A 115,343-nucleotide genomic window follows, 5' to 3' on the forward strand; every position below is an offset into this window, starting at 1 on the left:
CACCGGACTACGAGCCGCGGATGATCGCGATCGGCACCAACACCGATCCCTATCAGCCGATCGAGCGCGAGCGGAAGATCATGCGCGGCATTCTCGAAGTGCTCGAGCGCGCAGGCCACCCGGTCGGCATCGTGACCAAATCGGCGCTGGTGACCCGCGACATCGACATTTTGGCGCGGATGGCGAAGCGCAATCTGGTCAAGGTCGCGCTCTCGGTGACGACGCTGGATCCGAAGCTCGCGCGTACAATGGAGCCGCGCGCGTCGACGCCGCCGAAGCGGCTGGAGGCGATCAAGCGGCTCGCGGAGGCCGGCATCCCTGCTACGGTCATGGTCGCTCCCGTGATCCCGGCGCTGAACGATTCCGAGATCGAACGGATCCTCGATGCCGCGGCCCATGCCGGCGCCAAGGAGGCGAGCTACGTGCTGCTGCGCCTGCCGCTGGAGGTCCGCGACCTGTTCCGCGAATGGCTGATGGCGAACTATCCCGACCGCTACCGTCACGTCTTCACGCTGATCCGCGACATGCGTGGCGGCCGCGACTACGACTCGCAATGGGGTTCGCGGATGAAGGGCACCGGTCCGATGGCCTGGATGATCGGCCGCCGCTTCGAGATCGCCTGCGAGAAGCTCGGGCTGAACAAGCGCCGCACCAAGCTGACGACGGACCATTTCGCGAAGCCGAAACGCAACGGGCAGCAGCTGAGCTTGTTCTAGGGAGGGTTCCGTAGCCCGGATGCAGCGCGGCGAAATCCGGGACTGCTCCCCCGCGGAACGACGTTCCCGGATTTCGCTTCGCTCCATCCAGGCTACGAACAATGCAAATAGAGAGTGCCAGCATGAGTACCATCCCAGCCCCGCGCTTCACCGTCCTGACCCTCGGCGTCACCGACATGCGCGCCAGCATCGCGTTCTATGAGGCGCTCGGCTTCACCAGGAAGATGCGCGCGACCGGCGAGGAGGTCGCCTTCTTCGAAACCGGCGCCACCGTGCTCGGGCTGTTTCCGTGGCATCTGCTTGCCGCGGATGCCGCCATGCCCGATCAGCCGCGGCCGACGACGTTTCACGGCGTCTCGATCGCCTGGAACTGCCGCGACGATGCCGAGGTCGATACCGTGATGGCGTTCGCACTCTCGAAAGGCGCAAGACTGCTGAACCCTGCACAGCCGACCAGCTATGGCGGCTATTGCGGATATTTCGCCGATCCCGACGGCCACGCCTGGGAAGTGGTGCGTGCGCCGGGCTTTACCGTCGGCGACGACGGGCGGGTGTCGCTGCCCGACTAACCGGCCGACCGCGACGTTCCCGCGCTCCCTCGCCCCGTTCTTACGTGGAGAGGTGAGGCCGAGCGATCGGCAGTTTGAATTGCGGGGACGGACGGCAGGTTCCCGGTTGCGCGGCGGGCCGGGCTTGATCACGATCCCCGCATGATTCGGGACAAGTCCGCCAAGAAAACGTTAGCGAAAACGTTAGCGAAAAAGCCGGCCGAGCCCGCCAAGGCGGAGAAGCGCGTGATCGTGCGGCCGAGCTTTCGGCGCGAGCGCGCGCTGATCAAGCGCGGCGTCTGGCCGATCGCCGGCTGCGACGAGGCCGGGCGCGGCCCGCTCGCCGGGCCCGTGGTCGCTGCTGCCGTGGTGCTCGACCCGAACCGTATTCCAAAGGGCATCGACGATTCCAAGCGGCTGACCGCGGAACGCCGCGAGGAACTGTTCGAGGAGATCTGCGCCACTGCCGCCTTCTCGGTCGCCGTGGCGTCGCGTGCGCGCATAGACCGCGACAATATCCTCCGCGCCTCGCTGTGGGCGCTGGCGCGCGCCGTGCACGCGCTGCCGGAGATGCCGAAGCACGTCTTCGTCGACGGCCGTGACAGGCTCGCCACGCCCTGCGACTGCGAGGCCGTGATCGGTGGCGACGGGCTCGTGTTATCGATCGCGGCGGCCTCGATCATCGCGAAAGTGACGCGCGACCGGCTGATGAGCGCGCTGGCGCTCGATTGCCCCGGCTACGGCTTCGAGCAGCACAAGGGCTACGCGGTTCCCGAGCATCTCGAGGCGCTCGACCGCCTCGGCCCCAGCGCCCATCACCGCAGCTTCTTCGCCCCCGTCGTCGCGGCGCGGCTGAAACATTTCCCGGTCCCGGCCGAACCCGACCTGTTCACAGTGGATGCGGAAAGCGAAGCCGCCGCATCCGAAGCGGCATAGGCCAGGCGCTGGCTTGCGCCCGTTCTCCACCGTGATCGCCCGGCTTGGCCAGGCGACCCAGTAGTCCAGCGATGGTTGTGCGGCAGCCGCGAGGCCGCGGCGTGCTGGATGCCCCGCACGCGCGGGGGCATGACGCGGAGATTGGGGCGGCGGTCCGCTTCAACCATTGAACACATCCGCCGCCGTTGCCACCGTCGCCGTCGCCCGGTATCAAATCCCCCGGATCGGATTGCGCCGCTGACGCGGGTGGCTGGGCATTTCAGGCGTTTCATGCGGTTTACCTCCCTGGTTGTCGAACTGATCCGGGCCCGGCCACGGCTGGTGGTCTGGATCGTGGTGCTGGCGCAGGCCGCGATCTGGCTGCTCGTTCCCCTGATCCTCTACGGCAGCCCGCCCGGCGATCTCGCCACCGTGCTGGCGTTCGGCCGCGAATATCAGGTCGGCACCGACATGGGGCCGCCGCTGTCGTTCTGGCTGGCCGATATCGCCTTCCGCGCCGTCGGCGATCACATGTTCGGCGTCTATCTGCTGGCGCAGGTCTGCGCGGTCGCGACCTTCATCGTCTTCTATCACCTGGCGCGTGCCATCGTCGGCGGGCCGCAGGCGGTGCTCGCGGTGCTGTTATCGATGACGGTGGTGGTGTTTTCCTCGCCGAGCGTCGAGTTCGGCCCGCTGATCCTGGCACGGCCGCTTTGGGCGCTGCTGCTGCTGCACTCCTGGCAACTGATCGGGCAGAACCGGCGCAGCGCCTGGTTCGCCTGGTCGATCGATTGCGGCTTGCTCTTGCTGACGACGCCGGCGGCAATCGGCATGATCCTTCTCGTCGCAGGCTTTGCACTCGCGACCGCGCGCGGGCGGCGCACCCTGATGTCGGTCGATCCGCTGTATGCGCTGCTCGTCATCGTCGTGCTGGCGTTGCCCTATCTGATCTGGCTGATCCGCGCCGATGTAATGGCGCTGCCGCCGCTGCCCGCGATCGCCGGTCTCGGCGCCCGCGCCACGCGCTGGGGCGTCGTGCTCGGCGGGTTGATCGTCGCGATGGTCGCCGTCGTGCTGCTCGCGATCCTCAATTCCGGCTGGTTCGCCCGCGGGCCGGAGGATGCGCCGATCATCTATCGCCCGCCGGTCGGGCCGCTGGCGCAACAATTCGTCTATTTCTTCGCCTTCGCGCCGGCGATCATCGGCAGCTTCGTTGCGGGCCTGTTCAATTTCGACCGCGTGTTCGGTGGCGCCGGCGTCGTGCTGCTGATGTCGGGACTGGCGGTGGTGGTCGCGACCGGCGACCTGGTTCATCTGCGGCGGCAGCGGTTATTGCGCACGGTCTGGGCGCTCGCCGTGGCGGGGCCCGGCCTCGCCGCGATCGCCGCGGCGCTGTTCCTGCCCTGGACCAGCACGACGGAGGCGCCGACCTCGCTGCCGGCGGTCGCGATGGGACGCTTCTTCGACGACAGCTATGAACGCCGCACCAACCAGCGCCTGCGCGCGGTTGCCGGAGATCCGCAACTGGCGAGCCTCATCGCGCTGGATGGGCGCCGGCCGCATCTGTTGCTCGACGCCAGCCCGCAGCGGACGCCCTGGCTGTCGATCGCGAAATTCAACCAGACCGGCGGCGTCGTGGTGTGGCGGGCACAGGACACCGCCGGCACCCCGCCGCCAGAGATCGCGCAGCGCTTTCCCGGCATTGTGCCGGAAGTTCCGCGCGCCTTCGACCGGCTGGTCAACGGACGGCTGCCCGTGCTGCGGATCGGCTGGGCCATCGTGCGGCCGAAGGGGTAGTCATCGTTGCCGTAGCCCGGATGGAGCGCAGCGTAATCCGGGAAAGGTCTCCGCGGATAATCTGCCCCGGATTGCGCTGCGCTTCATCCGGGCTACGAATAACTGAAGCCCTTACGCATTCGCTCCTTGCAACGCCTTCGCGATCGCGCGCAGATCGAGCCACGTCATCTTCTTGTAGGACGGCGAGCGCAGCAGATAGGCCGGGTGGAACGTGGCGATGGCGCGGATCGAACGCGTGCCGGTGTCGTAGTCGAACCATTTGCCGCGCGTGCGCATGATGCCCTCGCGCGTCGACAGCAGCGCCTGGGTCGAGGGATTGCCGAGCGTCACCAGCACGTCGGGATCGACCAGCTCGATCTGGCGCTGGATGAACGGCAGGCAGATTTGCGTTTCCTGCGGTGTCGGTGTGCGGTTGCCGGGCGGCCGCCACGGGATCACGTTGGCGATGTAGGCTTTGCTGCGGTCGAGCCCGATCGCTGCGATCATGCGATCGAGCAGTTTTCCCGAACGGCCGACGAAGGGCAGGCCCTCGATGTCCTCGTCGCGGCCCGGCGCCTCGCCGACGAACATCACGCGCGCCGCCGGATTGCCGTCGGCGAACACCAGCTTCGTCGCGGTCTGCTTCAGTGCGCAGCCGTCGAAATTCTCCAGCAGCGCGCGCAAGGCTTCGAGCGTCGGCGCGGTGCGCGCCGCCTCGCGCGCGGTAGCGATAGCCGCATCCGGCGAGACGCTGATTTCGCTACGCGGAACGGACGGCGTCGGCGCAGGCGGGGGGCGCAGCGGACCGGGCGTTGCGGACGGCTGCGCGGCCGCGGGCGCCGGAGCACGATCCGGCTCCTCCAGCCGGTTGATCGGCTCGTCGACAAGCGCGCAATCGACCCCGGCCTCGAGGTAAAAGGCCAGCAATTGCTTCAATGTAGGCGCGGGTTCTGGCGTCGGGGGCATGATATCGGCAGTTTAGGGCCGATTGCGTCGACGCGAAACCGCGAGATGCGCAATTCCATGGTTGTCCTTGCGTCAAAAATCGGAAACAACGACCTTGAAAAGCTTAGAAGCGTTCTCAACGGGCTGAGATCAGATCATGAGTGCTGAAGAACTTCCCCCTCGCGAGTCCATGGAATTCGACGTCGTCATCGTCGGCGCCGGCCCGTCGGGCCTGTCGGCCGCGATCCGGCTCAAGCAGGTCAATCCCGAATTGTCTGTCGTCGTGGTGGAGAAGGGGTCCGAGGTCGGCGCGCACATTCTCTCGGGCGCGGTGATCGATCCGATCTCGCTCGACAGACTGATCCCGGATTGGCGCGAGGACCCTGACTGTCCGTTGAAGACGCAGGTCAAGGAAGACCGGTTCTACTGGATGTTCGGCGACAATCACATCCGGCTGCCGAATTTCGCGATGCCGCCGTTGATGGACAATCATCACTGCTACATCGGCTCGCTCGGCAATGTCTGCCGCTGGCTGGCGCCGAAGGCGGAGGCGCTCGGCGTCGAGATCTATCCGGGCTTTGCCGCCGCCGAGGTGCTGTACGACGACAAGGGCGCGGTTCGGGGTATCGCGACCGGCGACATGGGCATTGCCAGGGACGGCACGCACAAGGACTCATACACCCGCGGAATGGAGCTGCTCGGCAAATACACGCTGTTCGCGGAGGGCGCGCGCGGCTCGCTGTCCAAGCAGCTGATCGCGAAATACCGGCTCGACGCCAAGAGCGAGCCGCCGAAATTCGGCATCGGGTTGAAGGAAGTCTGGCAGATCGATCCGGCGAAGCACCAGAAGGGCCTGATCCAGCACTCGTTCGGTTGGCCCTTGAACAATTCGACCGGTGGCGGCTCGTTCCTCTATCACTACGACGACAACCGTGTCGCGGTCGGCTTTGTCGTGCATCTGAATTACGACGACCCGTATCTGTCGCCGTTCGATGAATTCCAGCGCTTCAAGACGCATCCGTCGATCCGCGATGTGTTCGAGGGCGGCAAGCGGCTCGCCTATGGCGCGCGCGCCATCACCGAGGGCGGCTACCAGTCGGTGCCGCGGCTGACCTTCCCGGGCGGCGCGCTGGTCGGCTGCGCCGCGGGCTTCGTCAACGTGCCGCGCATCAAGGGCGTGCACAATGCGATGGGCACCGGCATGCTCGCCGCCGAGCACGTCGCTGCGGCACTCGCTGCCGGCCGCGCCAATGACGAGGTCGTCGACTACGAGAATTCCTGGCGCGACTCTGCTGTGGGCAAGGACCTGTTCAGGATCCGCAACGTCAAGCCGCTGTGGTCGAAGTTCGGCACCTTGCTCGGCGTTCCGCTCGGCGCACTGGACATGTGGACCAATCAGCTGTTCGGCTTCTCGCTGTTCGGCACGCTGTCGCACGCCAAGCCCGATCGCAAGACGCTCGACCCGTCGAAGCAGCATCAGCCGATCGTCTATCCGAAGCCGGACGGCAAGATCTCGTTCGACAAGCTGTCGTCGGTGTTCCTGTCCAACACCAACCATGAGGAAGACCAGCCGGTCCACCTCAAGGTCGCCGACATGAACCTGCAGAAGACCTCGGAGCACGACGTGTTCGCCGGCCCATCCAACCGCTATTGCCCGGCCGGCGTCTATGAATGGGTCGAGGAGGCCTCCGGGCCGCGCTACCAGATCAACGCCCAGAACTGCGTCCACTGCAAAACCTGCGACGTGAAGGACCCCAACGGCAATATCACATGGGTTCCCCCGGAGGGCGGCGGCGGCCCGAACTACGAGGCGATGTAATCGGAGCGGCCACTTTGGAAACATCGGGAACAGGTCCCGTTCCGACATTTGATCGGAACGGACGTTTCCGTGCCTGCTCCGGTCACGATACCGCCACAGTACCAGCGTTTTGCGATGGGGCTGGCTGGATCGGCGGGCCTAAAGGCTTAATCTGCCAATCGATTCGTCACGCCTATCCTTGCGGTTGAACGCCAAAAGCGGCATTGTCGCTGGCCGTGATGCCGCCGCTTGGGTTCGCATTCGAGACTGACCGCAGGCAAGATCTGGTCAGAACGATCTTGGCCGTAATCCCTGGAGCAAGGCGACCGTGATGCTGTCCACCCGTTTCAACCGCCTGACGATTGCCCTCATCGCCGCTGCCGCGCTTGCTGCGCCAGGCCAGCTGTTGGCGCAAACGCCGGAGCATCCCTCCGACAACGCGGCGCAGTTTCCGAGCAAGACCGACCTGAAGTCGCTGACCACCTCCGGCAGCTACCTGGCGGCCCGCCACGCCAGCGTCGAGCGCGACGCGGCCTCGGCTGCTGCGTTCTACCGCTCGGCGCTGCGCACCGACCCGAAGAATTCCGAATTGCTCGATCGCGCCTTCATCTCCTCGCTCGCCGACGGCGACATCGACGAGGCGGTCAAGCTCGCCGAGCGCATCCTGACCCAGGACAAGTCCAACCGCGTCGCCCGCCTCGTGATCGGTGTGCGCGATCTCAAGGCCAGGAAATATTCGGCGGCCGAATCCAACATCAACCAGTCGGTCCGCGGCCCGATCACCGACCTGGTGGCGACGCTGCTGTCGGCCTGGGCGAGCTATGGCGCCGGCGACGTCAAGGGAGCGGTTGCCGGCATCGACAAGCTGACCGGGCCGGAATGGTACCCGATCTTCAAGGACCTGCATGCCGGCATGATCCTCGAGCTCGCCGGCAAGGACAAGGATGCCGGCACCCGGTTCGAGCGCGCCTACAAGCTCGATGATTCGATGCTGCGCACGGTCGACGAATATGCGCGCTGGACCTCGCGCAACAAGGACGCCGCGTCGGCGACCGCGCTGTACGAGGCCTTCGACAAGAAGCTGCCGCGCCATCCCCTGGTGCTCGAGGGCATCAAGGAGACCAAGGCCGGCAAGAAGCTGCCGCCGCTGGTCGAGTCGGCGCAGGCCGGCGCCGCCGAGGCGCTGTACGGCATCGGGGCGACGCTGACGCGGCGCGGCGGTGAGGATCTGGCGCTGGTCTACCTGCAGCTTGCGCTCTATCTGCAGCCCAACCATCCGCTGGCGCTGCTCTCGCTCGCCGATCTCTATGAATCGGTGAAGAAGCCGCAGATGGCGATCAAGGTCTACGAGCGGATGCCGGCGTCCTCGCCGCTGAAGCGCAATTCGCAGATCCAGCTTGCGACCGATCTCGACGCCGCCGACCGCAGCGACGAGGCGATCAAGATTCTGAAGGAAGTCACCGCAGACGCGCCGAAGGACGTCGAGGCGATCATGGCGCTCGGCAATATCGAGCGCGGCCGCAAGAAGTTCGCGGACTGCTCCGGCACCTACACCAAGGCGATCGACGCGCTGCCGCCCGAGGGCGACAAGAACGCCTGGGTCACCTACTACTATCGCGGCATCTGCGAGGAGCGCTCCAAGCAGTGGACCAAGGCCGAGGCCGACATGCGCAAGGCGCTCGAGCTGCAGCCCGAGCAGCCGCATGTGCTGAACTATCTCGGCTATTCCTGGATCGACCAGGGCGTCAATCTCGACGAAGGCATGAAGATGATCAAGCGGGCCGTCGATCAGCGTCCCGACGACGGCTACATCGTGGACTCGCTCGGCTGGGCCTATTTCCGCATCGGCAATTACGATGAGGCGGTGAAGAACCTCGAGCGCGCGATCGACCTCAAGCCCGAGGATCCGACCATCAACGACCATCTCGGCGACGCCTACTGGCGCGTCGGCCGCACGCTGGAGGCCAAGTTCCAATGGGCCCATGCGCGCGACCTCAAGCCCGAGCCGGAAGAGCTGCCGAAGATCGAGGCCAAGATCCAGAACGGCCTGCCCGAGGACAACTCGCCGGCGGCCGCCTCCGCCGACAAGAAGAAGGATGACGACGGCAAGGGCGGCTAGTCGGGAGGGCTGAGGCCTCCATCACCTCTCCCGCTTCGGGTCGAGACGGGCGAAGCTCGCGCTCCGCACGCGAAAGAGGGGGAAGAGCACGGAATTTCTGCTCAAACAAAGAGATAGGATCGTGGTGCGATTTACGCTAATCGCATCACGATCTTTGTTTTTTTAGGGGTTTATCGCCGTGCCGGCGCTAGTTGAAGAAGGGCGTGCCAAGGTCAACCTGACGCTGCGGGTGATCGGGCGGCGCGTCGACGGATTTCACGACCTGGAAAGCGTCGTCGCGTTTGCCGATTGCGCCGATCGGCTCACGCTCGAGCCGGGCTCCGAGCTGGGGCTGACGATGGAAGGGCCGCTGGCCGCTGCCTGTGGCGACACCTCGGACAATCTGGTGCTCAAGGCCGCGCGCCTGCTCGGCGAGCGCGTGGCGGATCTCGAGGTCGGCCACTTCACGCTGGAGAAGGTGCTCCCCGTCGCGGCCGGCATCGGCGGCGGCTCCGCGGATGCCGCGGCCGCGCTGCGATTGCTGGCGCGGCTCAACGAGCTCGCGCTCGACGATGCCAGGATCATGGAGGTCGCGCTGCAGACCGGGGCCGACGTGCCGGTCTGCGTCGCCTCGCGCGCCTGCGACATGGCCGGCGTGGGCGAGACGCTGCTGCCGCTCGATCTGCCGACGATGCCTTGCGTGCTGGTCAATCCGCGCGTGCCGGTCGCGACCAGGGCCGTCTTCAACGCGCTCGGTCTGCGCAATGGCGAGCTCCTGATCGGAGCGACCGACGTGATGATGCAGACGCCGTCCTGGCCGGAAGCCGGTGTGGCGATCGACGACTGGATCGATGCGCTCGCAGGCGGCACCAACGATCTCGAAGCTCCCGCGGCGCGCATCGAGCCTGTGATCAGCGAGGTGCTCGCAGCGCTGCGCGCATCCGCAGGCGTCCGCCTCGCCCGCATGTCGGGCTCCGGTGCCACGTGCTTTGCGATCTTCGCCGATGACGCCGCCGCCGAAGCCGCCGGCGACAGACTGCGCGCCGATCGCCCCGGCTGGTGGGTGCATGCGGGCACGCTGAGCTGAGGATGCGGCGCGGCCGGGTGCGACAAATCAACCCGACGGGCAAAACGGCGCTTCCGTCGTCGGGCAAATCAGATGTTCAATTCCGCGCGTCTCACCCGATTGAGGGGCGCTTCGCGATCGTCACGAGTGTTGTGGTGGGATGCGGTGGACGCCGATGTCGCGATTGACGGTCGTGGCAGATGGCGGACGGCGAAATCGTGCAGGCCTGACGCCCTAGTGGCAGGTGTCTCGTCAGTGAGGGCGATGTCTCTTGCTGATGACGGTGACAAAAGAGCCCAGTCTCGCCGGGGAGAGCACGTATAAGCCGTAAACCATCGCGCAGGGAAAGCCGGGATGTTTCCGGTTACACCTGTGGTCCTACCCCCGAGCTATCTTTGTTGCTCGGGGCCCATGGGTGCGATCGGCACCCGGCTTTCCCTGCGCCCTCTGCTCGCAGAGCGGCGAAAGCGAAGAGCAAAGCTCGGGCAAATATGTCGCGAGACCGCGAAGCTGCGTCCTCATCCAAAGTTGTCATCGCCCGGCTCGATCATCGGTGAGCGTGGCGCGCAGCGGATCCGTCAGCCTAATGCGACCTTGCCAGGCAGAACGCCACCACCTCTTCCAGTGCCGTCTTCATCGGCGAGGGCGGGAACAGCGCGAGCGCGTCGACGGCCATCGCGCCATAGTGCTGGGCGCGGCTGATCGTGTCCTCCAGCGCGCGATGCTTGGTCATCAGCCCGATCGCGTGATCGAGATCGCTGGCGCCGATCTCGCCGCGCTCGAGCGCGCGGACCCAGAACTTGCGCTCGGTGTCGTTGCCGCGACGGAAGGCGAGCACCACCGGCAGCGTGATCTTGCCCTCGCGGAAATCGTCGCCGACATTCTTGCCGAGCTTGGCGGACTTGCCGCCATAGTCGAGCACGTCGTCGACCAGCTGGAAGGCGATGCCGAGATTCATGCCGACCGAGCGGCAGGCGGTCTGCTCGGCCTTGGGGCGGTTGGCGATCACGGGACCGACCTCGCAGGCCGCGGCGAACAGCTCGGCGGTCTTGCCTCTGATGACGGCGAGATATTCGTCCTCGGTGGTCGCGGTGTTCTTGGCGGCGGCGAGCTGCATCACCTCGCCCTCGGCAATGGTGGCGGCGGCTGCAGAGAGAATGTCGAGCGCGCGCAGCGAGCCGACCTCGACCATCATGCGGAAAGCCTGGCCGAGCAGGAAGTCGCCGACGAGGACGCTCGCCTCGTTGCCCCACAGCATCCGCGCCGACAGCTTGCCGCGGCGCAGCTCGCTTTCGTCGACGACGTCGTCATGCAGCAGGGTCGCGGTGTGCATGAATTCGACCGCGGCGGCGAGCTTGACGTGGCCGTCGCCGGAATAGTCAGACAATTGGGCCATCGCCAGGGTGAGCATCGGGCGCAGCCGCTTGCCCCCGGACGAGATCAGGTGGTTGGCGACCTCGGGGATCATGGTGACCTCCGAGCCGGTGCGCGAGATGATGGTCGCGTTGACGCGCTCCATGTCGGCGGCGACAAGTCCCACCAGCCCGTCGATCGAAGCATTGGACGGGCTTTCGAAGGGTACAATAACCGCCACGCTGGTCTCCAATTTTGCCGAATTCGCATTATCCTCAGCTATAACAATAGAAACTGCGCGGTGAAGCGGCAAGGCCACGAAATTGTTGACATGTGGCGCGACGCCCGGACAGCCGGGGGCAGAGGAGAGCTGGATTTGCGGGAATTGGTTCGGACCAACGACATGGTGCTGGTCTCCGCCGTCGGCGCGCTGCTCGACAGCGCCAACATCCACCATCTGGTGCTGGACCAGAACATGAGCATCATCGAGGGCTCGCTCGGCGTGCTGCCGCGCCGGATCCTGGTGCATGAGGATGACAACCGCGAAGCGCGCCAGCTCCTGACCGAGGCCGGCCTCGGCCACGAATTGCGGGCCGATGAATAGGCCGTCTTCCGCCGTCACCGAGGATGGATTCCTCGGCGGGCAATTGACGCTGCGGCAGCCGCGGGCCGGTCATCGCGCCGGCCATGACGCGATCCTTCTGGCCGCGGCCACGCCGGCGCGGCCGGGCGATCGCGTCGTCGATCTCGGCGCCGGCGTCGGCGCGGCCGGGCTGGCGGTGGCGCGGCGCGTGGGCGATGTCGACCTCGCACTGGTCGAGGTCGACGCTGGCCTGGCGGAGCTGGCGCGGAATAACGCCGGCGTCAATGCGATCATGGCCGACGTGATCGTGCTCGACGTCGAGGCCGGCGCGGCAGCGTTCGCGGACGCCGGGCTCGCGCCCGACAGTGCCGATGTCGTGATGATGAACCCGCCCTTCAACGATCCCTCGAGGCACCGCGCCTCGCCGGACAGCGTGCGCCAGCGCGCGCATGTCGCGACTGCAACGACGCTGGAGGGATGGGTCCATGTGGCACGGCGGCTGCTGAAATCGAATGGACGGCTGGTGATGATCTGGCGGGCCGACGGGATCGCCGAGGTGTTGAGGGCACTCGAGCGCGGCTTCGGCAGTGTCGAGATCCTGCCGGTTCACGCCGACGCGGCGGCGTCAGCGATCCGGATCCTGGTGCGGGCCACCAAGGGCGGGCGCGCGCCGACACGGCTGCACGCCGCGCTGCTGCTCAAAGATGAGTCAGGTGTGCCCAACAAATGGGTGCAGGAGATAATGGCTGGAAGGGGAGGATTGCCGCTGGCGCGGCCTTGAGCGGGCAGTTCCACCGCCCGCGTCGTCGTCGGAACCGAGTTAGTGCGGAGCCGTTTCCGACTGCCGGTCCGGCGTCGAGGTGAAACGGACCGCGGTGAGGAGTGTACCGATCAGCAAAATCAGCAGATAGATTTTCATGATGCTCTCCCGCTGCGTCATTGCAGCCCCAACGCAAGAATGCAAAAGGCGTGCCCCGCAATCCAATGACAGTGGCGTGATAAGGAATGGTTAATTCGAGGTAACGGCATGAGTGAACAAATAAGTGATCGCGCGGGACGGCCTGGAATGCTCGATCGCCTGATGAGCCTGCTTCCCGCGCGATTGAGGCGGGGTGTTGCCGTCGTTCCCGTGGTCCGTCTGTCTGGCGTGATCGGCGCGGTGACGCCGCTGCGGCCAGGCATGACGCTGTCAGGCGTCGCCAAGATGCTCGAGCGCGCTTTTGGCACCAGGAACGCCAAGGCGGTGGCGCTGGTGATCAACTCGCCGGGCGGCTCGCCGGTGCAGTCGCGGCAGATCTATCTGCGCATCCGTCAGCTCGCCGCCGAGAAGAAGCTGCCGGTCCTGGTGTTCGTCGAGGACGTCGCGGCGTCCGGCGGCTACATGATCGCCTGCGCGGGCGACGAGATCTATTGCGACCCGTCCTCGATCCTCGGCTCGATCGGCGTCGTCGGTGGCAGCTTCGGCCTCGAAGGGCTGATCAAGAAGATCGGGGTCGAGCGGCGGCTCTACACGGCCGGCAGCCACAAGGCGATGCTCGATCCATTCCTGCCGGAGAATCCCGACGACGTCGCTCGGCTGAAGGCGATCCAGCGCGAGATCCATGCGATCTTCATCGCGCTGGTGAAGCAGAGCCGGGGCGGACGCCTCAGGGGGCCCGACGACGAACTGTTCACCGGCGAATATTGGGCCGGCGAGACCGCTGTTGGACTCGGCCTTGCCGACGCCGTCGGCGATCTCAGGTCGACCCTGCGCGTGCGTTATGGTGAGAAGGTGCTGACGCCGGTGATCGCGCCCGCGAGCGGCATGCTCTCCGGCCTGCTCGGCCGGCGCGCGCCGGGGGCAGGGCAGCTGGCGTTGCTGGACGGGCTGGGCGGACTCCCCGACGATTTGATCTCGGCGCTGGAAACCAGGGCGATCTGGGCCAGATTCGGGTTCTGAACACGTGGATTTGAGCGCGCCATTTAGCCCCAAAAGCGCAATTGCGGCGCAGGCTGTCTTCGGCGAGAATACCTCCCATTGGGGGCCTGACCGACGTGAACGACAAGGATCGACCGATGCCGCCGCTGATCGCATTCGCAGGCGTCCTGGGTGGCCTGGCCGTGGTCCGCTGGGCCTACAGGACCGCCATCCAGATCAACCGGGAACTGGAGGAGGCGCGGCTTGCCCGCGGGGCCGAGGCCGCGCGTTCAAGCGAAATCAAGACCCTGCGCCGCGACCCCGTCACCGGAGCCTACCGCCCGGGCTAGGACTTGAAACCCCCTCGCCCCGCTCTTGCGGGGAGAGGGTTGGGGTGAGGGGCTGTCTCCGCAAGCTCGAAAGACGCCAGTACGCGGAGAATCCCTCTCACCGCAAATCCGCGCGACGCGCGAATTTCAGCCTCTCCCCGCAAGCGGGGCGAGGCAAGAACGAAACACCCCGCATCGCCTTGATTCCATTGGCCGCCGCCGATACGGTCCCGCGCGCTTCAATCCCCCCTCGCGAGACCTGACGTGACGATGGACGCCCTGCCTGATCACATGCGCCCGGAACGGTCGTTCCAGGGTTTCATCCTGGCCCTCCAGCGATTCTGGGCCGAGCAGGGCTGCGTCATCCTGCAGCCTTACGACATGGAAATGGGCGCCGGCACCTTCCATCCCGCCACCACCCTGCGCGCGCTGGGCCCGAAGCCCTGGAACGCGGCCTATGTGCAGCCCTCGCGGCGGCCCAAGGACGGCCGCTACGGCGAAAACCCCAACCGGATGCAGCACTACTATCAGTTCCAGGTCATCATGAAGCCGTCGCCGCCGAACCTTCAGGAGCTGTACCTGAAGTCGCTGGCCGCGATCGGCATCGATTCGGCCGTTCACGACATCCGCTTCGTCGAGGACGACTGGGAGAGCCCCACGCTCGGTGCCTGGGGCCTCGGCTGGGAATGCTGGTGCGACGGCATGGAAGTCTCGCAGTTCACCTACTTCCAGCAGGTCGCCGGTGTCGAATGCGCACCGGTGTCGGGCGAACTCACCTACGGGCTCGAGCGCCTCGCGATGTATGTGCAGGGCGTCGACCGCGTCTATGACCTCAACTTCAACGGACGCGAGGGCGCCGACAAGGTCACCTATGGCGACGTGTTCCTGCAGGCCGAGCAGGAATATTCGCGGCACAATTTCGAATATGCCGACACCGCGATGCTGTTCGAGCAGTTCAGGATGGCCGAGGACGCCTGCAAGAAATATCTCGCTGCCGGCTGGCGCGAGGGTGGCAATGCGAAGGAACATCTGATGGCCTTGCCGGCCTACGACCAGTGCATCAAGGCGAGTCACGTGTTCAACCTGCTCGATGCCCGCGGCGTCATCTCGGTGACCGAGCGGCAGAGCTACATCGCGCGCGTGCGCGATCTGGCGAAGGCCTGCGGCGAGGCGTGGATCCACACCGAAACGGGCAGGACGGTCTGATGCCCGATCTTCTCCTCGAACTGTTCTCCGAAGAAATCCCCGCGCGCATGCAGGGGAAGGCGGCGGACGATCTGCGCCGCATGGTGACCGACAAGCTCGTCGCCGAGGGCCTCGTCTATGAGGGCGCCAAGGCGTTCGCGACGCCGCGGCGCCTCGCGCTGACCGTGCACGGCATCCCCGCGCGCCAGCCCGACCTGAAGACCGAACGTCGCGGCCCGAAGATCGGTGCGCCGGATGCGGCGGTGCAGGGCTTTCTGAAGGCGACCGGTCTCAAATCGCTGGATGAAGCGACGATCCAGAAAGATCCGAAGGGCGATTTCTACATCGCGCTGATCGAAAAGCCCGGCCGTCCTGCGATCGACGTGATCGCCGAGATGCTGCCGGTGATCATCCGCACCTTCCCGTGGCCGAAATCGATGCGCTGGGGCGCGCGTTCGGCCAAATCAGGCTCGCTGTCCTGGGTGCGCCCGCTGCACGCGATCACAGCGACCTTCGGGCTCGAGACCGAGGAGCCCGATGTCGTGAAGTTCTCCATCGACGGCATCGGGGCCGGGCAGACCACTTACGGCCACCGCTTCATGGCACCCGGCGCGATCTCCGTGCGCCGCTTCGAGGATTACGAGGCCAAGCTGAAGGCCGCAAAGGTCATCCTCGATCCGCAGGCGCGCAAGGACATCATCCTCGAGGACGCCAAGGAGCTGGCATTCGCGCAGGGCCTCGAGCTGGTCGAGGATCAGGTGCTGCTCGACGAGGTCTCCGGCCTCGTCGAATGGCCCGTCGTCATGATGGGATCGTTCGAGCAGGAATTCCTGGCGATTCCGGACGAAGTGATCCGCGCCACCATCCGCAACAACCAGAAGTGCTTTGTTGTCAGGGATCCCAAGACCGGGAAATTGACCAACAAGTTCGTGCTGACGGCCAATCTCGAAGCCACCGACGGCGGCAAGACCATCGTTGCCGGCAACGAGCGCGTGATCCGGCCGCGGCTGAGTGATGCGAAGTTCTTCTATGAGACGGACCTGAAGACCAGGCTGGAAGACCGGCTGCCGAAGTTCGAGCAGATCGTGTTCCACGAGAAGCTCGGCACGCAGGCGGAACGGATCAGGCGCATCGAGCGGCTTGCCGCCGAGATCGCGCCACTCGTTGGCGCCGATGTCGAGAAGGCAAAGCGTGCCGCGCATCTCGCGAAGGCCGATTTGCTCACGGAAGTCATCGGTGAATTCCCCGAGCTTCAGGGCCTGATGGGCAAGTACTACGCGCTGGCGCAGGGCGAGGATGCGTCCGTCGCTGCGGCGAGCGAAGAGCACTGGAAGCCGCAGGGGCCAACGGATCGCGTGCCGACCGATCCGGTGAGTGTGGCTGTGGCGCTGGCGGACAAGCTCGACACCTTGGTTGGATTCTGGGCGATCGACGAGAAGCCGACGGGGAGCAAGGACCCCTACGCGCTGAGGCGGGCGGCGCTGGGCGTCATCAGGCTGATCGTCGAGAACACGCTGCGCCTGCCGATTGTGAAGGCCGCCAGGTCCGCACTGGCCGGGCTCTCGGTCAACGCGGACAGTGAGAAGCTGTCAAACGATCTGCTCGCCTTCTTCGCCGACCGCCTGAAGGTCCAGCTCCGCGAACAGGGCGCACGCCACGATCTCGTCGATGCCGTGTTCTCGCTCGGCGGCCAGGACGATCTCCTGCTCGTCGTCCGCCGTGTCGAGGCCCTCGGCAAATTCCTCGATACCGACGACGGCAAGAACCTGCTCGCGGGGACAAAACGCGCCAGCAACATCCTCGCGATCGAGGAGAAGAAGGACAAGCGCACCTTCGACGGCGTGCCCGACGCCGCGCTCTACATGCTCGACGAGGAGAAGGCGCTGGCGAAGGCGATCGACCAGGTGAAGAGCGACGCCTCCGCCGCGGTCGCCAAGGAAGAATTTGCGGCTGCGATGAGCGCGATGGCCAAGCTGCGTCCGGCGGTCGATGCCTTCTTCGACAACGTCAAGGTCAATGACGATGACCCGAAGGTTCGCGAGAACCGCCTGAAGCTGCTCAACGAAATCCGGGCTGCGACGCGCGCGGTCGCGGATTTCTCCAGGATCGAGGGCTGAGCGATGGACCGTGCAACGCTCGCCGCCTACGACATGGAAGCGGCGACGTTTGCGCAGGACTGGCATGACCAGCCGGCCCCGACCGATCTGCACGACATCGTCACGCGTTTCTTCATCAAGGGCGGCTCGACCGTCGATATCGGCTGCGGCAGCGGCCGCGAGGTGGCGTGGCTCGATATCAATGGCTATCCAGCCGAAGGGTTCGATGCCTCCGAGGGCCTGCTCGCCGAGGCTCGTATGCGCTATCCGCAGGCCCGCTTCACCCACGCCGAACTGCCTGAGCTGCGTGGCATTGCATCCGGCAGCTTCGACAATGTGCTCTGCGAGACCGTGATCATGCATCTCGATCACGCGCTGATCGCGCCATCGGTCCGCCGCATGCTCGATATCACGAAGCCCGGCGGCGTCTTCTATCTGAGCTGGCGCGTGACCAAGGGCGCCGACATGCGCGATGCGCACGGCCGGCTTTATGCATCGTTCGATGCGGCCGAGGTGCGTGGGCAATTGGCCAAGGCCGTGCTGCTGCACGACGAGGAGGTCGTCAGCGCGTCCTCCGGCAAGGCCATTCACCGGATCATTGCGCGGAAGGGCGGGTAGGGCATTCGCAGATGCCGGACAGCGCAGGACACGAAAAGCCCCGCCCGGAGGGGAGGCCGGGCGGGGCTTTCATGTCCGGTCGGTCTTCGCGCAAATCCGCTTGCGCGGCGCCCGGACACATCATTCAGGCGATCGCGGGGCTGGCTATTCGACGACCTGAACGATGCGACGCGAGCGCGGCTCGACCAGCACGGTCTCGCCGTTCACGACGGTGTAGCGATAGGGCGTCGCGCCGAACCGTTGCGGGACGTCGTAGTAGGTCACGCCCGCGTCCGGCAATACGGTCCCGACCACGACGCGATCGGGGATGGTGTAATTCGGAACGCGCTCGCGCACGATGTATTCGCGGAATGCCGGACGTTGCTCGACCGTAATCCCTTCGTCACTCTCGACCGCAACCGGGGGACCACCGCGTACGACGCCAACCGTCTGCGCCTGTGCGGCAACAGCCGGTACCGTGATCGTTGCCGCAATCGCTGCAACGGCAAGTATCCTGTTTCGCATGGGCTCGCTCCTCATTTCATGCTGCACGGCGCCGGCCTTCGCCAACGCACACGGCGAGCCAATTCATCCGCAGCGACGATGTTCCGGAAAAACCGACGTCACATACGCGGCAATTTCGGGCAAATTTCGTGGGTGAGGGAACCTGTTGGCGCGTCAGGCGTCTTGATGTCGCAACTTGCTCGGCCGATAGAATGCCGCCCTCGATTCGAACTTCCAAAAAACCGCCGGAGAAATTTCAATGGTCATCACCGCTGCGCATGTGCCTGCCATCGTGGCTCTGATCGCGGGCATCCTGATCCTGGTCATGCCGCGGCTGCTCAACTTCATCGTCGCGATCTACCTGATCTTCATCGGGCTGGTCGGGATGGGCCTCTTGCGGTGGCTGCACATGTAGCGGGAAAGAGGGGTTTCGCGGCTTGCGCGGAACCCCTCAAAATGGTGTAAGGCGCGCATCTTCGACCCCTCTTTACGGATTGTTGTCTGACATGGCCAAAGCCGTCGCGAAGTCCAAGAAAGCTGCCGAGAAAATGGCAGCGAAATCAAAGCCCTCCGCTCCGGCCCGCAAGGCCGCGCCGCAGGCGCGCAAGGCCCTGAAGAGCGCCCCCAAGGCGGCGCCGAAGGCCGCGGCCAAGGCCGCAGCAAAGCCGGCCGCGAAGGCGCCGGTTGCCAAGGGAGTTCCGGCCAAGGCAGCTCCCTCCGCGATCAAGGCCGGCAAGTGGGTCTATACGTTCGGCGACGGCAAGGCCGAGGGACAAGCCACCCTGCGCGACCTGCTCGGCGGAAAGGGCGCCAACCTCGCGGAGATGGCCAATCTCGGGCTGCCGGTGCCTCCCGGCTTCACCATTCCGACCTCCGTCTGCACCTATTTCTACGAGCACGACAAGACCTATCCGAAGGAACTGAAAGCGCAGGTTGAGAAGGCGCTCGATTATGTCGGCAAGCTGACCGGCAAGTCGTTCGGCGATGCCAGGAACCCGCTGCTGGTCTCGGTCCGCTCGGGCGCGCGCGCCTCGATGCCGGGCATGATGGACACCGTGCTCAATCTCGGTCTCAACGACCAGACCGTGGAAGCGCTCGCCGAGCTCTCCGGCGATCGCCGCTTCGCCTATGACAGCTATCGCCGCTTCATCACGATGTATTCGGACGTGGTGCTCGGCTTCGAGCATCATCACTTCGAGGACATCCTCGACACCTTCAAGGACGGCCAGGGCTATTCGCTGGACACCGACCTTACCGGCGATGACTGGGTCGAGCTGGTCGGCAGGTACAAGGAAGCGGTGGCGAAGGAGACCGGCCACGATTTCCCGCAGGACCCGCATGACCAGCTGTGGGGCGCGATCGGCGCGGTGTTTTCATCCTGGATGAATGCGCGCGCGGTGACCTACCGCAAGCTGCACGACATTCCGGAATCCTGGGGCACCGCCGTCAACGTGCAGGCGATGGTGTTCGGCAACATGGGCGAGACGTCGGCGACCGGCGTTGCCTTCACCCGCAATCCGTCGACCGGCGAGAGCAAGCTTTACGGCGAGTTCCTGATCAACGCGCAGGGCGAGGACGTCGTGGCCGGCATCCGCACGCCGCAGGACATCACCGAGGAGGCCCGCAAGGAGAGCGGCTCCGACAAGGCGTCGATGGAAGCTGCGATGCCCGAGGCCTTCAAGGAGTTGACGCGGATCTACACGCGGCTCGAGAAGCACTACCGTGACATGCAGGACATGGAGTTCACGGTCGAGCAGGGCAAGCTGTGGATGCTGCAGACCCGCGGCGGCAAGCGCACCGCCAAGGCGGCGCTGCGTATCGCGGTCGAACTCGCCAATGAAGGCTTGATCTCCAGGAAGGACGCGGTGACGCGGATCGACCCGGCTTCCCTCGACCAGCTGCTGCATCCGACCATCGATCCGGCCGCCAAGCGCGACGTGATCTCGACCGGCCTGCCGGCTTCGCCGGGCGCGGCCTCGGGCGAGATCGTGTTCTCGTCGGACGAAGCGGCCAAGCTGCAGGCCGATGGACGCAAAGTGATCCTGGTCCGCATCGAGACAAGTCCGGAAGACATTCACGGCATGCACGCCGCCGAGGGCATCCTCACCACCCGCGGCGGCATGACCTCGCACGCAGCCGTGGTCGCGCGCGGCATGGGCAAGCCCTGCGTCTCCGGCTGCGGCACCATCCGCGTCGACTACGGCCGCGGCACCATGAGCGTGGGCTCGCGCACCTTCAAGACCGGCGACGTCATCACCATCGACGGCTCGGTTGGTCAGGTGCTGGCCGGCCGCATGCCGATGATCGAGCCGGAGCTCTCCGGCGAGTTCGGCACGCTGATGGGCTGGGCCGACGAGGTCCGCAAGCTCCGCGTCCGTGTCAACGGCGACACGCCCGATGACGCGCGCACCGCGGTGAAGTTCGGCGCCGAAGGCATCGGCCTGTGCCGCACCGAGCACATGTTCTTCGAGGAGACCCGCATCCGCACCGTGCGCGAGATGATCCTCTCCGAGGACGAGCAGTCGCGCCGCGCGGCGCTGTCGAAGCTGCTGCCGATGCAGCGCGCCGACTTCGTCGAGCTGTTCGAGATCATGAAGGGCCTGCCCGTCACGATCCGGCTGCTGGATCCGCCGCTGCACGAGTTCCTGCCGCACACCCAGGCCGAGATCGAGGAAGTGGCGCGCGCCATGAACACCGATCCGCGCAAGCTGGCCGATCGCGCCCGTGAGCTCGCCGAGTTCAACCCGATGCTCGGTTTCCGCGGCTGCCGTCTCGCGATCGCCTATCCCGAGATCGCCGAAATGCAGGCGCGCGCGATCTTCGAGGCCGCGGTCGAGGCCGGCAAGCGCACTGGCAAGGCCGTCGGCCTCGAGGTGATGGTGCCGCTGATCGCGACCAAGGCCGAGTTCGATCTCGTCAAGGCGCGGATCGATGCGACCGCGAATGCGGTCATGAAGGAGACCGGCGTCAAGCTGGGCTACCAGGTCGGCACCATGATCGAGCTGCCGCGCGCCTGCCTTATGGCTGGACAGGTGGCCGAGACCGCTGAGTTCTTCTCGTTCGGCACCAACGACCTGACGCAGACCACGTACGGCATCAGCCGCGATGATGCAGCGAGCTTCCTCGGCACATATGTCGCCAAGGGCATCCTCGAGATCGATCCGTTCATCTCGGTCGATCGCGACGGTGTCGGCGAGCTGGTGCGGATCGGCGTCACCCGCGGTCGCAAGACGCGACCGAATCTGAAGGTCGGGATCTGCGGCGAGCACGGCGGCGATCCGGCGTCGGTGGCGTTCTGCCACGAGGTCGGACTCGACTACGTCTCATGCTCGCCCTATCGCGTGCCGATCGCGCGTCTCGCCGCGGCGCAGGCCGCGCTCGGCCAGGCGATCGCAAGCCAGGCGTAAGCGACAAGATAGCTGAAATGGCCGGGACGATTTCCCGGCCGTTTATTTTGGCGTGCCGCGAATGCGCGCAACTGTTTCTTCATCATGTTTGTTGACCGGATATTTACCAATCGTGTCCGTCGCCCGTTTACCAATCCACGCGACACGATGCGCGAACGAACTGCGATCGCTTGAGTGTAGCGCGCGTGCAACGCTGATTAACCCCGCGGCAACCTAAACAGGTTAGCAACTAAAAAGGTCGAATTGCGCGGACGTACCGCGTTCGATTGCACTCTGGTAAGCGTTGCGTGAGCGTACGATGTTTGTGTTGCGTAACCAGCCGAAGGGCGCACGGCTCGCGCTCTTCGGCCTCGGTCTCAGCATCTTCGCATTGATGCCGACCGAGATCGGATATCAGGATATCGCCTCACTGCTTGCCCGGCAGCCGGGTGTCGCGGAGCGCTGGCAGAAGCGCGTCTTCGCGTCCGCCCTCGGCTCGATCCAGGTTGCCACCTACAGCTTCGGCCGCCCGATCGGAACGTCCGCGCCGCAAGCCCCGACCTTGCTGCTGGCTAGCCTCGACAATCGCAACACCGACGTTACAGGCGCGCTGACACACAACACGATCGCGGCGGCGCCGCCGCGCTACCAGGCCTCCGATTTTCCCAGGGTCGACCGCACCCTGAAGGGCGATCGCCTCGTCGTCGCGAAGCCCGATCCGGTCGAGCCGGCTGCGCCTGCCGGTGCTGCGCCGGCCAATTCCGATCCGGCGACGTCAAACTCGTCGGTGATGGGCATGAAGACCGCGGCCGCACCTGTCGACAATGCGCCGCTCGATCCCGAATTGCAGGAGGCGTTGCGCGCGCCGCCGCTGCAGCAATATGCGACGCCCTCGTCGTCGCAATACGACGTTTCACTGTCGCTCGAGGCCGACCCACTCGACGATCTCAAGCCTGCGCCTGCGACGCAGGCGCCTGCCGCCAATTCATCGGAGCCGCGTGATCCGTTCGCGTTCAAGACCGCGAGCCTGTTCTTCGGCTCGTCGCTCGGTTCGCCCGAAAGCATCGAAAGCTGGCAGCCGGGCGAGGCCCCGACAGTCGTGACGCCGGCGGCGCCGCCTGACCCCGACATGAAGGTGATGGCCTCGCTGCCGGTCGATGCCGACAGCCCGGTCAAGGCCGGCGAGATGGGTGAGAGCGTTGCGCCGAAGGGCGAGGTCAATGCCGACGACCAGCACAGCAAGACCCCGGCCGAACGGCTCGGCCTGTTCGACGAGAAGACCCGCGCCAAGTCGGAGAAATGCCTCGCCGAGGCGGTCTATTTCGAGGCCCGTGGCGAAGCGGTCCGCGGCCAGATCGCGGTTGCCCAGGTGGTGCTGAACCGCGCCTTCTCCGGCAAGTATCCGGAGACCGTGTGCGGCGTGGTCTACCAGAACAAGAACCGCCACTACGCCTGCCAGTTCACCTTCGCCTGCGACAACATCCCCGACGTCATCCGCGAGCCCGACATGTGGGACCGCGCCAGGAAGATCGCGAAGGCGATGCTCGACGGCAAGCTGTGGCTGCCCGAAGTGGATCGTTCGACGCACTACCACGCCTATTGGGTGCGGCCGTCATGGGTCAGCGAGATGAAGAAGACGTACAAGTTCGGCGTCCACACCTTCTATCGCCCGCGCGCCTGGGGTGACGGCAGCGATGCGCCGAAGTGGGGCAATCCGGCGGAGACCGCCGCGATCTCGGCGCAGCTCGCCGAAGCCGCGCAAAGCTCGGCCGAGCAGGCCAGCGCGAAACGATAGCGGCGCATCGCCCCCGCACATTTCCGGTCCATCCGTTTTGCAGGGCTGCCCTGCAGGCGAAGATTTTTTTCCATGGCCCCCTTGGGGTTTTCATGCAGTTGCATTAACTCCCCGTAACCTTGCGCGCAGGGGGCGCCGCGCGCGGAAAATGGGGATTGTTCAGATGGCCGTAACCACCGGAGACCTTCGTCCCACGTCCGCCACGTGGCGCACGCCGCTCGTGATCATCGTCTGCGGCTGTGCAATCGCCTTGCTGAGCTTCGGTCCGCGCTCGAGTCTTGGCTTCTTCGTGCAGCCGATGAGCCTCGAATTCGCCTGGGGCCGCGACATCTTCGGCCTGGCGATCGCGCTCCAAAACCTGTTATGGGGCCTCGGCCAGCCGATTGCGGGCGCGATCGCCGACCGCTTCGGCCTGTTGCGCGTCATGATCGTCGGCGCCCTGCTCTATGCCGTCGGTCTGCTGCTGATGCGCTACTCGACGACGTCATTGTCGCTCGACATCAGCGCTGGCGTGCTGATCGGTTTCGGCCTGTCGGGCTCGTCGTTCAATCTGGTGCTGGCGGCGTTCAGCAAGCTGTTGCCGCCCGAGCGGCGCGGCATCGCACTTGGCGCCGGCACCGCCGCCGGCTCGTTCGGCCAGTTCCTGTTTGCGCCGTTTGGCGTGGCCCTGATCGACAATTTCGGCTGGCAGACCGCGCTTGTCGTGTTCAGCGCGCTGATGCTGCTGATCCTGCCGCTGTCGCTCGCGCTCGCAACGCCGCCCGCTGCGACCACCAATGCTCCTGCCGCCGACCAGCAATCGTTCAAGACTGCGCTCGCCGAAGCCTTCGGTCATCGCTCCTATGTGCTGCTGGTGCTGGGCTTCTTCACCTGCGGCTTCCAGCTTGCCTTCATCACCATCCATCTGCCGGCCTTTCTTGCCGATCGCGGCATTCCGGCGTCGACCGGCGGCTGGGTGGTCGCGGCGATCGGCCTGTTCAACATCATCGGCTCGCTCGGGGTCGGGTGGCTACAGACGTTCTTTCCGAAGCGCTACCTGCTGTCGGTGATCTACTTTACGCGCGCGCTTGCGACCGTCGCCTTCATCTCGCTCCCGATCACGCCGTTCTCGGCGATTGCATTCGGCGCGGTCTCGGGGCTGTTGTGGCTGTCCAGCGTGCCGCCGACCTCGGCGCTGGTTGCGTTGATGTTTGGCACCCGATGGTTCTCCACGCTCTACGGATTCGCCTTCGTCAGCCATCAGGTTGGCGGCTTCCTTGGGGTCTGGCTCGGCGGCGTCGCGTTCGAGAAGTTCGGCTCCTACACGCCGATCTGGTGGCTTTCGATCCTGTTCGGCGTGCTGTCGGCGCTGATCAACCTGCCGATCGTGGAAGCCCCTGTCGCGCGCCCGGTTGCGCAGCCTGCCTGATGGGTTAAACATTCCCCGAAACCAAGGTTCGGGGAGTGCTTCATCGTGGCAACGTTCAAGGCAATCAGGATCGACAAGGCGGACAAGGGTACCACCGCCGCGCTCACGCAATTCGACGACGCCGAGCTGATGGACGGCGACGTCACGGTGCGCGTCGAGTGGTCGACATTGAACTACAAGGACGGTCTTGCGCTGACCGGCAAGGCGCCGGTGGTGCGTCGGTTCCCGATGATCGCCGGCATCGACTTCGCTGGCACGATCGAGCAATCCAGCCATCCCGACTGGAAGGCGGGCGACAAGGTCGTCTGCAACGGCTGGGGCATGGGTGAGACGCATCTCGGTGCCTATGCCGAAAGGGCCCGCGTGAAGGGCGACTGGCTGGTGCGGCTGCCTGACGGCATCTCGGCCAGGGATGCGATGGCGGTCGGCACCGCAGGCTACACCGCGATGCTGTCGGTACTGGCGCTGGAGAAGCACGGTCTGACCCCGAAGAGCGGTCCCGTCGTGGTGACGGGCGCCGCCGGCGGCGTCGGATCGGTCGCGATCGCGGTGCTGTCGAAGCTCGGCTACCACGTCATCGCCTCGACCGGCCGCGCGACGGAGGCGGACTATCTGAAGAGCCTTGGCGCCGCCGAGGTGATCGATCGCGCCGAGCTGTCAGGCCCGGCCAAGGCGCTGGCGAAAGAGCGCTGGGCCGGCGGTGTCGACAGCGTCGGATCGACGACGCTTGCGAATCTCCTGTCGATGACCCGGTACGGCGGTGCCATCGCGGCCTGCGGTCTGGCGGCCGGTATGGACCTGCCGTCGTCAGTCGCGCCCTTCATTTTGCGCGGAGTGTGCCTTCTCGGCATCGATTCCGTGATGTGCCCGATCGAGTTGCGTCGAGTTGCCTGGCGCCGTCTCGCCAGCGATCTGGACAAGGCAAAACTTGCTGATATCACTCATGAAATCGCCATCGGGGACGTCATCGGATACGGCCCGAAAATCCTCGATGGCCAGGTCCGGGGCCGGATCGTGGTAAAAATAGTCTGACGACGTTCAGACTTTACCAACGAAGCTGCTCCAATGTTGCCACTGTTGGTATGGTAAGCAGCGGGTAAAGAGACCTGCAGCATGATCTGGGGGCTCACGCAGTTGCGGATAGCGCCTGTGCAGGGATCATGCTCAGACTAAAAGCGGGAGCCCGCGCTCGTAAGTTGGAGTAGCTGCATGCTTGCGCGTTTGGTGTTGGGGGCCGTCACGGCCGGAGCGGTGGTCGTGCCGGCCTTTGCAGGCATGATGAATGCCGAAGAGGCCCGTAAGTTCGTCGCCGGCAAGGTGTTCTCGTTCACGTGCTTCGACGGCACTCGCGGCGCAGGCCGCATTCTCGACGACATGGGGGCAGCAGGCTCGGTCCAGTTCTCGGGCTCCGGCCCGATCCGCCACGTGCGGCTGCCCGGCAATACCCTGCAGATTCGCGGCCAGAGCGTGTGCGCCTCGTTGAAGGGCCTTCCGTTCGAACCCTGCTTCAATCTCGACAAGCAAGACGAGGTGTCGTTCCGCGGGTCGGTCTCCGGAATGGGATTCGCGTACTGCGACTTCCATCATCAGGGCGGGCACCAGATGTTGATGGCCCGCGCCGTGGCACGGCCGCGCCCGCTGCGTGCGCGTGAGCAGTCCCGTTCGGCGGATGCCACACCCACTGAGGTCACGGCGCGCGTGGAAACACCGCGTGTCGAAAGCAACAGGCTCGAGCCGGTAAAATCCGAGAGCAAGGCCCAACCGGCAAAGGTTGAAGGCGCACCGGAGTTGCGCCGCTCGACCGACTGACGCCGCGCCACTTCCGCACTACGACCAAATTTCCGGCCAAGCCGTAGTCATACGGATGGCGGCCTTCATGCCTTGGTAGCTACTCAATGTCCAACGTCCGCCCACAGAGCGGCGTTGACCCCGACGTTTTGAGCAGACTAATGGCGCAGTATTTTTTTCGGATCAGTCACGGCGATTACGCGGGCGCCTCCGATCAGGCCACGGAGTTCGAGAGCCGCGAGATGGCGTGGGCCGAGATGACGAAGGTCTGCAGCAACTTCCTCGGCAGCATCTCGCGCAACCTGAAGCAGGACAGCGAGTGGCACATGGAGCTGCTCGACGAAAGTCGGAATACCGTGTTCAGAATTCGGCTCGTCGCGGAATCCATCGACCGCCACCCGTCTGCGTAAGCGTTCTAGACCCATTTTTCGCTCCGATGAAATCCGAACGGAGCTTCCTGCCTCGGCACCCCGTCTTCACGCGAACCGCCATCCACGTCACTCGAAAACGCCCTATCCCTCCGCTTGCGGAACAGGCGGGGGCGGAGTTGGTGCCGTGACTTGCCTGCGAAACAGGATCCGCTGATACAGCCAGCCGATCGCGACCAGCACGATGCCGAGGCACATGAACGACAGGGCGCGATAGACGCCTGATAATGTCGACATGTCGATCAGGAATGCCTTCAGGATCGTCAAGCCGATGACAGCGGCGGAGGCGAGCCGCGCGCGCTGCGAGTGGACGAGGATTCCGATCCCGAGCAGCGCGACGCCGAACATCAGCCAGGCGATCGAATAGGTGTACTGCTCCGCACCGGTGGTCTCGCCGTAGATCAGAACCGGCCCGTGATAGAGTCTGCGGATCTCGAACGTCACGTAAGCGAGCGCAAGGATCAGCGCACCGGCCGCGATCGTATTGCCGTATGCCGCAGGACGATGGCCAGCCACCGCGTACGACAACAGTAGCGCCAGCACTGCCGGCAGGGCGTAGCCGAGCAGCAGCAGGTTGATGACGCTGCCGCCGACATCCGCGGACCACAGCATCGGATTCTCCAGGCCCAGCAGCCCGAACACGCCCGCAAGTCCGGCGAAGACCGCGAGCAGCACTGCGCCGATATCGTGGACGACGCTTCCACGGCGCAGCCGCAAGCGCTCCAGCCCGATCGCCATCGCAAGCGTCACGCAGACCTGCAGCGCGACCTCGGTCAGCCCAGCGGTATCACGGTATACGTTGCCGCCATTGACAGCGTGGCGGATCTCCATGAAGGCGAGCAGCACCGTGAACAGCACGGCGGCGGACTCGACCACGCGCAGCGGCACGTCGTCGCCGGTGTGGCGGAGCAGGCGGCTTCCCACCCAGAACGACATCGCAGGGATGCCATAGCCCCACAACAGCCAGTTGAAGATCGGCGTTGCGCCGACCGCATCGCCGACGATCCGCGGCTCATAGCCGATGCGCAGCACCACGATGCCGGCAAGGATCGCGGCGAGCCAGCGCAGGAACGGGATCGGTCGCTGCACCGAGAGCCATGCCGTGCCGGCCGAGACCAGTGCCAGCGCGATGGTGAGCCAGCCCTTGTCGAGCGCGAAGGTGAGCGCGAGCGCCAGCGAGGCGAGAGCGCCGGTAGCGAAGAGCGCGATCGAGGGTGACAGCTCCGGCCGCTCGCCGCGCCGCGCCAGCGCTTCGGTTGCGGCAGCAAAGGACGCAGCGAGCAGCACGGCTAGGATCGCGAACGGGATCGAGCGGTCGAGATGCGCAATGCGCGCGTAGAGCGCGACCAATAGTGCGACCGGTGTGAACACGGCCGCCGCGGCCCAGGTGACCGTGATCCTGGTCGCGGCGAAGCGCCGTTGCGCGAGGAAGCCGGCAACGCCAAAGGCGGCCGCGAAAACGGCGGCGCTGACGAGATGCAGCGAGACCGAACCATCGGTCGCCGACGGTCCCATGCCTGGGATCGCGCCGCCCGGCAGCACCAGCATGTCGACGTTGCGGCGCACCGCCCATTCGCCGAACACGATGAAGACGAAGGCCGCGGCGGCGCCCACCGCGCCTGCCGCTGCCGGTGCGCTCCAGGCGACGACGAGGCTGCCTGCCGCCAGCAGCGCGAAACAGATCATCGCGGCATCGGCGTGGGCGCTGTTCAGCACGATCATGACCGCGCCGAACAGATAGGCCGCGAGCGAACCCGACGAGATCGGCTCGATCTCCTCGCCATCGCCGCCCGGGCCGAGCATGAAGCCGCAGACCACAAGCAGCGCCGCAAGCAGGAAGCCCGCGATGACGTGGAAGGCGTGTGGCGCGACCATCCCGGGTCCGCATTGCAGGCAGGGGAAGGTCCAGAGCAGCGCGAACACGATCGTAGTGACCGCAAGCCAGCGCCACAGCCGGATGCGCGCAAGGGCGAAGGATGCCGCGGTGACGATCGCGAGATAGATGTAGAGCGCCCAGAAGTCGGGCTTGTCGGATGAAACCAGGATCGGCGTGACGAACGCGCCAACGACGCCGAGCCCGGCCAGCGCCGGTCCATGCAGCAGCGCGGCGGCGAGCGTGCCGAGCGCGACTAGCCCGAGCAGGACGAAGGCGGTTGCGGGCGCGAGGAAGTCGTACAGCGCATAGGCGGCGTAGACGGTCGCGAAGGCCACCGCCGTGCCGGCCGCGGTGAGGATCGCCGGGATATTGGCGATCGGCAGTGCGGCGATGTTGGAGATGTTCTCCTTGCGCCGCGTCCATTCGCCCGCGACAAGCAGCGCCAGCGCGAACAGGCCGCCGAGCATGGTGCGCACGGCCGGGCCGATCAGGCCGGCCTCGATCGAGTAGCGCACCATGAAGAAGCCGCCGAGCGCGAGCGTCAGGCCGCCGATCCAGACCACCCAGCGCGTGCCGAGGGTTTCCTCGAGGCCCGGCGCCGGTCCCGGCAGCGGTGGTGGCGCGGCACTCGGCGTACTGGGCTCGATGTGCGCCTCGGGTGCAACGGGGGCGACTTCGGGCAAAGGCGGAGGCGTCACCTGAGGCGCGGCCGGAAGCGTCTGCTCGAACTCCTGCAGCTGCGTCAGCGGTGGCGTGACCGGCCGTGCAGCCGATGCCGCGGCCTCGATCGCATCAAGCCGGCTGCGCAGGACGGCGACCTGGCTCATCGCCTTGCGCGCGAAAGCGATCGCCACGATGGCGAGAACCAGCGCGAGGAAGTCAAATGGCGAAGAGAACATGAGACCTCCGGCAAAACGCGCCGGACTCCTGGCCGGTTGGCATCCCGTCGCAATCTATTATGTGCAGTTCTGCGGACGGAAAGTTCAAGCGACCGGGCGTGGCACGTTCGCGCTATTCCAGATCGATCCGGAACGGGCGACCCTCGACGCTCATGCTGCCGGGCCCCATCGCATCGAGCGCGCGCAGCATGCGGCCGTCGCGCCCCAGCGCCTTGTCCGCGAGGCTGACGATCAGCCGGTTGGGCGAGGCGATCGGCGAGGCTTCACGGATCTGCCGCGCGATCGCTATCTCGTCGCGATGCGGATTGAGTGCGCAGGCCGCAGCAAACGCGCTCGCGGTCGAGCGGCTGATGCCGGCATAGCAGTGCACCACCATCGGGGCGCGGCGATCCCAGCAGCGCACGAAGGTCAGCACCTTCTCGATGTGTGCGTCCGTGGGCGCAACGAAACCGTCCATCGCTTCCGTGATGTCGTCCATCGACACCTTCAGGTGATTGGCTGCGAGCACGGATGGCGGCCGCTGCACCTGGTCGACATTGGCCATAACCGTGAGCACATGGCTGGCGCCGGTGGCCCGGACGGTATCGGGAAGCGCGGCAAGCGAGCAGACGTGGAGCATGGAGGTCCTTGTGTCGGGTGGCCCCGATTATAACGGCCGCCGCGGGGTGGGCAAAGGCGCGATGCGATGTGCCCACCCTGCGTCCTGCGGCGGAACTTGCCTGCCCTGCATTTTAAGGCGCTACTGAAGCAGCGCCTTGAAGCGCTCGAGGAACTGTTTCTCAGCCCTGGCCGCGGTCCACGGCGTCAGGTAGTCGCGCTCGGTCGCTTCGGGCAATCCGGGATCGCGGCCGAACAGGCGCCTGGCCTCGGCTTGCGAGAAGCCCGCAAGGCGGGTTGCCTCGAGATAGGCAGCGCCGCGGTCGGCAGCCTTGATCTGCTGGGTGATCTCGTCGGCGAGCACCGCGGGCAGGCCGAAGCGGATATGGATCGCGGACAACAGCCGCTTCTCCACCACCTTGTAGTCGCCGCCAAGCACCGCCTTGAACGGCGAGATCATGTCGCCGATGACGTACTCGGGGGCATCGTGCAGCATCGCGGCGAGGCGATAGCGCGCATCGACGCGCGGCATCTGCTGGCGCATCACGGCCTCGACCAGGAGCGTATGCTGCGCCACCGAGAAGATATGCGCCCCGCTGGTCTGTCCGTTCCAGCGCGCGACCCGCGCCAGCCCATGCGCGATGTCGACGATCTCTATGTCGAGCGGCGACGGGTCGAGCAGGTCGAGCCGGCGCCCCGACAGCATCCGCTGCCAGGCGCGGGCGGTCTCGATCGAATTGCGCGCGGTCATTTCGCCTTGAGCCGTGGCGTGCGGACCTTGCCGCTGCAAGCCTTGTGACAAAAGCAGGTGACAAGATGATCGTTGACCATCCCGGTCGCCTGCATGAAGGCATACACGATGGTGGGACCGACGAACTTGAAGCCGCGGGCGCCGAGCTCCTTGGAGATCTTGATCGAAACCGGCGTCGAGGCCGGCACGCTCGCGGTGGTCTTGAACTGGTTGACCTTCGGCTTGCCGTCGACGAAGTCCCAGAGGAATTTCGAGAAGCCCGGACCTTCTTCCATGATCTCCAGGTAAGCCTTCGCGCTTGCCACCGTGCCCTCGATCTTGGCGCGGTTGCGAACGATGCCTGCATCGTTCATCAGCGCATGCACCTTCTTGTCGCCGTAGCGCGCGATCTTCTCGGGTTGGAAATCGTCGAACGCTTTGCGGAAATTCTCGCGCTTGCGCAGGATCGTGATCCAGGACAGGCCGGCCTGGAAGCCGTCGAGGATAAGCTTTTCATAGAGCGCGCGGTCGTCATATTCCGGCACGCCCCATTCACTGTCGTGATAGGCCATGTAGAACGGGTCTTCACCCGGCCACGGGCATCGTGTCTTGCCGTCGGGATGCAGGCGCGCGGAACGGCTCATGCGACGGTCTGCTTCGGCGGGGTGCGGACGACGTCGGGCTCGGCGAGGTGCAGCGACAGTCCACCGGCGGTCAGCGGCAGGCCTGCATCGAGCGCATCGGCAACACGATCGATGCGGACCAATGCAAGGCCGTTCTGGCCTGCACTCGAGCCGATGGTGCCGACCTGCTTGTCACCGGCCAGGATGGTTGCGCCGGCCTCAGGTGAGGGGCCGTCGAGGATGACCTTCACCGTGCGGGTGCGCGCCGTGCCACGGTGCTGCATGCGCGACACCACCTCCTGGCCGACATAGCAACCCTTGTCGAAATCCACGCCGTGGAGGTGGTCCATGTTGGTCTCGTGCGGAAAGGCGTCACCATAGATGAAATCGAGTCCGCCGCGCGGCACGCCGGTCGCGATGCGATGCGCCTCATAGGCGGCACTGTCGACAAGATCGGCGCCGATCAATTCGGCGAGCTTCTGCTTCAGATCCTCCGGGACCAGGATGCGCCAGCCGAGCGCCGCATTGCGCGGGTCAGCGTAGGCGAGATCCACCGTCATCGTCGCGTCGCCGTCCCAGGCGGCCAGCACGCCGAGGCTATCGGAGAGGTTCTCGACGACGACCTTGGCGCGCAGCTTGTAGAAGCCGAGCTTGTCGGCGAGCGCCTTGGCCAGCGCGCGTGGTGCGTCGATCAGGAAGCCGCCGCCGTGGCCGGCAGGTATCTCGGTGATCAGGAAATCGACGATGATCTTGCCCTGCGGCGTCAGCAGTGCGCCGAACCGGGCCAGCCCCGGGCGCAGCTCGCCGATGTCGGTCGTGATGAGCCCGTTGAGGAAATTGCGGGCGTCCTCGCCAGAGACCTTCACCACGCCCCGATCAGGAAGAAACGCTGCTTTCATTCGAAAATTTGGCTCTTTTCCAAGTTCCTTGGGAAACGGGCTGATCGCCGATATCCCCTGCCAAGCTAAGGCGCTAGAGTGCTCCGAACAAGGCCCGCGCGACAGCGGAAAGCGGGCGCCGAGGACCGATGAATCAGCGTTTTGACACCATTCTAAAATCCGGCACCGTGGTCAATCAGGACGGCGAGGGTCTGCGCGATATCGGCATAGTCGATGGCCGCATCAGCGCGATCGGCTCACTCGCCCAAGCCTCGGCCGGCGAGGTGATCGACTGCAAGGGCCTGCACATCCTGCCCGGCGTCATGGATACCCAGGTGCATTTCCGCGAGCCAGGCCTGACCCACAAGGAGGATCTGGAGACGGGATCGCGCAGCGCCGTGATGGGCGGTGTCACGGCCGTGTTCGAGATGCCGAACACCAATCCGCTCACGGTGACGGAAGCGGCCTTCGGCGACAAGATCAAGCGCGCGCATCACCGCATGCACTGCGATTTCGCGTTCTTCATCGGCGGCACGCGCGAGAACGTGCAGGACCTGCCGGAGTTCGAGCGGGCGCCGGGCTGCGCCGGCGTCAAGGTCTTCATCGGCTCGTCCACCGGAGCGCTCCTGGTCGAGGACGATGCGAGCCTGCGGCGGATCTTCCAGGTGATCCGGCGCCGCGCCGCGTTCCATGCCGAGGACGAATATCGCCTCAACGAGCGCAAGCCGCTGCGCGTCGAGGGTGACCCACGCTCGCATCCGGTTTGGCGTGACGAGGTGGCGGCGCTGATGGCGACCGAGCGTCTGGTCAAGCTGGCGCGCGAGACCGGCAAGCGCATTCACGTGCTTCATATCTCGACCAAGGAAGAGATTCTCTATCTGCGCGACCATAAGGACGTCGCGTCCTGCGAGGCGACGCCGCATCACCTGACCATGGCTGCGCCCGAATGCTACGAGCGGCTCGGCACGCATGCACAGATGAATCCGCCGGTGCGCTCGGCCGATCATCGCGCCGGCATCTGGTACGGCATCGAGCAGGGCATTGTCGACGTGCTCGGTTCGGATCACGCGCCGCATACGCTCGAAGAGAAGGCGAAGACCTATCCGGCGTCGCCCTCGGGGATGACCGGCGTGCAGACGCTGGTGCCCTTGATGCTCGACCACGTCAATGCGGGCCGGCTGTCGCTGGCGCGCTTTGTCGACCTGACCAGTGCCGGGCCGGCGCGCCTGTTCAACATCGCCTGCAAGGGCCGCATCGCGGCGGGCTATGACGCCGACTTCACCATCGTCGACCTCAAGCGCAGCGAGGCCATCACCAACAAATGGATAGCTTCGCGCGCAGGCTGGACGCCCTATGACGGCGTGCGCGTTCAGGGTTGGCCGGTCGGCACCTTCGTGCGCGGCCGACGCGTGATGTGGCAGGGCGAACTGACGGCAGCCTCGCTCGGGGAACCGGTGCGGTTCCTGGAGACGTTGAAGCCGTAATTGCTTCCTGGAATCTACTGCCTGGCCAGCACCAGCGAGAACTCGCCGTTGCGCACGCGTGCGGGCAAGCCTTCTGCGAATTTGGCGACCGCGTCCTCACCATAGGTGGAGACGAGCTCGGCCAGCGCGGCAAACAGGCTCGCCTGCGCCAGGCAATCGCCATCGACGCCGTCATGACGCGCTTCCGCCCAGGCCTCGTTGAGATAGCTCAGCGCGGCCTGCTTCTGCTCGTGATCTGGGCGCGGGTCGTCGTCGTGGTGGAAGGAAAAAGACGCTGGGTGGCGCATGCAACTCATCAAAATGTGTGCGCAGTCCGGACGCGAACCGCGCGAGGCCGTCGAGATGTAGCACGCATGTGGATACCGGCTAGCCCATTTCTTTAAGAAAGGTTAACGCCGCTTCACGCATTTGAAGGGGAATTCCGGACGGTGGCCGACGCTCAGCCGAAAGAGCTGTGGATATGATCGAGCACCGCGCGCGGCGAGGCGCAGAGATGGCTCGCGCCCGCCTCGATCAGCTCCTCGGCGCTGCCGTAGCCATAGGTGACGCCGACCGCGCGGATGCCGTTGCGTCTTGCGCCGATCACGTCGTGGCTGCGGTCGCCGATCATCACGGCGTGCGCGGGGTCGACGCCGGTCTGCTCGATCGCGTAGCCGAGCAGGTCGACCTTGTTGACGCGAGTGCCGTCGAGCTCGGACCCGAACACGTGCTCGAAATAGTCCGACAGGCCGAAATGCGCGATGATCCGCGCCGCGAAGACGTGCGGCTTGCTGGTGGCCACGAACACGCGGCGCGGCGTTTCGTGCAGCGCGGCCAGCACGTGCTCGATGTCGGGATAGACGCTGTTCTCGAACAGCCCGACATCGCTGAACCGCTCGCGGTAGAGCTCAACCGCGCGGTCGGCGAATTCCTCGCCGCCGAGCAGCGCCGCGAAGCTCGCCCGCAAGGGCGGCCCGATGCACCAGGTCAATTCGTCCTGCGAGGGAACCACGCGGTCAAGCTTGCGCAGCGCATACTGGATCGAGCCGGTGATGCCGGGCTTCGGGTCGGTCAGCGTGCCGTCGAGGTCGAAGAAGATCACGGGCTCAGTTGGCATAACGGGCCGTCAGGTCGCGTGAGATTTTCGAGCCCTCCTCGATGTAGCGGCGGATGGCGACCGTGGCAGCCGGCGTGCAGGTGCGGTAGGTCTGCTGGAAGCCGTTATACCCGCGGTTGAAGCCGGCGATCATGCGCGCACGGCGGTCGCCCGAAGGGGTTTCGGCATCGATCAGCGCCTGCATCTCGTTGCGCCATTTCGCGCCTTCATTGGCGCCGCAGATTCCGCGCAGGTAGTGCAGGGTGCCAAGGATCTCGGCCAGCCGCTGCAAGTCTCCATCGAACGGCGCAGCCGCGTCCTGCGCCCGGGCGGGCGTCACAGGGCATGCCGACATCAGGATCACAGCGGCCAGGACCAGCCTGGAAAAATGCTTGGACATCAGGGGTTCCGAAACGGCCGTGGTATGCCCCCTCAATGCGCCCGAGGCAAGGCGGTCAGAGCCCGGAATCCGGGCTCAAACCAGGCTCCGGGCGGCCGCGATCACCTCGTGGAGCCCGCCGGTGACCTTGAGATCGCCGATCTCCTCCGGCGCCAGCCATTTGAAATCGTCGTGCTCGTGGTTCAGCACCGGTTCCCGGGACGACCAGCGTGCCGCGAACGACATGATCAGGTAGTGCCCGCCGCCCGAACTGGTCGGCAGCACCTCGCGCCAGCCGGCGAGCCCCAGGATCTCGATCCGCAGGCCAGTCTCCTCGTCGACCTCCCGGTGCAGGGCTGTGTGCAGCGATTCGCCGAATTCGACACGGCCGCCGGGCAGCGAATAGAACCCCTTGCCGGGCGAGCGTGCGCGACGCACCAGCAGCACCTTGCCGTCGCGGAAGATCACGCCGGAAACGGCCAGTTGCGGGCGGGACGGGGGTTCGGGAGAGGTCAAGGTCGTCGGAAACCGGTTTTGCGCGCTATCATGCCCGAGAAATCATGCACTCGCCATGATGCTGTCGACATCGGCCTCCGCGGCGCCGTTGATCACGCCGGCGGTCAGCATGACCAGCGGCTTGACCCAGACGATCGCCTGCTCGGCAAGCGCCACCCGGCTTTTGTCCTGCTGCACCTGGCGCATCGCCGAGCCGACCTCGGTCAGGATGCACGTCATGCTGTCGGTGAGATGGTCGAATTCGGCGCGGATCTGCCCGTCCGCGGTCTGGTAAGCCTCGATCGCGAGATCGCGTGCCCGGAAATTGGAGGCTATGAAATGCTCCGCATAGGACAGCGGTGTCCATTCCAGGAAATCGCTGGCGCATTCCGGCATGTCCGGAACCATCTCGAGCAGCATGATGGCTTCATTGAAGTGATTGAGGTAGTCGGTAGCAAGCCCGGTGCGGGGATTGATGTTGGCAGCGCGCAACTGCGCCGCCCGCGCCTCGTCGGGGTACGTCGGTCGCGGGGATGAGCCCGCTATGGCGGCCGTTGAGGTCATCTGCCGCAGTCTTTAACTGTCGGGGTTAAGGGCGAATAAATGCATACCACTCTGGACGGGATATGTGCGGACGCTTTGTGATCACCTCGCCGCCGGCGGCGTTGCGCCAGATGTTCGGCTACATCGAGCAGCCCAATTTTCCGCCACGGCACAATGTCGCGCCGACCCAGCCGATTCCGGTGGTGATCCTGGAGAATGGCGGCCGGCATTTTCAGTTGATGCGCTGGGGCCTGATCCCGTCCTGGGTCAAGGATCCCAGGACCTTCTCGCTGTTGATCAACGCCCGCTCCGAGACGGTGCGGGAGAAGCCGGCATTCAAGAACGCGATCAAGCGCCGCCGCGCGCTGATCCCGGCCGACGGCTATTACGAATGGCAGGACGCCGGCGGCCGCAAGCGGCCGTTCTTCATCCATCGCCGCGACGGTCATCCGATTGCGTTTGCCGCGCTTGCCGAGACCTGGATGGGCCCGAACGGCGAGGAGCAGGACACCGTCGCGATCGTCACCGCGCCTGCGAGCCCCGACCTGGCGCGGCTGCATCACCGTGTACCGGTCACGATCGATCCCGAAGCGTTCGAGCACTGGCTCGACTGCCGCACCAACGATGTCGATGACGTCATGCCGATGCTGCGGGGACCTCAAGTCGGGGAATTCGACTGGCATCAGGTGACGACGCGGGTCAACAGTTTCGCCAACGACGATCCGCAACTGATGTTGCCGATGACCGCGGAGGAGATCGCCGCGGAGGAGGCGCCGCCGCCGAAGAAGACTGCGCAGCGCAGGACCTCCGTGCGCGAGGATGACGGGCAGGGGTCGTTGTTCTGAGGTCCGGTCACGCCGCGTGAAGCGGCATGACCGGTGACGTCTTGCGATCGGCTCACGCGGCAGCGACCGCCGAGCCGAGATCGGCATTGCTGTAGGCCTTGCCGCCGATGCCCCAGGCGCCCTCGACGGCGTAGTTGACGTTGCCGAAGATGTGCTCGCGCTTGATGCGGCCGGCCGCGGCGTTCTCGATGATGGTGGTGCCCTCGGCGATCCAGGCGTCCTTCAGCTCCTGTGTCGGCAACACGAATGAGGGCACCTTGAGCTCGAAGATCGCGATGTCGGCAGGCCTGCCGCCGGAGAAGGTGCGGCCCTTCGGCACCACGGTGACTTCGCCGATCACGTTGGGTGTCATGAACGTGTTGCCGGACAGGCCATGCAGGCGCAGCAGCAGGTCGGTGAGCTTGCGGAACGCTTCGGCCTCCCCGGCGGGGGTCAGCGCGCCTTCGGGGACGATGATCTGGATCGGCATGTCGGAATCTCCTTGAGCGGATGGGATCTCGGCCCGCGGTTGTCCGCGGGCCGAGCGATCATTAGATAACGATCGTTATCCAACAAACATAACGATCGTTATCGTGTCAAGAATAAGATAACGATCGTTATCAACTTGATGTGAGGCGCGGATGGCACGGCCGAAAGGCGACAGCGATGCGAAGGGCCGGCTGGTCGAGGCGGCCGGCCGCGGCTTCCGCACCAATGGCTATGGCGGTGCGGGCGTCGATGCGCTGGCCAAGGGCGCGGGGCTGACCTCCGGCGCCTTCTATGCGCATTTCGAGTCCAAGGCCGAGGCCTTCCGCCTGGTCGTGGCCGAAAGCCTGGTGCTGCTGCGCAACGGCGTCGCGGCATTCCAGCAGCAGCATGGCCGCGACTGGCGCGATCCCTTCGTCGACTTCTATGTCGGCCCGCGAATGGAACTGGGCATCGATGAGGCATGCGGCCTGCCGAGCTTCTCCTCCGATGTGGCCCGCGCCGACGATGCGACGCGCGCGGTGTATGAGGCCGAGCTTGGACGGCTGGTCGACGCGGTCGCGAATGGCTTCCACGGCGCCGACGCGAGACAGAGAGCCTGGTCGCTCCTGGCGGTGCTGTCCGGCGCGGCCGCGATGGCGCGGGCCGTGAAGGACGCGCAGGCCCGACGCGACATCCTCGCCGCGGCGGCGGTCACGGCGAAGGCGGTATAGACCTGCTCGCCCACAACACCGTCCCTAACGGAAGATATGCAGCGCTGCGTATTGCAGCAGCATGATGGTCTTGGCATCGACGATGCGGCCGTCGGCGATCATCGCCAGCGCCTCGTCGATCGACAGCTCCAGCACCTCGATGTCCTCGCCCTCGTCGGCGAGCCCGCCGCCGTCGCCGATCCGCATCGTGGCGTCGTATTCGGCGACGAAGAAATGCAGCTTCTCGGTCACCGCGCCGGGGGTGGTGAAAGCCTCGAACACCTTGCGCACGTGATCGAGTCGATAGCCGATTTCCTCTTCCGCCTCGGCGCGGATCCGCACCTCCGGCGCGGCGTCGTCGAGCATGCCGGCGGCGACTTCGATCAGGAGATCGTCATAGCCGTTGGCAAACGCCGGGTAGCGAAACTGCCGCACCAGCACCACGGTGCGCCCGGCGAGATTGTAGGGCAGCAGCGCCGCGCCGTTGCCGCGATCAAAGACCTCGCGCACCTGGGTCTGCCATTCCCCATTGGCGCGCCGGTAGTCGAATGTCGCGCTCTTCAGCTCGTATTTCTTCTTCGACAGCAGTGCGATGTCCCTGACGCGGACGCGGTCGGAAATGCTCATGCGGGTGCCCCAGCGATGTTCAAGCCGTCGGCGTGCGGCCGTCGAGCCATTTGGCCAGCATCACCGAGGTCGATTCCTCGTAGCCGAGCGACTGATAGAAGCCGCTCGCCTTGGCGTTCTCGCGGCGGACCAGCAGCTGCAGCTTCGGCACGCCGGCCCGGCGCAGCCAGGCTTCCACCGACGCCATGATGGTACGGCCAAGGCCCTTGCCCTGACTGTTTGGATCGACCGCGACGTAGTAGACCCAGCCGCGGTGGCCGTCATGGCCGACCATCGCGGTCGCGACGATCGCATCCTCGTGGCGTCCGATCAGCACGGTCGAATGCGCCCCACGCCGCGCCAGCGCGATGTCGGCCGCGGGATCGTTCCAGGGGCGCGTCAGCCCGCAGGCCTGCCACAGCGCGATGACGCGGGGAACGTCGGCGTCGGTGATGTCGGCAATGGCGAGGTCGGCGGTAGGCATCGTGATGGCGGCGGTCACAGCACTTTTCCCGGATTCATGATCCCGAGCGGATCGAGCATCGTCTTGATGGAGCGCATCAGCTCGATCGCGACCTTGTCCTTCACCTCGGGCAGTTCGTCGCGCTTGAGCACGCCGATACCGTGCTCGGCCGAGATCGAGCCGCCCAAGCGCAGCACGATCTCGAACACCACGGCGTTGACGTCGTGCCAGCGCGCCAGGAAATCCGCGGCGTTGCCGCCGACCGGCTGGCTGACATTGTAGTGGATGTTGCCGTCGCCGAGATGACCGAACGGCACCGGCCGCGAACCCGGGATCAGCTTCACGACAGCGGCATTGGCCTCCGCGATGAAGGCGGGGACGGCGGCGACCGGCACCGAGATGTCGTGCTTGATCGAGCCGCCCTCCGGCTTCTGCGCCGCCGACATCTCGTCGCGCAGCTTCCAGAACGCCTGGCGCTGGCTCAGGTTTGCCGCGATCACGGCATCATCGACGACACCGTCCTCCATGCCCTTCTCGAGGATCGCCTCCAGCGCGTCACGGGCGTCGTCGCGCGACGACGACAGCTCCATCAGCACGTACCAGGGATGCTTGCTCTCCAGCGGATCGCGGATGTCGATGCCGTGGCGGATCGAGAAATCGACCGCGATGTCGGCGAGCAGTTCGAAGCTGGTCAGGCTGCCTGCCGCCTCGTTGCGCGAGATCGAGAGCAGCTTCAGCGCCGCCGCCGGCGACTTCAGGCCGACATAGGCGGTCTCGATCGCGCGCGGCTTCGGGAACAGCTTCAGCGTTGCCGCCGTGATGATGCCGAGCGTGCCCTCCGCGCCGATGAAGAGGTTGCGCAGGTCGTAGCCGGTATTGTCCTTCTTCAGCTTGGACAGCGCGTTCAGCACGCGCCCGTCCGCGAGCACGACCTCGAGCCCGATCGCCATCTCGCGCGCCACGCCATAGGCCAGCGCCGCGGTGCCGCCGGCATTGGTGGAGAGGTTGCCGCCGATGGTGCAACTCCCCTCGGCGCCGAGCGAGAGCGGGAACAGGCGATCGACATCGGCGGCGCGCTGCTGCGCCACCTGCAGCACCACGCCTGCCTCGCAGGTCATGGTGTTGGAATCGACATCGATGTCGCGGATCTTGTCGAGGCGCTTGAGCGAGACGACGACTTCGCCATTGTGCGGCGTCTGGCCGCCGACGAGGCCGGTGTTGCCGCCCTGCGGCACCAGCGCGATCCGATGCTCGGTCGCGAGCCTGCAGATCGCAGCGACCTCGGCGGTCGAGCCCGGTCGCAGCACCAGCGGCGAACGTCCCTTGAATAGGTCACGCTCTTCGGTGACGTAAGGCGCGATGTCGGCGGCGTCGGTGACCGCATATTTGTCGCCGACGATGGCACGGAATTTCTGGATCAGTTCGGGTGGAAGCGGCGGCACGGCACTCTGGACGATATTCATTGTTCTTGGTCTTTCACTCCCGGCGGTTTTGAAGCGTCATCGCGCTTCAGCTATTGAGCATGATCTTGTTGGAAAACCGGTTCCCACTGTTCCGGATCATGCTTGATCCCGCCCAACGGCTGCGCGGCGCAGCCGGTCGTTGATGGCTTCGCCCAGCCCGTCATCGGGGATCGGCATCACCGCGATTGCATCCGCATTCCTTTTATCGAGCGTACGAAGATACCCGAACAGATTGGCGGCTGCCTCGGCGAGATCGCCGCTCTCGGACAGGTTCATCACGACGGAGGCGCATTCGGCCCGCGCCACCTTGGCCCGCCCGAACGCCAATAGCGCTTCCCCGACATGGACGTCGCTGGCATTGAGCCTGACCGGCGTGCGCGGCGCATAGTGCGAGGCCAGCATGCCGGGCGCGATCGGCTGGCCGCCGTCACCTTCCGCCTCGGCTGGCGCCGATTGCAGGGGATGGCCGAGCACCAGCTCGATGTCGGCGCGCGTCAGCCCACCCGGCCGCAGCAGCACCGGATCGGAGAAGCAGCCGACGATGGTGGATTCGACGCCGACCTCGACCGGGCCGCCGTCGATGATCAGGTCGATGCGGCCGGCGAGGTCGCCGTTCACATGGTCGGCCGTGGTCGGCGAGACGTGGCCCGAGATATTGGCCGACGGCGCCACCACGGCACCACCGAAAGCCCTGATGATGTCCCGCGCCACCTTGTGGGCGGGAACGCGGATGGCGACGGTATCGAGCCCGGCAGTGGCGAGTTCCGCCACCGGGCAGGACAGGGCCTTGGGCAGCACCAGCGTCAGCGGTCCCGGCCAGAAGGCCTCGGCCAACCGCAGCGCCTGCCCGTCGAACAGCGCGATCCGCCGGGCGGCGGCGAGATCGGCGACATGGGCGATCAGTGGATTGAAGGCCGGCCGGCCCTTGGCCTCGTAGAGGCGGGCGATCGCGGCCGCATTGCCGGCGTCGGCGCCGAGGCCATAGACCGTCTCGGTCGGAAACGCCACGAGGCCGCCCTCGGCCAGGACCCCGGCGGCGGTCGCCGTCGCGGCGGCTCCGGCGGACAAAATCAGCGTTTTCAGGTCTGTTTCCACTGTGACTAGAATCCTCAATCCGGTGCCTTGCGGTCCCCGAAACCCGACGCTATAAGCCCGGCTCTCAGTCGGAGTGTGGCTCAGCCCGGTAGAGCACTGCGTTCGGGACGCAGGGGTCGCAGGTTCGAATCCTGCCACTCCGACCATTCATTTCTCAGGCGTTTTCTGATTGCTGCCGGTTCCCAAGTCAACCGGCAACCAGGTCAGCCGGCAACGCCTGCTTCACCGCCTTGTCATATCAGCTTCCATCGCAACGGTCGTGTGAGAAACGCGGCAGCCAGGTTCACTTATCGTGGCAGCCTGCGCATTATCCGCGCAGGCCGCAGGCGGGTGATCCGGTATTCCAGAGACGTTCGAATTCGATCTGAGGATCCGCAGCGGACCGGGGTTCCCGGTCGAGACGGGCGATGACGCGGCGGACGGGGACGCAGTTTCGCGTTCTCGCGACATGATTGCCCGAGCCTTGCCTTTCGTTTCGCCCTCATCGAGCAGAGGGCGCAGGGAAAGCCGGGTGCCGATCGCACCCATGGGTCCCGAGCAATGGAAAGCTCGGGAGTAGGACCACAGGTGTAACCGGAAACATCCCGGCTTTCCCTGCGCGATGGGTTACGGCTTATACGTACTCTCCCCGGTGAGACTGGGCTTTCTTGTCACCGCTTCCGCAAAGACGCTTGCGCGTCTTGCGAGAGGACACCTGCCACTAGGGCGTCAGGCCTGCACGATTTCGCCGTCCGCGCCGCATGCGCTCGTCGTCGCAATGCGTCGCGTCCACCGCATCCCGCCGCGCGTTCGTGACGTGCGCTCGCCCCTCGCATCGGGCGGGACGGGTCAATCTATACACTGATTTTCCGTACTGAAAAACCGAAATATTTTCTTCAAGGTGGATTGACAGGTTTTGGCTGATTTGCCCGTCGGTCGACCAGCCCCGCAACCTGGTCGCGACACCGCCGGCGCGTCCCGTCCTGCGCACAGGTGCAAGTCGGCCATCGGCTTCGACCGACAGATCTGTCCAGCGTCAATTGTCTGCCGCCAGCCGGGGCTGCCAACCTCCGCACCCAACCCCCCATCGGCGGGGTTCATGTCTGACCGGGGCGAAACCTCTCTCGTTGCGCTCAGCTGTTTTCCGAGTTTGCGAATGGCAAGATGCGAATTCGCCTGCCTGTTGCCTCGAACATCGCATTGGCCACCGCGGGCCCGATCGGCGGAACGCCGGGTTCGCCGACGCCGGTTGGTGGAGCGGAGGAATTAACGATGTGAACCTCGACCGAAGGCATTTCGTTGATCCTCAGTACGTCGTAGCTGTCGAAATTGCCTTGGACGATCTTTCCTTTGTCGAGCGTGATCCGTGATTTCAGGATTGCACCAAGCCCAAATCCGATGCCGCCCTCCATCTGCGCGCGAACTTGATCCGGGTTCACGGCAATGCCGCAATCAACGGCGCAGACGACGCGGTGGACCCTGGGCAGTCCATTGTTGTCGACCGAAATCTCCGCCACCTGGGCGACATAGGAGTGGAACGCCTCGGCGACGGCGACGCCGCGAAAGCGGCCCGCCGGCGTGGGAGAATTCCAGCCGGCCTTTTCGGCAGCAAGCTGCAGCACCGCCGCATGCCGAGGCTTGTCCTTCAGCATGGCGAGCCGAAACGCCACCGGATCTTTGCCGGCTGCATGCGCGATCTCGTCGATGAATGACTCAAGCGCGTACGCCGTGTGCGTTGATCCCACCGCACGCCACCACAGCACGGACACCGGGGAGGCCGTTGTAGTCAGGTCGACACGCAGATTTGGAATCGCGTAAGGCTGATTGGCCATCCCCTCCACCGACAGCACATCCACGCCGTTGTGGACGAGAGCTCCCTCCATTACGGTGCTTTTGGCGATGGATTGGCCGACGAGGGTATCGCGAAGAGCAATCAGATTGCCATTCTCATCGAGCGCCGCCTTCATTTTATGGATGAAAGCGGGGCGGTAGCGACCGGCGCGCATGTCATCCTCGCGGGTCCACTGCACCTTGACGGGCGCCTTCCATCCGAGTGCTTTCGCCGTCGCGACCGCCTCGACAATGATGTCTGCATCGACGGAAGCGCGTCGCCCGAAACCGCCCCCGGTCTTCATTACGCGCAAAATCACCTTGTCCGGTGTAATGCCAGCAACCTTTGCTGCTACCGCCTGATAGAGGTCGGGCATCTGATGGCCGCCCCATACTTCGAGGGTTCCATCGGGATTCATTCTCGCGGCTGCGTTGATCGGCTCCAGCGGAGCGTGCGCCAGATAGGGGAATTCATACCGCGCGTCGATCACTTTCGCTGCTTTCGAGAAGGCTGCATCGGTGTCACCGACATTGGCCGCAACAACCTCGCCCCCCTTTTCGGCGGCAGCGCGATAATCTGCGGCGATCTCGCCTGAGCTCCGCTTCTCGGCCTTGGTGTCGTCCCACTCAACGGAGACGACCTCGCGGGCCTTCATGGCCTCCCACATGCCTGTCGCAACAACCGCGACGCCCCGCGGAATCTCGACAACGTCGACAACGCCCTTCATGGCCTTGGCCTTCGACGCGTCAAACGATTTCAACGTCGCGCCAAAGAGCGGCGGATGGATCACCGCTGCCGTAAGGATTCCGGGCTCGCGCAAGTCGATCGTGTACCGCTGCGTGCCGTTCGATTTAGGCCGCGAGTCGTATCGCGCCAGCGTGGCGTTACCGATGTATTTCCATTCGCCGGGTTGCTTCAGGGTGACGCTCGTCGGAACCGGACCATTCGCGGCGCTCGCGGCCAGCGCACCATAGGTCGCCGACTTGCCGGACGGGTGACTCACGACACCGTTCTCCGCCTTGATCTCGCCGACCGGAACATTCCAGCGCTCCGCGGCGGCTGTGATCAGCATCGCGCGCGCGGCCGCGCCTGCTCGACGATAGCGCTCCCAGGACGAGGCGGTCCCACTGGATCCGCCGGTCATCTGGATCTTGCCGCCAAAGGGAATGTTGCCGTACAGCGCCGTATTCCCGGCCCCACCGACAACAGTCACTTTCGACCAGTCCGCCTCGAGCTCTTCCTGAACCAGAGTGGCAATGCCGTGATAGATACCTTGGCCCATGTCCATTTGCGACGAATAGATCGTCACCGTGTCGTCCGCCGCGATCTGCACATATCCGACGAATGGGTTCGCTCCGGGCTTGGCGGCATCCGGTGCGCCATCCGATTTCACCGCGAAACCGACGACGAGGCTCGAACCGAGCGCTGTCGCCCCGACCAGGAACGAACGACGAGATGGTCCAGGGTCGCGCGCGAGCGAAGCAAGGAATGAGTCGTGCATGTCAGGCCTCCAGCAGTTTGGCGGCTTCGTGGACGGCAGCTCGAATGCGGTGATAGGTGCTGCAGCGGCAGAGATTGCCACTGAGCGCATCATCGATGTCGGTGTCGGTCGGCTTCCGGTTTGCCGTCAACAGGGCAGTCGTAGCTACCACCTGGCCCGACTGACAGTAGCCGCATTGCGGGACGTCGAGCCTGGTCCAGGTCGCCTGCACGACCTCGGCGACCTTTCCCGAGAGGCCCTCGATGGTCACGATGCTTCGGTCTGCGGCATCGGCGATCGTTGTCTGGCAGGCGCGCACCGGTTGTCCGTCGACGAGAATGGTGCAGGCTCCGCAAAGCGCCTGGCCGCAACCGTATTTGGTGCCAACCAAACCGAGATCGTCACGCAAAACCCAGAGCAGCGGTTTGTCGGCGTCGACGTCAAGCTCCGAAGTCTGCCCGTTCAAGGTTATTCGCATGATGGCTCCTCCCGATAATTTTGCCGCTGCTGCGGGGCACAGGCGCTCGCTTCAGGCGGAGGCTGCGAACCTGCGATTCTCGACAGCGCGCGACGCTAACGGCCAGAGCTTCATCTCAAGAACACGCTCCGGGCACCCGAGCCGGATCAGCCGTTCTTGATAAGCCTGCGTTGTGGCGGTGTGCGAGATGGTCGAGATCGCGGCGTTCGCCGCTCGTTGAAAAAAGCGCGGAAATTGCATGACGGGCCCCAAAACGTGACCACACGATCGCATATTTGCAATTGTCAAAGAGTATCGCTGGAACGCCTGCCGACAGCACCGGCGGCTGCCTATTGCAATGCTCGGGATTTCGGCACGCCCCGGTGGCAGCTCACGAAAAAGACTACATCGATTGCCGGAAAGCTGGCAAGAGGCGTGACGCCCCCGTTGGCCCCGAGCCGACTTCAAGCACCGCCGGGCGAGTGATCGCATGGAAGCAATGGTGTCGGCTTTTGGCGGAAAGACCGGCCGTATTCCGTCGTCATGGTTCTGTTGCGATGTGGCCGAACATGGCGCTAAATGCGGCGATTGCGATGGCGTCCATAGCCGCTGGTGCCTGCATGAGCACGCTCGAACTGCCAGAAACGCATTATACCCGGAGCGGCGAATTGAACATCGCCTACCAGGTGATGGGCGATGGACCGGTTGATCTGATCTTCGTTCCCGGAATGATAACTCATGTGGAATTTCTGCATGAACTCCCGGGTTACACCGATTTTCTCCGTCGCCTTGCCGGCTTTGCGCGAGTCATCACCTTCGACAAGAGCGGTCAAGGCTTGTCGGATCGGTATCTTGGCATGCCGTCGTTCGAGCAGCGCATCGATGACGTTCGCGCCATCATGGAGGCGATCGGGTCGAGACGTGCCGCGCTATTGGGCTGCTCTGAGGGCGGGCCGATCAGCATCGTGTTTGCGGCGACCTTTCCCGAACTGGTGTCGCATCTCGTGTTGTTTGGCAGCTTCGCACGATTCAGCAGCGCCGCCGGCTATTCATTCAGGCCCTCGGGAAATGAGATAGTTAGCCGGGTGGACGACGTTTGGGCAGGTGGCTGGGGCACGGGTGTGACCATCCGCCACTTCCTTCCCAGCCATGCCGATGATCCCAACGTTGCCCGACAATACGCCAAGCTGGAGCGTTTGGCGTTCAGCCCAGGCGCTCTCAAGATGGCGGCTCGATACAACATCGAGATCGATGTGCGGACCATTCTTCCTGCGATACGAGTGCCGACCCTGGTGCTGCACCGGGAGGCCGACGTAATGTCGATCGAGAACGGGAAGTTCCTGGCGTCGCAAATTCCGGGCGCGCAATTTCTATCGTATGCAGATTGCGCCGATCATCTCATCTTTCCGGGCGACCAGTCGCGTCTGTGCGGTGATATCGAGGAGTTCGTCACCGGTCACCGCGAGGCAACCGCGCCAGATTTCGATCGGGTGCTTGCGACGGTTCTTTTCGTCGATATTGTCGATTCAACGCGGCGGGCTGTTGAGATGGGCGATCAGGCCTGGCGTCGGCTGCTCGATGAGCACGACCAGGCGGCGCAGCGGATCGTGACGCAACATCGGGGAGTTCTGGTCAAAACGACCGGGGATGGAATCCTCGCCACCTTCGACGGCCCCGGACGGGCGATCCGTTCCGCACTCGCATTTGAAGCGGCAACCAGGCGCCTGGGCCTGCCCGTGCGGGCGGGGCTTCATACCGGCGAGATCGAACTCCGAAACGGCGACATCGGCGGCATCGCAGTCCATGCCGCGGCGCGTGTGATGGCACAGGCCGGACCAAGCGAAGTACTGGTGTCGCGAGTGGTCACCGACCTTGTTGCGGGTTCCGGCCTGAAATTCGCCGACCATGGGACGCACGAACTCAAGGGTCTGCCGGGACGCTGGGATCTATTCGCGGCCAGCGCATAGACGGGCAGATGGCCGCTATTGCGCGCTAGCTGCCCGTCGGACGACCAGCCCACGCAACCATGTCCCGACACCGACGGCGCGCCCGTCCTGCGCGCAGGTGCAGTCGGCCATTGGCCTCGATTGACACATCCTCGCCTGCAGCTTATGTATAGACATATTCTGTCGGAGACGCCTGTATGCCGCCGATCTATATCGCCTATCTCAACCGGCTCGACATCGAAGAGCTGGAGATCACCGACGACGAGATTCTCGCCGCGATCGAAACGAGCCTGGCAGCGCAGGGACGGGGCGATACGGTCATCGAACCGCGGGTCCACCTCGAGCCCGGGGCGGCCAACGGCCATTTCAACGTGCTGCGTGGGGCGATCAAGCCGCCCATCGACAGGGCCGGCGTCAAGATCGTTGGCGACTTCGTCGACAACTACAAGCTCGGGCTTCATTCGGAGCTTGGCATCCTGGCCCTGTTCGATCCGCGCACCGGCGCGCCGATGGCGATCATGGATGCCAGCGGCATTACCGACATGCGGACCGGGGCCGTCACGGCGATCGGTGCCAAATACCTGGCGCGCAAGAACTCCAGGGTGCTCGGCCATATCGGGGCGCGCGGGACAGCCTATTGGAACGTCCGGCTGCTCGATCGTCTGTTCAATTTCGAAGAGATCCGCGTGCATTCGCGCCGCGAGGAGAGCCGCAACAGCTTCGCCGAACGGCTGAGCCGGGATCTCGGCAAGAAGGTGGTGGCGACGGAAGACTGGAAATCCTGCGTCGAAGGCGCCGACATCGTGGTCGAGGCCTCCCGGCTCGACAAGCCGACACCGATGCTGAAGACCGAATGGATCAAGAAGGGAGCCTTCGTCGTTCCCTACGGGACAATGAGCGCGATCGAGTTGTCGCTGACCGATCTCATGTCCAAGCTGGTGGTCGACGACTGGGGCCAGTGCAAGGCCGGCAAGTTCGGCAGCCTCCGTGCCCATGTCGAAGCGGGCAAGCTCTCCGAGGCGACGCTCCATGCGGAGCTCGGGCAGATCGTCGCCGGCCTCAAGCCGGGCCGCGAGAGCGACGCCGAGACCAATCTGCTCTGGCACCGCGGGCTTTCGCTGTCCGATATCGCGCTCGGACATGCGATGCTGGAGAAGGCCGAGCGCATCGGAGTAGGGCAGCGCCTGCGCTTTGCCTGAGCGGAAAGGCCGAGGCATACGGACATGGGCTTCGTCGCCAACGCACGAATGTACTCGGTCAATCCGCCGGCGGCCGCCGCCTGGAAGGAACTGTTTGGCTGGCTTGCGCAGGCAAGCGGCGTCGACCTCGACATTCTCGATCATGCCTTTCCGCTTCCCCTGGCGGACCTTTGGTCGCGTGAGGATCTCGCTTGTGCCTTCATGTGCGGATTTCCGTTCATGCTGGGACCGCAGCGGTTGCGGCCGGTCGCGGCGCCGATACCGGCGAGGGCCCCGATCGCGGGCCGGCCGGTCTATGCAACCTGTCTCGTGGTTCGGGCGCAGTCGGATTTCCACGCCATCGAGGACACGTTCGGCGGACGCCTCGGCTACACCGTTCCGGATTCGCACTCCGGCTACAATGCATTGCGGCATCACCTTCTGCCGTACTTCCGGCGGCGCGGCGCGAAGCTCTATCGCGAAAGCATCGGTCCGTTGACGACGCCACGGCGGGTTATCGACGCCGTGCTTGCCGGTGATATCGATGTCGGCCCGCTCGACGGCTACGCTCTGGACCTGATGCTGCACCATCAGCCGGAGCTCGGATCGCAGATCAGGGTGGTTGCCGTCACCGATCCGGCACCGATTCCATTCCTGGTTGCCTCTCCGGGCTGTCCCGACGAGATCGTCGCGCCCCTGCGGGCAGCTCTCGCAACCTTTGCGACCGCGCCGGCGTGCGCGAAGCTGCGGGACCAGCTTTGCCTCGACGCATTCGCTCCTCCCGCTCTCGACGATTATGGCCTGATGCTGCGGTGGGACGCCGAGGCGCGCGCGGCCGGATATCCTCAACCCGCCTGACTGCGGCATTCGCGCAGCAGCACGACATAGCCGTCCGCAGGCAGCTCCGGAGCAACCTGGAAGGCGGCATTGCCTGCAGGCGTGAGGATTGCGGCATCACCCTCGATCAGGGTTACGCTCTCTTGCAGGAATGTCAGCTCGAGTTTTCCGCAGCAGGCCAGGACCAGCGCGATGTCGTGGTCGTCGAAGTCGCATTGCCGCGATTCCCGGATTCGCAGCAGTCGATGCGTGAATCGTCCACGTCGGGTCATGACGTTCAGGTCAGTGATCTCGCCTGCAGCCAGCCGTGCTGACGTCGCGGTGTCGCCGGCGAAACTGATCGGGTCGGAGTGACGGTCGAGCACGATCGGCGCGGCCTTTCCGATGGTGAGCGACAAGGCGCTTCCGTTCACCACTGCAAGCGTGCGGTCGATGCCGGCAAACTCGGAGAAGGGGCCATCGGAGGCGACGCGGGCCATGCTGACGCGCCAGTCGAAATTGTCCAGCGACGCTCCGGCCGGCGCGGCGGCGATTTCGGTGGTCGACCCGCCGCCGTTCTTCCAGGCCGTGGTCTTGCACTCGCCGGCGCGAACGATCTTCACGGCAAGCTATCGTCCGCCGAGGCTCGGCAGGTCGAGATTGTTCTTCTGCGCGCATTCGATCGCGAGCTCGTAGCCGGCGTCGGCATGCCGCATCACGCCGCTGGCCGGATCGTTCCACAGCACGCGCTCGACGCGTCGTGCCGCCTCCGGAGTGCCGTCGCAGACGATGACCATGCCGGCGTGCTGCGAATAGCCGATGCCGACTCCGCCGCCATGATGCAGCGACACCCAGGTCGCGCCGCCGGCGCAATTCAGCAGGGCGTTCAGCATCGGCCAGTCCGACACCGCGTCCGATCCGTCGCGCATCGCTTCGGTCTCGCGATTGGGCGAGGCAACCGATCCGGAATCGAGATGATCGCGACCGATCACGATCGGCGCCTTCAACTCACCACGGGCGACCATCTCGTTGAAGGCGAGGCCGAGACGATGACGGTCGCCGAGGCCGACCCAGCAGATTCGCGCCGGCAGGCCCTGGAAGGCGATGCGCTGCCGCGCCATGTCGAGCCAGTGATGCAGCGAGGCATCATGCGGCATCAGCTCCTTCACCTTCGCGTCGGTGCGGTAGATGTCTTCGGGATCACCCGACAAGGCGGCCCAGCGGAACGGGCCGATGCCGCGGCAGAACAGCGGCCTGATATAGGCCGGCACGAAGCCGGGGAAATCGAACGCGTCCTTGACGCCTTCCTCGAGCGCCATCTGGCGGATGTTGTTGCCATAGTCGACGACGGGAATCCCCATGCGGTGGAAGTCGAGCATGGCGCGGACGTGTTCGGCCATGGACGCGCGCGCCGCGCGGTCGACGCCCTTCGGATCGCTTTCGCGACGCGACTGCCATTCGTGAATCGTCCAGCCCCTGGGCAGATAGCCGTTCACCGGATCATGCGCCGACGTCTGGTCGGTCACGGCATCGGGCCTGACCCCGCGCCGGACCAGCTCCGGGAAAATGTCCGCCGCGTTGCCCAGCAGGCCGACCGAAACCGGCTTGCCCGTCTTGCCGGCCTCCCCGATGATTGCCAGCGCTTCGTCGAGATCGGTGGCCTGGCGATCGAGATAGCGCGTGCGCATCCGCATCTCGATGCGGGACGGCTGGCATTCGACGGCAAGACAGGACGCGCCTGCCATCACGGCGGCCAGTGGTTGCGCGCCGCCCATGCCGCCAAGACCCGCCGTCAGGATCCATTTGCCGGTCAGATTGCCGCCGTAGTGACGGCGTCCGAGTTCGGCGAAGGTCTCGTAGGTCCCCTGAACGATGCCCTGGCTGCCGATGTAGATCCATGAGCCGGCCGTCATCTGGCCGTACATCATCAGGCCCTTGCGATCGAGCAGGTTGAAATGCTCCCACGTCGCCCAGTGCGGGACCAGATTGGAGTTTGCGATCAGCACGCGCGGCGCATCGGCATGGGTGCGGAAAACGCCGACCGGCTTGCCGGACTGGATCGCGAGCGTCTGATCGCCCTCGAGGCGGCGCAGCGTGGCGACGATCCGGTCGAAGCTCTCCCAGTCACGCGCGGCACGTCCGATGCCGCCATAGACGACCAGTTCGCCGGGTTTCTCGGCAACGTCGGGATCGAGGTTGTTCATCAGCATGCGCAACGGCGCTTCCGTGAGCCAGCTCCTTGCCGAAAGCTCCGGGCCACGAGGTGCACGAACGACGCGCGCATTGTCGATACGAGTCATGGGAACAGGTCCAGTGATGGTGGGAGCCGGAAAATCATGTGATCTGGCCTCGCCAGACGCGTGCGTGCAATGGATTGAAGCCGATCCGGTACACCAGCTCGGCAGGGCGTTCGATGTCCCAGATGGCGAGGTCGCAGCGCTTGCCGGCCTCGAGGCTTCCGATCTCGTCGAACAGGCCGAGAGCGCGGGCGGCCTCGCGCGTGACAGCAGCCAGGCATTCGTCAACGGTCAGGCGGAACAGTGTCGCACCCATGTTCATGGTCAGCAACAGCGAGGTCAGCGGAGACGAGCCGGGGTTGCTGTCGGTCGCCAGCGCAATCGGTACACGGTGCGTGCGCATCAGCTCGATCGGCGGAGCCTGCTTTTCGCGAAGGAAATAGTAGGCGCCCGGAAGCACCACCGCGACGGAGCCCGCATTCGACATGGCCGCGATGCCGGCCTCATCGGCATATTCGAGATGATCCGCCGACAAGGCGCCGAACCGCGCGGCGAGCGCCGCGCCGCCGAGATTCGAGAGCTGGTCGGCGTGGAGCTTGACGGGAAGATTGCAGTCGCTGGCCCGCGCAAACACCCGCGCGGTTTCGTCTGCCGAGAAGGCGATCGTCTCGCAGAACGCATCGACGGCATCGACCAGGCCTTCGGCGGCAAGGCGCGGGATCATGTCGCAGACATCGGCGATGTAGGCGCTGGAGTCGCCGGCGCGTTCGGGCGGCAGTGCGTGGGCGCCGAGGAACGATGTCCGCACCGTCATCGGGTTGTCGGTGGAAAGCCGTCGCGCTGCGCGAAGCTGGCGGCGCTCGGTCGCAAGCTCGAGCCCATAACCGGACTTGATTTCGACCGTTGTCACGCCTTCCGCGATCAGCGCGTCGAGGCGTCGTTGCGCGCCGGACACGAGTTCGTCCTCGCTTGCGGCACGCGTTGCCCTGACCGTGGAGAGGATCCCGCCGCCGCGCCGCGCGATTTCCTCGTAGCTCGCGCCGGCAAGCCGGAGCTCGAATTCCTCGGCCCGGCTGCCGCCATAGACGAGGTGGGTGTGGCAGTCGACCAGGCCGGGCGTGATCCATCGGTCATGGCAATCGGTCCATTGTGCCGGACCAAGCCCAGCGGGCGCATCCGCCCTCGGGCCGGCATAAACGATGACACCGTCCCTGGCTGCGATCAGGCCGTCTTCGACGACGCCGATGCCCTCGCGTTGTGGGGCAAGCGTGGCGAGGCGACAGCGATGCCAGACACGATCGGCGACATTCATGACGAGGGGAGCCTGCAATCCTCTGCTTCGACGCTTGGCACCGGGGCGCTATTTGTCTATACATATTACATTGCTGACGCGTGCTGTCCAGCTTCTCGTCAATGCCGGAGACCAGATTGCCCCAGCTGCATTTCAAGCAAGCCCTGTTGCCGGACGGATGGTCACGCGATGTGCTGATATCGATCGCCGGGGGACGGATTTCGACCATCCAGACCGGCGTTGCAGCGACCGACGCCGACGAGCGCCACATGGCCGGAATTCCGGGCTTGCCCAACCTGCACAGCCACGGCTTCCAGCGTGGCATGGCGGGCCTGACCGAAACGCGCGGCGCCTCGTCCGACAGCTTCTGGAGCTGGCGCGACCTGATGTACCGCTTCGTCGCCCGCATGACCCCCGAGGACGTCGAGGCGATCACGGCTCAGGCCTATGTCGAGATGCTCGAGGCCGGGTTCACGCGGGTCGGTGAATTTCATTACATTCATCACGATGCATCGGGCAGCCCCTATGCCGATATCGCCGAGCTGGCCGGACGTGTCGTCGCTGCGGCACAAGCGAGCGGCATCGGCCTGACGCTGCTGCCGGTGTTCTACGCCCACGCCGGATTTGGTGGCCGCGCACCGGACGATGGACAACGGCGTTTCGTGAACGATGTCGATCGGTTTGCACGCTTGATGGAAGCGTCGCGGCGCGCGGTGGCTGCCTGTGATGGCGGACTGGTCGGCGTCGCGCCCCATTCGTTGCGTGCGGTCACGCCCGAGGAACTGGCCGCCATCCTGCCGCTGGCGGAAGCCGGGCCAGTCCACGTCCATGTCGCCGAGCAGACGAAGGAGGTCGAGGATTGCCTTGCCTGGAGTGGCCTCCGGCCGGTCCAATGGCTGCTGGATCACGCGGCGGTGGATCGTCGCTGGTGTCTGGTGCATGCCACCCACATGACCGACGACGAGACGCGTGCGATGGCTGCAACCGGCGCGGTCGCGGGGCTCTGTCCGGTGACCGAGGCCAATCTCGGCGACGGTACCTTCAATGCAGCGATGTTCCGCGGCGCCGGCGGTCGGTTTGGCGTTGGCACGGACTCGAACGTGCTCATCGCTGTCGCGGACGAACTGCGTCAACTCGAATATTCGCAACGCCTCAGGCACCGGGCGCGCAACGTCATGACCTCGACGCCGAGCTCCTCGACCGGACGCGCACTGTTCGATGGCGCGCTCGCCGGCGGGGCGCAGGCTCTTGGTGTTGCCGGCGGCCTCGCCGCGGGCCTTGCGGCCGATATCGTCAGCCTCGATGCCGAGAACCTGGCGCTGGCCGGTCGTTCCGACGATGCGCTGCTCGACGGCTGGATTTTCGCCAGCGCCCGCTCTGCCGTGGACTGCGTCTGGACATCCGGGCGCAAGGTTGTGACAAACGGCAGACACCATCAGGCAGAGTCGGTTGCAGCCGGCTTCCGCCGCAGGCTGCAGGGATTGCTCGCCGCATGAAGGCCACATCGAAACGGGACGCCGGTGGCGGCGTCGCGCTCTATCAGCGGATCCGCAGCGACATCGAGGGCCGGATCATGTCGGGCGAGTGGCCGCCGGGCCATCGCCTGCCGTTCGAGCACGAGCTGATGAACACCTATTCCTGCGCGCGCATGACGGTAAACAAGGTGCTGTCGGGGCTCGCGGCCGCGGGGCTGGTCGAGCGCCGGCGACGTGCCGGAAGCTTCGTGTCGCGGCCGAAGGTGCATTCGGCGGTCCTGCAGATTCCGGATTTGAAGGCCGAGGTCGAGAACCGAGGCGAACGCTACGGCTATACGCTGCTGCAGCGGCAGAAGCGCCAGGCCACGCGTGACGACAAGGCGCGGCTCGACCTCGGGCCGCGAACGCCGGTGCTGGCTCTGAGGTGCCGCCACGATGCCGCCAGGCAACCTTTTGCGCTGGAGGACCGCATCCTCAACCTGGATGCGGTGCCGGCGGCGGCCGACCAGGATTTCTCGATCGTGCCGCCCAGCACGTGGCTGGTCGATCATGTGCCGTGGACGGAGGCCGAGCATCGCATCTCGGCCGGCAATGCCGATAGCACGCTGGCAGCGGAGCTCAACATCGAGGAAGGGGCCGCCTGCCTGATCATCGAGCGCCGCACCTGGCGAAGCGGCGAGCCGATCACTGCGGTCCGCCTCATCCATCCCGGTCCGCTTTACGACCTGACGGCGCGCTTCACGCCGAGCAGCTAGATCATTTGCCTTTCGCGGCATCGACGAAACGGTTGGTCCACAGATCGTTCTCCGACGCCTTCGCGTCGAAATCCTTGCCGAAATTGGTGCCGACTTCCCGCGCGAAAGTCAGCGCATTCTGCATGCTCTCGACATCGATCTTGCCGCCCTCGGCGACACCGCTGCTCATCGCCTTCAGCGCGACTGCGATGGCCTGCGGATCCGCCTTGGCGAAGAACTGCTTCTGGATCGCGGCGGCGGTGTCGTCCGGCTTGCCGACCGCCGCGGCGCTCGCATCCTGCAGCGCCTTGGCGGTCCTGGTGATGAGATCGGCGGTGGCGGCGCTGATAGGCTTCTTGGCGGCGAGAACGAGGTAGGGCTGGTTCGCGAGCAACGGAAAGTCGTCCCCAAGCGACACCAGCACGGTGCCGGAGCCCGCCTTCTCGGCCAGATAGCCTTCCGGCGGCGACAGCACAAACGCGTCGATCCGCTTGGCTTCGAGGGCCGCCTGGATCGCGGTCGGGTTGCCGACCTGCGCGACCTTGAGATCGTTCTTCGGATCGAGGCCACCTTTGGCGGCGAGCCAGCGCGCGGCAATCTCCTGGGCGCCGGCCAGCGCGGTGGCGCCGACGAGCGTTCCCTTGATGGCGGCAAGCCGCTTGTCGAGCGGATCGCTGGCCTTCACGCCGGTGCGCTCCAGCAGGGCAGGTGAGACGACGAGCTGCAGCGTGACTTTCGACATCAGGGAATAAACGATCTCGAACGGCTGGCCCTTGGCCGCCGCCCGCAGCATCGAATCGGGACCCACTGCGGCCAGATCGATGTCACCGGCATCGAGGGCCGCCAGCGCCGAGGGATCGCCGCCGGGCAACGCGACCACGTTCGCCGTCAAACCCTGCGTCTTGAACGTGTCCAGCGCCCGGGCCGACCAGATCGGAAGGAAGCTCAGGGTCGGAGCGCCAAGCCCGATCCGCACCGCCTGCTGCGCCCGGGCCGGACCCGGCAGCAAGGCAAGCGCAGCTCCGACGACTATGATCTTTGCCAGTGCCATCAAGGTTTGCATGGACGTCTCCGTAGTCTCAGATGTCGATCGGGCCGGAGCCCGAGAGCGAACGCCAGCGCAACAGCCGGCGTTCCAGACGCCCGGCGAGAAGATTGGCCGTGCCGACGAAGGCGAGCAGAATGACGATCCCGGCGAAGACGCCGGCGGGGTCGTAGGTCGACGATGCCTCGTGAATGAACAGGCCGAGCCCCTGCGCCGACGAGGTGAATTCGCCGACGATCACGCCGATCACGCTATAGGGAATGGCAAGGCGCATGCCGAGCATCACGAACGGAGCCGCTGCCGGCAGGAAGACATGATAGGTGAGCTGACGCTGGTTCGCTCCCATCACCAGCGTGAGATTGACAAGCTCGCGGTCGACGCTGCGCACGCCGGCGAACACGTTGTAGAAGACCAGGAAAAACACCATGATCGAAGCGAGCGCAATCTTCGATCCCATCCCGATTCCGAACCAGATGATGAAGAGCGGCGCGAGGGCGATCTTCGGTATGCCGTAGAACGCCATCACATAGGGCTCGAAAATGCGCGCCAGCTGCGGCGAGCGGCCGAGCGCGTAGCCGCCCAGGACGCCGCCTGCGACTCCGATCACGTAGCCGAGCACCAGCTCCTGGCCGGTGGTCCACAGATGCGGATAGATTTCGCCGGACGCGAACAACTCGTAGAGCCGCGCGGCCACGGCAGTCGGCTTGCTGACATAGATTTCCCTGATCAGCCGACCGGAGGCCCATTGCCAGAACAGGAGCAGGGCAATTCCAGGCAGCAGCTTCAACAACCATTGCAGCGGCTTCGCCGCGCGAGCTGAGATGGAACGGCGCGGCGCCGTCCCGCCGTCGGTGGCATCATAGGTCATCTCGGTCATCGGCTTGCTTTCGGTCAATGAACGCGTCCGATATCGATCTGCGAACGGAATTCGGTCCAGACCGCATCATAGGCTGCCTCGAAAGCCGGATTGCGGAACGGCTCGAACATGTTGCGCGGCCGCGGCAGATCGATCGGAATATTGGCAAGCAGCCGCGACGGCCGCTGGCTCAGGACGACGACGTGGTCGGCCAGCAGGACGGCCTCGGTGATGTCATGGGTGACGAAGATGACGGTTGCGCCGGCTTCCATCGACAGGGTCTGCAGATCGCTCTGCATGACCATGCGGGTTTGCGCATCGAGGGCGCCGAACGGCTCGTCCATCAGGATGATATCGGGTCGATAGACCAGTGTGCGAGCGATCGAACCGCGCTTCTGCATGCCGCCGGACAACTGGTTCGGGAAATGCTGCTCGAAGCCCTTCAGTCCGACGGCGCCCAGAGCGTCCGCGACCCGCTGTCTTCGCTCGCCGGCCGCGACGCCTCGAAACAGGAGCGGAAGCTCGACATTCTCCGCCAGCGTCTTCCACGGAAACAGCTGCGCCTGCTGCGGCACGAAACCGACTTCGGTGTTGATCGTCGTGACCGTGCGCCCGCGATGATGGACCGCGCCGCGGGTCGGTATCAGGAGACCCGCGGCCATCTGGAGCAGCGTGCTCTTGCCGCATCCGCTGGGACCGATCACCGCGACAAACTTGCCTCGGTCGACATCGAAGCTGATCCCGTCAAGCACACGAATATTGGCCTTCGTGCCGGGGGCAGGAAAGTCCTGCCCGATTCCGTCGAAGGCAAGTAGGCGGTCGCTCATGCCGGCTATCCTCGTCCGAACATGTCTATACATAATCGAAGCCGCAGGAACGGGCAAGCCGGGATCGATGCGGAGATTTTGCTCTGCGCTGCTCAACGCGTGTTCAGTCTCTTGCGTCCCGCGCCTCGGGCACGAGCTGCGGATATTTGGTTTTTCCTATCGGCAGCTTCGGCCGTTCCAGGTTAGGCGCGCTCGCGACCTTCGTCTAACGTGACGTCACCTCACGGCAGCAAGCGTCTCGGCAGACACCGCAGACCACCAATGAAGAGAAGCAATGGCTGACTCGGTTTTTGCAGGCACGATCGTTCTTCCCGACCGCGTGATCGACAATGGTTACGTTCTGGTCGGCGATGGCAAGGTTCAGGCGGTCGGCTCCGGTGCGATGCCCGCCGGCGAACGGCACGGCGGTGCAGGCTTTCTCGTGCTGCCCGGCGCCATCGATGCGCAGGTGCACAGCCGCAGCCAGCTTGGACAGGAAGACTTCATCTGGTCGACGCGTAGCGCGGCCGCCGGCGGCGTCACCACGATTGTCGACATGCCCTACGACGACAATTGTCTGATCGCGACGGCGGAGCGTTTTCGCACCAAGGTCAAGGAAGCGGGCGCGCAAGCACGTGTCGACTTTGCGCTCTATGCCACGGTCGATCCGGTCGAGGGGGCCGCGCGGGTGGACGAACTGGTCGATGCGGGTGCCGCGGCATTCAAGTTCTCGACGTTCGGCACGCATCCGACGCGCTTTCCGCGGATTTCGCCGCAAATGCTGTACGCGTGTTTCGGCAAGGTCGGAAAGCGCGGCCTGGTCGCCGGCATTCACAACGAGAACGACGAGATGGTGCGCGCCTTCATGGCCGAGGTCGAGGCCAGCGGGATCACCGACTACACCGCGCACGGCCTGTCGCGGCCTCCGGTGACGGAGGCGCTCGCGACTGCGGAGGTCTATGAGCTTGGTGCCGCAGCCGGCTGTCCCGTACACATTGTGCATTGCTCGATCGGGCGCGGATACGAGCTTGCCGCAGCCTATCGTTCGCAGGGGCATGGTGCGACGATCGAGGCGTGCGTTCACTATCTGACGCTCGATGAAGAGAACGATGTCCGTCGCCTCGGCGGCAAGGCCAAGATCAATCCGCCGCTGCGCCCCCGCAAGGAGGTCGACGCGCTCTGGCATCATCTCGCCGCCGGGAACGTCACGATCGTCTCAACCGACCATGTCAGCTGGTCGGAAGACCGCAAGACCGATCCGAACATGTTGAAGAACGCATCGGGAATTCCCGGGCTTGAAGCGCTCTACGGCCTGCTCCTGAAGGGGCTCGACGAGCGCGGTCTGCCGTTGACACATGCCGCGCGCCTGCTCGCGCTCAATCCGGCGGCATTGTTCCGGATCACTCACGTCAAGGGAGCGCTGGAGATCGGTCGCGATGCCGACATCGTGTTGATGCGGCGTGATCCCTACCGCTACAGCGCAGCGGCCAGCGGCAACAATTTCGTGTCGTGGAGCCCTTACGAAGGGATCGAGCTGCCGTTCCGCGTCATCGAGACCTATGTTCGGGGCGAATGCGTCGCGGCCAACGGGGACGTGCTTGCCGGACCGGGCACCGGCCGGTTCATCAGCCCCTTGCGTCCGCATTGACTGGCGGGTCCGTGACGAAATCCAATCTTCCGCTTGATGCCGGGCGCCTGTGGTCCGACATCATGGCGCTTGCAGACATCACCGATCCGGCTCGGCCGTATACGCGCAGGTCATTCACGACCCGGTTCCTCGAAGGCCGCAGCTGGCTTGCGCGACGTTTTGCCGAGGCCGGATTGACGACCCGGATCGATACCGCCGGCAATCTGATCGGTCGGATTGAAGGCCGCAACCCGGCACTCGGTGTCATCGCGGTGGGCTCGCACAGCGATACCGTACCGTCAGGCGGTCGCTTCGACGGCATCGCGGGCGTGGCGACCGGCCTGGAAATCGCCCGCGCATTGCGCGATTCCGGCGCGCGCCTGGACCACTCGCTCGAGATCATCGATTTCCTGGCCGAAGAGCCCAGCGAATACGGCCTGTCCTGTGTCGGCAGCCGCGGCATGACGGGTTCGCTTGACGACAGGATGCTCGATCTGGTCGAGCCGGGCGGTGAGAAGCTTCGCGACGCCCTGCGGCGGGTCGGCGGCGACCCTGACCGGCTCCCCGGGGCGCGACGGAGCGACATCCTCGCCTTCCTCGAACTGCATATCGAGCAGGGCATTGTGCTCGAATCGCAATCGTTGGACATCGGCGTGGTGTCGTCGATCGTCGGCATCCGCCGTCTCGAGATCATCTTCGAGGGCGAGGCCGACCACGCGGGAACAACGCCGCTCCAATTGCGTCACGATGCGCTGGTGGCGGCCGCCAGCACGGTCAGCGCCGTTCGCCGTATCGCCGAACAACTCGACAGCGAAGGCTTGGGCTATTTCATTGCCACGATCGGCATTCTCGGGGTCGAGCCGTCGGCATCGAACATCGTGCCCGGCCGCTGCACTATTGTCGTCGATGCGCGTACCACCAATCCGGCGCTGACCAAGCGTTTCGTCGCGGCGCTCGATCACGAGAGCGAAGCGGCCGCGACAGCGGCGCGGGTTCGGCGCAGCGCGTTTACCACGCTTTCGGACGGCCCACCGGTTGCGTGCGATCCGGGATTGCAGGCGTTGCTGCGTGACGCCGCGCGAGATCTTGGCCTCGCTCAGACCGATCTTCCGAGCGGCGCGGGCCATGATGCGGCCTTCATGAGCCGGATTTGTCGCTCGGCGATGGTGTTTGTGCCGTGCCGGGCGGGAAAAAGTCATGCGCCGGAAGAGTGGGCGGATCAGGACGCTGTCGCTGCGGGCGCCGCGGTGATCCTTCAGGCGGTCAAGGCGCTCGATCAGTCCCTGCAACGGCGCTGATCGGCCCCGTCCTGGTCAGCGGCCTGGGATTCCGACAATCTTCGTCGCAAGATATTGACAAGGCCGCGTTCCGGCTCGCTCAAGGTCCGCTCTCCGGAATAGATCACGTAGAGACGCCGCGCGATCGTGGGCTCTATGATCGGATGAGCGACGAGATCGCCGCTCTCGATCTCCCGCGCCACCGCCGAGGCGGGGAGCACCGTGCAGACGGGCAGGCGCGCCAGTAGCGACACCGCCATCGGCAGCGCGTCGATCTCCATGACCGGCTGGATCTTCAGGTCGCGTTCGACGGCCGCGTTCTCCAGCAGCTGGCGCAAGCCGAAGCGGTTGGTCGGGAGCGCCAGCTTGAGCCGGATCAGGTCGGCAAGTCGAACGGGGCCGCCAGGCAGCAGCCGGTGCGATCTGTGCGCGATCGCGGCGAGGCCTTCCGACGAGCCGAGCGGCAGTCGCGGCATGTGCGGCAGCGCCGTCTCGACCACCGCGACCCCGACAAGACCGCGGATCACCCAGTCCTGCAAGGTGCCGTTGGGGGCCTCCTGGAACACCAGCTTGAGGGCCGGATAACGCGCCCGGATTTCGACGGCGGCGTCCGCAATGCGATTGACCAGGAAGCCGTGCTGGTTGACCGACGGCAGGATGCCGACCACGATGCGCCGTCCCTGTGCTAGCGTTGCACTGTGATCGCTTGCCGACAGGCGACGGGAGCCGGCTTCGATCATGGTTGCGAAGCGTGCAAAGCGATCGCCCTTCGTGGTGGGCACGACGCCGTCGCCCTTGCGTTCGAACAAGGCTCCACCGACCGACTTCTCGAGCTTGTGCAGTTGCTCGCTGAGGGCAGGCTGGCTGATGTTGGCGCCCCGCGCCGCGGCGGAGACCCGGCGCACTCGGTGAATCAGGTTGAAATAGTGGATCTGGCGAAGGCTGATGACCGGCCGTTCCGGGCGTCCCGGCCGTTCAGCCGCGAGCGCGCGCTTCAGGTGACGGACAAACAGGTTTGTCATGGGGTTCGGTTCGGCAGACCGGGCAACGAGTTCCATGGTCAATCCGTGTTCGGGATCGACCAGAACGACGTTGGAGAGCCCGAGCCGCGGCGACATCAGGCTGCGCGGCACGAACAGGGCGGCATCGGCATAGTCGTCGAGGGTGCGTGGCAGATCGCCCGGATGATCGTTGAGAAAGCGGACCCCCGTGATCTTGTGCCGGCTGAAATAGCGATCGGCCTGCTCGACCAGCGGAGCGGCGAGCATGGGAACGACGATCCGGCCGGACAGCAGTTCGGCAGCGCCAGGCGCCTTGCGCGTGCTGGCGGGCAGTCGAAGCGCAAAGACCCACGGGTCGGACAGCACCACGATTTCGTGCCTCGTCTTACGCTGGGCGGCGTCGCTCAACGCTATCGTGACCTGGCTGCGGTCGAGCCCGCTCCAGTCGTCGGCGATCGTCGTGACGTGCGGAAAATCCCTTTCGTCCTTCCATTGCGGGTCGACGAAGGTATCCGGCCGCTCGACCGCCATCCTGTCGATCGCAAGACGAAGGGCCTTGCTGACCCCGCCGATCGTGAACGTCAGATGGACATTGACAACGAGATGCCGGAGCCTCGTTTCGGCGGACGCAGCGACATGACGACGCGCGAACGTTTCGGCGACCAGCAGCGGCTCGGCGGCGCGCATCAGCGTCCGAGCCGCTTCGGTCGGATAGAGCGTGTTGTTTGAGCGCCTGAACAAGGTGACGCCAAGCTCCTCGCCAAGCGCCTTCAGCGTCGTGCTCAGCGTGGAGACGGCGATGTCGAGTTCGTCGGCTGCGCGTGCAAAGCTGGTCGCCCTGCAGCTCGTCACGAAATAGGCAAGGGTGCGCAGCTCAACCATCGGGCCTCATGTCGCGGCAGCATAACTGCCCGGTTGGTCGGCGTCACCGGCTTTCGCTTTTCCCTATGTGCTGGTTTGATCGATAGACCGATGGACGCTGCGGTGTCCACCGATATGATCGACGCCGGGAATATCGTCCACGTCGGGCGCTGGAGCGAGATGGAATTGCACGCACAGGACAAGGTGCAGCCTGCGGGAGCCGCTTCCAGGCAGTCCATGCGCGCGTTTTTGTCCATGCTCGCCGAAACAGGCGACCTGGTCCGCATCGAGGAAGCCGTCAATCTCGACTATGACGTCGCGGCCTGCCTTGCCGAGGCCGATGGAGGCCCGGCCTTGCAGTTTCAGGACGTCAAAGGCTCCGCGGCCGCGGCTTTGCCGATTGTCGGCAATCTGCTCAATTCCCTGCCACGCTTTGCGCTTGGAATGGGCAGCACGACGGGGGAGATGCAAGCTGCGCTGATCGCCGCGATCGAGCAGCCGTTGCCGCATCGAATCATCTCTACGGCTCCTTGCCAGGAGCAGATCATTTCCATGCCGTCGTTGCTCGACGAACTACCAGTTCCGCGCTTCTTCGAGAAGGAAGCCGGACCTTACATCACGGCGGGCGCGATCGTCGCCAGGGACCGGGTGAGCGGGCAGACCAATCTGTCGATCGCGCGCTTGATGCCGCTCGGAGCCAACCGGGCGTTTGTCGGCATCGCACCCAATCATCATCTTGCCCTCCTTGCGCGCGCGGCACTCGCTCGCGGCGAGAAACTCGATATTGCCGTATGTATCGGCAACCACCCGGCAGTGCTGATCGCGGCATGTCTCTACCTCGGTTTCGGCGACGACGAGCTTCCGATTGCAGGCGCTTTGCTCGGAGAGCCGCTGGAGGTGGTCCGTTGTACGCAATCCGATCTCCTTGTGCCGGCGCATTGCGAGTGTGTGCTGGAAGGAACGCTGGATGCCGGCGAGCCCTTTGTCGAGGGTGCGGTCAGCGAATTCCATGGCATGTACGAAAACTACGGGGCCGGTATCGTCGCGACGTTTACGCGGCTGACGCGCCGGCAAGACGCGCTCTTTCAGGTCATCCTGCCGGGTTATCATCCCGAGCATTGCCTGCTCGGCGGGGTCGCGATCGCGGCAGGACTGCATCGTGTGGTACGCAACGCCGTGCCGTCGGTGCGCGAGGTCGCGGTTGGCGTGGGCGGCGCCGGTCGCCTGCATGCCGTGGTGGCGTTGAGCGCGCCGCGCCCGGGCGAGGCGCGCAAGGCGATGTTCGCGGTCTGGGCGGCCGTCAACCTGATCAAGCAGGTGATCGTCGTCGACGACGACGTCGATCCCTGGAATCCGCTTGAGGTGGAACGAGCCTGCGCGACGCGCTCGCGGCCGGATCGCGATCATGTCGTGATAGCGGGTGTCCGCGCGGATCGCTCCGAACCGCTCGAACGAGGCGGAACCATTACCAAGCTCGGCGTCGATGCAACGCGCCGGGAAGAAGACCGCGACGATTGGGATCCGGCGCGACCACCAGCCGCGGCGCTGGCGAGCGCCCGGGATATCCTCCGCCGGCACAAGCTCATCTAGGGACGGCAACGAACAACCTTCATTTTCGCGGAGAAAGCCATGTTGATACGGAACCGCAGGCTGTCAGCGCTAGCTGCAGGTAGCTTGTCCAGTCTCGCCGGCCTCGTCGTCCTTGCGACTTTCGCCGCGTCCCCTGCGCGAGCCGACGTCAAGATCGGATTCCAGGCGCCGTTGACCGGTCCTGCGGCGACCGACGGCAAATCGGCGCAGATAGCCGCCGGGATGGCGGTCGAGGATATCAATGCCGCCGGAGGGGTGCTCGGGCAGAAGGTGCAACTCGTTACGTATGACGACCAGGCCAAGTCCGACCAGGCCATCTTCACGGCAAACAAGCTGATCGGCGAGGACGGCGTCAAGCTCGTGGTGAACGGCAGCTATTCGGCATCCGGACGCGCCGCGGCGCCCGTGTTCCAGAAGGCCGGCGTCGTGATGATCGCCGCCTATGGCGTGCATCCCGATATCACGCGTGCGGGCGACTACATGTTCCGCCTCGTGCATCTTGGACCGCCGCAGGGTGCCGCCACCGCGCTCTATATCGGCAAGACTCTGGGGCTCAAGAAGATCTCCACCATCACCATGGACAACGACTATGGGCAGGCGACGATGGATGGTTTCATCGAGGCCGCCCCCAAATACGGCGTCGAGGTCGTCAACAAATACAGCTATTCGCTGAAGGATCGCCAGTTCGGTTCGATCGTGGCGAGCGTCAAGCGCGACAATCCGGACGGCGTCTACGCGACCGGCTATTTCTTTACGGGAGGCCCGCTGGTGGCGCAGCTTCGCGCAGCCGGGATAACCGTCCCGATCATCGGCTCGCAGGCCTTCGATTCCGAGAAGTTCATCGAGATCGCAGGGCCCGCGGCGGAGGGCACCTATATCATCGACAGCTTCGATCGTGACCGCAAGGACGAAGCGCTGCAGAAATTCTTCACCGAGTTCAAGCAGCGCGCCGGCTACGCGCCGGAGGGGGTCGCCGCAATCACCTACTCGGCGGTGCGGCTGATGGCCGACGGCATCAAGCGTGCGAACAGCGCTGAGCCCGACAAGGTGCGCGACGCGCTGGCAGCGACCAAGGACTTCCCGCTGCTCGAAGGCAACATGAACGGCTTCAACAGCCTGCACGAGATGATCATGCCGATTCAGGTCAATGAGATCAAAGGCGGCAAGTTCACGCCCGCCGGCAGCATCACCGATCTGAACGCGTTCGCGCCGCCAGAGAAGTGACGAAGGCGGGAGTGTGGCCTCGGGGCTCGCGCTCCCACCAGGAGGACCAATCCGGTGTATTACATCGATCTGGCCGTGACCGGCGTCAGCTTCGGCTGCATGTACGCCATGATGTCGGTCGGCCTGACCCTCGTCTACGGCCTGCTGCGCATTCTGCACGTGGCCCACGCGGCAGTGTTCGCGCTGGGTGCCTATGTCGTCGTCCTCGTGGCCAACGCGACCGGCAGCATCGCGCTTGGTTTTCTCGCCGCTGTCATCGTCACGCCGCTGTTCGGAATTGCGATTTATCGTCTGCTGTACGAGCCGCTGCTGCGGTATCGCCCCGACGTTCCGATGATCGCCTCGGTCGGACTCCTGGTGCTGATGCAGGACGCGTTCCGCATCATGTTCGGGGAGCAGGGCGTGACCTTTCGTCAGAATGCGCTCTCCTTCACCACGTTCGATTTCCACGGTGTCACGATCAGCGCCGTGCAGATCGCGCTCATCGTGACGGCCGCGGTCGTTTTTGCGGGATTGCACCTGTTTACCACCCGGACCCGTACCGGCCTCGGCTGGCGTGCGACGGTGTCGAGGCCGAAGATCGCGGCGAGCTTCGGCGTCGACCCCGTCAAGGTTCGCTATCTCAATTTCGCGATCGGTTCGGCGCTTGCCGCCGTAGCCGGCGGGCTGGTCGCCCTGCTCAACAACCTCGTCGATCCCTCGATCGGCTTCGTCGTCAGCTACAAGGCGCTGGCCATCATCGTGCTGGGAGGGCTCGGCAGTGTGCGCGGGACGCTGGTGGCCAGCCTCGTGCTCGGCCTTGTCGAAGCCTATGGCACGATCTTCATCGGCGCCTGGCTCGATCGGGACGCAATCGCGTTTCTCGCGCTCATCGTCCTGCTGATGATCCGCCCGCAAGGTTTCACGGGGGCGCGCACGGCATGAGCGCCTACACGATCAGCATCGTCTCGATCATCGGCATCAACGTGATCCTGGCCGTCAGCCTCAACATGATCAGCGGCTTTTGTGGCCAGATCAGCCTTGGTCACGGAGCGTTCTTTGGGGCCGGCGCCTATGCGGCGGCGTTGGCCATGGTCGCGACCGCGAGCGTGCCGCTGGCGCTGCTCGCGGGCGTCGTCGCCGGTAGCGTGCTCGGCATCCTGGTCGGTTTTGCCTCGCTGCGGGTGCGGAGCGATTTCCTCGCCGTCTCGACGATCGGGGTCAATTTTCTGTTCGTCGGTTTTGTTCGAAAGCAGTCGTGGCTTGGCGGCGAGATGGGCATCAGCGGCATTCCGCCGACAGGGTTCGGCGCGTCCGGCAACATGATCATGATTCTGCTTCTGGCCTGCGCCACTGTCGTCTTCAGCCTGTATGTCAGTCGCTCCTGGATGGGGTTTGCGTTCCGCGCCGTCGGGGAGGATGAGCAGGCCGCTGCGACGCTCGGGATCGGCGCCGGCGCATACAAGCTGGCGGCGTTCGGGATCGGGACTGCGCTCGCCGGTCTCGCCGGAGCGCTCTACGCGTTCTTCACCCAGTTCATCACGGTCGACGCTTTCGACTTCATCCTCTCCGTCATGCTCATGGCCATGGTCGTGATCGGGGGCATAGGCTCGACCTGGGGCGTCGTCGCCGCCGCGGTCGGGCTGACGCTGCTGCCGGAGGCCATCCGCTTCGTCAACGACTATCGGCTGCTGGTTTTCGGTGGGATGCTCGTGCTGGTGATCCGGTTGGCGCCCGGTGGTCTTGCAGCGCTGGTCCACAATCTGTTCGCTCGGACGAGGAAGGCATGAGCGCGGTCCTCGAACTCGACGATGTCGCGATCCGGTTCGGAGGGGTGCAGGCCGTGGGTGGCGTCACGCGCACCGTCGACGCCGGCGATTTCGTCGGCCTGATCGGACCGAATGGCGCCGGCAAGACGACGCTCATTCGCATCATCGCCGGACTGTTGCGGCCGGATCGCGGCAAGGTGATGCTGGGCGGTTCCGATGTGACAGGCGAGTCGACGTCGGCGCGCGTTCGTGCCGGTCTCGCGCTGACCCACCAGATCGTCCGTCCGTTCCGCGAGATGACCGTGCTCGACAACGTCATTCTTGCCGCCGGCATCGGCTATACGTCCGGACCGCTGCGCGCGCTTCTGCACGTCAGCAGGCGACGGGAAGCCGAGCGGGCCATGGAAATCCTCGGCTCGGTCGGATTGACCGGCACCGAGCGCAGGCTGGCGGGCGAGCTTCCGCTCGGCCAGCTCAAACGGCTCGAACTGGCACGGGCCCTTGCCGTCGACCCCAAGATCGTGCTGCTCGACGAGCCGCTCGCAGGTCTCAACCATGCGGAGGCATCGAGACAGGTGGAGACGATCATGGAGGTCCATCGGCGCGGCATCACGGTGGTCCTCGTCGAGCACAATCTCGAGGAAGTCATGCGGGTTTGCCGCCGCCTGATCGTGCTGAACAACGGTGTGGTGATCGGCGACGGCGATCCATGGGAGGTCATGGCCAACCCGGCCGTCCAGGAAGCCTATGTCGGAAGTGGAATGATGGCGCATGCTGAAGCTTGATCACTTGAGCTGTGGCTATGGCGCCGTGGAAGCGGTTCGGGACGTGACCCTTGACGTGCCGGCCGGATCGATCTTCGCGCTACTCGGACCGAATGGTGCCGGCAAGACGTCGACAATCATGGCGGTCATGGGTCATGTCGATATTCACGGCGGCCGGATCCTGCTCGACGGCAAGGACATTACGCGGCGCCGCGCCGTCGATCGGGTCGATCTCGGTATCGCCGTGGTGCCCGAAGGGCGGCAGCTGTTCTCGGATCTGACAGTGGATGAGAACCTTACGGTTGGCGGCTATGCGCATCCGCACATGCGTGACGCGGCCAAGCGCGAGCGCGTATTCTCCTATTTCCCCCGGCTGGCCGAGCGGCGGTCGCAACTGTCGGGATCGCTGTCGGGTGGTGAACAGCAGATGCTGGCGATTGGTCGGGCCTTGATGGCCGAACCGCGGCTTCTGCTGGTCGACGAGTTGTCGCTCGGCCTGATGCCGAAGATGGTCGATCTGTGCCTGGGCGCGCTGATGCAGCTCAAGCGCGACGGTATCACCATCGTCCTGGTCGAGCAGAACACGGAACGCGCTCTCGACGTTGCAGACAATGTCTGCGTGATGTCGTCGGGTGTCCAGATCTACCAGGGCACCGGGAGCGAAGCGAAGGCGGCGGGTTCGCTGTTTGCAACGTTCCTCGGCATGAACCAGCCAGGCCGATCATAGGCAGTCGAAGGTGCGCAACAGGGAAGAGACATGGCACGGATGCTGACAGGGGATGACGTCGAGGCGGGGCTTGTTGGCGGGTTGTTCCTGTCGGCGGGCGGCAGTGGTCGCAACGCCGTTGCAAAGAACCGCGGGCTCGGCCAGATGGCGCTCGACTATGGCGGCGTGCGGTTGGTTGGTATCGACGAACTGGACCCGGACGCGACTGTCATCACGGCGACCGCGGTCGGCGCGCCCGGCTTTGCCAACTGGGCAATCCGGCCGCGCGACAGCATCAATGCAGCGAGGCGCCTGATCGAGAGATTTGAAAGGCCGCCGGTCGGCGTGATCTGCGGTCACGTGCCCGGGTTCAATGCCTGGCTTGTTGCTGCCGCACTTGGGCTCGATTATGTCGACGCCGCCTCGAACGGGCGCGGTCATCCGACGGTGAAGATGGGCGGCATGGGGCTTGCGTCGCGGCTCGATCTTTCGATCACCCAGGTCGGCTGCAGCGGCAGCAAGGCGGAGAACAACGAATTTGCCGTCGTCGTCGACGGAGACATCGTGCGCACCTCGAATCTGATGCGGCAGGCGGCGGTGATCAATGGCGGCCTGATTTACGCTGCGCGGGGACCACTGAGCGCCGGTTACATCAGGGAGAACGGCGCGCCGGGCGCCATCACCTTCCAGCTCGATCTTGGACGAGCCATGCTGGCGGCAAGCGGCGCCGATCGCATCCGCGCCACGGTCGAATTTCTCGACGGCGAGCTTCTGGTCGAGGGTGAAGTCACCGAAAACACGGTTGCCTATGGTGGCGGCTTCGATCTCGGCCAGATGAAGGTCCGGGGCACCCGCGGTGAAGCCGTGCTTGGCGTTTATAACGAGTTCATGACCGCGGATGTCGAAGGCCAGCGTGTCGCGACCTTCCCGGACATGATCGGGACACTCGATCCAGAGACCGGCGACGTGATCTCGATCTCGGAATCGAAACCGGGCACGCATGTTGCGGTCATCATCGCCCACCGTTCCAAGTTCCCGGTCGGGAAGGGTGCCCTCGACCCCGCGGTGTTTCCCGAAGTCGAAAAGGCCATGGGTGTCGATATGCGTTCATATCTCTGAGCGGGAGAACGAACATGCTGCGTCTTTACGACAGCCGTCTGTCCGGAAATGCCTGGAAGGTCCGCATCCTGCTCACGCAGCTCGGTCTCCCATTCGAGCGCGTCACGCTCGATCTCGCCAAGGGGGCGACCGCCGATCCGGCGTTCCGCGCCAAGAGCCGCTTCGCGCGCGTGCCGGTGCTTGAACTCGATGACGGCCGCACCATCGTCGAGTCGGCTGCCATCATGCTGTATCTCGCGGAGGGGACCCGTTTCCTGCCGGATGACCGCTTTCTGCGCGCGGAGGTGACGAGCTGGCTCACCTTCGAACAGGCGGACCTGCTGCGGGCGCTGGCACTCCCGCGCTTCTATCGCATGCGCGGCGTCGCCGATCAGATGGCAAGCCGTATCGCCGACTTTCAGGAAGGCGCTTATCCGGCGCTGGCGAAGGCCGACGCCTGGCTCTCGGGCCACGACTGGCTCGTGGACGATCGCTACACCATCGCGGATATCGGCCTGTTCGGCTACGTATCGATGGCGCATCAAGGCGGCTACGAGATGGAACGATTCCGGTCGATCGCCGCATGGCTTGCGCGTGTGAAGGCGCAGCCTGGCTGGGTGCCGTTGGTCGAGGAGGCAGACGCATGAACATCCCTGTGCGCCGTGGCAAGGACGTCAAGGCCGGGCGCGGCACCGCGCTGCGCTGCAAAGGCTGGCGGCAGGAGGCGATCCTGCGCATGCTGGAGAACAACCTGGAGAATGGCGAGGCTCCCGACAATCTCGTGATCTATATGTCGATTGCCCGCGCAGCGCGCGACTGGAAGAGCTTTGACCGCATCGTTGCGACGCTCACGACCATGCGCGAGGATCAGACCCTCGTCATGCAATCGGGCAAGCCGATCGGGGTGTTCCCGGGGCAGGCGACGACGCCGCTCGTGATCATGGCAAATGGCAATATTGTCGGCGACTGGAGCGGCGAGGAGAGCCGGCGCAAGCTCGACGACATGGGCTTGACGGTCTACCCCGGCATGACCGCCGCTGCGTGGCAGTATATCGGCAGCCAAGGCATCCTGCAGGGCACGTACGAGACCTTCATGTCCGTCGGCCGGCAGCATTTTGGCGGCACGCTGGCCGGTCGGCTGCTGCTGACATCGGGTTGCGGAGGAATGAGCGGTGCGCAGCCGCTGGCCGGAAAACTCGCCGGCGCCTCGACGCTCGTGGTCGAGGTCGATCAGGTGCGGATCGACCGGCGTATCGCCAGCGGCTATTGCGATGCGACGACGGACGATCTCGACGATGCGATTGCACGCTGGCTTGCAGCGCGAGACGCGCGACAGCCTTTGGCACTGGCGCTGTGCGCGAACTCGGCGGCGGTGCTGCCGGAACTGGCGCGGCGCGGCATCGTCCCTGACGTCGTGACGGACCAGACCTATCCGGATCCCTTGAAGGGATACGTCCCTGCGGAATTGTCGGTCGCGCAGGCGCGCGCGATGCGGCAGGAGGATCCGGCGAAATTGATGGCCCTGGCGCGACAGTCGGTCGCCACCCATCTTCGCGCAATCCTCGGTTTCATGGATCGGGGAGCGATCGCATTCGAGTATGGCAACAGCCTGCGCGCCGAGGCCAGGGCGGCGGGCGTCGAGGATGCGTTCCGGATGCGATCCTTCGTCGATCTCTATATCCGACCGCTGTTCTGCCAGGGGATGGGTCCGTTTCGCTGGATCGCGCTGTCGGGTGATCCGCAGGACATCTATACGGTCGACGACATGATCCTGGACACATTCTCGTCCAACCACCCGATCTCATCCTGGATCAGGTTGGCGCGTGAACATGTGAAGTTTACCGGCTTGCCGGCCCGGATCGGCTGGCTTGGCTATGGCGAGCGCAGCCGGCTCGCGCTGCTGGTCAACGAGGCCGTTGCCAACGGCAAGATCTCGGCGCCAATCGCGTTCACCCGCGATCATCTCGATTCCGGCTCGGCAGCGCTGCCGCATCGCGAAACTGAAAACATGAAGGATGGGTCCGATGCGATCGCCGATTGGCCCATTCTCAATGCGCTCTTGAACTGCTCCAGTGGTGCCGATCTCGTCGCCATCCACGGGCTGGGCGGCCGGGGCGTCAGCGCCGGGCTCACCATTGTCGCGGACGGAAATCCCGATACCGCCGAGCGATTGAAGCGTGTGCTCGACGGCGATCCGGGTATTGGTGTGTTGCGTCATGCAGACGCCGGGTATGATATCGCCATCGAGCAGGCCGGCCGGTTCGGCCTGTCGGAGACCATACCGCCGGGTCTGTCGGAGTAAGAGCGGGGAGTCACGCCCGATGAGCGCACCGGTGCCTGCCCAGAGACGGCTCATCGTCGGCATTTCCGGCGCGTCGGGTGTTGTCTACGGGCTGCGAACACTTCAGCTGCTCCGCAACGCCGGGATCGAAACACATCTGGTGATGTCGAAGACCGCCGAAGTGACCTTCGCGCACGAAACGGCGGTGAAGATCGCCGACGTCAGGGCTGCCGCTCACACCGTCCATCGCATCGACGACATGGCTGCCTCGATTGCCAGTGGCGGGTTTCGTACCACTGGCATGATCGTCGCGCCGTGCTCGATCCGCTCGATGTCGGAAATCGCAACCGGCGTGACCTCGACACTGTTGACGCGAGCGGCGGATGTCACGCTCAAGGAACGACGGCGGCTGGTGCTGATGGTCCGGGAAACGCCGCTGCATGCCGGCCACCTCCGGTCGATGGCGGCACTGTCGGACATGGGCGCGATCGTCGCGCCGCCGGTCCCGGCGTTCTATGCCAAACCACGCTCGATCGAGGAGATGGTGGACCAGACGGTGGGACGGATGCTGGACCTGTTCGACATCGATATCGGCGTGGTCCGCCGATGGGGCGAAGATCGGAATTCCTGATGGACCGGTTCAACCTCGGCAGCCATTCGCGAAAGATCTCGACGGCGTCACCCGACGCGCAGCGCTGGTTCGACGCTGGCTTGAACTGGTGCTTCGCCTTCAACAAGTCGGAGGGCGTCAAGTGCTTCAGGAAGGCCCTCGAGTTCGATCCCGATTGCGTCATGGCGCATTGGGGCATCGCCTATGGCAGTGGACCCTTTTACAATCTGACCTGGCGCGACCTCGGAGAACCGGAAGCGGTCGCCGCCACCGGTACGACGTTCGCCCATATCCAGAAAGCTCGCGAGCTCGCGCATGGCGCAACCGAGCTTGAAAATGGCCTCGTTGAAGCACAGGCCTGCCGCATCCAGAGGCCGCACCCGGTGGTGCCCGAGGAGTATGATCGCTGGGACGATGCCTATGCGGCGGAGATGCGCAGGATCCACCGGCGACATTCCGATGACGGCGATGTCGCAGCATTGTTCGTGGAGGCGTTGATTACGCGCACCCCGCGACGCCTGTGGGATGTCCGAACCGGCTCACCCGCGCCGAACTCGGACGTCATGGAAGCACTTGATGTTTGCGAGCGTTGCATCGAACAGGCCGTGCGGGCAGGCGCTCCAAGGCATCCGGCGCTTCTGCACCTGCATATCCACATCCTTGAAATGTCGAATGAACCGGAGCGGGCGATGGCCTCGGCAGGGGCGCTCGGCTCGCTATGCCCAGACGCCGGACATCTCAATCACATGCCGGCGCATGTCTACATGCTCGTCGGGGACTATGAGCGGGCCAGGCTGACCAGCGAGAAGGCGATCGCGGCCAACGACAAATTCCTGGCCTATGCGGGACCGTTGACACCGTACACGACGGGATGTGCGCACGATCTCCTCCTCATGATGCACGCCTGCATGTTCATGGGCAGGTACGGTGATGCGATCGCAACGGCGGACAAGCTTCGCGGCATGATCACAAGGGAGGTTTTGAGTGTTGCAGGCCGTCCGAAGTTTTCGACGAGCCTCGAGGGGTATCATTCGATGAGAATGCACGTGCTGGTGCGGTTCGGGCGCTGGCAAGACATCATCGACGAACCGCCGCCCGACGACCCCGACCTCTATCCCGTTTCGACGGCCATGCATCACTACGGGAAGGCGGTTGCTCATGCGACGCTGAAACGATTTCCGGAGGCAGAGGCCGAACGTCGTTCCTTCCATCAGTCTCTTGCACGCATTCCGCCGCACCGGAAGGTCTTCAACAACAGTGCGCTGAGCATCCTGGGGGTCGCCGAGAAGATGCTGGACGGCGAGTTGAATTATCACCAGGGAAACTATGAGCTGGCCTTCGCAAATCTTCGCGAGGCCGTCGATCGGGACGATAACCTGGAGTATGTCGAGCCCTGGGCGTGGATGCATCCGCCCCGGCACGCGCTTGCGGCCCTGTTGGCCGAGCAATGCAATTTCGCGGAAGCCGAGCAAATCTATCGGGACGATTTGGGCTTGAGCGGGAAAATTCAACGTTGCGCGCAACACCCCGATAATATTTGGGCGCTTCGTGGCCTGGCCGAATGCCTCGAATACCGCAACGAGACGATCGAACTGGCGTCGATCTCGGCGAAATTGCAGGTCGCGACGGCGCTGGCAGACATCCCGATCGATTCATCCTGCATGTGCCGAACCACTGTCAGACCCCTCGGGACGAACCATTGCTGCCATTGAGGCATCCGCCTTCGCAACATGCCGTTGCGTCCAACAGTGCGGCCTGCGCTATGGGGGTCAAGACAGGATTGCAGGCAACTGAACCGCTGCGCCGGCCGCAACCGTGCCGTTGCGCACCAGCGCGATCGCTTGCTGCAGGTCCGGGTAGAAGTGTCTGTCGTCATCGAGATGGGCGATGTCCTTGCGCACCACCGCGCGCACCCGTTCGAGAGCCGGGCTGGAGGTGAGTGGTGCATGGAAATCGCACCCTTGGGCGGCTGCCAGCAACTCTATCCCGATCACCGCGACCGCGTTCTCTACCATCGGCAGAAGACGCCGGGCGCCGTGTGCGGCCATCGAGACATGATCCTCCTGATTGGCAGACGTGGGGATCGAATCGACGCTTGCCGGATAGGCGCGCTGCTTGTTCTCCGATACGAGCGCCGCCGCCGTCACCTGCGGAACCATGAAGCCGGAATTGAGTCCTGGCTTAGGGGTCAGGAATGCGGGCATCCCCGACAGAGCGGGATCGATCAGCATGGCGAGACGCCGCTCGGCGAGGGAGCCGATCTCGCAGATCGCCAATGCGATCATGTCGGCGGCAAATGCCACAGGCTCGCCGTGGAAGTTGCCTCCGGAAAGTGCTTCGCCATCGTCGAAGATCACCGGGTTGTCGGTGACGGCATTGGCTTCAGTTGCGATTGTGAAGGCGGCCTGCCGAAGCAGGTCCAGGACCGCGCCCATCACCTGGGGCTGGCAGCGCAGGCAATACGGATCCTGGACGCGTTCGTCACCAACAAGATGGGATGCACGGATCGCCGATCCCGCCATGAGCGCGCGCAGCGCGTCGGCCGTCTCGATCTGGCCGCGGTGTCCGCGCAGCATATGGATGCGCCGGTCGAAAGGTGTGTCTGAACCCCTGGCGGCATCGGTGGAAAGCGCGCCGGTGACGAGCGCACCATGGAACAGGTTTTCAGCCTCTACCAGCGCGGCAAGCGTGATGGCGGTCGAGAATTGCGTTCCGTTCAGCAATGCCAGCCCTTCTTTCGGACCGAACGTCAGCGGCGTGAGCCCGGCGTTGGCAAGTGCGGTCGCGGCCGGGACTCGTACCCCCGCGACAAAGATTTCACCAACGCCGATCATTGCCGCGGCCAGGTGTGACAAAGGTGCAAGGTCACCAGAGGCACCTACCGAGCCCTGCGAAGGGATCATTGGGGTCAACCCGCTCGCGAGAAGCGCCTCGAGCATCACCAGGGTCGCCGGCCTTACTCCGGATGCGCCCTGGGCAAGGCTGGCGAGCTTGAGAGCCATCAGCAGGCGGGTTGTTTCGATCGAAATGGGATCGCCGACACCCGCTGCATGTGAAAGCACGAGATTCCGCTGCAGCTGTTCCAGGTCATCGACGTCGATCTGTACCCGCGCAAGCTTTCCGAACCCCGTGTTGATCCCGTAAACGGGCGCACCTCTTGCGACGATGGCCTCCACCGCGGCGGCGCTGCGCTCGACGACAGGCAGACAGGCAGGATCGAGGCGAACGCCGGCTCCCCGATAAATGCTCCGCCATTCGGGGAGGGTGACTTGTCCAGGCCGCAGGCGGATGTCGTGCAATTTGTGACTCCATGCGGGCGTCGCGGCGCCATGCTTCTCCTCGAAGCGACCCGAGCGCATTGGTACCGTAAACTAACGCGTACGAAGGGCGGTCAGAGCCAAGCATCGCGGAGAGCAGCATGACGTGCCGGCAGCCCAGTCCCGCCTCGCCGGCAAGGGAACCGAGGAGCCGCCAATCAAGCGCGGTTCACTTTTACAGGATAGCGCATCAACGTGGCCTTCGGAAGTCGCTGATGATCCGCGAGGCCATTCGAAGAACTTCGAGCTCAGTCCGAAGGTTCAGGCGCCGTGAATTCGCCGCGAGCGTTCCTCGAAGACGGCAGCCTCGCTCTCCGGCAGCCGCTCCAATCGAACCGTCACGTGCTTGTGGTACGGTGTCGCCGCGATCGGATCGCAATTGCCGCTGTCGGTCAGGGCATTGACGCGGGGACCGTTGCTGAGCCGTTCGCCGTCGCGGGTCGGATAGCTCTGGCCGTAGCCATGCGGCAGCGCGAGCTGGCCCTGGCGCAGGCTGTCATCTGTCTTGCAACGGACCACGACCCTGCCGCCGGCCGGCGACCGCACGGCGATCCAATCGCCGTCGCTCGCCCCGAGTTCCTTGAGGTCGCGCGTACTGATCAGAAGTGCTCCATCGGGATCTTCACGCCGCCAGGCCGGATCGCGGAAGATCTGATTGGCGTTGAACATGCGCCGCTGGCCGGCGGCGAGCACGAAGGGATAATCGTTGGGCGTCCGTGTCGCCGCGGGATCGAGTCTGCCGAGCCATTCGAGCAGCGGTGTAATGGCAAGATGCACCTTGCGGTCGGGATGGCTGACCAGCGACCACACGTCCTCGTAGCTGTGCTCGGTGATGGCAGCGCCGCTGCGCGTGCCGACGATGGCATCGAACAATGCGCCGCCAAGATCGGCATCCGCCACGCTGCCATCAGGCCCGAGTGCGCGCCGCACCGCATCGGGCGAGCGCCTGGCGCAGGCCTGCGCCGCCTGCCAGAGGGGCGCCGCGGCAGCGGTTCCGTCGGGCAGGGTTGCCCCCAGCGTATGATAGAGCACAAGCGCGCCGACCGCGGAGCTCTGCGGATTGGCGCCCATGAAGGCGCGAAGTGCCTGCGCGAACGCGGGCCGTGAATGGAAGGCGGCTTCGCGGAGCGGCGCCAATGCGTTGTCGCCGGGCAGGAGCCCGAGCGCGCGGGCGAGCCGCGTATAGATTTCCGGCTCGGGCAGAGTGCCTTGCAGCGACGGCACTACGCCTGCGCGGACATGGAAGAAGTTCTTCGGGAATTCGAAATTGAACAGCGTGAATTCGGTCTTCTCGTACTGCGAAGAGGCCGGCAGCACGTAATGGGCGAGCCGGGCCGTCTCGGTCATGGCCACATCGACGACGACACAGAGGTCGAGCGCGGCAAGCGCCTTTTCCACTTCCGCGGTATTGGCGGCGGTGTTGGCCGGGTTCGAGCTGTCGATCCAGACCGCACGCAGGCGGTCAGGGTGATCGTTCAGCACCGCCTGCGGCAAGATGTTGGGTGGGAGCAACCCGCCGATCACTTCCGTACCGGTGGCCGAAAACTGCTGGTTCGGCGAGTTGCCCCAAAGCGGCATCAGCCAGCTATGAAGCTGGTTTGTGCCTGGCCTGCCGAAGCTGCCGGTCAGCATGATCAGCAGCTTTTCGAGATAGGAATTGAGGGTGGAGTTGACGCCCTGCTGAATGCCGAGTTCGACGCGGACCGTCATCGCCCTGGCCTCAGAGATCATGTCGGCGCATCGCTCGATCTGTTCGAGCGAAATGTCCGCCGCCGCGGCCCATTGCGCGACGGGAATGCGCAGCAGAGCCTCCGTCACTTCGGACAGCCCCATGGTGCGTTCCGTCAGAAAGTCATGATCCAGCGCATCACGGCGCACGAGAGTGGCGAGGATCGCACCCAGCAGGAAGGCATCCGCACCGGGCCGCACGGCGAGATGCAGGTCGGCCATCTCGGCGGTCTCGGTACGGCGCGGATCGATCACGATCAGCTTGCGGGCAGGGTCCTTCCTGATCTGGTTCAGATGGTCGCGCGCATTGGGGAAGCCGTGAGCGATCCAGGGATTGGCGCCGATCACGAAGAGGAGGTCGCAGTGATGCACGTCCTCTGCCGTGTGGCAGGTCTGGCTGCCGAACAGATGGCCGTTGACCCAGAAGTCGCCGGTCTTCTCCTGTGACAGCGCGTTGAACACGTGGCGCGAGCCGAGTGCCCGCAGGAAGCCGGTCGCATAGGCGCCGCCGGCATGATTGCCCTGACCGCCGCCACCATAAAGGGCGATACTCTTGCCGCCGTGGCGGTCGACGACATCCCGCAGCCGCGCGGCGATCTCGGCAATCGCAGTATCCCAGTCGATGGCGTCAAAGCCGCCATCAGGGCGCCGCCGCAATGGTGTGGTCAACCGGTCGCGATGATGAGCATAGAAGGGAATCCGTGCCGCCTTGTTGCAGAGATAGCCCCGCGATTTTGGATTGTCGCGGTCGCCGCGCACCTTGACGATGCGATCCTCCTCGACGAGGACCTCGACCCCGCAATTGACGTAGCAGATGTTGCAAGCGGTTTTCTTCCATCCTGCGTTCGACATCGCACCTTCCTCCCGGACCGGATGGCGATGATATTATATGATAAGCATAATAAAACAACTCGGAACCGGCCCTGGGGATGTTGAGCGCCTGCGCGCATGTCATCGATCCCGACAGGGGCATTCTTCGGGCCGACGCGGTCGGCCTCGGGACGCACGACGGCTGTATCCCACTGTTATGAGGCAAGTTCCGCTTCTGGCTGCCCGATGCGGGCGATGGCGATACTCTGTCCGCTGTTCAACGCGATTGCGAAATTGTAATCAGGTCGGGATTCGCAGAGATATCTGCATTCTCAAAAACGACGATGGATATTTCGTGGGAACGAAAAAGAAAGCCCGTGCCGCCACTGGCTCGACAAAGAAAAGCAGGGGGGGAGCCCGATCTGCCGTCTCCACGTCCTCACCCCTCGGCATGTTGGCGCTTCATCTTCTCGAACAATGGAGGAAGTCGGGACGCGACGGCATCGCCTTCCTTGCCGAGGATGAGAACAGGGCGGAGCGGCTTGGGAGCGTCCTTCACTCGCTCGCTTCTTCGGTTGACGTGCTGGTCTTTCCCAGACTGAACACGTTGCCGTTCGATGGATTGGAGCCATCCCGGGAGATTGCCGGCAGACGGTCTTCGGTGCTGCGGCGTCTCGCCAGGGCAAAGAGGCCCGCCTTGCTGGTTTCGACGGCGGAGGCGATCATGGATCGGCTGCCCGTGCCCGCGAGTTGGGGGCGCATCGGCATAAATCTGAAGGTCGGCGCGACATACGCCGAGCGGGATATTCAGAGCCGGCTGGAGGCCGCGGGATACGATCTGGACGAAGAGGCGGAATACCCGGGCACGGCTCTCTTTCACGGCAAGACCTTTGAGATTTTTCCTGCCGGTGCGCTTGGTCCGTACCGGATCGAGCATTCCGGTGACGCGATCCGCAGAATCGTCGCCGTCGATCCGAATGAGCATGACGTCATCTCCGAAGTCAAAGAGCTGCTGATCGACCCGATGTCCGAGCAACTCGCCTTGGGCGGCAAGCGGGGAAGTCGGGCGGCTTTGCCGGACTATTGCGGTCGCGCGCAATGGATCGCGGACGCTGGAGTTCCGGACCATGCCGGCAACTGGCTAAGGACGATCGAGGAAGCGGCCGGTCGCAGGGACCCGGAACGGGAGTATCTGGGCCGAGGAGACTGGCGAAGACTGACAAGGCGCATGAGCGTGCTGCCCAGGAAGGCAGCGTACACGGCTACGCCGGACTTCTCGAAGGAACCGTCGCCGAGGAGGACCCTTCGCGCATTCGTCGCCGACACGCAGCGCGCCGGATCGCGGCTGCTCTTCGTCGCGGCGGTGGAGGACGACTTGCGCGCGATGGAACGCTTGAGCGGGCTGAAGACAGAGCGCTACGCCGACTTCGATGAGGCGACGGGAGCGCGAGATCGCGGGGGCGCTCTGTTGGCCGATTTCGACGCCGGCTTTGTTGTCTCCGGTCGGAAACCCGTTGTGGTCGTTACGGCCTCCGATGTGCTCGGCAGCAGAGCTCATCACCCCCAGCCGATGGCTCGGGCCTGGACCGCGGCATTCGACCACCCGGATGTTCCGGAACAGGGGGCAGTGGTCATCCATCTCCAGCGTGGATTGGCTTTGCTGGACGGTTTGCAGACCCTCGACGTGGCCAAAGGGGCAGTCCGCGAGATGATCAGGCTCAAGTTTGCGGGTGACGATGCCGTTCTCGTTCCGCCTGCCGACCTCGCCCTCATCTGGCCTTATGCTGCGGAGCCCGGGAAGCTCACCCTGGACAAGGCGGACGGAAGCAGCTGGTGGGGTCGACGAGGGGAGGCGGAGCGGGAAATCCAGACCGCCGCCAAAGAGCTTGCCAGGCATATTGCGCAGCGCCGTCGCCGCCGTGCCCCCAAGCTGGTCGCTCCGGGGCCGGCCTACGAAAGGTTCGTCGCGCGATTTCCGTATTTCGCAACGGTCGACCAGGCGCGCGCGGTCCGTGACGTCCTGGATGATCTCGGGGCCGGCCATCCCATGGATCGGGTCGTCTGTGGTGACGTTGGCTTTGGCAAGACGGAGGTCGCCTTGCGGGCAGCCGCGGCGGTCGCGCTGTCCGGCAAGCAGGTCGCCATCGCGGTGCCGACGACCGTTTTGGCAAGGCAGCATGTCGCGAATTTTGCCAAGCGGTTTGGTTCGCTCGGAATCGAAGTGGGAAGCCTGTCGCGGGTTGCATCGGCTGCGCAGGCGAGGGAAGTCAAGGAGGGGCTGCGGCGGGGAAAACTCAAGGTCGTCATCGGCACGCAGGCTCTGGCATCGAACGATGTCAAGTTCGCCGACCTTGGGCTCGTCATTGTCGACGAGGAGCAGCACTTCGGCGCAGCCGAGAAGGCGAAACTCTCGGCTCTGGCCAAGGGTGTCCACACGCTTTGGATGAGTGCCACGCCGATACCGCGAACCTTGGCGGCGGGTCTTGCAGGCTTCAGGGATCTCAGCCTCATCGCGACACCGCCGGTTCATCGGCTTCCGGTCGTGACCAAGGTCGCGCCGCTGTCAGACGGCGCAATCATCGCGGCATTGCTGCGCGAGCAGAGGCGTCACGGGCAGAGCTTTCTGATCTGCCCGCGCATTCAGGATCTGGACCCGATGTTGGCGCGGGTTCAGGCGGCGGCTCCGGATCTCCGCATCGTCTGCCTTCACGGCAGATTGCCGGCAGACGAGATCGACGACCGAATGATGACCTTCGTCGAAGGCGAGGCGGACGTCCTCCTGGCCACCAACATCGTGGAGAGTGGACTCGACATCCCCCGGGCGAACACCATCGTGGTGTGCTGGCCGGAAAAATTCGGCCTGGCGCAACTTCATCAGCTGAGAGGCCGTGTCGGGCGAGGCGGAATACGAGCCTTCGCGTATCTCCTGACCGAAGCGAAGTCGGAGCATTCCGAAAGGCGCCTGGCTGTTTTGGAGGAGTTCAGCAGACCGGGCGCGGGCTTCGCGATCAGCGAGCGGGATCTCGATCTCAGAGGTGCAGGAGACCTCTTCTCGGAGCGGCAGTCGGGCCATGTGCAGGTTTTCGGACCGGTGCTTTACAGCCACCTGCTGAAGCTGGCTTCAGAGAAGACGACCGACGGGGCCGCCGATCTGTGGGTGCCAGACCTGAATCTGCCGGTCGCGGACAAGCTGCCCACGGATTACGTGCAGTCGCTTGCGGTTCGGCTGGAGTTGTATGGCCGTGTCGCGAGATGTCGCAGCGAGGACGACCTCGAGGAATTGGAGGACGAAACCGCGCGGCGTTTCGGCAGGCCGCCGCCGGCGGCGCGCGATTTCTTCGCTGCGGCGCGGCTCAGGTTCGATTGCAAGCGGCGAGGCATCATCAGGCTCGACGTTGGGCCGGAGGCTGTTGCGGCGACATTCTTGCCGGGCCGGCTGCGCAAGTTCAAATCGAGATCGGTCGAGCGCGACGGCGATCGCGTGCTCTACGCCGACAAGGGAAGCGAGAAGACATTCGAGCGGGTCCAGGGGTTCCTGGAGATTTTGGACGGGTAGAGCCGGGCCGGCGGCTTCGGGTGCCGCGGCCGATCCCTCATTCGAGTGGGCCGACGGCCGCCTCGACCGCCTCGACGATGGCGCCCGAGCGCACCAGCGCCAGCACCTCGATCATCTCGTGGTGGTACCAGCGGTCACCCGCGAGCGCCGGCTCGACCACGCTGCGCAGCGCGTCGAGCGCCGCGCGGCTGCCCTTGCCGATCGGATGCTCCCTGGCTTGCTCCTCGATCAGCGAAAGCGCCTGCCCGGCCATCAGGATCTCGCAGGCGACGATCTGCTCGACATTCTCGACCACCGTGCGGGCCTTGCGGCCGCACCAGGTGGAGTTCGAGACATGGTCCTCGGCGTTCGACTTGCCGGGGATCGAGTCCACCGAACCCGGCGTCGACAGCGTGCGGTTCTCCATCACCAGCGCCGACATCGAGCATTGCACGGTGGCGTAGCCGGTATTGAGGCCGCGCTTGCCGGCGAGCAGGTTGCGCGGCAGGCCGTAACTCATGGTCGGGTCGATCAGGCGCGCAAGGCGGCGCTCGCTGATCGAGCCGAGATCGGTGGCGGCGATCGCCAGGAGATCCATGACCTGGGCCACGTACTGGCCGTGGAAATGTCCGCCGGAGATGCAGGTGTAGCCACCCGCGCCGTCGTCGAAGATCAGGGGATTGTCGGTTGCCGAGTTGATCTCGGTGCCGATGACCTTGCCGACATAGCCGAGAGCGTCGCGCATCGGGCCGTGGACCTGGGGCGTACAGCGCAGCGAATAGACGTCCTGCACGCGCGGCGCCGGCGGTTTGCCCGGCGCGCGGCTCTCGTCGGGATAGACGGTCATCCGCGCCGCTTCCGAGCAGCGCTTTGACCCCTCGACGATGCGCCGGATGTTGTGCGCGCTCGCCGCCTGCCCGACATGGGGGCGCGCGACATGGACCCGCGGATCGAACGCGGCGAGCTCGCCGCGCATGCATTCCAGCGACAGTGTCATGGCGATGTCGGCGTGTTTGAGGATGCGGCTCGCATCCTCGATCGCCAGCACCGCGAGCGCCAGCGACACTGTCGAGCCGTTGATCAGGGCCGATGCATCCTTTGCTGACAGCGGGAAATCGACCTCGAAGCCGGCCTCGCGCAGCGCCTCGCGCGCCGGCATGCGGCGCCCCTTGTAGACCATCTCGGCTTCGGCAAAGCCGCAGATCGCGCCGGACATGTGCGCGAGCGGCGCGAGGTCGCCGGAGGCGCCAACCGAACCCTTCTGCGGGATCACCGGGTGCAGCCCGGCGTTAAGGCAGGCGAGCAGGCGATCCACCACCTCGATGCGCGGACCGGAATAGTTCGAGGCAAAGGCGTTGGCGCGCAGCAGCATGGTGGCGCGCGTCACGTCCTCGGGAAACGGCTCGCCGATGCCGGTGGCGTGGGCGTAGACGGTCTTGCGCTGGTACTCGGCCATCTCCGCCATCAGCACCCGCTGATCCTTGAACAGGCCGACGCCGGTATTGAACGAATACATCAGCGGCGCCTCGTCGTGCATGAAGTTGGCATCGATGTAGGCGCGCGCCGCGACCAGCTTCGCCCGGGCGGCGGCATCGAGCTCGGCCGCGGCGAAACGGCCGCCGTTCGGGCGGGCCACGCGAAGCACCTGGTCGCTCGTCAGTGTCAGGCCGTCGATAACAATGGTCATGTTGGGAGGTCTCCAGCGATCGATCAGTCGGCCCGCACGGGCCGGAAATGGCGGATGGTGTCGAGCAGCACCCGCATCGCCACGTCGGCATCTGCGGCAGTGATTTTCTCGGCCGGGCTGTGGCTGACGCCGCCGGCGCAGCGCACGAACAGCATGCCGACGGGACAGAGCGCCGCGACCGCCATGGTGTCATGGCCGGCGCCGGACGCCAACCGCAGCGGCCGCAGGCCGTGGCGGACCACCGCCTGCTCGACCTGAGCGATGATCGCCGGATCGCAAGCGCAGGCACCCGCCTCGTGGGTGGTCGCAATGTCGAGTGCCACGTCGCGCGCCGCTGCGATTGCGGCCAGCCGCTCGCGGATCCGCGCCACCGCTGCACGGCGCCGGGCATCATCGGGCGAGCGCAGGTCGATGGTGAAGCGCACTTCGCCTGGAATGACGTTGACCGCGCCGGGCCGCGCCTCGATCCGTCCGACCGTCGCGACCAGGCCCTCGTCGCCGCGCGCCAGCTCCTCGACGGCCACGAGGCCTTCGGCCGCGCAGGCGAGCGCGTCGCGCCGCAGCGCCATCGGCACTGTGCCGGCGTGGCCGGCGACGCCGCGCATCTCGACCGCAAGTCGCGTCGCACCATTGATGGCGGTGACGATGCCGACCGGCAGGCGCTCGGTCTCGAGTACCGGCCCCTGCTCGATATGGACTTCGAGGAAGCCGAGCACATCGGCCGGCCTGCGGGCGATAGCGGCAATCCCGTCAGGGTCGCAACCGAACGCGATCAGCGCCTCGCGCAGCGTCACGCCGTCTTCGTCCCTTTGATCGAGACTCGTCGGATCGAAGGCGCCGGCCAGTGCCCGCGAGCCGGACAGTGTCACGGGAAAACGCACGCCCTCCTCGTCGCCGAAGGCCACGATCTCGATCGCGAAAGGCAGCCGTTCACCGCGCCGCGCCAGCTCCTCGACAGCGACCAGGCCAGCGGCCACGCCGAGATTGCCGTCATACTTGCCGGCATTGCGCACCGTATCGATGTGCGAGCCGATGATCAGCGCCGGCGCGCCTGATGTCGCAGCCTCATAGCGCGCCACGACATTGCCAATCGCATCGATCGACGCGGCAACGCCGAGCTCTCGGAACCAGCCGATCAGAGAATCGGCGGCGCGGCGGTGCGCGGGCGAAAGGTAGAGGCGCGTCAGCGCGCCGGGCTCGTCGGTCAGGGCCGCCAGCTCCTCGAGCCGCGCCATGACCCGGCCGCCGAGCGACCCGGCCGCTAGTGTCACATGGACTGAACCAAACATCGATCCTCGCTCAGTTGGTGGCGCTGCGCAGCCAGGCGGCGAGCGCAAGGCGCTCGTCGGCGGTCATTTCGGTGATGTTGTTCGGTGGCATGGCGCGGCTGACCACAGCCTGCAGGTTGATGGCCTCGGCCTGGCGGGCGATATGCGCCGGCGTATCGAGCAACACGCCCTTGGGCGCGATCTGGATGCCATCCCAAACCGGATCCGCGGCGTGGCACATGGCGCAGCGCGAGGTGACGATCTCGACCACGTTCGCCGGCGGTGACGTGTGCGCCGCCGCTGTTGACACCGCAGCCGGCGTCGCAGCAAGGCCGAGCTGTGCCCGGCCGGTCGGCGACGACGCCATCGCAATCCAGAAGGTGAGCCACAGGGCCACGGCGACCGTCGCCCAGACCCACCAGGGCGACTTCGCATGGTCGAAGTGGCGGACATTGTAGAAGTGGCGGATCAGTGCGCCCGAGATGGTGATCAGGAACACGATCGGCGGGATCACGGCCGGGTTGGCGTAAAGCACGGGATAGTGGTTCGACAGCATCAGAAGCACGGCGGGCAGGGTGAGGTAGTTGTTATGGGTCGAGCGCTGCTTGGCCTGCTTGCCGAGCGCCGGATCCGGCGCCTCGCCTGCCATCAGCGACGCCACCACCTTGCGCTGGTTGGGGATGATGACCATGAATACGTTGCCGGCCATCCAGGTCGCCATCAGCGCGCCGACATGGATCAACGTGCCGCGACCGCTGAATACCAGGGTGAAGCCGTAGCTTGCCGCGACGATCACCGCGAGCCCGATCAGGCCCAGCAGCGTCTCGTTGTTGCCGAGTGGAGATTTGCACAGCCGGTCGTAGATCAGCCAGCCAACGGCCAGTGCGCCGATGCCGATGGCGGAGGCCTGCGGGCCGGTCAGCGCCATCACCTCCGGATTGACGAGGTAGAGGCTGGACTGGGCGTAATAGATCCAGACCAGCAGAAAGAAGCCCGAGATCCAGGTCGTGTAGGCCTGCCACTTATGCCAGGTCAGTTCCTCCGGCATGAAGTCCGGGGCGACCAGGTATTTGCGCATCTCGTAGAAGCCGCCGCCATGCACCTGCCAGCCGACACCGCCCTTGGCGGCCGGAAGGTCCGGCGCCGCCCGCAGGCTGGCGTCCAGGTGCATGAAAAAAAACGACGATCCGATCCACGCCATGGCCGCGATGACGTGCAGCCAGCGCAGCAGCAGGCTTCCCCACTCCAGAACATACGGAATCATTGCCGTCTCCCGATCGTCTTCTCCCGATCCAGAGACGCTTAACCGGGCCAATTCCATTGCACATCCGCGAATTTCGGGAATATCTTTCGAAACTTTCGACAAATCGGAGGTCCGATGATCTCGCTGGAAAACATCAGGATTTTCATGCGGGCGGCGGAAGCCGGAAGTTTTTCCGCCGCCGGGCGCAGCCTGCGCATGTCGCCTTCGGTGATCAGCTACCGGATCCAGGCCCTGGAGACCCACCTCAACTGCCGGCTTGTCAGCCGCACCACCCGCCGCATGAACCTGACCGAGGCCGGCAGGGTGTTCTACGAGCGCTGCCTCGACATCGTCGAATCGGTAGAGCGGGCCGAAGTCAGCGTCACCGAGGCCGGCGCGACGCCGCGCGGCACGCTGAAGGTCACCGCGCCTCTCGGCCTCGGGCGGCGGGTGATCTCTGCGCTGGCGGCGCGCTACCGCGAAGAGCACACCGAGACTGACATCCACCTGCGGCTGTCCGACCACCTGCTCGACCTCGTGCAGGAATCCGTCGACGTCGCCATTCGCCTCGCGCAGTTGCGCGATTCCACCTTCACGCTGCGCAAGATCGCCGACATCGAGCGGGTGCTGTGCGCCTCGCCCGCCTATCTCGAGCAGCACGGCACGCCTCAGACCGCATCGGAGTTGTTGCGCCACAGCTGCCTGCTGCTGCGGTTTCCGGGCTCGCAGCAGTTCCGCTGGACGCTGATGGTCGACCACGAATTCAACACCCTGCCGGTGTCCGGCCGGCTCGACGCCGACGATTGCGACGTGCTGATCGAATGGGCACTCGCCGGCCAAGGCATCGTCATGATGCCGCTCTTCGAGGTGGCCGGGCACATCGCCAGCGGCCGCCTGGTGCCGGTGCTACCGGACGCGCCGCCTCAACCGGTGACGCTGGGTGTGCTCTATCCCACCCGCAAGATGCTGCCGCTGCGGGTCAAGGCGTTCGTGGACATGTCCGTCGAGGGTATACGTCGCCATGTGTCGAAGGAACTCGCCATCGTCGGCAAGAAATTGTGATTGTTCCGCTCGATGCCAAGCCGGTCGGAGTCTGAGCGCTCACATCGGCTTCGGCTTCGCCGGCCGGCCGGCGACGTAGGTCTCCACCACACAGCGATCGTCGCCGAGCGTCATCAGCAGGAACAGCTCTTCGGCGAGATTGCCGTCGATGCACTCCATGCGATGGGCCATCGCCGGCGTCGCCCGCGCGTCGAGCACGATGATGTCGGCCTCGCGACCGTTCTCAAGGCTGCCGATGCGGTCGCCGAGGCCAAGTACCGACGCATTGCCGCGGGTCATCATGTAGAACGCCTGCAACGCCGGCCAGCGTTGGCCCTGCATCTGCAGCACCTTGTAGGCCTCGTTCGCGGTCTGCAGCATGGAGTAGGTGGTGCCGCCGCCGACGTCGGTCGCGACCCCGACGCGCACGTCACCGTGCTGCAGGCGCCGCATGTCGAACAGCCCCGAGCCGAGGAACAGGTTCGAGGTCGGGCAGAACGCAGCGACCGAGCCGCTCGCCGCCAGCGCCTCGACCTCGCTGTCCTCAAGATAGATGCAATGGCCGAAAATCGACTTCGGCCCAAGCAGACCATAGCGCTGGTAGACGTCGGCGTAGGTCTTCGCCGCGGGAAACATCTCCTTCACCAGGGCGATCTCGGCGAGATTTTCACCGAGGTGGGTCTGAACATACGCATCTTGAAACTCGCGCACCAGCGCACCGCTCGCCTCGAGCTGTTCGGGTGTCGAGGTGATCGCAAAGCGTGGAGTGATCGCGTAGAGCTGACGGCCGCGGCCGTGCCATCGGCGCAGCAGCGCGCGGCTTTCGCGATAGCCGCTCTCGGCCGTGTCCGTCAGCGCCTCCGGCGCATTGCGGTCCATCATCACCTTGCCGGCGATCATCCGCGTTCCACGCCTCTCGCTCTCGGCGAAGAACGCCTCGACCGATTCGGGATGCACCGAGCAGTACACCGCCGCGGTGGTGGTACCCTGGCGCAGCAGTTCGTCGAAGAAGAAGCGGGCGACATGCTCGGCGTGGCTCCGGTCGCGCAGCCTCTGCTCCTCGACGAAGGTGTATTTCTGCAGCCATTCCAGCAGCTGCTCGCCGTAAGAGCCGATCACCCGGGTCTGCGGGTAGTGGATGTGGGTGTCGACGAAGCCGGGCAGGATCAGACGGCCGCGATGATCGTCGACCGCAGTGCCCGTCGGAATCCGTTGCAGCAGCGCGGTCGCCTCGCCGACCGCGACGATCCGGCCGCCGGACATCAGCACGACGCCGTCCTCGATGTAGCGATGGCCGGCATCCGGTCCCACAATGCGCGGATCGGCATGGAAGCTCAGTAAGCGGCCGCGCAGCGCGCGCTCGATTTTGACCGGTAGCGCGGGACTCATGGCAGGTGATCCTTCAGTCGCAGCAGTGCGATGCGTTCGATCTGGCGCAGTGCTTCCTCGAATTCCTCCTCGGCGCTGTTGTCGAGCCGGCTCTTGAAATTGGCGAGGATCTCTGCCTTGTCGCGTCCCTTCACGGCGAGGATGAACGGAAAGCCGAAGCGGTCGCGGTAGCGCTCGTTCAGAACGGTGAACTCGGCGAGTTCCTCAGGCCTAAGCCGGTCGAGGCCGGCGCTGCCCTGTTCGCGCGTGGAATCGTCCGTGAGCTGTTTGGCGAGCGCGAGCCGCCCGGCGAGATCGGGATGCGCAGCAACCAGAGCCCGCTGTCTTTCCGGTGATTGCGCGCGCATCGCCGCGATCATGGTCGCGTGCAGCCCCTCGGCGGCATCGTCCGCCGGGGTCAGACCGGCGCGATGGGCCGCTTCGGCAAGCTCCGGCGAATGCTCGAAAATATCGCCGAAGCACTCGACGAACTGTGCGCACGACATCCGGGTCGGTTGCAGACCGCCCGGCGGCGGATGGTGGCGCAGCCAATGGCGTGCGATGTCGATGCGGCGGGCAAACCACACCTGCGGATGCGACGCCGCGTAATCGATAAAGCGCATCAGGGCAGCGATCCGGCCGGGCCGACCGATCAGCCGGCAGTGCAGTCCGATCGACAGCATCTTCGGCGCGGTCACGCCTTCGGCGTACAATACGTCGAAGGAATCCTTCAAATACGAGAAGAACTGGTCGCCGGCATTGAAGCCTTGCGCGGTTGCGAACCGCATATCGTTGACATCGAGCGTATAAGGCACGACGAGATGCGGGCCGTGCGGCCCTTCGATCCAGTAGGGCAGGTCGTCGGCGTAGGAATCCGACGAATACAGGAAGCCGCCCTCCTGCATCACCAGGCGCGTGGTATGCTCGGAGCAGCGCCCGAGATACCAGCCGGCCGGACGCTCGCCGGTCACCTCCTGATGCAGTTGGATCGCCAGCCTCAGGTGCTCGCGCTCGGCCGCCTCCGGCATATCCTTGTACTCGATCCACTTGTAGCCGTGGCTGGCGATCTCCCAGCCGGCCTCGCGCATGGCCTTGATCGCTGCCGGATTGCGCGCCAGCGCCGTCGCGACGCCGAACACCGTGACCGGGATTTTGCGACCGGTGAACAGCCGCCACAGCCGCCAGAATCCGGCGCGGCTGCCGTACTCGTAGATCGACTCCATGTTCATGTGGCGCTGGCCGGGCCAGGGCTGCGCCCCCACGATCTCCGACAGGAACGCCTCCGAGGAGGCATCGCCATGGAGGACGCAGTTCTCGCTGCCCTCCTCGTAATTGAGCACGAACTGCACGGCGACTCTGGCCCCGCGCGGCCAGGTGACCTGCGGCAAGGTCCGGCCATAACCGACCAGATCGCGCGGATAGTCAGTCGTCTTGATCATCGAGCAGCATCCTTACGAAAAGCCGCGCGACCTTATGCGCGTGGTGGCCGACTGTTCTTTCGGGAATTTCACAAGATGTTTCCGAAGCAGCCGGCAAGCCGGTCGACGGTAAACGTGACAGTGTTCCTGCAGGAGAAGTCGCGCTGATCGCGGCCTGACGGGAAACGCTCATGAGCAGCCAGTACGGCGGCGGACGCCTCACGACGCACGTCCTCGACACCAGCAACGGCCGGCCCGCAGCGCGGATGCGCATCGTGCTGTCCCACCTCGACACCGGCGGCGCGAGGGTCGTCATCGAGACGCAGACCAATCTTGATGGGCGTTGCGACGCCCCTCTGTTGTCAGGCCCGACGATGGTTACGGGCCGCTACGAACTCGTGTTCCATGCCGGCGCCTATCTGCGCAGAGAGCACGGCGAACTGCCCGAGCCCGCCTTCCTTGACCACATTCCGATCCGCTTCGGGATCGCCGATCCGAATGCGCACTATCACGTGCCGCTTCTGATCTCTCCCTATGGCTACGGCACCTACCGGGGCAGCTGATCGCCCTGATGGAGGATTTCGCTTGCGACCTTACATTCGCTTTCTGTTCGGATACGACCTGCAAGAGATCAGCCACATCGCTCCGACGATGACGGTCCTCGACTGGCTGCGTCTGACCAAGCGTCATCTCGGCACCAAGGAAGGCTGCAACGAGGGCGACTGCGGTGCCTGCACCGTCGTGGTGGTGCGCCCCGACCAGGGCCGGCTGATCTACCGCGCGGTGAACGCCTGCATCCAGCTGGTGGGCAGCCTCGACGGGTCCCAGCTGCTCACCGTCGAGCACCTGAAGGAGGACGACGGCACTCTGCACGCCGTGCAGGCGGCGATGGTCGAGCAGCACGGCTCACAATGCGGCTTCTGTACTCCGGGTTTCGTGATGTCGCTGTTTGCGTTCAGCAAGCTCAGCGGCCCATCGCCTACCGACCAGGCCATCGACGATGCTCTGTCCGGCAACCTGTGCCGCTGCACGGGCTATGCACCGATCGTGCGAGCCGCGCGGCGGGCATGCGCATCCGTGACGTCCGACCGGTTCGACCGCAACGCAGCGGCGACGCTGGCGCGGCTTGAAGCATTGCAGGACGAGGCGACCGTGCAGGTTGGTGACTCCTCCGGCATCTTCCATGCGCCTGCCACTGCGGACGCGCTGGCCGAAATCCTGGTTGCCAGCCCGCAGGCCACCATCGTCGCCGGATCGACCGATGTCGGACTGTGGATCACAAAGCAGATGCGCGACCTGCCCGTGCTGGTGTGGATCGGCCGCGTGCGCGAGCTGCGCGCCCTCGACGACAGCGGCGCGGCCATCGAGATCGGCGCCGGCGTTACGTATAGCGATGCCAGAGAGGTGCTGGCCCTCCACTATCCCGATCTCGGCGAACTGATCCGTCGCCTCGCGTCGACCCCGATCCGCAATGCAGGCACCATCGGCGGCAACATCGCCAATGGCTCGCCGATCGGTGACGCATCGCCGTCGCTGATGGCGCTCGGCGCGACACTGCATCTGCGCCGCGGCGGGGAGCGGCGATCGATGGCGCTCGCCGACTTCTTCCTCGCCTACGGCAAGCAGGACCGTCGCCCCGGCGAATTCGTCGAACGGATCACCGTGCCAAAGCCGACCCGCGCCGACCGCTTCCGCGTCTACAAGATCTCCAAGCGCTTCGACCAGGACATCTCCGCCGTGCTGGGCGCGTTCTGGCTGCGGCTCGATGGAGACTGTATCACCGACGTCCGTCTTGCCTTCGGCGGCATGGCCGCGACCCCAAAGCGGGCGGCCGCCGCCGAGCAGGCGCTGCGCGGGCGCACATTCGACGCCGCTGCGGTCGCAGCGGCCAAGACGGCGCTGACGGACGACTTCAGCCCGCTCACCGACATGCGCGCCAGCGCCGGCTACCGGCTGCGCAGCGCGCAGAACCTGATCGAGCGGCTCCACCTCGAACTGACGCATCCCGACATTGAAACCAGGCTCGTCGGCGACAAGGCGCTCGCACATGTCCAGGGTTGAACGCATCTTTCCGCAAGCGGCGACGCTGAAAAGCGGCGTAGCGGCGTCTCTGCCGCATGACAGCGCCGGCCGCCATGTCACCGGGGAAGCGGTTTATATCGACGACATGCCAGAGCCCGAGGGCATGGTGCATGTCTATGTCGGCCTCAGCGAGCGGGCGCATGCCCGCCTTGTCGACGTCGACCTGTCCAGGGTGCGTTCCGCACCCGGCGTGCTCGCGGTGTTCACCGCTGCGGACATTCCCGGCGACAACGACGTCAGCCCACAGCACCTGCACGATGAGCCGCTGCTGGCGACAGATCGCGTCGAGTTCGCCGGCCAACCCGTCTTCATTGTCGCCGCCGGCACCCGTCTTGAGGCCCGCGCCGCTGTCCGTCTGGCCGCCATCACCTATGATGACCTGCCACCGGTACTCGATATCGACGCTGCCAAGGCCACGGGCAAGCTGGTCACCACGCCCATGACCCTCGCTCGTGGCGACGCCGCCGCGGCCCTCGCGGCGGCTCCGCGCCGAATTAGCGCGCGGCTGCAGATCGGCGGCCAGGAGCATTTTTACCTCGAAAGTCAAATCGCCTACGCCGTGCCGGGCGAGGAAGACGACGTCACGGTCTACTCTTCGACCCAGAACCCAACCGAGGTGCAGCACATGGTGTCGGTGACCCTCGGTGTGCCGGCTCACGCCGTCACCATCGAGGTGCGCCGCATGGGCGGAGGTTTCGGCGGCAAGGAGACCCAATGCAGCGCCTTCGCCTGTTATGCCGCGCTCGTCGCCAAGCGGCTGAAGCGGGCCGCCAAGATCCGCCCGGACCGCGACGACGACATGGTGATGACCGGCAAGCGCCACGACTTCACCATGGACTACGACCTCGGCTTCGACGACGACGGCCGCATCCAGGGCGTCGACATGACGTTCGCCGCAAAATGCGGCTGGTCGGCGGACCTGTCCGGCCCGGTCACTGACCGCGCGCTGTTCCATGCGGACAATTGCTACTTCTATCCTGCCGTCCGTGCGGTGTCCGAGCCGCTCAAGACCAACACCGTCTCCAACACCGCCTTCCGCGGCTTCGGCGGTCCGCAGGGCATCGTCGGCGCGGAGCGGCTGATCGAGGAGATCGCCTACGCCACCGGTCTCGATGCGCTTGATGTACGCAAGCGCAACTTCTACGGCAAGGCGGGGCGCGACGTGACGCCCTATCATCAGACGGTCAGGGACAACATTGCCCTCGAACTGGTGGAGAAGCTGGAGCGCGACTGCGACTACCGTGCGCGGCGCGCCGCGATCCGCGCCGCCAATGCCGGAAGCCCGATCATCAAGCGCGGCATCGCGCTCACCCCGGTGAAGTTCGGTATCTCGTTCACGCTGACCTCGTCGAACCAGGCTGGTGCGTTGCTGCTGGTCTATACGGACGGCAGCGTGCAGATCAATCACGGCGGCACGGAGATGGGGCAGGGCCTCTACGTCAAGGTGGCCCAAGTGGTCGCCGAGGTGCTGCAGATCGACATCTCGCGGATCAAGATCACCGCCACCACAACCGGCAAGGTGCCCAACACCTCGCCAACTGCAGCCTCGTCCGGCGCCGACCTCAACGGCAAGGCGGCGGAGGCCGCCGCGCTAACCATCAAGGAGCGGCTCACCAGGTTCGTGGCGGAGAAATGGAGCGTCCGCGAGGACGAGGTCATATTCCTGCCAAACCGCATTCGGATCGGCCAGCAGGAAGTCCCCTTCGCGGACGTGGTCAAGCAGGCCTATCTCGCGCGCGTGCAACTGTCCGCGACCGGCTTCTACAAGACGCCGAAGATCCACTGGGATCGCAAGGCCGGGCGCGGCCGGCCGTTCTACTACTTCGCCTACGGTGCGGCCTGCACCGAGGTGGCCGTTGACACGCTCACCGGCGAATATCGCATCGAACGCGTCGACATCCTGCATGACTGCGGCCGTTCGCTGAACCCGATCCTCGACATCGGCCAGATCGAGGGCGCCTATGTCCAGGGCGCCGGCTGGCTCACCACCGAGGAGCTGTGGTGGGATGGCAAGGGCCGGCTGCGCACCCATGCGCCGTCGACCTACAAGATCCCGGCCTGCAGCGATCGTCCCCGCATCTTCAACGTGGCGCTGTACGACGGCCAGAACCGGGAGGAAAGCATCTTCCGCTCCAAGGCGGTCGGCGAACCGCCGCTGCCGCTCGGCGTATCGGCGCTGCATGCCATCTCCGATGCGGTCGCGAGCGTCGCGGACTATCGTCATTGTCCGCGGCTCGACGCGCCGGCGACACCGGAACGGGTCCTCGACACCGTCGACCGGATGCGGGCGGCAGCAGCGAAAGCCTAGGGACATCATGACCCAGGGGCTCGCTGAAACACTTGCGACCTGTCTTGCGGCCGGAATCGATGTCGCACGTGTCGTCGTCGCCAAGGCGAGAGGGTCGACGCCACGGGAAGCCGGCGCCGCCATGCTGGTCACTGCCGACCAGACCGACGGCACCATCGGCGGGGGCCGACTGGAATGGGACGCGATCGCCGCTGCCCGCGAGTTGCTTGCGTCGAGCGCTGACCGCCGCGTCCTCGACATTCCTCTTGGCCCGGCCATCGGCCAGTGCTGCGGCGGCCACGTCACTCTCACGATCGAGCGGGCCGATGCGCAAATCCTGGCCGCCATGACCATGGACGAAGCCGCCGAGCGCGCAAGCCGCCCCCAGATCCTGATCTTCGGCGCCGGCTTCGTCGGAAGGGCGCTGGCGACTGCGCTGTCCCCGCTTCCGGTTCATGTCCGCCTGATCGACAACCGTGCCGCGGAGTTTGCCGGCTTCGATGCGCCCGGCGTTGTCCAGATCGCGACCGAGCGCGTGCTGAAGGAGGTCGACGCCGCGCCCGCCGGCGCTGCCTACCTGGTAATGACCCACAGCCACACCCTCGATGCACTGATCGCCAGCACGGTGCTGGAGCGCAGTGATTTCCGATACCTCGGCATCATCGGCTCGCGCACCAAGCGCAAGCGCTTCGAGGCGGCATTCCGACAGCAGGGCATCGCGGCAAGCGACATCGCCCGGATCACCTGTCCGATCGGCAGCGCGTCGGTCCGGGACAAGCGTCCCGCCGTGATCGCGGCGCTGGCCGCGGCCGAGTTGATAACGATTTTCGCGACTGACGCGACCGCGCAGACCAACGTCAGCACTGTCGTCGCGATCGATGCCAGCCCGACCGACCATTCGCCGCGACGGGCTGGCGAGTGCGCCCGGGAGGCGTACGGCGCCGAGGCCAACCAGCGGCGGGTGCCGAGAGGCGCCGGCCGTCATCGGTAATCAGACAACAAATCAACCATCAGGAGGAAATATTCGTGTCTTGCAAATCGATTGCAGTTGCGGCCGGCTTGGCATTTGCCACGGCCAGCTCCGCTCTCGCCGCCGACGAGGTGCAGCCGACGAAAGCGCCGAAGTCCGTGCCCGACCTGCCGTTCTTCATCGTCAACGACAACCGCCTGACTTACGCCTACCAGTTCGCCGCCACCGCGCCTGGTGCCGCCGACCGCACCGCCAAGCAGGTGTTTGCCTTCACCCACTTCGACGTTTGGGCCTATGGCACCAACTTCATCAATCTCGATCTGCTCAAATCCGACAACCGCGACCCGGCTTCGCCGTGCCTGCCGTCCGTCGGAGCAGCCAACAACTGCGCGGGCGCGACTGAGTTCTATGGCCTGTTCCGCAGCACCTTCGGCTGGAATCAGATCTTCAACACCAAGGCGTTCTCGGTTGGCCCGCTCAGCAACATCTCCTTCATCGTCGGTGCCGACGGCGAGACCGAGAACCAGTTCCTGGCGCCCAACAAGAAGGACGTGGTCGCCGGTCTGCAGTTCGCCTTCGACCTCCCCTACAAGGGCTACTTCAATGTCTCGCCGCTGTATTACCAGGAGTGGAACCACAACGCCTTCCTGACCCCGGGCTTCATGCCCGCCGGCTTTACCGGCCTGCCCGACGGCAACACCCACTTCCACCCGACCTGGGCAGTCGAGATGAACTACTACATGGACCTCGGCTTCCTGCCGGAGAGCCTGCAATACTTCGCGGTTAGCGGCCGCGCCGGCTTCTACGGCCCAAAGGGCGACGGTGCCTACGGCAGCTTCACCGTGCCGGCCACCAACAACACCAAGATCGAGATCAACAGCGAGCCGATCCGCCTGACCTTCGACGCCGGCAAGCTGTTCTGGGGCCCGAAATACACCCACTTCGTCGATATCTGGGTGGCCTATCGCTACTGGGAGAACAAGTTCGGCCTCGATGACAGCAATCCGGCCAACGGCGTCTGCTTCTTCGCCAATGGTGTCAACAACAAGAGCTGCACCGAGAAGTCGCTCTACTCCGGCATATCCGTCAAATTCTGAACGTGAGGCCGACACCAAGGCGGCGCCGCGATCCTCCCGCGGCGCCGCCTTTCTTCGTTCCGGATTCTCCATTTGATGCCGAGTGCCCGAGGGGCCGCTCCGGCATGCGACCGTTGGAGCACGCTGGTCCGATTGAACCGATGAGGCTCCAAAAAGCAAACGACCCGCGCCGGCGAAGGCGCGGGTCGCATGTTTCGTTGGAAGGATCAGCTAAAGGCCGCGAAGCGGATGACGAACAGCGCCGCGACCAGCCAGGTCGCCGCGTGGACATCGCGGTACCGGCCGGTCAGCGCCTTCAGCACCGCGTAGCTGATGAAGCCGAAGGCAAGACCGTTGGCGATCGAATAGGTGAAAGGCATGATCAACGCCGTCAGCGCTGCAGGCGCCGCCTCGGTCACGTCATCCCACTCGACCTCGAGCAACTCGCGCAGCATCAGTCCTGCGACATAGAGCAGCGCCGGCGCGGTGGCGTAGACCGGAACCGATCCGGCCAGCGGAGCGAACAGCAGGGCCGCGACGAAGAGTACGCCGACAACCAGCGCGGTGAGCCCGGTCCGGCCGCCGGCCTGCACGCCGGACGCACTTTCGACATAGGCCGTCGTGCTGCTGGTGCCGAGCAGCGAACCGGCGACGATGGCCGCGCTGTCCGCCAGCAGCGCCCGACCGAGCCGGCTCGGCTTGCCCTGCTGGATCAGGCCGGCGCGCTTGGCGACACCGATCAGCGTGCCGGTGGCGTCGAAGACCTCAACCAGCACGAACACGAGGATGACGTGCAGCAACCCGCTGTGCAGCGCGCCCATGAGGTCGAGTTGCAGGAAGGTCGGCAGGATACTCGGTGGCAGCGACACCACGCCGTTGAACTTGCTGACGCCAAGGGCCATCGACAACAGCGTGATCGCCAGAATTCCGATCAGAATAGCCCCGCGCACCTTCCGCCCGTCGAGCCCCGCGATGATGAAGAAGCCGAGGATCGACAGCAGCGGCCCGACCTTGGTGACGTCGCCGAGCGTGACATAGGTAGCCGGGCTTGCGACCACGATGCCGGAACTCTTCAGGGCGATGATGGCCAGGAACAAGCCGATCCCCGCGCCGATGGCACTGCGCATGGAATGCGGGATGCCGGAGATCAACCAGCTGCGCACGCCGCTGACGGTCAGCACCACGAAGATGGCGCCCGAGATGAAGACCGCACCGAGGGCCTGCTGCCAGGAAAACCCCATCACCCCGACGACCGTGAAGGCGAAGAAGGCGTTCAGTCCCATGCCGGGCGCCATGCCGATCGGCCAGCGCGCGTACAACCCCATGATCAGGGAGCCGAGCGCCGCCGCGAGGCAGGTGGCGACGAACACGGCGTTGCGATCCATGCCCGTGGTGGACAAGATCTCGGGGTTGACGAAGATGATGTAGGACATCGTCAGGAAGGTGGTGATGCCGGCGACGACTTCGGTTCGCACCGAGGTGCCATGCTCCTTGAGATTGAAATAGGCGTTCAGCACCGCAGAATTCTCCTCCATGCGACGTCGCGACCGGCAGCGCCTGGCGCGCTGCTGATGTGTCCGACAGTGTTTCCTGACCCGGATCCGCAGCGCCGGCCTTGCCAAGCGGTCGCGGCCAACCGGATCGATGTCCGGCTTTCCGGCTAACTTCTTTGGATTGAGGGGGCGGCGCAAGGCCCGCGCCTTGCGGATCGGCACGAAGCAGTTTCGGAAAATTCGCTGGAATGGCCTGGGCGGTCGTCGATTGGAACAGGCGATGTCGGTTGCGAATGTGGCGACGATCCTGGAGATGAGCTCCGGGCAAATTCGCGTCGATCATCCTGTTAGCAATTATACCTGTATGATCTCACTGCTTTACCCGAACGAGAAGCGTAGCAATATCCCGACCTGCTGAACGGGAGACCATCTTATGCGCGTATTTGTCACCGGGGCCGCCGGGTTTATCGGTACCGAAACCACGAAGGAACTCATTGCCAACGGGCATCAGGTCGTCGGCCTGGCGCGCTCGGAAGCGAATGTCGAGACGCTCGAGAAACTGGGTGCGGAGGTTCATCGCGGCTCGCTGCAGGATCTCGACAGCCTGAGGAGCGGCGCAAGGGACGCGGATGGCGTGATCCATCTGGCCTTCATCCATGATTTCGCGAAGTTCGCGGAGAATGGTGCGATCGACAAGGCTGCCATCGAAGCCATGGGCGACGTGCTGACAGGTACCAACAAGCCCTTCATCGTCACCTCGGGAACGGGCCTCATCGCGCCAGGTGTGCTGATCACCGAAGACATGCGGCGCGAGTCCAGCCCGCATGCTCCACGCGTCTCAGAGCAGGCCGGCTTGACCTATGCGTCGCGTGGTGTCCGTGCGATGGCCATACGTCTCCCGCAGGTGCATGGCGCCGCCGGAAAGGCTGGGTTGATCTCTTATCTGGTCGATCGCGCGCGTCAAAAGGGCACAGCCGCCTATGTCGGCGAAGGCGCCGAACGCTGGGCCGCAGCGCACCGGCAGGATGTCGTCCGCTTGTACCGGCTTGCATTGGAGAGGGGGCAGGCAGACGGAATCTACCACGCCGTTGGCGAGGAAGGCGTACCCATGCGCCAGGTCGTCGAAGTGATTGGCCGCGCGTTGAATGTGCCGGTCATTTCGATCACGAAAGAAGAGGCGGGCGACTACTACGGGCCCCTGGCAATGTTCGCCGGTCTGGACATGCCGGCCTCCAGCACCCTGACGCAGCAGCGGTTGGGCTGGACCCCCACCGGGGCCAGCCTGATTGCCGACATCGGCCAGCCCGGCTACTTCAAGGCGTGAAGTGGTCGAGAGGTTTTCGGACACAACCTCGAGTGCCAGCGGCTGGTCGTCGCTGGCGCACCTTCAATGCTGGCCCGACCTCAGTCATTTTGCGACCGGTCGCGAGTAGTGGTCCGGGGCGCACGCGGCAATCCAGCGATCCATGCATTGACCGCCTGGCTTGTCTGCTGCGCCTGATCGAGAATCCATTTTCGAAAGCTGGCGATTCCTGCTTCGTCTTTCCGTGATCGGCGGCAGGACAGGAAGAATGGCGGGCCATCCTCGACCACAATGGGGACTGGAGTGACCAGGCGCCCCGTAACAATCTCGTCGATATTGTAGAACAACTCGCCCAGCGCGATACCAGCGCCCGAACGGGCCGCTTGATAGGTCAGGGACAGACTGTCGAGCTTCCACCCACCTCTCAGGTCAATTGAATCGCCGTCGGCAAATCGAAACCAGGCATTCCATATGTGCGCCTCACGCGTGGAATAGAGCAGGTTCTGGTTGCGCAGATCGCGAGGCGTCGTGTTGTCGTCCGTCAGCTTCGGAGCGCACACCGGTATGTATCTCGGTTGAAACAGCAAATCCGAATGGACGTCGGATCTGTGCGGCTCTCCGGCAGTCACGACCATATCGACCGCGTCGGTGTCGAAATTCCCCGGTTGCATTTTGGCCGAAAGATGCAACTCGATCGAAGGATGCAAGGCGTGGAATCGCCGAATCCGTGGCGCGAGCCATTCCGTTGTTATGGCCGAGTAAAGCACGATCGAAAGTCGGGGCGTGGAATGTGTGCCGCTCCTCAGGTGGCGACTGCCCTGGTCGATGCTTTCGAAAGCTTGCGAAATGACCTTGAAATAAGCATCTCCGTGTTCGGTTAGAGTCATTCCGCGCGCTTCGCGTCTTAACAGCTGACAGCCGAAGTCGCTTTCGAGAAGCGCAATGTGCCGGCTGATGGCGCCCGCAGAAACGTTCAATTCACGTGCCGCCCTGGATACGCTTCCATTCCTTGCTGTCGCCTCGAATGCGCGGAGCGCGTTGAGCGATGGGAGATGAAACGGCATCCGACAAACCGGGATTCGAGAGCGATTCAACAAGCTTCCAAGGACCCATGATCACCAAAATAGTCCGTTGAGTCAAAGCGATAGGCGGTCAACGGCGTCCTGATTTCAACTTTTCTCAAGTCCGGTTTGACAACATTGTCATGGCGTCCATCCCTTGCCGATTTAGGCTGTGCCAAAACACGACTGCGATCCTCCAGGCGTGAGCAAGGGAAGGAAACCATGCCTGCCAGCGCCGAACCGTTTGATGTCATCGTAGCAGGTGCGGGGCCTGCGGGATTTTGCACGGCAATCGATCTTGGACGGCGAGGCGTGACGTGTCTTCTGCTGGAACGCCGCCCGGCGACGGCGCCGTGGCCGAAGATGGATCGCACCAATGCCCGATCGATGGAATTCTTCCGCCGCATCGGAATTGCCGACCGCATCCGCGACCTCGGTTTCCCGCCCGACATGCCGATGGACGTTTTCCTGATGACGCGTCTCAGCGAGCCGCCTGTGGCTGTGCTGCCGTTCCCGTCGGTCGCGGAATGGCGGACGCGAATTGGGCGCACCCACGACGGTTCCTTGCCACTCGAGCCCTACCAGCTGGTTGCGCAGAACAAGGTCGAACCGCTGTTGAAGGAGGTGGCGGAGAGCACGCCCAATGTCACGGTGCGGCACGGCTGCGAGGTGACCGATTTCGAGCAGGATGATGCGGGGGTGACCGTCACGGTCCGTCGGGCCAATGGCGAAGACATCACCGCACGCGCCCGTTACCTGGTCGGTTGCGACGGCGGCGTGAGCACCGTCCGCAAGCGGCTGAACATCAAACTGGAGGGCGAGGGATCGATCCGCGAACTGCGTCAGGTGATCTTCTATTCGGCCGACCTGTTCGACAAGATCCCCTACGGCAAGGGACGTCATTACACATTTCTTGATCCAGCCGAGAGCTTCACGATCGTCGTTCAGGGCGATCGCAAGGAATTCACCCTTCACACCTCGCTGCCGGAAGACGCTGACTTCAAGGCCGTCATTGCCAGGCTGGTCGGCTATCCCTGCGACATCAAGATTCTGCACGTCCTGACGTGGCGCTATCACCTTCTGCTCGCCGAACGTTACAGGGACCGCCGGGTGTTTCTGGCCGGGGATTCTGCGCATTTGGTGATTCCGACCGGCGGCTTGGGCATGAACACGGCTCTCGGTGATGCCTTCGACCTCTCGTGGAAACTCGCCGGCGCGATCAGAGGTTGGGGAGGGCCGGCACTGCTGGACTCCTACGAACTGGAGCGCCGTCCGGTGGGTGCGCACAACGTCGCCTGCTCCGGATGGGCCGCTTCAGGCGTTCCGATCTGGCAGTCGCTCGTGAAGCCGCACGTCCTCGAGGACACATCGGATGGCGCCGACCTGCGCCATGAAATCGCGAAATCCTTCAAGATCAATCATGGCCGGATGCACAGCATGAGGGGCGCCGAATTCGGATACACTTATGCGGGTTCGGCGATCCTCGACGAGGACTCCAGGCCGGAGACGTGGGACACCATCGCCTACACACCCAATACGCGGCCCGGCGCGCGGGCGCCGCACATGTGGTTGAGCGACGGGCGACCGCTCCAGGACGTGGTCGGCAACTGGTACACGCTGCTCGTCTTCGGAAGCGAAATCGACTTCAGCGAGTTCGAGGCCGCATTCCGCGCGATCGGCGCGCCGCTGACAGTATTGCGCCTGGATGAGCCCCACATGAGGAAACTCTACGACAGGTCGATGTTCCTGCTGCGTCCGGACATGCACATCGCCTGGCGCGGTGACGCCACGCCGGCAAATGTCGGCAAGCTCGTGGACCGGGTGACCGGTCGCACGCAGCACTGAGCGACCCCTTCACAGAAAAGGGGGTTAACGGCTCGTCCGTTCACCAGCTTCGCTTTGAGCCCCACATGCAAAGGCTTGACGGCTCGAAACCAAATTGGCGCGGCCGGTGCGTTTCCTCGTCCTCGATTTCGTCCACGCCGACGGAATATTCGAACACCATCCCGTCAGGACCGCGGAAGTAGAGAAACCTTGCGCCTGATGTCGGATGACGGCCCGGGCCGAACACGATGGGCACACGCTGGCCCGACAGGTGATAGTAGGAGCGCAGCACGTCATCGTTGCTCTCGACCTGATGATTGACGTGGTGCACGCCCGGCCCGGGACCCGGCGCGAGGGCGATCGTGTGATGTATGGCGTTGACCCTCATCAGCGCGATGTCTCCGATACGGTCGCTGACACGCGCATTGCAGACCTGGGTCCAGAACCTTTCATCCCTCATCGGATCGGTGGTGAATAGACCGACATGGCTAAAGCCGGTGATACCCGCGTCCCGAGATGCAAAATAGCGCCTGCCGCTGCGTTCCGGTCGAACCACCAATTCGACGTGGTTGCCGGTCGGATCCTTGAAGCCGATAAATGCCTTGACCTTGCGCAGCGCGCATTCGCTCGGTGTCCCCGCGTGCACTGGGTGCCCCAACTGGTCCAGCGTTGCTGCGGCAGCATTCAGCTTGCGTTCGTCTTCCACCTCGAAGCCGACGGTCTGCTCGGCAGGGTCACCCTCGAAATAGCAGAGCGTATGAGCTCGATCATCTGAGCGAAGATAGAGGGCTTTCCCGGACTGCTCGCCGACCTGCAAGCCCAGACATTTCGTCGCAAAATTTTCGGCGTCCTCGAGATTGGATGTCCCGAATCTGACGTAGGAAAGGTCCTTGAGCTCGATCATGTGTCTCTCCTCAGCGGACGTTAGTGGCCGGCACCGGGCTGCAGTTCGACGATGTCAGCGCACTGGCTTCCCCATTCGCAGAGGGAGGAAGCCTCCAGGGTGAATTGTCTTGGGCGATGAGTTGGCTCGATATCCCGCAGGCCGTGACCGTAGGAAAAAACGTAACCTTCCGGTCCGGCAAACCTGACGAACATCTGGCCGGATGCCGGCTCGCGCCCCGGTCCGTGCAGGATCCTGATCTGCCGTTCCTCGGCGAAATAGTGATTCTGCATCAAGGCATCCAGGCTTTCGACGCCGTAGGACACGTAGACGAGGCCGGCCCTGTCAGACGGGTAAAGCGCCACGCGATGATGCATTTGGTCGATGCCGAGATAGGTTATCTCACCGACCCGGTCGGTTATCCTGGCACCCAGGATCGTGGTCCATAATTTGAGGTCGTCCTTGATGGCTCGGCTGCGGAGGCCAACGCCCTGCAATCCCGTGACCCCGGCGTCGCGGCTCGGGAAATAGCGACGGCCGCTGCGGGCGGGCCGCAAGACCAGATCGATTTCGTTGCCCGTGGCATCCTCGACGATCAACGCACGGCGAACGAAGCGCTGGGCACACTCATCCTTCGTCGCTTCGCGTCCGCGAAATCCCCCGCTCGCCAGATCTTGAGCGATGCGATCGAACTCCTGTTCATCCGATATCTCGATCCCGATGCTCGGCCTGTCGGCGTCGCGCGGGAAGCAAAGCGAGTAATAGCGTTCGTCGGAACGATAAAGGAACGGCTCCAGATCGTTGGGGACATGTTGCAAGCCGAGAACCTCGGTTGCGAAAGCCGCCGCCGGCTGCGGTATCTGAACCGCAAGTCGAACGTAGCAGAGCTGTATCAGGGGACAGCGCGGAGATGTGGTCCACTGCTTCACACTGGTCATGTCCGCTTCCTCGGTCGCCTGGAAATCGAAGCCGCAATATACTCTCCCACGATGGTGCGCCAGAGGCTCATCAGGCGCGAAAATTGCTCGGGATCGTTTTCGAGCAGCGTTCTTACCGAGAACCCGCGGACGACACTCAATGTCAGTGCGAGAACGTCGCCGGCAAGCTGCCTGGGAAGTCCCGAGGATATCAGGGTATCCAGCCACGCAGCTTCGATCGAAAAACGGGTTTGACGCGTCAGCTCCGACGTCTCGCGCCTGAGACGGCGCGTACTCTCGTCGCTCATCGCTATGGCGAGCCCGATGAAGAATGGGTCGCCGAAGAAGAAATCCATGGCGTCTTCGATGATATCCCCGATCGGATCCCCGCTGCTTCGAGCCAGTTGCGCCCGGCGAGTACTCTGCGCGAAGGTCATCTCGTTGACATAGGTCAGCACCGCCACCACCAGATCGTGCTTGCTCGGAAAATGGTGCAGCAGAGCACCGCGGGACACGCCGGCCAGTTCGGCGACCTCTATGGTCCTCAAACCACCGAATCCGTTCCTGCGAATGAGCTTCGTCGCGGCGTCCAGCAGCAGCTTGCGCGTGGTTTCACTGCGCTCGGCCTGGGTTCGCCGTGGAGCATATTTGGGTTCGGCAGAACTCTCTCGCCGCGATCGAAGCTTTTGGCGCGGTGGGGGAACCGCAAGCATTCCACGGCTGAGGCGGGACGTCGGTTTTGGATCCTTGGTATTCGACATGGACGCTTTCTTATGATTCGGATCAGCGATCGCGCCGATCGGAAAACCTGGTGGCGGGCTCCGTCATAGCATTGTGCTTCCGCCGTTGACGCTGATGACCTGTCCGGTGACGAAGGACGCTTCCTTCGAGGCAAGATAGCAGACCATCGACGCGATTTCGTCCATTTCGCCGGCTCGGCCCATCGGCACCACGTCGACGAAGCGCTGCAGGGCTTGCGGTGACATCAGAGTGGCCTTCTGGACCTGGGGCGTGTTGACGATGCACGGCGCCACGACGTTGAAGGTGATCCCGTCCTTGGCGAACTCCCGGGCAAGTCCGGTAGCGATGGCGTGCACGCCACCCTTCGCCGCATTATAGGCCGCGTGATCCCAAAGGCCGTTGCGAACGGAATCGGCGCCGACATTCACGACACGGCCATAGCCGTTGGCTTTCATGATGGGGACGACGTGCCATGTGCACCACACCGTTGTCCACAAATTGCGATCGATCGTAGTGCGCAGGGTGTCTGGAGTATGATCCAGGAATGGCTTGATGATGCCGCCGCCGGCATTGTTCACCAGCACGTCGATCGTGCCGTAGGTGTCGATCGTCGACTTGATGAGGCCTCCGGCGATGTCCTCCTTGGAGAGGTCGCCGGCTTTGACCGCTGGTATCTCACGCCCGCTCGCGGCGATTTCCTCGGCAACCGCCGCAAGTTGCTTTTCATTGACATCCGACAACATCAGCTTCGCGCCGGCATCGGCGAAATGCCTGGCTATGACGGCGCCAATTCCGCTGGCGGCTCCGGTGACGATGACCACCTGGTTTGCGAAGCGCGAATTCATGCTTGATCCGCCCTGATCTAGAGCACGATGCTGATGCGTCCGGAAGGCCGCAGCCCTTCGCTGCCGAGCAGGCAGCGTTTTTCCCGGATCTTGAAAGTATCGCCGTCGATCGCCAGCCGGTAATTGCTCGATCCAAAGTAGAGATCGGTGGTGCCGTCCTTCGTTCGCAGCGTCTGAAATACGCAGGTCACTTCGATTTCATCTTCGGTCCGGCTGCGGATCCGGACATTGCCGACGATCCGGCTGGTCTTCGAATGCGGAAACTCGGCGTGCGCGGTGCGCTTCATCAACCGCTTGACCCGCTCGCCGAGCCGGGTGCGATCATCGGCGATATAGAACAGGTTACTGTCCGGTGATGCGCCGGGCGGCAGGTCGGTACAAGGCACCTCATATTTGGCGTCGTCGGTGAAAAGTGTCAGCCACTCCGGAAGGCGCCACTGATCCAGCAGGTCGGCCTCGGCAAACAGAAAGTCCTCGACGTCCGAACGGTTAACGGAATGCATTACCGCCTCCTCAAGCTGCAACGTCCTTGATGCTCGGAACAGGGGTCGGGAACATCAGCCGGTTCCACTGGGTCCAGAACGCACGCATCTGGAGTTCGTCATTGTGCGAAGGCTTGTCCTTGCCCATGCCCTTCGAGATGTCGTTCCACAGCGCTTCCTTCGAATTCTTGAAGCCGCGCTGGCAGTGTTCGAGCGCTTCGGCATCATCCGGCGTCGCAAACCCGCCCGGGCCCAGGAATTCCAGGAAGTTGTTGAGGCGATACTTGCGCGCCCACGCGGTCTCGTCGTTCGGTGCCAGCGCCCACGCATTGATGACCATGTAGTCGGGCGCCATCGGAAAGTAGGTCCTGACGGTCAGGGCCATGATGTCGTTGACGACGAGATTTGGGAAAATGAACAGGTTGCGGTTCTTGAGCGCGATCCGGTCGGCGCGCTCCTTTCCGTACAGGGCGACCAGGTTGTCGTATTGCCGGGCGATCTCCGTTTTTCCGGCTTCCCCCCAGCCCGGAATCCACTGTGCGACCGGCCGACCCCACGGAGCGCCATATTCCAGAACCGCATGCCCGCCGCCGAGATCGTAACCAAAGCCGCCGCCGGTGCCGGCGCTCATGTTGTCGGTGGTGTTCATCAGAATATCGAAGTAGCTCGCATGCGTCGTCACCGCATGATAGCCGTCGATGCTGTTCTCGGTCAGCAGCTTCCAGTTGGCGCGGATCGAATACTCCTGGCTGCCCGCCACGATCGACATGCCGGCCTCGGTTTGATCGCAGATGACGTCGAGATATTCCTTGGCATTGCCGAGATATTGTTCGAGCGGAACGATGTCTGGATCGAAGGAAATGAAGTTGAAGTCGCGATAACTCTCGTAGCGCGGCACGGGCTGCATGTTCGAGGTGCTGCGGGCTTTGAAGTCCTCGGGATAGGAGTCTTCGCCTGGCTGGCCTCGCAGCTTTCCGTCGGCGCTGAACGTCCAGCCGTGATAGAAGCACTGGAACGACTTGGCGTTACCCTTGCGCTCTCGGCAGACCTGGGCGCCGCGATGCGGGCAAGTGTTCAGCAAGGCGCGAAGCCGCTGCTTTGAATCACGTGCGAACAGAATGTTGCGGCCCGCTACCGAACGGGTGATGAAGTCGCCGGGCTTCGGCAATTCCGATGAATGGCCGAGATAGAGCCAGCAGCGGTCGAAGAGTCTCTCCTTCTCTGCCTCGAAGATCTCGCGATCGACGAAGTTGCGGCGTGCGACTTTGAAAATCCGTTGTGCCGGATCCACGAGCAGGGCCGGCTCGGCGTTATCAGCGCTCATGACGTCTCCTTCAAGCTATCCGGACGCATTCGATAGCGTCCGCGTTTCGTCCCTTGCCGATCCGGCAGTCGTCCTGACGCTTCTCAAAACGCGTCTTGACTCCAGATTAGAAACAATCAATCCTGTTTGTAAAGTAAAAAGCCGCTCGAGGCCGTCTGGCTTGCAACCTCCGGTCCAGATCGATGCGAGCAGCAACGGGGAGCGACGCGGTGGGCGCGGTGATCGATATTCACACTCATGTTGTGCCTCCCCGACTTGCCGCCGATGCGGGTCGAGACGCGCGTTGGCCGAGCGTCGAATTGTCGGGCGACGATCAGGCCGCGGTGATGATTGGCGGCAAGGTTTTTCGGAAGGTTGATGCGCGGTCCTGGGACGTCGGTCGGCGGCTCTCGGACATGCATGGCGACGGGACCGATGTGCAGGTGTTGTCCCCCATGCCCGAGCTGCTGTCGCACTGGCTGCCTGCAGGTGACGCCGAATACCTTGCAGACCTCATGAACGAGCAGATCGCCGCGATGGTCGCACGAGCGCCACGCAATTTCGCCGGCATCGGGATGGTTTGTGCGCAGGACGTGCCTCGCACCGTCAGCCAATTGCGGAAAGTCAAGGCGCTCGGTTTTGCCGGGATCGAAATCGGAACCCACATCAACGGTGTGGCGCTCGGGAGCGACACCCTGCTGCCGCTCTACGAAGCTGCGGAGGCGATGGATCTCGGAATTTTCGTGCATCCGCTGCATCCGGCCGGCGTGGAAAGAATTGGATCAGGTCCGGAGTTTGCGGCAGTAGCGGCCTTTCCGCTTGAGACGGCTCTCGCGTCCGTATCGCTGCTGGCGGCCGGTATTCCCGAGCGCTTCCCACGCTTGAGAATATTGTTGAGCCACGGCGGGGGAGCTCTGTCCTGGATACTGCCGAGACTGGATGTCGGTTGGTCGCTCGGCCTGAAGGGCCAGATGAAGCAAGCGCCGTCGGAAGTTGCCCGTCGGTTCTGGTACGACACGATTCTCTATGACACGGCTTCGTTGTCATATCTCGCCGATGCCGTCGGTCGCGATCATATCATTGTCGGGTCCGATTATCCTTTCACCATCATGCAGAAACAGCCCGGTGCATTTGCGGCACGCGCGCTGGACAGGGCTGCGCTGACAGCCAATGCTCTCGGCTTCCTCGGCCGGGATCACGACTTGACGAGGCTCCTGGGCCCGGCGGAGACGGATCGCGAGCCGAAGCTGGGGGCCCGCCATGGTTGAGTGCCGGTCGCACCCCCAGATGTGCCTGCTCGGTCCGGTACCTCCCCGCACGCCCGGGCGGAGTGACGCTCACGTGCCGTCGGACGCAAGCCGCGGCGAAAGCAAATATGGCCGGATACCCTTTGTCTATTTCTATCATGACGGCGTGAAAGCTGACGCCGCTTTCGGTCTTCTCGATATCGAGATTGCAATACAGCGCCGCGGCCCCAGGTCGTTCCAGTTCGAGATCTACTGCGTCGGCGATGGCTATCAGAGCGGGCACGGATCGAGCAAGCCGCAGCCATTGGCGATCGAGTTTCGTGCCGGAGCCCGCGCCGTGGCGAAGGCGGAATGGACCTACCCGGCGGTTCTCGATGGCCGCATGGATCCGTTTGGCTTCTCGGCAGCCATCGAGCTCGACGAGGCGGATTTCCGGGACATCGACAGCGCCTTGCTCCCCTCCGTGCGAGGCGAGGTGACGATATGTCTCGATTAGGCGTCAGATCATGGGACTGAACATGCGAACCAGTATCACACGCCGCCGCGCGCTTGCGGTCACTGCCTCGGCACTCGCGGCACCAATGCTTTTACCGCGGCAAGCGCGCAGCGCCAACGACGAGGGCGTGACGGATTCCGAGATCAAGCTCGGAACGACGGCGACCTACAGCGGGCCCGTTTCGGCAATTGCGTCCTATGGCGAGGCGCAAGTGGCCTACTTCAAGATGATCAACGATCGGGGCGGCATAAACGGACGCAAGGTCAACCTGATCTCGCTCGACAATGCCTTCTCTCCGCCCAAGACGATCGAGCAAACGCGAAGGCTCGTCGAGTCCGACGGCGTCTTTGCCGTTGCCGGCGCGCTCGGCACGCCAACCAATGCCGCCGTCCAGAAGTATCTCAATTCAAAGAAGGTGCCCAACCTGTTCTTCACGTCGGGATCCGAGCGTTTCAACGATCCGGCGAACTTTCCCTGGATCGTTCCGCTCTATCCCTCATATGTCGCACAAGGCACGATATATGCGCGCTTTCTCCTTGCGACCAAGCCGGACGCGAAGATTGGCGTGCTCTATGAAAACGACGACCTTGGGCGGGATTATCTGCGGGGCCTGAAGCAGGGGCTCGGCGACAAGGCCTCGACGATGATCGTGGCCGAGATGTCTCACGAGATCACCGATCCCACGATCGACAGCGCAGTCATTTCGATACAGGCGGCCGGCGCGAATGCGTTTCTTCAATTCACCAACCAGCGCTACGCCGCGCAAGGTATTCGCAAGGCGGCCACCTCGAACTGGAAGCCGCTCCAGATCATCTGCTCCAACGCTGCAAGCATAGGACAGACGCTGGTTCCGGCGGGCATCGAGAACTGCAAGGGCATCATTTCCGCTCGCTGGGAGAAGGCGCCGAATGATCCGGCCTTCGCCAACGACCCGGGTGTCGAGGAATTCAAGCGGTTCGCCAGCCAATACATGCCGCGATACAATCTGGACGATCTCAATGCTGTGCCCGGCTACAATTGCGCCTGTGCGATCGCCGAGGTGCTGAAGCGCTGCGGCAACGAGCTTACACGGGAGAATCTCTTGAAGCAGGCGACCTCTCTCAGGGAGTTGGCTCTGCCGATGCTCCTGAACGGCATCACGGTGTCGAATTCACCCACCAACTACGCCGCCTTCCACGCCATGGAACTGATCCAGTTCGACGGAGAGAAGTGGGTCGGCCAGGGTGACGTGATCCAGATCTAAACATGCCGATGGCTTGATCTGTTCGCAGATGAGCTCGGCTCTGGCTCCCGCCGCAGCCGATGCCGGCATGACGCCCAAGCCAGCCTAGCCGTCAGGATCGAAACACCATGGATCTCGGAATTAGCGGTCGCACGGCACTGGTTTGCGCTGCGAGCAAAGGCCTCGGGCGGGCCTGCGCCGAAGCGTTGGCCGCCGAAGGGGTCAACCTCGTGCTGACGGCACGGAGCGTGGAGCCCCTGGAACTGTCGGCGGCCGACATCCGTCGGAAATTTTCCGTCGCGGTCGCCGTCGCCCCGGGCGATATCACGACCGAACTCGGACGCATGGCGGCGCTGGCCGCCTGTCCAGCTCCCGACATCCTGATCAACAACGCCGGCGGCCCGCCGGTCGGCGACTGGCGCGCTTTCGATCGCGAGCATTGGCTGGCCGCAGCCGACAGCAATATGGTGTCGGCGATCATGCTGATGCGGGCCGTGATCGACGGCATGGCTGAACGCAGGTTCGGGCGGATCATCAACATCACGTCGGCGATGGTGAAGCAGCCGCACTCCGGCTTGAGCCTGTCCGTTGCGGCGCGCATCGGGCTGACGGGGTTTTCCAAGGCGATTGCGGCGCAGTACGTCGCGGCTAACGTGACGATCAACAACCTGCTGCCGGAGCAGTTCGAGACCGATCGGCTCCGCTCCAACATCCAGAAGCTGACCGCCAAGAGCGGTCGCACACTCGACGAGGAAGTCGCGGCTGCGACCGCCAGCAGCCCGGCCAAGCGCATGGGACGTGTCGAGGAGTTTGGCGCCGTCTGCGCGTTTTATTGCAGCGCCCATGCCGGTTATCTGACCGGCCAGAACGTCATGTTGGATGGCGGCCGGTACCCCGCCGTCTTCTGAAAAGATCGAAAGACCAGCGCGACCAGGTTTGCCACGACGAGCCGCACCGGCGAGGGCGGATCGGAGAGGTTGAGTGATCGCCGTCTACTGCGATGCAGCAACGGCCCGCAGCAAGGTCGGCAACAAATATGTTGTCGGAACAGCGGCTCTGGAGAAAATATGCAAAACTAGGCTGCCAGGTGCCTGCGGAGGAGACACATGAACAACTTCACATCGCCAGGGGATCCATCCGAGTATCTTGAGCGCCTGATGCAGGCCGGTCAGCAATCAATGAAGCAATTCGACGAGGCCTTGGCGATGACGGCCGGCGTGGGCGGCAAGAAGCCGGCTCCGGCGGGGCAGGGGTTTTCGCCGTTTGGGTTTGCGCTGGACATGCAGCGCGAATACCTGACGCAGGTCTGGCGCTTCTGGAACACCACCGCGATCAGGACATTCACTCTCGGGGCCAGGTCCGAGATCCAGCCGGCGCGCGGCGACAAGCGTTTCAAGGACGAGGCGTGGCAGGAGACTCCCTACTATGACCTCCTCAAGCAATCCTACCTGCTGGCGGCAAAGCAGATGCATGACCTGGTCGAAGGCGCGCAGGTCGACGACAGGACGAAATTGCAGCTGCGCTTCTACGCCCGGCAGTTCATCGATGCGATGAGTCCGTCAAATTTTCCGGCGACCAACCCCGAGGTGATCCGGACCGCCATCGAGACCCGCTCGGCAAGCCTCGCGAGCGGGATGGCAAACCTGATCGAGGACATGCGGAAGGGCCGAATTACGCGCGTCGATGAATCCGCCTTTGAAGTCGGCGGCAATCTTGCGGTCACGCCGGGCTCGGTGGTCTTCGAGAATGAATTGATTCAGCTCATCCAGTACACGCCGCAGACCCCTGTGGTCGAACGGACGCCGCTGTTGATCGTGCCGCCCTGTATCAACAAGTACTATCTGCTCGACCTCGGCAAGGGCAATTCGTTCGTCGAATATGCTGTTGCGCAAGGCCATCAGGTCTTCCTCATCTCCTGGCGCAGCGCCGTGCCCGAAATCGATCATCTCACTTGGGACGACTACCTCACGAAAGGTCCCTTGCAGGCGATCGAGGTGGTGCGCGAGATCGCGAAGGTGGAGCAGGTTCACGCGCTGGGGTTCTGCGTCGGTGGCACAATCATGAGCTGCGCCGCAGCAGTGCTGGCGGCTCGTGGCGAGAGCAAGCTCACGAGCCTCACGCTGCTGACGACGATGCTCGATTTTGTCGACACCGGCGACATCGGGTTGCTGATCGATGAAGGCGCGGTTGCATTGCGCGAGGCGACCATTGGTCGCGGCGGCATCCTTCCGGGCAAGGAACTGGCTTTCACCTTCGGGACATTGCGTGCCAACGACCTGATATGGCGCTATGTCGTGGACAGCTATCTGAAGGGAGCACCGCCCGACGCATTCGACCTGCTGTACTGGGACTCGGATAGCGTCAGCCTGCCGGGCCCGATGTACTGCTGGTACACGCGCAACACGTACCTCGAAAACAAGCTCAGGGAGCCGGGCAAGACCACGCAGTGCGGGCTGCCGATCGACCTATCGAGGGTCAAGACTCCCCTTTATGTGCTTGCTTCGCGCGAGGATCACATCGTGCCCTGGCGAAGCGCCTATCGTTCAAAGGATCTCATGGGCACGAACCCGCGCTTTGTGCTCGCCGCAAGCGGCCACGTCGCCGGCGTGATCAATCCTCCCGCCCGCAACAAGCGCAGTCACTGGCTGAACGACGATCTCAATTGCGAAGCCAAGGACTGGCTTGACCGGGCCGAGGAGAAACCCGGCAGCTGGTGGCCTGACTGGGATGCCTGGATGAAGCGGCATTCGAGTGGAACGGTGCCGGCCCCGGGGCACGCCGGCGACGACAAATACGGGGTTATCGAGCCGGCGCCCGGAAGGTACGTCAAGTTGAAATCGAACTGAACGAAGCAGGCGCCCGCCGAGACCTGCCGGAAGGACCCGGATCTGACGATCGAAAACATCGCTGATCGGGTAGGACAGGGCGATGCGTCCACTTCCGGCACCCGTTCATGAAATGGGTCCGCATGTCGTCAACGGCAGGCGGCCAATGCGACGACCATCAGTTCCGTCTCGCCGGCCGCCAAATCTGCTTTGCATCACTCGCTTCCCGTCCATCAGCAACGCTATCTTGCGCTCTGGTGCAGATCGGGTTTCGCCGCCGGGACAGGACCTCGGTCGGTTGGCCCATGCCTGACATGGACGCATGACCGGATCGATTGACAGCAAGTAAGTAATTATATTATTACTAAGTCGGTCAGGGAGTTTTGGGATGTTGCAGACGAAACGTAGCTATGGCGGCATGGTCACTGCGCCGCACCACCTTGCGGCGCAGGCCGGACTTGGCGTCCTGTCCGAGGGCGGCAACGCCATCGAGGCCATGATCGCGTCGGCTGCAACGATTGCCGTGGTCTATCCTCATATGAACGGCCTGGGCGGTGACAGCTTTTGGCTCGTCGGTCGTGCCGGCTCGACACCAGTCGGAATTCAGGCATGCGGACGTGCGGCGCTGGCGGCCGATCGTGCCTGGTATCGCGAGCGCGGTTGCAGCAATATTCCAGGCCGCGGCCCGCTCGCGGCTCTCACCGTCGCGGGCACCGTCGACGGTTGGCAAAAGGCCTACGACCTGAGCCGCGATCGCCACGGCGGGCAGTTGCCACTGACTCGATTGCTCGAGCCCGCGATCCGCCATGCCGAAGAAGGCGTAGCCGTTACGAGCACGCTCCATGAAAATATCTGCAAGAAGCGGCATGAACTCGAGGACGTGCCCGGCTTTGCCGAGGTATATCTGTCGCAGGGCGCTGCGCCCGCGGTCGGTACGCGGCTGCAGCAGGCGCGGGTCGCGGAGACGCTGCGCCGATTGGCGAGAGCCGGCTTGGCCGATTTCTACCGCGGCGATCTGGCGCGCTCGATGGCGGCCGATCTCGAGCGGCTGGGCAGCCCGCTTCGATTCGCCGATCTGGAGCGACACCAGGCGTCGCTGGTGGAGCCGCTCTCGGTCGATGTGGCTGGACACAAGGTGTTCAACATGCCGCCGCCGACACAGGGCCTGGCCTCGCTCCTGATCCTGGCGCTCTACGCCCGCTGCATGGCCGATGAGGCCGACGGCGTCGATCACGTGCACCATCTGGTCGAATGCACCAAAGCCGCGTTCCGCGTCCGCAACCGCTACGTGACTGATCCTGAGCATATGAAGCGTTCGGCCGGTGAGTTGCTGTCCAGTGAATCACTGGCCGCGCTGTATCGAACGGTTTCCATAGGTCGCGCGGCGTCCTGGCCCGATCCGCCGAAGCAGGGTGATACGGTATGGCTTGCTGCAACCGATCGCACCGGACTGAGCGTCAGCTTCATCCAAAGCGTCTATTGGGAGTTCGGTTCCGGTGTCATTCTTCCGGAAACCGGAATCACCTGGCAAAAC

Annotated in this window: 101 protein-coding genes and 1 tRNA gene (2 of these 102 running past the window's edge); 59 read left to right on the plus strand and 43 right to left on the minus strand. The window is 64.6% G+C overall.

Going from position 1 to position 115,343, the window contains the following annotated elements:
* From JQ586_RS04620 to JQ586_RS04635, 4 genes are all read left to right on the plus strand, one after another.
* Positions 1-716, plus strand: the 3' portion of a protein-coding gene (locus tag JQ586_RS04620) for a PA0069 family radical SAM protein (RefSeq protein ID WP_212393304.1). The gene continues 451 nt to the left of window position 1, outside the view; the window shows 716 of its 1,167 coding nt (coding positions 452-1,167); its start codon lies beyond the left edge, outside the window; it ends in the stop codon at positions 714-716.
* Positions 717-838: 122 nt separating this feature from the next.
* A complete protein-coding gene (locus JQ586_RS04625) occupies positions 839-1,285 on the plus strand; it encodes a VOC family protein (RefSeq protein WP_212393305.1) in 447 nt (148 codons plus the stop codon).
* Positions 1,286-1,426: 141 nt separating this feature from the next.
* Positions 1,427-2,200: a ribonuclease HII gene (locus JQ586_RS04630; protein WP_212393306.1), complete on the plus strand. Its 774-nt coding sequence runs from the start codon at positions 1,427-1,429 to the stop codon at positions 2,198-2,200.
* Positions 2,201-2,470: 270 nt separating this feature from the next.
* Positions 2,471-3,976 carry a glycosyltransferase family 39 protein gene (locus JQ586_RS04635; protein ID WP_212393307.1) on the plus strand — a complete coding sequence of 502 codons (1,506 nt, stop codon included), beginning with the start codon at positions 2,471-2,473 and terminating at the stop codon, positions 3,974-3,976.
* Between the two features lie 111 nt (positions 3,977-4,087).
* On the opposite strand, the gene JQ586_RS04640 is transcribed toward JQ586_RS04635, so the two are convergent.
* Positions 4,088-4,921: a uracil-DNA glycosylase family protein gene (locus JQ586_RS04640; RefSeq protein WP_212393308.1), complete on the minus strand. Its 834-nt coding sequence runs from the start codon at positions 4,919-4,921 to the stop codon at positions 4,088-4,090.
* 136 nt (positions 4,922-5,057) lie between these two features.
* On the opposite strand from JQ586_RS04640, the gene JQ586_RS04645 reads away from it, so the two are divergent.
* The 3 genes from JQ586_RS04645 to JQ586_RS04655 all read left to right on the plus strand — a co-directional run bounded on the left by JQ586_RS04645 (position 5,058) and on the right by JQ586_RS04655 (position 9,883).
* Positions 5,058-6,719, plus strand: a complete 1,662-nt coding sequence (locus JQ586_RS04645) for an electron transfer flavoprotein-ubiquinone oxidoreductase (RefSeq protein WP_212393309.1) — start codon at positions 5,058-5,060, stop codon at positions 6,717-6,719.
* A 310-nt stretch (positions 6,720-7,029) separates the two neighbouring features.
* On the plus strand, positions 7,030-8,817 hold the full coding sequence (locus JQ586_RS04650; RefSeq protein ID WP_212393310.1) for a tetratricopeptide repeat protein: 1,788 nt from the start codon (positions 7,030-7,032) through the stop codon (positions 8,815-8,817).
* Between the two features lie 178 nt (positions 8,818-8,995).
* A complete protein-coding gene (locus JQ586_RS04655) occupies positions 8,996-9,883 on the plus strand; it encodes a 4-(cytidine 5'-diphospho)-2-C-methyl-D-erythritol kinase (RefSeq protein ID WP_212393311.1) in 888 nt (295 codons plus the stop codon).
* Positions 9,884-10,445: 562 nt separating this feature from the next.
* Here the strand turns inward: JQ586_RS04655 and JQ586_RS04660 are convergent.
* Positions 10,446-11,456: a polyprenyl synthetase family protein gene (locus JQ586_RS04660; protein ID WP_212393312.1), complete on the minus strand. Its 1,011-nt coding sequence runs from the start codon at positions 11,454-11,456 to the stop codon at positions 10,446-10,448.
* Positions 11,457-11,591: 135 nt separating this feature from the next.
* On the opposite strand from JQ586_RS04660, the gene JQ586_RS04665 reads away from it, so the two are divergent.
* From JQ586_RS04665 to JQ586_RS04695, 7 genes are all read left to right on the plus strand, one after another.
* Complete coding sequence (locus JQ586_RS04665) at positions 11,592-11,819, plus strand: DUF2007 domain-containing protein (RefSeq protein WP_212393313.1); 228 nt, start codon at positions 11,592-11,594, stop codon at positions 11,817-11,819.
* A complete protein-coding gene (locus JQ586_RS04670) occupies positions 11,812-12,579 on the plus strand; it encodes a tRNA1(Val) (adenine(37)-N6)-methyltransferase (RefSeq protein WP_212393314.1) in 768 nt (255 codons plus the stop codon). The genes JQ586_RS04665 and JQ586_RS04670 overlap by 8 nt, the downstream gene beginning before the upstream one ends.
* Before the next feature lie 246 nt (positions 12,580-12,825).
* Positions 12,826-13,737: a S49 family peptidase gene (locus tag JQ586_RS04675; RefSeq protein WP_212393315.1), complete on the plus strand. Its 912-nt coding sequence runs from the start codon at positions 12,826-12,828 to the stop codon at positions 13,735-13,737.
* A gap of 116 nt (positions 13,738-13,853) precedes the next feature.
* A complete protein-coding gene (locus tag JQ586_RS04680; RefSeq protein WP_212393316.1) occupies positions 13,854-14,045 on the plus strand; it encodes a hypothetical protein in 192 nt (63 codons plus the stop codon).
* Positions 14,046-14,294: 249 nt separating this feature from the next.
* Positions 14,295-15,230, plus strand: coding sequence for a glycine--tRNA ligase subunit alpha (locus tag JQ586_RS04685; protein ID WP_212393585.1), 936 nt, complete (start codon positions 14,295-14,297; stop codon positions 15,228-15,230).
* On the plus strand, positions 15,230-17,326 hold the full coding sequence (gene glyS, locus JQ586_RS04690; RefSeq protein ID WP_212393317.1) for a glycine--tRNA ligase subunit beta: 2,097 nt from the start codon (positions 15,230-15,232) through the stop codon (positions 17,324-17,326). The genes JQ586_RS04685 and glyS overlap by 1 nt, the downstream gene beginning before the upstream one ends.
* A 3-nt stretch (positions 17,327-17,329) precedes the next feature.
* Positions 17,330-17,923: a bifunctional 2-polyprenyl-6-hydroxyphenol methylase/3-demethylubiquinol 3-O-methyltransferase UbiG gene (locus JQ586_RS04695; RefSeq protein ID WP_212393318.1), complete on the plus strand. Its 594-nt coding sequence runs from the start codon at positions 17,330-17,332 to the stop codon at positions 17,921-17,923.
* Between the two features lie 144 nt (positions 17,924-18,067).
* Here the strand turns inward: JQ586_RS04695 and JQ586_RS04700 are convergent, their stop codons facing one another.
* Positions 18,068-18,427 (minus strand): DUF1236 domain-containing protein, encoded by a 360-nt coding sequence (locus JQ586_RS04700; RefSeq protein ID WP_212393319.1) that lies wholly within the window; start codon positions 18,425-18,427, stop codon positions 18,068-18,070.
* Positions 18,428-18,665: 238 nt separating this feature from the next.
* Here JQ586_RS04700 and JQ586_RS04705 point away from each other — a divergent pair, with 238 nt between their 5' ends.
* The 7 genes from JQ586_RS04705 to JQ586_RS04735 all read left to right on the plus strand — a co-directional run bounded on the left by JQ586_RS04705 (position 18,666) and on the right by JQ586_RS04735 (position 27,193).
* Entirely contained in the window at positions 18,666-18,821 is a 156-nt protein-coding gene (locus JQ586_RS04705) for a DUF3096 domain-containing protein (RefSeq protein WP_082077225.1), read from the plus strand.
* Positions 18,822-18,912: 91 nt separating this feature from the next.
* A complete protein-coding gene (gene ppdK / locus JQ586_RS04710; RefSeq protein ID WP_212393320.1) occupies positions 18,913-21,813 on the plus strand; it encodes a pyruvate, phosphate dikinase in 2,901 nt (966 codons plus the stop codon).
* 298 nt (positions 21,814-22,111) lie between these two features.
* Entirely contained in the window at positions 22,112-23,587 is a 1,476-nt protein-coding gene (locus JQ586_RS04715; RefSeq protein ID WP_212393321.1) for a cell wall hydrolase, read from the plus strand.
* Positions 23,588-23,750: 163 nt separating this feature from the next.
* Positions 23,751-24,995: an MFS transporter gene (locus JQ586_RS04720; protein WP_212393322.1), complete on the plus strand. Its 1,245-nt coding sequence runs from the start codon at positions 23,751-23,753 to the stop codon at positions 24,993-24,995.
* A 45-nt stretch (positions 24,996-25,040) separates the two neighbouring features.
* The gene (locus JQ586_RS04725) at positions 25,041-26,027 is read left to right on the plus strand and encodes an MDR family oxidoreductase (RefSeq protein ID WP_212393323.1); all 987 of its coding nucleotides are present in this window, start codon (positions 25,041-25,043) and stop codon (positions 26,025-26,027) included.
* Positions 26,028-26,204: 177 nt separating this feature from the next.
* On the plus strand, positions 26,205-26,804 hold the full coding sequence (locus tag JQ586_RS04730; protein ID WP_212393324.1) for a hypothetical protein: 600 nt from the start codon (positions 26,205-26,207) through the stop codon (positions 26,802-26,804).
* Between the two features lie 86 nt (positions 26,805-26,890).
* On the plus strand, positions 26,891-27,193 hold the full coding sequence (locus JQ586_RS04735) for a DUF6894 family protein (RefSeq protein WP_409410957.1): 303 nt from the start codon (positions 26,891-26,893) through the stop codon (positions 27,191-27,193).
* A gap of 102 nt (positions 27,194-27,295) precedes the next feature.
* Here the strand turns inward: JQ586_RS04735 and JQ586_RS04740 are convergent, their stop codons facing one another.
* The 5 genes from JQ586_RS04740 to JQ586_RS04760 form a co-directional block, all read right to left on the minus strand.
* Positions 27,296-29,986: a DUF2339 domain-containing protein gene (locus JQ586_RS04740; protein ID WP_212393325.1), complete on the minus strand. Its 2,691-nt coding sequence runs from the start codon at positions 29,984-29,986 to the stop codon at positions 27,296-27,298.
* A 112-nt stretch (positions 29,987-30,098) separates the two neighbouring features.
* The gene (locus tag JQ586_RS04745; protein WP_212393326.1) at positions 30,099-30,605 is read right to left on the minus strand and encodes a tyrosine phosphatase family protein; all 507 of its coding nucleotides are present in this window, start codon (positions 30,603-30,605) and stop codon (positions 30,099-30,101) included.
* A gap of 120 nt (positions 30,606-30,725) precedes the next feature.
* Positions 30,726-31,334 carry an HD family hydrolase gene (locus JQ586_RS04750; protein WP_212393327.1) on the minus strand — a complete coding sequence of 203 codons (609 nt, stop codon included), beginning with the start codon at positions 31,332-31,334 and terminating at the stop codon, positions 30,726-30,728.
* The gene (locus JQ586_RS04755; protein ID WP_212393328.1) at positions 31,331-31,957 is read right to left on the minus strand and encodes a DNA-3-methyladenine glycosylase I; all 627 of its coding nucleotides are present in this window, start codon (positions 31,955-31,957) and stop codon (positions 31,331-31,333) included. The genes JQ586_RS04750 and JQ586_RS04755 overlap by 4 nt, the downstream gene beginning before the upstream one ends.
* Positions 31,954-32,835 carry a folate-binding protein YgfZ gene (locus tag JQ586_RS04760; protein ID WP_212393329.1) on the minus strand — a complete coding sequence of 294 codons (882 nt, stop codon included), beginning with the start codon at positions 32,833-32,835 and terminating at the stop codon, positions 31,954-31,956. Before JQ586_RS04760 ends, JQ586_RS04755 begins: the two co-directional genes overlap by 4 nt.
* Positions 32,836-32,963: 128 nt before the next feature.
* On the opposite strand from JQ586_RS04760, the gene JQ586_RS04765 reads away from it, so the two are divergent.
* Complete coding sequence (locus tag JQ586_RS04765; protein ID WP_212393330.1) at positions 32,964-34,298, plus strand: dihydroorotase; 1,335 nt, start codon at positions 32,964-32,966, stop codon at positions 34,296-34,298.
* A gap of 14 nt (positions 34,299-34,312) precedes the next feature.
* Here the strand turns inward: JQ586_RS04765 and JQ586_RS04770 are convergent, their stop codons facing one another.
* The 5 genes from JQ586_RS04770 to JQ586_RS04790 form a co-directional block, all read right to left on the minus strand.
* Positions 34,313-34,585 carry a hypothetical protein gene (locus JQ586_RS04770; RefSeq protein WP_212393331.1) on the minus strand — a complete coding sequence of 91 codons (273 nt, stop codon included), beginning with the start codon at positions 34,583-34,585 and terminating at the stop codon, positions 34,313-34,315.
* A 152-nt stretch (positions 34,586-34,737) separates the two neighbouring features.
* Positions 34,738-35,394 (minus strand): HAD family hydrolase, encoded by a 657-nt coding sequence (locus tag JQ586_RS04775; protein ID WP_212393332.1) that lies wholly within the window; start codon positions 35,392-35,394, stop codon positions 34,738-34,740.
* The gene (locus tag JQ586_RS04780) at positions 35,384-35,773 is read right to left on the minus strand and encodes a TIGR02301 family protein (protein ID WP_212393333.1); all 390 of its coding nucleotides are present in this window, start codon (positions 35,771-35,773) and stop codon (positions 35,384-35,386) included. Before JQ586_RS04780 ends, JQ586_RS04775 begins: the two co-directional genes overlap by 11 nt.
* A gap of 75 nt (positions 35,774-35,848) precedes the next feature.
* Positions 35,849-36,268, minus strand: a complete 420-nt coding sequence (locus JQ586_RS04785; RefSeq protein ID WP_212393334.1) for an NUDIX hydrolase — start codon at positions 36,266-36,268, stop codon at positions 35,849-35,851.
* A gap of 42 nt (positions 36,269-36,310) precedes the next feature.
* On the minus strand, positions 36,311-36,811 hold the full coding sequence (locus JQ586_RS04790) for a hypothetical protein (RefSeq protein WP_212393335.1): 501 nt from the start codon (positions 36,809-36,811) through the stop codon (positions 36,311-36,313).
* Between the two features lie 62 nt (positions 36,812-36,873).
* Here JQ586_RS04790 and JQ586_RS04795 point away from each other — a divergent pair, with 62 nt between their 5' ends.
* Complete coding sequence (locus tag JQ586_RS04795; RefSeq protein WP_212393336.1) at positions 36,874-37,635, plus strand: SOS response-associated peptidase; 762 nt, start codon at positions 36,874-36,876, stop codon at positions 37,633-37,635.
* Between the two features lie 52 nt (positions 37,636-37,687).
* Here the strand turns inward: JQ586_RS04795 and JQ586_RS04800 are convergent, their stop codons facing one another.
* Positions 37,688-38,104, minus strand: coding sequence for a Tautomerase enzyme (locus JQ586_RS04800; RefSeq protein ID WP_212393337.1), 417 nt, complete (start codon positions 38,102-38,104; stop codon positions 37,688-37,690).
* 151 nt (positions 38,105-38,255) lie between these two features.
* Here JQ586_RS04800 and JQ586_RS04805 point away from each other — a divergent pair, with 151 nt between their 5' ends.
* On the plus strand, positions 38,256-38,813 hold the full coding sequence (locus JQ586_RS04805) for a TetR/AcrR family transcriptional regulator (protein WP_212393338.1): 558 nt from the start codon (positions 38,256-38,258) through the stop codon (positions 38,811-38,813).
* A gap of 24 nt (positions 38,814-38,837) precedes the next feature.
* Here the strand turns inward: JQ586_RS04805 and JQ586_RS04810 are convergent, their stop codons facing one another.
* The 4 genes from JQ586_RS04810 to JQ586_RS04825 form a co-directional block, all read right to left on the minus strand.
* Entirely contained in the window at positions 38,838-39,419 is a 582-nt protein-coding gene (locus JQ586_RS04810; RefSeq protein WP_212393339.1) for an NUDIX domain-containing protein, read from the minus strand.
* Positions 39,420-39,438: 19 nt separating this feature from the next.
* Positions 39,439-39,882, minus strand: coding sequence for a GNAT family acetyltransferase (locus JQ586_RS04815; RefSeq protein ID WP_212393587.1), 444 nt, complete (start codon positions 39,880-39,882; stop codon positions 39,439-39,441).
* A gap of 14 nt (positions 39,883-39,896) precedes the next feature.
* Positions 39,897-41,324, minus strand: coding sequence for an FAD-binding oxidoreductase (locus JQ586_RS04820; protein WP_212393340.1), 1,428 nt, complete (start codon positions 41,322-41,324; stop codon positions 39,897-39,899).
* A gap of 96 nt (positions 41,325-41,420) precedes the next feature.
* A complete protein-coding gene (locus tag JQ586_RS04825; RefSeq protein WP_212393341.1) occupies positions 41,421-42,419 on the minus strand; it encodes an L-threonylcarbamoyladenylate synthase in 999 nt (332 codons plus the stop codon).
* A gap of 69 nt (positions 42,420-42,488) precedes the next feature.
* Between JQ586_RS04825 and JQ586_RS04830 the strand changes: the two genes are divergently transcribed.
* Positions 42,489-42,565 (plus strand) — tRNA-Pro (locus JQ586_RS04830).
* Positions 42,566-43,531: 966 nt separating this feature from the next.
* On the opposite strand, the gene JQ586_RS04835 is transcribed toward JQ586_RS04830, so the two are convergent.
* Positions 43,532-45,730, minus strand: a complete 2,199-nt coding sequence (locus JQ586_RS04835; RefSeq protein ID WP_212393342.1) for a xanthine dehydrogenase family protein molybdopterin-binding subunit — start codon at positions 45,728-45,730, stop codon at positions 43,532-43,534.
* Between the two features lies 1 nt (position 45,731).
* Positions 45,732-46,187, minus strand: coding sequence for a (2Fe-2S)-binding protein (locus tag JQ586_RS04840; RefSeq protein WP_249147271.1), 456 nt, complete (start codon positions 46,185-46,187; stop codon positions 45,732-45,734).
* A gap of 599 nt (positions 46,188-46,786) precedes the next feature.
* Here JQ586_RS04840 and JQ586_RS04845 point away from each other — a divergent pair.
* The 3 genes from JQ586_RS04845 to JQ586_RS04855 all read left to right on the plus strand — a co-directional run bounded on the left by JQ586_RS04845 (position 46,787) and on the right by JQ586_RS04855 (position 50,148).
* Positions 46,787-48,133: an adenylate/guanylate cyclase domain-containing protein gene (locus tag JQ586_RS04845; protein ID WP_212393343.1), complete on the plus strand. Its 1,347-nt coding sequence runs from the start codon at positions 46,787-46,789 to the stop codon at positions 48,131-48,133.
* A 176-nt stretch (positions 48,134-48,309) separates the two neighbouring features.
* Positions 48,310-49,311, plus strand: coding sequence for an ornithine cyclodeaminase family protein (locus tag JQ586_RS04850; RefSeq protein WP_212393344.1), 1,002 nt, complete (start codon positions 48,310-48,312; stop codon positions 49,309-49,311).
* A 24-nt stretch (positions 49,312-49,335) separates the two neighbouring features.
* Complete coding sequence (locus tag JQ586_RS04855) at positions 49,336-50,148, plus strand: phosphate/phosphite/phosphonate ABC transporter substrate-binding protein (protein ID WP_212393345.1); 813 nt, start codon at positions 49,336-49,338, stop codon at positions 50,146-50,148.
* Here JQ586_RS04855 and JQ586_RS04860 read toward each other — a convergent pair.
* Genes JQ586_RS04860 through hutI form a run of 3 tightly spaced genes read right to left on the minus strand, consistent with a single transcriptional unit; the run spans position 50,136 to position 53,655 of the window.
* A complete protein-coding gene (locus tag JQ586_RS04860) occupies positions 50,136-50,729 on the minus strand; it encodes a HutD family protein (protein WP_212393346.1) in 594 nt (197 codons plus the stop codon). The two genes, JQ586_RS04855 and JQ586_RS04860, sit on opposite strands and share 13 nt — an antisense overlap.
* Positions 50,730-50,735: 6 nt before the next feature.
* On the minus strand, positions 50,736-52,406 hold the full coding sequence (gene hutU / locus JQ586_RS04865) for a urocanate hydratase (protein ID WP_212393347.1): 1,671 nt from the start codon (positions 52,404-52,406) through the stop codon (positions 50,736-50,738).
* A 34-nt stretch (positions 52,407-52,440) separates the two neighbouring features.
* Positions 52,441-53,655, minus strand: a complete 1,215-nt coding sequence (gene hutI / locus JQ586_RS04870; protein WP_212393589.1) for an imidazolonepropionase — start codon at positions 53,653-53,655, stop codon at positions 52,441-52,443.
* 116 nt (positions 53,656-53,771) lie between these two features.
* Between hutI and JQ586_RS04875 the strand changes: the two genes are divergently transcribed.
* Entirely contained in the window at positions 53,772-55,130 is a 1,359-nt protein-coding gene (locus JQ586_RS04875) for a formimidoylglutamate deiminase (RefSeq protein WP_212393348.1), read from the plus strand.
* Positions 55,127-55,864, plus strand: a complete 738-nt coding sequence (gene hutC, locus JQ586_RS04880; RefSeq protein WP_212393349.1) for a histidine utilization repressor — start codon at positions 55,127-55,129, stop codon at positions 55,862-55,864. Before JQ586_RS04875 ends, hutC begins: the two co-directional genes overlap by 4 nt.
* A 1-nt stretch (position 55,865) precedes the next feature.
* Here hutC and JQ586_RS04885 read toward each other — a convergent pair whose 3' ends face one another.
* The 3 genes from JQ586_RS04885 to JQ586_RS04895 are packed head-to-tail and all read right to left on the minus strand — an operon-like array spanning position 55,866 to position 58,571.
* Positions 55,866-56,906 carry an ABC transporter substrate-binding protein gene (locus JQ586_RS04885; protein WP_212393350.1) on the minus strand — a complete coding sequence of 347 codons (1,041 nt, stop codon included), beginning with the start codon at positions 56,904-56,906 and terminating at the stop codon, positions 55,866-55,868.
* 16 nt (positions 56,907-56,922) lie between these two features.
* The gene (locus JQ586_RS04890; RefSeq protein ID WP_212393351.1) at positions 56,923-57,783 is read right to left on the minus strand and encodes an ABC transporter permease; all 861 of its coding nucleotides are present in this window, start codon (positions 57,781-57,783) and stop codon (positions 56,923-56,925) included.
* A complete protein-coding gene (locus tag JQ586_RS04895; protein ID WP_212393352.1) occupies positions 57,780-58,571 on the minus strand; it encodes an ABC transporter ATP-binding protein in 792 nt (263 codons plus the stop codon). Before JQ586_RS04895 ends, JQ586_RS04890 begins: the two co-directional genes overlap by 4 nt.
* 274 nt (positions 58,572-58,845) lie before the next feature.
* Here JQ586_RS04895 and JQ586_RS04900 point away from each other — a divergent pair, with 274 nt between their 5' ends.
* Entirely contained in the window at positions 58,846-60,198 is a 1,353-nt protein-coding gene (locus tag JQ586_RS04900) for a dihydroorotase family protein (RefSeq protein ID WP_212393353.1), read from the plus strand.
* An 11-nt stretch (positions 60,199-60,209) separates the two neighbouring features.
* Complete coding sequence (locus tag JQ586_RS04905; RefSeq protein WP_312016935.1) at positions 60,210-61,475, plus strand: Zn-dependent hydrolase; 1,266 nt, start codon at positions 60,210-60,212, stop codon at positions 61,473-61,475.
* On the opposite strand, the gene JQ586_RS04910 is transcribed toward JQ586_RS04905, so the two are convergent.
* On the minus strand, positions 61,454-63,337 hold the full coding sequence (locus tag JQ586_RS04910) for a LysR family transcriptional regulator (protein ID WP_212393355.1): 1,884 nt from the start codon (positions 63,335-63,337) through the stop codon (positions 61,454-61,456). The genes JQ586_RS04905 and JQ586_RS04910 overlap by 22 nt on opposite strands.
* A gap of 102 nt (positions 63,338-63,439) precedes the next feature.
* On the opposite strand from JQ586_RS04910, the gene JQ586_RS04915 reads away from it, so the two are divergent.
* From JQ586_RS04915 to JQ586_RS04965, 11 genes are all read left to right on the plus strand, one after another.
* Positions 63,440-64,906, plus strand: a complete 1,467-nt coding sequence (locus JQ586_RS04915; RefSeq protein WP_212393356.1) for a UbiD family decarboxylase — start codon at positions 63,440-63,442, stop codon at positions 64,904-64,906.
* Positions 64,907-64,990: 84 nt separating this feature from the next.
* A complete protein-coding gene (locus tag JQ586_RS04920; protein WP_212393357.1) occupies positions 64,991-66,130 on the plus strand; it encodes an ABC transporter substrate-binding protein in 1,140 nt (379 codons plus the stop codon).
* Between the two features lie 54 nt (positions 66,131-66,184).
* Entirely contained in the window at positions 66,185-67,054 is an 870-nt protein-coding gene (locus JQ586_RS04925) for a branched-chain amino acid ABC transporter permease (protein ID WP_212393358.1), read from the plus strand.
* Entirely contained in the window at positions 67,051-67,899 is an 849-nt protein-coding gene (locus JQ586_RS04930) for a branched-chain amino acid ABC transporter permease (RefSeq protein WP_212393359.1), read from the plus strand. The genes JQ586_RS04925 and JQ586_RS04930 overlap by 4 nt, the downstream gene beginning before the upstream one ends.
* Positions 67,896-68,663, plus strand: a complete 768-nt coding sequence (locus JQ586_RS04935) for an ABC transporter ATP-binding protein (protein WP_212393360.1) — start codon at positions 67,896-67,898, stop codon at positions 68,661-68,663. Before JQ586_RS04930 ends, JQ586_RS04935 begins: the two co-directional genes overlap by 4 nt.
* Positions 68,650-69,369 carry an ABC transporter ATP-binding protein gene (locus tag JQ586_RS04940; RefSeq protein WP_212393361.1) on the plus strand — a complete coding sequence of 240 codons (720 nt, stop codon included), beginning with the start codon at positions 68,650-68,652 and terminating at the stop codon, positions 69,367-69,369. Before JQ586_RS04935 ends, JQ586_RS04940 begins: the two co-directional genes overlap by 14 nt.
* A 30-nt stretch (positions 69,370-69,399) precedes the next feature.
* Positions 69,400-70,467: a DUF917 family protein gene (locus JQ586_RS04945; RefSeq protein ID WP_212393362.1), complete on the plus strand. Its 1,068-nt coding sequence runs from the start codon at positions 69,400-69,402 to the stop codon at positions 70,465-70,467.
* 14 nt (positions 70,468-70,481) lie between these two features.
* Positions 70,482-71,093, plus strand: a complete 612-nt coding sequence (locus JQ586_RS04950) for a glutathione S-transferase family protein (RefSeq protein WP_212393363.1) — start codon at positions 70,482-70,484, stop codon at positions 71,091-71,093.
* The gene (locus JQ586_RS04955; RefSeq protein WP_212393364.1) at positions 71,090-72,748 is read left to right on the plus strand and encodes a urocanate hydratase; all 1,659 of its coding nucleotides are present in this window, start codon (positions 71,090-71,092) and stop codon (positions 72,746-72,748) included. Before JQ586_RS04950 ends, JQ586_RS04955 begins: the two co-directional genes overlap by 4 nt.
* Before the next feature lie 19 nt (positions 72,749-72,767).
* The gene (locus JQ586_RS04960) at positions 72,768-73,358 is read left to right on the plus strand and encodes a UbiX family flavin prenyltransferase (RefSeq protein ID WP_212393365.1); all 591 of its coding nucleotides are present in this window, start codon (positions 72,768-72,770) and stop codon (positions 73,356-73,358) included.
* Between the two features lie 161 nt (positions 73,359-73,519).
* Entirely contained in the window at positions 73,520-75,049 is a 1,530-nt protein-coding gene (locus tag JQ586_RS04965; protein ID WP_312016927.1) for a hypothetical protein, read from the plus strand.
* 57 nt (positions 75,050-75,106) lie between these two features.
* Here JQ586_RS04965 and hutH (JQ586_RS04970) read toward each other — a convergent pair whose 3' ends face one another.
* From hutH (JQ586_RS04970) to JQ586_RS40365, 3 genes are all read right to left on the minus strand, one after another.
* Positions 75,107-76,636 (minus strand): histidine ammonia-lyase, encoded by a 1,530-nt coding sequence (hutH, locus tag JQ586_RS04970; protein ID WP_212393367.1) that lies wholly within the window; start codon positions 76,634-76,636, stop codon positions 75,107-75,109.
* Positions 76,637-76,915: 279 nt separating this feature from the next.
* Positions 76,916-79,234, minus strand: a complete 2,319-nt coding sequence (locus tag JQ586_RS04975; RefSeq protein WP_212393368.1) for a molybdopterin-dependent oxidoreductase — start codon at positions 79,232-79,234, stop codon at positions 76,916-76,918.
* A gap of 513 nt (positions 79,235-79,747) precedes the next feature.
* Positions 79,748-79,918 (minus strand): hypothetical protein, encoded by a 171-nt coding sequence (locus JQ586_RS40365; RefSeq protein ID WP_249147276.1) that lies wholly within the window; start codon positions 79,916-79,918, stop codon positions 79,748-79,750.
* Here JQ586_RS40365 and JQ586_RS04980 point away from each other — a divergent pair.
* A complete protein-coding gene (locus JQ586_RS04980; protein WP_249147278.1) occupies positions 79,917-82,748 on the plus strand; it encodes a DEAD/DEAH box helicase in 2,832 nt (943 codons plus the stop codon). The two genes, JQ586_RS40365 and JQ586_RS04980, sit on opposite strands and share 2 nt — an antisense overlap.
* A gap of 37 nt (positions 82,749-82,785) precedes the next feature.
* Here the strand turns inward: JQ586_RS04980 and hutH (JQ586_RS04985) are convergent, their stop codons facing one another.
* From hutH (JQ586_RS04985) to JQ586_RS04995, 3 genes are read right to left on the minus strand one after another with little or no spacing between them, the layout of a single operon-like run.
* Positions 82,786-84,414 (minus strand): histidine ammonia-lyase, encoded by a 1,629-nt coding sequence (hutH, locus tag JQ586_RS04985; protein ID WP_212393370.1) that lies wholly within the window; start codon positions 84,412-84,414, stop codon positions 82,786-82,788.
* Between the two features lie 23 nt (positions 84,415-84,437).
* The gene (locus JQ586_RS04990) at positions 84,438-85,703 is read right to left on the minus strand and encodes an allantoate amidohydrolase (protein ID WP_212393371.1); all 1,266 of its coding nucleotides are present in this window, start codon (positions 85,701-85,703) and stop codon (positions 84,438-84,440) included.
* Between the two features lie 10 nt (positions 85,704-85,713).
* Positions 85,714-86,946 (minus strand): urate hydroxylase PuuD, encoded by a 1,233-nt coding sequence (locus JQ586_RS04995; protein WP_212393372.1) that lies wholly within the window; start codon positions 86,944-86,946, stop codon positions 85,714-85,716.
* Between the two features lie 114 nt (positions 86,947-87,060).
* On the opposite strand from JQ586_RS04995, the gene JQ586_RS05000 reads away from it, so the two are divergent.
* Positions 87,061-87,987: a LysR family transcriptional regulator gene (locus JQ586_RS05000; RefSeq protein WP_212393373.1), complete on the plus strand. Its 927-nt coding sequence runs from the start codon at positions 87,061-87,063 to the stop codon at positions 87,985-87,987.
* A 39-nt stretch (positions 87,988-88,026) separates the two neighbouring features.
* Here JQ586_RS05000 and guaD read toward each other — a convergent pair whose 3' ends face one another.
* Positions 88,027-89,355, minus strand: a complete 1,329-nt coding sequence (gene guaD / locus JQ586_RS05005) for a guanine deaminase (protein ID WP_212393374.1) — start codon at positions 89,353-89,355, stop codon at positions 88,027-88,029.
* Positions 89,352-90,773 carry an allantoinase PuuE gene (gene puuE / locus JQ586_RS05010; protein ID WP_212393375.1) on the minus strand — a complete coding sequence of 474 codons (1,422 nt, stop codon included), beginning with the start codon at positions 90,771-90,773 and terminating at the stop codon, positions 89,352-89,354. Before puuE ends, guaD begins: the two co-directional genes overlap by 4 nt.
* Positions 90,774-90,943: 170 nt before the next feature.
* On the opposite strand from puuE, the gene uraH reads away from it, so the two are divergent.
* Genes uraH through JQ586_RS05035 form a run of 5 tightly spaced genes read left to right on the plus strand, consistent with a single transcriptional unit; the run spans position 90,944 to position 97,188 of the window.
* Complete coding sequence (gene uraH / locus JQ586_RS05015; RefSeq protein WP_212393376.1) at positions 90,944-91,315, plus strand: hydroxyisourate hydrolase; 372 nt, start codon at positions 90,944-90,946, stop codon at positions 91,313-91,315.
* The gene (gene xdhA / locus JQ586_RS05020) at positions 91,287-92,813 is read left to right on the plus strand and encodes a xanthine dehydrogenase small subunit (RefSeq protein ID WP_212393377.1); all 1,527 of its coding nucleotides are present in this window, start codon (positions 91,287-91,289) and stop codon (positions 92,811-92,813) included. The genes uraH and xdhA overlap by 29 nt, the downstream gene beginning before the upstream one ends.
* Positions 92,800-95,142, plus strand: coding sequence for a xanthine dehydrogenase molybdopterin binding subunit (gene xdhB, locus JQ586_RS05025; protein ID WP_212393378.1), 2,343 nt, complete (start codon positions 92,800-92,802; stop codon positions 95,140-95,142). The genes xdhA and xdhB overlap by 14 nt, the downstream gene beginning before the upstream one ends.
* Positions 95,143-95,149: 7 nt before the next feature.
* The gene (gene xdhC / locus JQ586_RS05030) at positions 95,150-96,112 is read left to right on the plus strand and encodes a xanthine dehydrogenase accessory protein XdhC (protein ID WP_212393379.1); all 963 of its coding nucleotides are present in this window, start codon (positions 95,150-95,152) and stop codon (positions 96,110-96,112) included.
* A gap of 35 nt (positions 96,113-96,147) precedes the next feature.
* Positions 96,148-97,188: a hypothetical protein gene (locus JQ586_RS05035; protein ID WP_212393380.1), complete on the plus strand. Its 1,041-nt coding sequence runs from the start codon at positions 96,148-96,150 to the stop codon at positions 97,186-97,188.
* A 206-nt stretch (positions 97,189-97,394) separates the two neighbouring features.
* Here JQ586_RS05035 and JQ586_RS05040 read toward each other — a convergent pair whose 3' ends face one another.
* Positions 97,395-98,702, minus strand: coding sequence for an NCS2 family permease (locus JQ586_RS05040; protein WP_212393381.1), 1,308 nt, complete (start codon positions 98,700-98,702; stop codon positions 97,395-97,397).
* 109 nt (positions 98,703-98,811) lie between these two features.
* On the opposite strand from JQ586_RS05040, the gene JQ586_RS05045 reads away from it, so the two are divergent.
* The gene (locus JQ586_RS05045; RefSeq protein ID WP_212393382.1) at positions 98,812-99,078 is read left to right on the plus strand and encodes a hypothetical protein; all 267 of its coding nucleotides are present in this window, start codon (positions 98,812-98,814) and stop codon (positions 99,076-99,078) included.
* A gap of 15 nt (positions 99,079-99,093) precedes the next feature.
* The gene (locus tag JQ586_RS05050) at positions 99,094-99,984 is read left to right on the plus strand and encodes an SDR family oxidoreductase (RefSeq protein ID WP_212393383.1); all 891 of its coding nucleotides are present in this window, start codon (positions 99,094-99,096) and stop codon (positions 99,982-99,984) included.
* 80 nt (positions 99,985-100,064) lie between these two features.
* On the opposite strand, the gene JQ586_RS05055 is transcribed toward JQ586_RS05050, so the two are convergent.
* Complete coding sequence (locus tag JQ586_RS05055) at positions 100,065-101,027, minus strand: LysR substrate-binding domain-containing protein (protein ID WP_212393384.1); 963 nt, start codon at positions 101,025-101,027, stop codon at positions 100,065-100,067.
* Positions 101,028-101,246: 219 nt separating this feature from the next.
* On the opposite strand from JQ586_RS05055, the gene JQ586_RS05060 reads away from it, so the two are divergent.
* The gene (locus JQ586_RS05060) at positions 101,247-102,869 is read left to right on the plus strand and encodes an FAD-dependent monooxygenase (protein ID WP_212393385.1); all 1,623 of its coding nucleotides are present in this window, start codon (positions 101,247-101,249) and stop codon (positions 102,867-102,869) included.
* Positions 102,870-102,909: 40 nt separating this feature from the next.
* On the opposite strand, the gene JQ586_RS05065 is transcribed toward JQ586_RS05060, so the two are convergent.
* The 6 genes from JQ586_RS05065 to JQ586_RS05090 form a co-directional block, all read right to left on the minus strand.
* Entirely contained in the window at positions 102,910-103,752 is an 843-nt protein-coding gene (locus JQ586_RS05065) for a VOC family protein (protein WP_212393386.1), read from the minus strand.
* A gap of 20 nt (positions 103,753-103,772) precedes the next feature.
* Complete coding sequence (locus JQ586_RS05070; RefSeq protein WP_212393387.1) at positions 103,773-104,669, minus strand: VOC family protein; 897 nt, start codon at positions 104,667-104,669, stop codon at positions 103,773-103,775.
* Entirely contained in the window at positions 104,666-105,409 is a 744-nt protein-coding gene (locus tag JQ586_RS05075) for a TetR/AcrR family transcriptional regulator (protein ID WP_212393388.1), read from the minus strand. The genes JQ586_RS05070 and JQ586_RS05075 overlap by 4 nt, the downstream gene beginning before the upstream one ends.
* 63 nt (positions 105,410-105,472) lie before the next feature.
* Positions 105,473-106,234: an SDR family NAD(P)-dependent oxidoreductase gene (locus tag JQ586_RS05080; protein WP_212393389.1), complete on the minus strand. Its 762-nt coding sequence runs from the start codon at positions 106,232-106,234 to the stop codon at positions 105,473-105,475.
* Positions 106,235-106,251: 17 nt separating this feature from the next.
* The gene (locus JQ586_RS05085) at positions 106,252-106,758 is read right to left on the minus strand and encodes an aromatic-ring-hydroxylating dioxygenase subunit beta (RefSeq protein WP_212393390.1); all 507 of its coding nucleotides are present in this window, start codon (positions 106,756-106,758) and stop codon (positions 106,252-106,254) included.
* Positions 106,748-108,040, minus strand: a complete 1,293-nt coding sequence (locus tag JQ586_RS05090) for an aromatic ring-hydroxylating dioxygenase subunit alpha (protein WP_212393391.1) — start codon at positions 108,038-108,040, stop codon at positions 106,748-106,750. The genes JQ586_RS05085 and JQ586_RS05090 overlap by 11 nt, the downstream gene beginning before the upstream one ends.
* 209 nt (positions 108,041-108,249) lie before the next feature.
* On the opposite strand from JQ586_RS05090, the gene JQ586_RS05095 reads away from it, so the two are divergent.
* The 6 genes from JQ586_RS05095 to JQ586_RS05120 all read left to right on the plus strand — a co-directional run.
* Complete coding sequence (locus JQ586_RS05095) at positions 108,250-109,287, plus strand: amidohydrolase family protein (RefSeq protein ID WP_212393392.1); 1,038 nt, start codon at positions 108,250-108,252, stop codon at positions 109,285-109,287.
* Positions 109,288-109,360: 73 nt separating this feature from the next.
* Positions 109,361-109,762 carry a hypothetical protein gene (locus JQ586_RS05100; protein ID WP_212393393.1) on the plus strand — a complete coding sequence of 134 codons (402 nt, stop codon included), beginning with the start codon at positions 109,361-109,363 and terminating at the stop codon, positions 109,760-109,762.
* Between the two features lie 22 nt (positions 109,763-109,784).
* Entirely contained in the window at positions 109,785-111,005 is a 1,221-nt protein-coding gene (locus JQ586_RS05105) for an ABC transporter substrate-binding protein (RefSeq protein WP_212393394.1), read from the plus strand.
* A 107-nt stretch (positions 111,006-111,112) separates the two neighbouring features.
* The gene (locus JQ586_RS05110; RefSeq protein ID WP_212393395.1) at positions 111,113-111,892 is read left to right on the plus strand and encodes an SDR family NAD(P)-dependent oxidoreductase; all 780 of its coding nucleotides are present in this window, start codon (positions 111,113-111,115) and stop codon (positions 111,890-111,892) included.
* A 198-nt stretch (positions 111,893-112,090) separates the two neighbouring features.
* Positions 112,091-113,830, plus strand: coding sequence for an alpha/beta hydrolase (locus tag JQ586_RS05115; RefSeq protein ID WP_212393396.1), 1,740 nt, complete (start codon positions 112,091-112,093; stop codon positions 113,828-113,830).
* Positions 113,831-114,197: 367 nt separating this feature from the next.
* Positions 114,198-115,343, plus strand: the 5' portion of a protein-coding gene (locus tag JQ586_RS05120; protein ID WP_212393397.1) for a gamma-glutamyltransferase family protein. The gene runs 447 nt beyond the window's last position; only the first 1,146 of its 1,593 coding nucleotides appear in the window; it begins with the start codon at positions 114,198-114,200; the stop codon falls past the right edge of the window.

The sequence above is a fragment of the Bradyrhizobium jicamae genome (assembly GCF_018130215.1).
In the GTDB taxonomy this organism is placed as follows: domain Bacteria; phylum Pseudomonadota; class Alphaproteobacteria; order Rhizobiales; family Xanthobacteraceae; genus Bradyrhizobium; species Bradyrhizobium jicamae_A.

Excerpts from the sequence above, each read along its gene's own strand:
- JQ586_RS04625 (WP_212393305.1), top strand. The coding sequence starts at position 839 with ATGAGTACCATCCCAGCCCCGCGCTTCACCGTCCTGACCCTCGGCGTC.
- JQ586_RS05115 (WP_212393396.1), top strand. The coding sequence starts at position 112,091 with ATGAACAACTTCACATCGCCAGGGGATCCATCCGAGTATCTTGAGCGC.
- JQ586_RS04990 (WP_212393371.1), bottom strand. The coding sequence starts at position 85,703 with ATGTTTGGTTCAGTCCATGTGACACTAGCGGCCGGGTCGCTCGGCGGC.
- JQ586_RS04960 (WP_212393365.1), top strand. The coding sequence starts at position 72,768 with ATGAGCGCACCGGTGCCTGCCCAGAGACGGCTCATCGTCGGCATTTCC.
- JQ586_RS04810 (WP_212393339.1), bottom strand. The coding sequence starts at position 39,419 with ATGAGCATTTCCGACCGCGTCCGCGTCAGGGACATCGCACTGCTGTCG.
- JQ586_RS04635 (WP_212393307.1), top strand. The coding sequence starts at position 2,471 with ATGCGGTTTACCTCCCTGGTTGTCGAACTGATCCGGGCCCGGCCACGG.
- JQ586_RS04675 (WP_212393315.1), top strand. The coding sequence starts at position 12,826 with ATGAGTGAACAAATAAGTGATCGCGCGGGACGGCCTGGAATGCTCGAT.
- JQ586_RS04945 (WP_212393362.1), top strand. The coding sequence starts at position 69,400 with ATGGCACGGATGCTGACAGGGGATGACGTCGAGGCGGGGCTTGTTGGC.
- JQ586_RS04695 (WP_212393318.1), top strand. The coding sequence starts at position 17,330 with ATGGACCGTGCAACGCTCGCCGCCTACGACATGGAAGCGGCGACGTTT.
- JQ586_RS04735 (WP_409410957.1), top strand. The coding sequence starts at position 26,891 with ATGTCCAACGTCCGCCCACAGAGCGGCGTTGACCCCGACGTTTTGAGC.
- JQ586_RS05065 (WP_212393386.1), bottom strand. The coding sequence starts at position 103,752 with ATGATCGAGCTCAAGGACCTTTCCTACGTCAGATTCGGGACATCCAAT.
- JQ586_RS04650 (WP_212393310.1), top strand. The coding sequence starts at position 7,030 with ATGCTGTCCACCCGTTTCAACCGCCTGACGATTGCCCTCATCGCCGCT.
- JQ586_RS05000 (WP_212393373.1), top strand. The coding sequence starts at position 87,061 with ATGATCTCGCTGGAAAACATCAGGATTTTCATGCGGGCGGCGGAAGCC.
- JQ586_RS04965 (WP_312016927.1), top strand. The coding sequence starts at position 73,520 with ATGGCGCATTGGGGCATCGCCTATGGCAGTGGACCCTTTTACAATCTG.
- xdhB (WP_212393378.1), top strand. The coding sequence starts at position 92,800 with ATGTCCAGGGTTGAACGCATCTTTCCGCAAGCGGCGACGCTGAAAAGC.
- JQ586_RS04780 (WP_212393333.1), bottom strand. The coding sequence starts at position 35,773 with ATGTCCAAGCATTTTTCCAGGCTGGTCCTGGCCGCTGTGATCCTGATG.
- JQ586_RS04855 (WP_212393345.1), top strand. The coding sequence starts at position 49,336 with ATGGGCTTCGTCGCCAACGCACGAATGTACTCGGTCAATCCGCCGGCG.
- xdhC (WP_212393379.1), top strand. The coding sequence starts at position 95,150 with ATGACCCAGGGGCTCGCTGAAACACTTGCGACCTGTCTTGCGGCCGGA.
- JQ586_RS04770 (WP_212393331.1), bottom strand. The coding sequence starts at position 34,585 with ATGCGCCACCCAGCGTCTTTTTCCTTCCACCACGACGACGACCCGCGC.
- JQ586_RS05050 (WP_212393383.1), top strand. The coding sequence starts at position 99,094 with ATGCGCGTATTTGTCACCGGGGCCGCCGGGTTTATCGGTACCGAAACC.
- JQ586_RS05070 (WP_212393387.1), bottom strand. The coding sequence starts at position 104,669 with ATGACCAGTGTGAAGCAGTGGACCACATCTCCGCGCTGTCCCCTGATA.
- hutU (WP_212393347.1), bottom strand. The coding sequence starts at position 52,406 with ATGACTCGTATCGACAATGCGCGCGTCGTTCGTGCACCTCGTGGCCCG.
- JQ586_RS04815 (WP_212393587.1), bottom strand. The coding sequence starts at position 39,882 with ATGCCTACCGCCGACCTCGCCATTGCCGACATCACCGACGCCGACGTT.
- JQ586_RS04745 (WP_212393326.1), bottom strand. The coding sequence starts at position 30,605 with ATGCTCCACGTCTGCTCGCTTGCCGCGCTTCCCGATACCGTCCGGGCC.
- JQ586_RS05060 (WP_212393385.1), top strand. The coding sequence starts at position 101,247 with ATGCCTGCCAGCGCCGAACCGTTTGATGTCATCGTAGCAGGTGCGGGG.
- JQ586_RS04800 (WP_212393337.1), bottom strand. The coding sequence starts at position 38,104 with ATGCCGATCCAGATCATCGTCCCCGAAGGCGCGCTGACCCCCGCCGGG.
- JQ586_RS04755 (WP_212393328.1), bottom strand. The coding sequence starts at position 31,957 with ATGAGCCGTTCCGCGCGCCTGCATCCCGACGGCAAGACACGATGCCCG.
- JQ586_RS04685 (WP_212393585.1), top strand. The coding sequence starts at position 14,295 with ATGGACGCCCTGCCTGATCACATGCGCCCGGAACGGTCGTTCCAGGGT.
- JQ586_RS04850 (WP_212393344.1), top strand. The coding sequence starts at position 48,310 with ATGCCGCCGATCTATATCGCCTATCTCAACCGGCTCGACATCGAAGAG.
- puuE (WP_212393375.1), bottom strand. The coding sequence starts at position 90,773 with ATGATCAAGACGACTGACTATCCGCGCGATCTGGTCGGTTATGGCCGG.
- JQ586_RS05080 (WP_212393389.1), bottom strand. The coding sequence starts at position 106,234 with ATGAATTCGCGCTTCGCAAACCAGGTGGTCATCGTCACCGGAGCCGCC.
- JQ586_RS05045 (WP_212393382.1), top strand. The coding sequence starts at position 98,812 with ATGTCCGGCTTTCCGGCTAACTTCTTTGGATTGAGGGGGCGGCGCAAG.
- JQ586_RS05110 (WP_212393395.1), top strand. The coding sequence starts at position 111,113 with ATGGATCTCGGAATTAGCGGTCGCACGGCACTGGTTTGCGCTGCGAGC.
- ppdK (WP_212393320.1), top strand. The coding sequence starts at position 18,913 with ATGGCCAAAGCCGTCGCGAAGTCCAAGAAAGCTGCCGAGAAAATGGCA.
- JQ586_RS04805 (WP_212393338.1), top strand. The coding sequence starts at position 38,256 with ATGGCACGGCCGAAAGGCGACAGCGATGCGAAGGGCCGGCTGGTCGAG.
- hutI (WP_212393589.1), bottom strand. The coding sequence starts at position 53,655 with ATGAATGTCGCCGATCGTGTCTGGCATCGCTGTCGCCTCGCCACGCTT.
- JQ586_RS04700 (WP_212393319.1), bottom strand. The coding sequence starts at position 18,427 with ATGCGAAACAGGATACTTGCCGTTGCAGCGATTGCGGCAACGATCACG.
- JQ586_RS04845 (WP_212393343.1), top strand. The coding sequence starts at position 46,787 with ATGAGCACGCTCGAACTGCCAGAAACGCATTATACCCGGAGCGGCGAA.
- JQ586_RS04895 (WP_212393352.1), bottom strand. The coding sequence starts at position 58,571 with ATGAGCGACCGCCTACTTGCCTTCGACGGAATCGGGCAGGACTTTCCT.
- hutC (WP_212393349.1), top strand. The coding sequence starts at position 55,127 with ATGAAGGCCACATCGAAACGGGACGCCGGTGGCGGCGTCGCGCTCTAT.
- JQ586_RS04840 (WP_249147271.1), bottom strand. The coding sequence starts at position 46,187 with ATGCGAATAACCTTGAACGGGCAGACTTCGGAGCTTGACGTCGACGCC.
- JQ586_RS04930 (WP_212393359.1), top strand. The coding sequence starts at position 67,051 with ATGAGCGCCTACACGATCAGCATCGTCTCGATCATCGGCATCAACGTG.
- JQ586_RS04630 (WP_212393306.1), top strand. The coding sequence starts at position 1,427 with ATGATTCGGGACAAGTCCGCCAAGAAAACGTTAGCGAAAACGTTAGCG.
- JQ586_RS04750 (WP_212393327.1), bottom strand. The coding sequence starts at position 31,334 with ATGACCGCGCGCAATTCGATCGAGACCGCCCGCGCCTGGCAGCGGATG.
- JQ586_RS04760 (WP_212393329.1), bottom strand. The coding sequence starts at position 32,835 with ATGAAAGCAGCGTTTCTTCCTGATCGGGGCGTGGTGAAGGTCTCTGGC.
- JQ586_RS04720 (WP_212393322.1), top strand. The coding sequence starts at position 23,751 with ATGGCCGTAACCACCGGAGACCTTCGTCCCACGTCCGCCACGTGGCGC.
- JQ586_RS04950 (WP_212393363.1), top strand. The coding sequence starts at position 70,482 with ATGCTGCGTCTTTACGACAGCCGTCTGTCCGGAAATGCCTGGAAGGTC.
- JQ586_RS04790 (WP_212393335.1), bottom strand. The coding sequence starts at position 36,811 with ATGACCTCAACGGCCGCCATAGCGGGCTCATCCCCGCGACCGACGTAC.
- JQ586_RS04940 (WP_212393361.1), top strand. The coding sequence starts at position 68,650 with ATGCTGAAGCTTGATCACTTGAGCTGTGGCTATGGCGCCGTGGAAGCG.
- JQ586_RS04885 (WP_212393350.1), bottom strand. The coding sequence starts at position 56,906 with ATGCAAACCTTGATGGCACTGGCAAAGATCATAGTCGTCGGAGCTGCG.
- JQ586_RS05105 (WP_212393394.1), top strand. The coding sequence starts at position 109,785 with ATGCGAACCAGTATCACACGCCGCCGCGCGCTTGCGGTCACTGCCTCG.
- JQ586_RS04900 (WP_212393353.1), top strand. The coding sequence starts at position 58,846 with ATGGCTGACTCGGTTTTTGCAGGCACGATCGTTCTTCCCGACCGCGTG.
- JQ586_RS04765 (WP_212393330.1), top strand. The coding sequence starts at position 32,964 with ATGAATCAGCGTTTTGACACCATTCTAAAATCCGGCACCGTGGTCAAT.
- JQ586_RS04835 (WP_212393342.1), bottom strand. The coding sequence starts at position 45,730 with ATGCACGACTCATTCCTTGCTTCGCTCGCGCGCGACCCTGGACCATCT.
- JQ586_RS04980 (WP_249147278.1), top strand. The coding sequence starts at position 79,917 with ATGGATCGGCTGCCCGTGCCCGCGAGTTGGGGGCGCATCGGCATAAAT.
- hutH (WP_212393370.1), bottom strand. The coding sequence starts at position 84,414 with ATGACCATTGTTATCGACGGCCTGACACTGACGAGCGACCAGGTGCTT.
- JQ586_RS05055 (WP_212393384.1), bottom strand. The coding sequence starts at position 101,027 with ATGCCGTTTCATCTCCCATCGCTCAACGCGCTCCGCGCATTCGAGGCG.
- xdhA (WP_212393377.1), top strand. The coding sequence starts at position 91,287 with ATGGCTACGGCACCTACCGGGGCAGCTGATCGCCCTGATGGAGGATTT.
- glyS (WP_212393317.1), top strand. The coding sequence starts at position 15,230 with ATGCCCGATCTTCTCCTCGAACTGTTCTCCGAAGAAATCCCCGCGCGC.
- JQ586_RS04730 (WP_212393324.1), top strand. The coding sequence starts at position 26,205 with ATGCTTGCGCGTTTGGTGTTGGGGGCCGTCACGGCCGGAGCGGTGGTC.
- JQ586_RS04670 (WP_212393314.1), top strand. The coding sequence starts at position 11,812 with ATGAATAGGCCGTCTTCCGCCGTCACCGAGGATGGATTCCTCGGCGGG.
- uraH (WP_212393376.1), top strand. The coding sequence starts at position 90,944 with ATGAGCAGCCAGTACGGCGGCGGACGCCTCACGACGCACGTCCTCGAC.
- JQ586_RS04955 (WP_212393364.1), top strand. The coding sequence starts at position 71,090 with ATGAACATCCCTGTGCGCCGTGGCAAGGACGTCAAGGCCGGGCGCGGC.
- JQ586_RS05075 (WP_212393388.1), bottom strand. The coding sequence starts at position 105,409 with ATGTCGAATACCAAGGATCCAAAACCGACGTCCCGCCTCAGCCGTGGA.
- JQ586_RS04975 (WP_212393368.1), bottom strand. The coding sequence starts at position 79,234 with ATGTCGAACGCAGGATGGAAGAAAACCGCTTGCAACATCTGCTACGTC.
- JQ586_RS04910 (WP_212393355.1), bottom strand. The coding sequence starts at position 63,337 with ATGGTTGAGCTGCGCACCCTTGCCTATTTCGTGACGAGCTGCAGGGCG.
- JQ586_RS04680 (WP_212393316.1), top strand. The coding sequence starts at position 13,854 with ATGCCGCCGCTGATCGCATTCGCAGGCGTCCTGGGTGGCCTGGCCGTG.
- guaD (WP_212393374.1), bottom strand. The coding sequence starts at position 89,355 with ATGAGTCCCGCGCTACCGGTCAAAATCGAGCGCGCGCTGCGCGGCCGC.
- JQ586_RS04935 (WP_212393360.1), top strand. The coding sequence starts at position 67,896 with ATGAGCGCGGTCCTCGAACTCGACGATGTCGCGATCCGGTTCGGAGGG.
- JQ586_RS04645 (WP_212393309.1), top strand. The coding sequence starts at position 5,058 with ATGAGTGCTGAAGAACTTCCCCCTCGCGAGTCCATGGAATTCGACGTC.
- JQ586_RS04705 (WP_082077225.1), top strand. The coding sequence starts at position 18,666 with ATGGTCATCACCGCTGCGCATGTGCCTGCCATCGTGGCTCTGATCGCG.
- JQ586_RS05040 (WP_212393381.1), bottom strand. The coding sequence starts at position 98,702 with ATGGAGGAGAATTCTGCGGTGCTGAACGCCTATTTCAATCTCAAGGAG.
- JQ586_RS04640 (WP_212393308.1), bottom strand. The coding sequence starts at position 4,921 with ATGCCCCCGACGCCAGAACCCGCGCCTACATTGAAGCAATTGCTGGCC.
- JQ586_RS04995 (WP_212393372.1), bottom strand. The coding sequence starts at position 86,946 with ATGATTCCGTATGTTCTGGAGTGGGGAAGCCTGCTGCTGCGCTGGCTG.
- JQ586_RS05090 (WP_212393391.1), bottom strand. The coding sequence starts at position 108,040 with ATGAGCGCTGATAACGCCGAGCCGGCCCTGCTCGTGGATCCGGCACAA.
- JQ586_RS04820 (WP_212393340.1), bottom strand. The coding sequence starts at position 41,324 with ATGAATATCGTCCAGAGTGCCGTGCCGCCGCTTCCACCCGAACTGATC.
- JQ586_RS04775 (WP_212393332.1), bottom strand. The coding sequence starts at position 35,394 with ATGCCAACTGAGCCCGTGATCTTCTTCGACCTCGACGGCACGCTGACC.
- JQ586_RS40365 (WP_249147276.1), bottom strand. The coding sequence starts at position 79,918 with ATGATCGCCTCCGCCGTCGAAACCAGCAAGGCGGGCCTCTTTGCCCTG.
- JQ586_RS04795 (WP_212393336.1), top strand. The coding sequence starts at position 36,874 with ATGTGCGGACGCTTTGTGATCACCTCGCCGCCGGCGGCGTTGCGCCAG.
- JQ586_RS04715 (WP_212393321.1), top strand. The coding sequence starts at position 22,112 with ATGTTTGTGTTGCGTAACCAGCCGAAGGGCGCACGGCTCGCGCTCTTC.
- JQ586_RS04740 (WP_212393325.1), bottom strand. The coding sequence starts at position 29,986 with ATGTTCTCTTCGCCATTTGACTTCCTCGCGCTGGTTCTCGCCATCGTG.